General features: G+C 65.4%; 116 protein-coding genes (1 of these 116 only partly in view). 66 read left to right on the plus strand and 50 right to left on the minus strand.

All coding sequences use genetic code 11. The annotated features are described in order from the left end of the window. The 5 genes from AB7F11_RS15695 to AB7F11_RS15715 form a co-directional block, all read left to right on the plus strand. Positions 1-1,171: helix-hairpin-helix domain-containing protein (locus tag AB7F11_RS15695; RefSeq protein ID WP_428300121.1), on the plus strand; the 1,171-nt coding region annotated here is incomplete at its 5' end. 99 nt (positions 1,172-1,270) lie between these two features. After that, the gene (locus AB7F11_RS15700; RefSeq protein ID WP_428291750.1) at positions 1,271-2,098 is read left to right on the plus strand and encodes an HDOD domain-containing protein; all 828 of its coding nucleotides are present in this window, start codon (positions 1,271-1,273) and stop codon (positions 2,096-2,098) included. Between the two features lie 81 nt (positions 2,099-2,179). Continuing rightward, entirely contained in the window at positions 2,180-3,013 is an 834-nt protein-coding gene (locus tag AB7F11_RS15705; protein ID WP_428291751.1) for an HDOD domain-containing protein, read from the plus strand. A gap of 42 nt (positions 3,014-3,055) precedes the next feature. Further along, complete coding sequence (locus tag AB7F11_RS15710) at positions 3,056-4,153, plus strand: patatin-like phospholipase family protein (protein WP_428300122.1); 1,098 nt, start codon at positions 3,056-3,058, stop codon at positions 4,151-4,153. 11 nt (positions 4,154-4,164) lie between these two features. Continuing rightward, the gene (locus AB7F11_RS15715) at positions 4,165-5,106 is read left to right on the plus strand and encodes a rhodanese-related sulfurtransferase (RefSeq protein WP_428300123.1); all 942 of its coding nucleotides are present in this window, start codon (positions 4,165-4,167) and stop codon (positions 5,104-5,106) included. Here the strand turns inward: AB7F11_RS15715 and AB7F11_RS15720 are convergent. The 3 genes from AB7F11_RS15720 to AB7F11_RS15730 are packed head-to-tail and all read right to left on the minus strand — an operon-like array spanning position 5,103 to position 10,966. Next, positions 5,103-6,797: an ATP-binding response regulator gene (locus AB7F11_RS15720; protein WP_428300124.1), complete on the minus strand. Its 1,695-nt coding sequence runs from the start codon at positions 6,795-6,797 to the stop codon at positions 5,103-5,105. The two genes, AB7F11_RS15715 and AB7F11_RS15720, sit on opposite strands and share 4 nt — an antisense overlap. Beyond that, positions 6,794-9,796, minus strand: coding sequence for a CheR family methyltransferase (locus AB7F11_RS15725; RefSeq protein ID WP_428300787.1), 3,003 nt, complete (start codon positions 9,794-9,796; stop codon positions 6,794-6,796). The genes AB7F11_RS15720 and AB7F11_RS15725 overlap by 4 nt, the downstream gene beginning before the upstream one ends. A gap of 33 nt (positions 9,797-9,829) precedes the next feature. Further along, positions 9,830-10,966 carry an iron-containing alcohol dehydrogenase gene (locus AB7F11_RS15730; protein ID WP_428300126.1) on the minus strand — a complete coding sequence of 379 codons (1,137 nt, stop codon included), beginning with the start codon at positions 10,964-10,966 and terminating at the stop codon, positions 9,830-9,832. 115 nt (positions 10,967-11,081) lie between these two features. Here AB7F11_RS15730 and AB7F11_RS15735 point away from each other — a divergent pair, with 115 nt between their 5' ends. Both AB7F11_RS15735 and AB7F11_RS15740 read left to right on the plus strand, forming a co-directional pair. After that, a complete protein-coding gene (locus AB7F11_RS15735) occupies positions 11,082-12,068 on the plus strand; it encodes an alpha/beta hydrolase (protein WP_428290611.1) in 987 nt (328 codons plus the stop codon). A 1-nt stretch (position 12,069) separates the two neighbouring features. Next, positions 12,070-12,933 (plus strand): YbgC/FadM family acyl-CoA thioesterase, encoded by an 864-nt coding sequence (locus AB7F11_RS15740; RefSeq protein ID WP_428300127.1) that lies wholly within the window; start codon positions 12,070-12,072, stop codon positions 12,931-12,933. Here AB7F11_RS15740 and AB7F11_RS15745 read toward each other — a convergent pair. Together AB7F11_RS15745 and AB7F11_RS15750 are read right to left on the minus strand one after the other, a co-directional pair. Next, positions 12,930-13,769, minus strand: a complete 840-nt coding sequence (locus AB7F11_RS15745; protein ID WP_428290613.1) for an NRDE family protein — start codon at positions 13,767-13,769, stop codon at positions 12,930-12,932. The two genes, AB7F11_RS15740 and AB7F11_RS15745, sit on opposite strands and share 4 nt — an antisense overlap. A 22-nt stretch (positions 13,770-13,791) precedes the next feature. Beyond that, positions 13,792-14,736: a YgfZ/GcvT domain-containing protein gene (locus AB7F11_RS15750; protein ID WP_428290614.1), complete on the minus strand. Its 945-nt coding sequence runs from the start codon at positions 14,734-14,736 to the stop codon at positions 13,792-13,794. Positions 14,737-14,885: 149 nt separating this feature from the next. Between AB7F11_RS15750 and mltG the strand changes: the two genes are divergently transcribed. From mltG to AB7F11_RS15790, 8 genes are all read left to right on the plus strand, one after another. Then, a complete protein-coding gene (mltG, locus tag AB7F11_RS15755; RefSeq protein WP_428290615.1) occupies positions 14,886-15,893 on the plus strand; it encodes an endolytic transglycosylase MltG in 1,008 nt (335 codons plus the stop codon). Between the two features lie 21 nt (positions 15,894-15,914). Beyond that, positions 15,915-16,574 carry a dTMP kinase gene (gene tmk / locus AB7F11_RS15760; RefSeq protein WP_428300128.1) on the plus strand — a complete coding sequence of 220 codons (660 nt, stop codon included), beginning with the start codon at positions 15,915-15,917 and terminating at the stop codon, positions 16,572-16,574. Then, positions 16,571-17,593 (plus strand): DNA polymerase III subunit delta', encoded by a 1,023-nt coding sequence (locus AB7F11_RS15765; protein WP_428290617.1) that lies wholly within the window; start codon positions 16,571-16,573, stop codon positions 17,591-17,593. The genes tmk and AB7F11_RS15765 overlap by 4 nt, the downstream gene beginning before the upstream one ends. Positions 17,594-17,734: 141 nt before the next feature. Then, the gene (locus tag AB7F11_RS15770) at positions 17,735-18,106 is read left to right on the plus strand and encodes a PilZ domain-containing protein (protein WP_428290618.1); all 372 of its coding nucleotides are present in this window, start codon (positions 17,735-17,737) and stop codon (positions 18,104-18,106) included. Between the two features lie 83 nt (positions 18,107-18,189). After that, positions 18,190-19,011, plus strand: coding sequence for a TatD family hydrolase (locus tag AB7F11_RS15775; protein WP_428290619.1), 822 nt, complete (start codon positions 18,190-18,192; stop codon positions 19,009-19,011). A 34-nt stretch (positions 19,012-19,045) separates the two neighbouring features. Continuing rightward, the gene (locus tag AB7F11_RS15780) at positions 19,046-19,717 is read left to right on the plus strand and encodes an ankyrin repeat domain-containing protein (RefSeq protein WP_428300788.1); all 672 of its coding nucleotides are present in this window, start codon (positions 19,046-19,048) and stop codon (positions 19,715-19,717) included. A gap of 137 nt (positions 19,718-19,854) precedes the next feature. After that, a complete protein-coding gene (locus AB7F11_RS15785) occupies positions 19,855-20,343 on the plus strand; it encodes a tripartite tricarboxylate transporter TctB family protein (protein WP_428290621.1) in 489 nt (162 codons plus the stop codon). A 23-nt stretch (positions 20,344-20,366) separates the two neighbouring features. Next, on the plus strand, positions 20,367-21,878 hold the full coding sequence (locus AB7F11_RS15790; protein ID WP_428290647.1) for a tripartite tricarboxylate transporter permease: 1,512 nt from the start codon (positions 20,367-20,369) through the stop codon (positions 21,876-21,878). A gap of 28 nt (positions 21,879-21,906) precedes the next feature. On the opposite strand, the gene AB7F11_RS15795 is transcribed toward AB7F11_RS15790, so the two are convergent. After that, entirely contained in the window at positions 21,907-22,671 is a 765-nt protein-coding gene (locus AB7F11_RS15795; RefSeq protein ID WP_428300130.1) for an SDR family oxidoreductase, read from the minus strand. A gap of 275 nt (positions 22,672-22,946) precedes the next feature. On the opposite strand from AB7F11_RS15795, the gene AB7F11_RS15800 reads away from it, so the two are divergent. The 5 genes from AB7F11_RS15800 to AB7F11_RS15820 all read left to right on the plus strand — a co-directional run bounded on the left by AB7F11_RS15800 (position 22,947) and on the right by AB7F11_RS15820 (position 27,331). Then, positions 22,947-23,789 (plus strand): ABC transporter substrate-binding protein, encoded by an 843-nt coding sequence (locus AB7F11_RS15800; protein WP_428290623.1) that lies wholly within the window; start codon positions 22,947-22,949, stop codon positions 23,787-23,789. A 12-nt stretch (positions 23,790-23,801) separates the two neighbouring features. Next, the gene (locus AB7F11_RS15805; RefSeq protein ID WP_428290624.1) at positions 23,802-24,488 is read left to right on the plus strand and encodes an ABC transporter permease; all 687 of its coding nucleotides are present in this window, start codon (positions 23,802-23,804) and stop codon (positions 24,486-24,488) included. A 141-nt stretch (positions 24,489-24,629) separates the two neighbouring features. Then, the gene (locus AB7F11_RS15810; RefSeq protein WP_428290625.1) at positions 24,630-25,343 is read left to right on the plus strand and encodes an ABC transporter permease; all 714 of its coding nucleotides are present in this window, start codon (positions 24,630-24,632) and stop codon (positions 25,341-25,343) included. Further along, positions 25,333-26,505 (plus strand): succinylglutamate desuccinylase/aspartoacylase family protein, encoded by a 1,173-nt coding sequence (locus tag AB7F11_RS15815; RefSeq protein WP_428300131.1) that lies wholly within the window; start codon positions 25,333-25,335, stop codon positions 26,503-26,505. The genes AB7F11_RS15810 and AB7F11_RS15815 overlap by 11 nt, the downstream gene beginning before the upstream one ends. A gap of 25 nt (positions 26,506-26,530) precedes the next feature. Further along, a complete protein-coding gene (locus AB7F11_RS15820) occupies positions 26,531-27,331 on the plus strand; it encodes an ABC transporter ATP-binding protein (RefSeq protein WP_428290627.1) in 801 nt (266 codons plus the stop codon). A 3-nt stretch (positions 27,332-27,334) separates the two neighbouring features. Here AB7F11_RS15820 and AB7F11_RS15825 read toward each other — a convergent pair whose 3' ends face one another. Together AB7F11_RS15825 and AB7F11_RS15830 are read right to left on the minus strand one after the other, a co-directional pair. After that, entirely contained in the window at positions 27,335-29,839 is a 2,505-nt protein-coding gene (locus AB7F11_RS15825; protein ID WP_428300132.1) for a penicillin acylase family protein, read from the minus strand. 70 nt (positions 29,840-29,909) lie between these two features. Continuing rightward, positions 29,910-30,854 (minus strand): FHA domain-containing protein, encoded by a 945-nt coding sequence (locus AB7F11_RS15830; RefSeq protein WP_428290629.1) that lies wholly within the window; start codon positions 30,852-30,854, stop codon positions 29,910-29,912. A 305-nt stretch (positions 30,855-31,159) separates the two neighbouring features. Between AB7F11_RS15830 and AB7F11_RS15835 the strand changes: the two genes are divergently transcribed. After that, positions 31,160-31,492, plus strand: coding sequence for a hypothetical protein (locus AB7F11_RS15835; RefSeq protein WP_428290630.1), 333 nt, complete (start codon positions 31,160-31,162; stop codon positions 31,490-31,492). A 41-nt stretch (positions 31,493-31,533) separates the two neighbouring features. Here AB7F11_RS15835 and AB7F11_RS15840 read toward each other — a convergent pair whose 3' ends face one another. Both AB7F11_RS15840 and tadA read right to left on the minus strand, forming a co-directional pair. After that, complete coding sequence (locus AB7F11_RS15840) at positions 31,534-32,445, minus strand: LD-carboxypeptidase (RefSeq protein ID WP_428300133.1); 912 nt, start codon at positions 32,443-32,445, stop codon at positions 31,534-31,536. Positions 32,446-32,456: 11 nt separating this feature from the next. After that, complete coding sequence (gene tadA, locus AB7F11_RS15845) at positions 32,457-33,836, minus strand: tRNA adenosine(34) deaminase TadA (RefSeq protein WP_428290632.1); 1,380 nt, start codon at positions 33,834-33,836, stop codon at positions 32,457-32,459. 84 nt (positions 33,837-33,920) lie between these two features. On the opposite strand from tadA, the gene opgC reads away from it, so the two are divergent. After that, positions 33,921-35,051: an OpgC domain-containing protein gene (opgC, locus tag AB7F11_RS15850; protein ID WP_428290633.1), complete on the plus strand. Its 1,131-nt coding sequence runs from the start codon at positions 33,921-33,923 to the stop codon at positions 35,049-35,051. Here the strand turns inward: opgC and AB7F11_RS15855 are convergent. Both AB7F11_RS15855 and AB7F11_RS15860 read right to left on the minus strand, forming a co-directional pair. After that, complete coding sequence (locus AB7F11_RS15855) at positions 35,026-35,748, minus strand: SGNH/GDSL hydrolase family protein (protein WP_428300134.1); 723 nt, start codon at positions 35,746-35,748, stop codon at positions 35,026-35,028. The genes opgC and AB7F11_RS15855 overlap by 26 nt on opposite strands. A gap of 118 nt (positions 35,749-35,866) precedes the next feature. Next, the gene (locus tag AB7F11_RS15860; RefSeq protein ID WP_428300789.1) at positions 35,867-36,493 is read right to left on the minus strand and encodes an FMN-binding negative transcriptional regulator; all 627 of its coding nucleotides are present in this window, start codon (positions 36,491-36,493) and stop codon (positions 35,867-35,869) included. Between the two features lie 96 nt (positions 36,494-36,589). Between AB7F11_RS15860 and AB7F11_RS15865 the strand changes: the two genes are divergently transcribed. Together AB7F11_RS15865 and AB7F11_RS15870 are read left to right on the plus strand one after the other, a co-directional pair. Continuing rightward, positions 36,590-37,159 carry a hypothetical protein gene (locus AB7F11_RS15865; RefSeq protein WP_428300136.1) on the plus strand — a complete coding sequence of 190 codons (570 nt, stop codon included), beginning with the start codon at positions 36,590-36,592 and terminating at the stop codon, positions 37,157-37,159. Positions 37,160-37,241: 82 nt separating this feature from the next. Further along, on the plus strand, positions 37,242-38,153 hold the full coding sequence (locus AB7F11_RS15870) for a RibD family protein (RefSeq protein WP_428300137.1): 912 nt from the start codon (positions 37,242-37,244) through the stop codon (positions 38,151-38,153). Here the strand turns inward: AB7F11_RS15870 and AB7F11_RS15875 are convergent. The 4 genes from AB7F11_RS15875 to AB7F11_RS15890 are packed head-to-tail and all read right to left on the minus strand — an operon-like array spanning position 38,150 to position 41,532. After that, positions 38,150-38,995: a methyltransferase domain-containing protein gene (locus tag AB7F11_RS15875; protein ID WP_428300138.1), complete on the minus strand. Its 846-nt coding sequence runs from the start codon at positions 38,993-38,995 to the stop codon at positions 38,150-38,152. The genes AB7F11_RS15870 and AB7F11_RS15875 overlap by 4 nt on opposite strands. Then, positions 38,992-40,041: a glycosyltransferase family 4 protein gene (locus tag AB7F11_RS15880; protein WP_428300790.1), complete on the minus strand. Its 1,050-nt coding sequence runs from the start codon at positions 40,039-40,041 to the stop codon at positions 38,992-38,994. Before AB7F11_RS15880 ends, AB7F11_RS15875 begins: the two co-directional genes overlap by 4 nt. Then, positions 40,038-40,469: a 6-pyruvoyl trahydropterin synthase family protein gene (locus tag AB7F11_RS15885; RefSeq protein ID WP_428300140.1), complete on the minus strand. Its 432-nt coding sequence runs from the start codon at positions 40,467-40,469 to the stop codon at positions 40,038-40,040. Before AB7F11_RS15885 ends, AB7F11_RS15880 begins: the two co-directional genes overlap by 4 nt. Before the next feature lie 16 nt (positions 40,470-40,485). Continuing rightward, entirely contained in the window at positions 40,486-41,532 is a 1,047-nt protein-coding gene (locus tag AB7F11_RS15890; RefSeq protein WP_428290641.1) for a zinc-dependent alcohol dehydrogenase, read from the minus strand. A gap of 99 nt (positions 41,533-41,631) precedes the next feature. Here AB7F11_RS15890 and AB7F11_RS15895 point away from each other — a divergent pair, with 99 nt between their 5' ends. The 3 genes from AB7F11_RS15895 to AB7F11_RS15905 are packed head-to-tail and all read left to right on the plus strand — an operon-like array spanning position 41,632 to position 44,669. Beyond that, positions 41,632-42,345: a CDP-alcohol phosphatidyltransferase family protein gene (locus AB7F11_RS15895; RefSeq protein WP_428300152.1), complete on the plus strand. Its 714-nt coding sequence runs from the start codon at positions 41,632-41,634 to the stop codon at positions 42,343-42,345. Between the two features lie 3 nt (positions 42,346-42,348). Beyond that, positions 42,349-42,948 carry a YceI family protein gene (locus AB7F11_RS15900; RefSeq protein WP_428300142.1) on the plus strand — a complete coding sequence of 200 codons (600 nt, stop codon included), beginning with the start codon at positions 42,349-42,351 and terminating at the stop codon, positions 42,946-42,948. Next, positions 42,945-44,669, plus strand: a complete 1,725-nt coding sequence (locus tag AB7F11_RS15905; protein ID WP_428300791.1) for a hypothetical protein — start codon at positions 42,945-42,947, stop codon at positions 44,667-44,669. The genes AB7F11_RS15900 and AB7F11_RS15905 overlap by 4 nt, the downstream gene beginning before the upstream one ends. Here the strand turns inward: AB7F11_RS15905 and AB7F11_RS15910 are convergent. Continuing rightward, positions 44,652-45,431: an FkbM family methyltransferase gene (locus AB7F11_RS15910; protein ID WP_428300144.1), complete on the minus strand. Its 780-nt coding sequence runs from the start codon at positions 45,429-45,431 to the stop codon at positions 44,652-44,654. The genes AB7F11_RS15905 and AB7F11_RS15910 overlap by 18 nt on opposite strands. An 890-nt stretch (positions 45,432-46,321) precedes the next feature. After that, positions 46,322-46,576, minus strand: a complete 255-nt coding sequence (locus AB7F11_RS15915; protein WP_428290645.1) for a hypothetical protein — start codon at positions 46,574-46,576, stop codon at positions 46,322-46,324. A 248-nt stretch (positions 46,577-46,824) separates the two neighbouring features. On the opposite strand from AB7F11_RS15915, the gene AB7F11_RS15920 reads away from it, so the two are divergent. The 3 genes from AB7F11_RS15920 to AB7F11_RS15930 all read left to right on the plus strand — a co-directional run bounded on the left by AB7F11_RS15920 (position 46,825) and on the right by AB7F11_RS15930 (position 49,311). Continuing rightward, entirely contained in the window at positions 46,825-46,989 is a 165-nt protein-coding gene (locus AB7F11_RS15920; RefSeq protein WP_428290646.1) for a helix-turn-helix transcriptional regulator, read from the plus strand. 26 nt (positions 46,990-47,015) lie between these two features. Further along, positions 47,016-47,342, plus strand: a complete 327-nt coding sequence (locus tag AB7F11_RS15925) for a hypothetical protein (RefSeq protein ID WP_428290239.1) — start codon at positions 47,016-47,018, stop codon at positions 47,340-47,342. A gap of 958 nt (positions 47,343-48,300) precedes the next feature. After that, positions 48,301-49,311: an HTH-type transcriptional regulator ArgP gene (locus AB7F11_RS15930; protein WP_428300792.1), complete on the plus strand. Its 1,011-nt coding sequence runs from the start codon at positions 48,301-48,303 to the stop codon at positions 49,309-49,311. Here AB7F11_RS15930 and AB7F11_RS15935 read toward each other — a convergent pair. Both AB7F11_RS15935 and AB7F11_RS15940 read right to left on the minus strand, forming a co-directional pair. Then, positions 49,234-50,529 (minus strand): hypothetical protein, encoded by a 1,296-nt coding sequence (locus tag AB7F11_RS15935; protein ID WP_428290237.1) that lies wholly within the window; start codon positions 50,527-50,529, stop codon positions 49,234-49,236. The genes AB7F11_RS15930 and AB7F11_RS15935 overlap by 78 nt on opposite strands. Next, positions 50,505-51,344, minus strand: a complete 840-nt coding sequence (locus tag AB7F11_RS15940) for a fatty acid desaturase (protein WP_428290236.1) — start codon at positions 51,342-51,344, stop codon at positions 50,505-50,507. The genes AB7F11_RS15935 and AB7F11_RS15940 overlap by 25 nt, the downstream gene beginning before the upstream one ends. A 404-nt stretch (positions 51,345-51,748) precedes the next feature. Here AB7F11_RS15940 and AB7F11_RS15945 point away from each other — a divergent pair, with 404 nt between their 5' ends. From AB7F11_RS15945 to AB7F11_RS15955, 3 genes are all read left to right on the plus strand, one after another. Further along, a complete protein-coding gene (locus tag AB7F11_RS15945) occupies positions 51,749-52,162 on the plus strand; it encodes an ACT domain-containing protein (RefSeq protein ID WP_428290235.1) in 414 nt (137 codons plus the stop codon). A 236-nt stretch (positions 52,163-52,398) separates the two neighbouring features. After that, complete coding sequence (locus AB7F11_RS15950) at positions 52,399-52,839, plus strand: hypothetical protein (protein ID WP_428290234.1); 441 nt, start codon at positions 52,399-52,401, stop codon at positions 52,837-52,839. Next, on the plus strand, positions 52,814-53,596 hold the full coding sequence (locus AB7F11_RS15955; protein ID WP_428290233.1) for an autoinducer binding domain-containing protein: 783 nt from the start codon (positions 52,814-52,816) through the stop codon (positions 53,594-53,596). Before AB7F11_RS15950 ends, AB7F11_RS15955 begins: the two co-directional genes overlap by 26 nt. Positions 53,597-53,823: 227 nt before the next feature. Here the strand turns inward: AB7F11_RS15955 and AB7F11_RS15960 are convergent, their stop codons facing one another. Beyond that, on the minus strand, positions 53,824-53,964 hold the full coding sequence (locus AB7F11_RS15960; RefSeq protein WP_428290232.1) for a hypothetical protein: 141 nt from the start codon (positions 53,962-53,964) through the stop codon (positions 53,824-53,826). On the opposite strand from AB7F11_RS15960, the gene AB7F11_RS15965 reads away from it, so the two are divergent. The 3 genes from AB7F11_RS15965 (at position 53,963) to AB7F11_RS15975 (ending at position 56,018) form a co-directional block, all read left to right on the plus strand. Next, the gene (locus AB7F11_RS15965; RefSeq protein ID WP_428290231.1) at positions 53,963-54,106 is read left to right on the plus strand and encodes a hypothetical protein; all 144 of its coding nucleotides are present in this window, start codon (positions 53,963-53,965) and stop codon (positions 54,104-54,106) included. The two genes, AB7F11_RS15960 and AB7F11_RS15965, sit on opposite strands and share 2 nt — an antisense overlap. Positions 54,107-54,121: 15 nt before the next feature. Continuing rightward, positions 54,122-55,300 (plus strand): molybdate transporter family protein, encoded by a 1,179-nt coding sequence (locus AB7F11_RS15970; protein ID WP_428290230.1) that lies wholly within the window; start codon positions 54,122-54,124, stop codon positions 55,298-55,300. A 211-nt stretch (positions 55,301-55,511) separates the two neighbouring features. After that, positions 55,512-56,018 carry a Spy/CpxP family protein refolding chaperone gene (locus AB7F11_RS15975; protein ID WP_428290229.1) on the plus strand — a complete coding sequence of 169 codons (507 nt, stop codon included), beginning with the start codon at positions 55,512-55,514 and terminating at the stop codon, positions 56,016-56,018. A 99-nt stretch (positions 56,019-56,117) separates the two neighbouring features. On the opposite strand, the gene AB7F11_RS15980 is transcribed toward AB7F11_RS15975, so the two are convergent. From AB7F11_RS15980 to AB7F11_RS16050, 15 genes are all read right to left on the minus strand, one after another. Beyond that, positions 56,118-57,002, minus strand: coding sequence for a DUF3667 domain-containing protein (locus AB7F11_RS15980; RefSeq protein WP_428290228.1), 885 nt, complete (start codon positions 57,000-57,002; stop codon positions 56,118-56,120). Positions 57,003-57,045: 43 nt separating this feature from the next. After that, positions 57,046-57,588 (minus strand): metal-dependent hydrolase, encoded by a 543-nt coding sequence (locus AB7F11_RS15985; RefSeq protein ID WP_428290227.1) that lies wholly within the window; start codon positions 57,586-57,588, stop codon positions 57,046-57,048. 1 nt (position 57,589) lies between these two features. Next, entirely contained in the window at positions 57,590-58,870 is a 1,281-nt protein-coding gene (locus AB7F11_RS15990) for a hypothetical protein (RefSeq protein WP_428290226.1), read from the minus strand. Then, positions 58,867-59,592, minus strand: coding sequence for an outer membrane lipoprotein-sorting protein (locus AB7F11_RS15995; RefSeq protein WP_428290225.1), 726 nt, complete (start codon positions 59,590-59,592; stop codon positions 58,867-58,869). Before AB7F11_RS15995 ends, AB7F11_RS15990 begins: the two co-directional genes overlap by 4 nt. A gap of 19 nt (positions 59,593-59,611) precedes the next feature. Further along, positions 59,612-60,907 carry an ABC transporter permease gene (locus AB7F11_RS16000; RefSeq protein WP_428290224.1) on the minus strand — a complete coding sequence of 432 codons (1,296 nt, stop codon included), beginning with the start codon at positions 60,905-60,907 and terminating at the stop codon, positions 59,612-59,614. Beyond that, complete coding sequence (locus AB7F11_RS16005) at positions 60,900-61,604, minus strand: ABC transporter ATP-binding protein (RefSeq protein WP_428290223.1); 705 nt, start codon at positions 61,602-61,604, stop codon at positions 60,900-60,902. Before AB7F11_RS16005 ends, AB7F11_RS16000 begins: the two co-directional genes overlap by 8 nt. Positions 61,605-61,626: 22 nt before the next feature. Then, positions 61,627-62,400, minus strand: coding sequence for an ABC transporter permease (locus AB7F11_RS16010; RefSeq protein WP_428290222.1), 774 nt, complete (start codon positions 62,398-62,400; stop codon positions 61,627-61,629). After that, positions 62,387-63,337 carry an ABC transporter ATP-binding protein gene (locus AB7F11_RS16015; RefSeq protein ID WP_428290221.1) on the minus strand — a complete coding sequence of 317 codons (951 nt, stop codon included), beginning with the start codon at positions 63,335-63,337 and terminating at the stop codon, positions 62,387-62,389. The genes AB7F11_RS16010 and AB7F11_RS16015 overlap by 14 nt, the downstream gene beginning before the upstream one ends. A 16-nt stretch (positions 63,338-63,353) precedes the next feature. After that, positions 63,354-64,226, minus strand: coding sequence for an MBL fold metallo-hydrolase (locus AB7F11_RS16020; RefSeq protein WP_428290220.1), 873 nt, complete (start codon positions 64,224-64,226; stop codon positions 63,354-63,356). Between the two features lie 133 nt (positions 64,227-64,359). Beyond that, on the minus strand, positions 64,360-64,641 hold the full coding sequence (locus AB7F11_RS16025) for a hypothetical protein (protein ID WP_428290219.1): 282 nt from the start codon (positions 64,639-64,641) through the stop codon (positions 64,360-64,362). Then, the gene (locus tag AB7F11_RS16030) at positions 64,638-65,399 is read right to left on the minus strand and encodes an acetolactate decarboxylase (RefSeq protein ID WP_428290218.1); all 762 of its coding nucleotides are present in this window, start codon (positions 65,397-65,399) and stop codon (positions 64,638-64,640) included. The genes AB7F11_RS16025 and AB7F11_RS16030 overlap by 4 nt, the downstream gene beginning before the upstream one ends. After that, positions 65,396-65,542: a hypothetical protein gene (locus tag AB7F11_RS16035; RefSeq protein WP_428290217.1), complete on the minus strand. Its 147-nt coding sequence runs from the start codon at positions 65,540-65,542 to the stop codon at positions 65,396-65,398. Before AB7F11_RS16035 ends, AB7F11_RS16030 begins: the two co-directional genes overlap by 4 nt. A gap of 84 nt (positions 65,543-65,626) precedes the next feature. Continuing rightward, a complete protein-coding gene (locus tag AB7F11_RS16040) occupies positions 65,627-66,391 on the minus strand; it encodes an acetolactate decarboxylase (protein WP_428290216.1) in 765 nt (254 codons plus the stop codon). Positions 66,392-66,435: 44 nt separating this feature from the next. Further along, positions 66,436-66,849: a hypothetical protein gene (locus AB7F11_RS16045; protein WP_428290215.1), complete on the minus strand. Its 414-nt coding sequence runs from the start codon at positions 66,847-66,849 to the stop codon at positions 66,436-66,438. A 32-nt stretch (positions 66,850-66,881) separates the two neighbouring features. Beyond that, entirely contained in the window at positions 66,882-67,643 is a 762-nt protein-coding gene (locus AB7F11_RS16050; protein ID WP_428290214.1) for a DUF4395 domain-containing protein, read from the minus strand. A 172-nt stretch (positions 67,644-67,815) separates the two neighbouring features. On the opposite strand from AB7F11_RS16050, the gene AB7F11_RS16055 reads away from it, so the two are divergent. Then, positions 67,816-68,547, plus strand: coding sequence for a response regulator (locus tag AB7F11_RS16055; protein ID WP_428290213.1), 732 nt, complete (start codon positions 67,816-67,818; stop codon positions 68,545-68,547). Further along, the gene (locus AB7F11_RS16060; RefSeq protein WP_428290212.1) at positions 68,538-69,593 is read left to right on the plus strand and encodes an ATP-binding protein; all 1,056 of its coding nucleotides are present in this window, start codon (positions 68,538-68,540) and stop codon (positions 69,591-69,593) included. The genes AB7F11_RS16055 and AB7F11_RS16060 overlap by 10 nt, the downstream gene beginning before the upstream one ends. A gap of 88 nt (positions 69,594-69,681) precedes the next feature. On the opposite strand, the gene cadR is transcribed toward AB7F11_RS16060, so the two are convergent. Beyond that, positions 69,682-70,119 (minus strand): Cd(II)/Pb(II)-responsive transcriptional regulator, encoded by a 438-nt coding sequence (gene cadR / locus AB7F11_RS16065; RefSeq protein WP_428290211.1) that lies wholly within the window; start codon positions 70,117-70,119, stop codon positions 69,682-69,684. An 82-nt stretch (positions 70,120-70,201) separates the two neighbouring features. Here cadR and AB7F11_RS16070 point away from each other — a divergent pair, with 82 nt between their 5' ends. From AB7F11_RS16070 to AB7F11_RS16120, 11 genes are all read left to right on the plus strand, one after another. After that, positions 70,202-70,864 (plus strand): cation transporter, encoded by a 663-nt coding sequence (locus AB7F11_RS16070; protein WP_428290210.1) that lies wholly within the window; start codon positions 70,202-70,204, stop codon positions 70,862-70,864. Beyond that, on the plus strand, positions 70,824-71,240 hold the full coding sequence (locus AB7F11_RS16075; RefSeq protein ID WP_428290209.1) for a DUF3703 domain-containing protein: 417 nt from the start codon (positions 70,824-70,826) through the stop codon (positions 71,238-71,240). Before AB7F11_RS16070 ends, AB7F11_RS16075 begins: the two co-directional genes overlap by 41 nt. A gap of 35 nt (positions 71,241-71,275) precedes the next feature. Beyond that, the gene (locus AB7F11_RS16080) at positions 71,276-71,629 is read left to right on the plus strand and encodes a hypothetical protein (RefSeq protein WP_428290208.1); all 354 of its coding nucleotides are present in this window, start codon (positions 71,276-71,278) and stop codon (positions 71,627-71,629) included. Positions 71,630-71,958: 329 nt separating this feature from the next. Further along, complete coding sequence (locus AB7F11_RS16085) at positions 71,959-72,375, plus strand: disulfide bond formation protein B (protein ID WP_428290207.1); 417 nt, start codon at positions 71,959-71,961, stop codon at positions 72,373-72,375. Continuing rightward, positions 72,372-73,028 carry a DsbA family protein gene (locus tag AB7F11_RS16090; protein ID WP_428290206.1) on the plus strand — a complete coding sequence of 219 codons (657 nt, stop codon included), beginning with the start codon at positions 72,372-72,374 and terminating at the stop codon, positions 73,026-73,028. The genes AB7F11_RS16085 and AB7F11_RS16090 overlap by 4 nt, the downstream gene beginning before the upstream one ends. Before the next feature lie 89 nt (positions 73,029-73,117). Then, a complete protein-coding gene (locus AB7F11_RS16095) occupies positions 73,118-73,684 on the plus strand; it encodes an SCO family protein (protein ID WP_428290205.1) in 567 nt (188 codons plus the stop codon). 14 nt (positions 73,685-73,698) lie between these two features. Next, positions 73,699-73,992 (plus strand): YnfA family protein, encoded by a 294-nt coding sequence (locus AB7F11_RS16100; RefSeq protein WP_428290204.1) that lies wholly within the window; start codon positions 73,699-73,701, stop codon positions 73,990-73,992. A 97-nt stretch (positions 73,993-74,089) separates the two neighbouring features. Next, the gene (locus AB7F11_RS16105) at positions 74,090-74,443 is read left to right on the plus strand and encodes a hypothetical protein (protein ID WP_428290203.1); all 354 of its coding nucleotides are present in this window, start codon (positions 74,090-74,092) and stop codon (positions 74,441-74,443) included. Positions 74,444-74,666: 223 nt separating this feature from the next. Then, a complete protein-coding gene (locus tag AB7F11_RS16110; protein WP_428290202.1) occupies positions 74,667-75,452 on the plus strand; it encodes a HupE/UreJ family protein in 786 nt (261 codons plus the stop codon). Between the two features lie 31 nt (positions 75,453-75,483). Further along, on the plus strand, positions 75,484-75,834 hold the full coding sequence (locus AB7F11_RS16115) for a DUF6488 family protein (RefSeq protein ID WP_428290201.1): 351 nt from the start codon (positions 75,484-75,486) through the stop codon (positions 75,832-75,834). Between the two features lie 13 nt (positions 75,835-75,847). After that, a complete protein-coding gene (locus AB7F11_RS16120) occupies positions 75,848-76,891 on the plus strand; it encodes an EamA family transporter (RefSeq protein ID WP_428290200.1) in 1,044 nt (347 codons plus the stop codon). Between the two features lie 226 nt (positions 76,892-77,117). On the opposite strand, the gene AB7F11_RS16125 is transcribed toward AB7F11_RS16120, so the two are convergent. From AB7F11_RS16125 to AB7F11_RS16185, 13 genes are all read right to left on the minus strand, one after another. Next, positions 77,118-78,707: a BatD family protein gene (locus AB7F11_RS16125; protein WP_428290199.1), complete on the minus strand. Its 1,590-nt coding sequence runs from the start codon at positions 78,705-78,707 to the stop codon at positions 77,118-77,120. Beyond that, positions 78,704-80,596 carry a vWA domain-containing protein gene (locus AB7F11_RS16130; protein ID WP_428290198.1) on the minus strand — a complete coding sequence of 631 codons (1,893 nt, stop codon included), beginning with the start codon at positions 80,594-80,596 and terminating at the stop codon, positions 78,704-78,706. The genes AB7F11_RS16125 and AB7F11_RS16130 overlap by 4 nt, the downstream gene beginning before the upstream one ends. Next, positions 80,593-81,603, minus strand: coding sequence for a VWA domain-containing protein (locus AB7F11_RS16135; protein WP_428290197.1), 1,011 nt, complete (start codon positions 81,601-81,603; stop codon positions 80,593-80,595). Before AB7F11_RS16135 ends, AB7F11_RS16130 begins: the two co-directional genes overlap by 4 nt. Beyond that, positions 81,600-82,055, minus strand: a complete 456-nt coding sequence (locus tag AB7F11_RS16140; RefSeq protein ID WP_428290196.1) for a hypothetical protein — start codon at positions 82,053-82,055, stop codon at positions 81,600-81,602. Before AB7F11_RS16140 ends, AB7F11_RS16135 begins: the two co-directional genes overlap by 4 nt. Further along, positions 82,048-82,986, minus strand: a complete 939-nt coding sequence (locus AB7F11_RS16145) for a DUF58 domain-containing protein (RefSeq protein WP_428290195.1) — start codon at positions 82,984-82,986, stop codon at positions 82,048-82,050. The genes AB7F11_RS16140 and AB7F11_RS16145 overlap by 8 nt, the downstream gene beginning before the upstream one ends. An 8-nt stretch (positions 82,987-82,994) precedes the next feature. Then, on the minus strand, positions 82,995-83,969 hold the full coding sequence (locus AB7F11_RS16150; RefSeq protein ID WP_428290194.1) for an AAA family ATPase: 975 nt from the start codon (positions 83,967-83,969) through the stop codon (positions 82,995-82,997). A gap of 5 nt (positions 83,970-83,974) precedes the next feature. Continuing rightward, entirely contained in the window at positions 83,975-84,439 is a 465-nt protein-coding gene (locus tag AB7F11_RS16155) for a rhodanese-like domain-containing protein (protein ID WP_428290193.1), read from the minus strand. Between the two features lie 89 nt (positions 84,440-84,528). Continuing rightward, positions 84,529-85,272 carry a DUF1499 domain-containing protein gene (locus tag AB7F11_RS16160; protein WP_428290192.1) on the minus strand — a complete coding sequence of 248 codons (744 nt, stop codon included), beginning with the start codon at positions 85,270-85,272 and terminating at the stop codon, positions 84,529-84,531. A 29-nt stretch (positions 85,273-85,301) separates the two neighbouring features. After that, entirely contained in the window at positions 85,302-86,174 is an 873-nt protein-coding gene (locus AB7F11_RS16165) for a sterol desaturase family protein (protein ID WP_428290191.1), read from the minus strand. Further along, positions 86,171-87,352: an MFS transporter gene (locus AB7F11_RS16170; protein ID WP_428290190.1), complete on the minus strand. Its 1,182-nt coding sequence runs from the start codon at positions 87,350-87,352 to the stop codon at positions 86,171-86,173. The genes AB7F11_RS16165 and AB7F11_RS16170 overlap by 4 nt, the downstream gene beginning before the upstream one ends. 18 nt (positions 87,353-87,370) lie before the next feature. After that, complete coding sequence (locus tag AB7F11_RS16175; RefSeq protein WP_428290189.1) at positions 87,371-87,721, minus strand: DsrE/DsrF/TusD sulfur relay family protein; 351 nt, start codon at positions 87,719-87,721, stop codon at positions 87,371-87,373. A 20-nt stretch (positions 87,722-87,741) separates the two neighbouring features. Then, positions 87,742-88,410: an ArsR/SmtB family transcription factor gene (locus tag AB7F11_RS16180; RefSeq protein ID WP_428290188.1), complete on the minus strand. Its 669-nt coding sequence runs from the start codon at positions 88,408-88,410 to the stop codon at positions 87,742-87,744. 363 nt (positions 88,411-88,773) lie between these two features. Further along, entirely contained in the window at positions 88,774-90,162 is a 1,389-nt protein-coding gene (locus tag AB7F11_RS16185; RefSeq protein ID WP_428290187.1) for an FAD-containing oxidoreductase, read from the minus strand. 1,232 nt (positions 90,163-91,394) lie between these two features. Here AB7F11_RS16185 and AB7F11_RS16190 point away from each other — a divergent pair. The 17 genes from AB7F11_RS16190 to AB7F11_RS16270 all read left to right on the plus strand — a co-directional run. Then, positions 91,395-91,532 (plus strand): hypothetical protein, encoded by a 138-nt coding sequence (locus AB7F11_RS16190; protein WP_428290186.1) that lies wholly within the window; start codon positions 91,395-91,397, stop codon positions 91,530-91,532. Between the two features lie 11 nt (positions 91,533-91,543). Next, positions 91,544-92,053 carry a lytic transglycosylase domain-containing protein gene (locus AB7F11_RS16195; RefSeq protein ID WP_428290185.1) on the plus strand — a complete coding sequence of 170 codons (510 nt, stop codon included), beginning with the start codon at positions 91,544-91,546 and terminating at the stop codon, positions 92,051-92,053. Next, positions 92,050-92,340, plus strand: a complete 291-nt coding sequence (locus AB7F11_RS16200; RefSeq protein ID WP_428290184.1) for a TrbC/VirB2 family protein — start codon at positions 92,050-92,052, stop codon at positions 92,338-92,340. Before AB7F11_RS16195 ends, AB7F11_RS16200 begins: the two co-directional genes overlap by 4 nt. 18 nt (positions 92,341-92,358) lie before the next feature. Beyond that, positions 92,359-92,691 carry a type IV secretion system protein VirB3 gene (locus tag AB7F11_RS16205; protein WP_428290183.1) on the plus strand — a complete coding sequence of 111 codons (333 nt, stop codon included), beginning with the start codon at positions 92,359-92,361 and terminating at the stop codon, positions 92,689-92,691. Further along, complete coding sequence (locus tag AB7F11_RS16210) at positions 92,684-95,194, plus strand: VirB4 family type IV secretion/conjugal transfer ATPase (protein WP_428290182.1); 2,511 nt, start codon at positions 92,684-92,686, stop codon at positions 95,192-95,194. The genes AB7F11_RS16205 and AB7F11_RS16210 overlap by 8 nt, the downstream gene beginning before the upstream one ends. Before the next feature lie 440 nt (positions 95,195-95,634). Next, positions 95,635-96,693, plus strand: coding sequence for a type IV secretion system protein (locus tag AB7F11_RS16215; RefSeq protein WP_428290181.1), 1,059 nt, complete (start codon positions 95,635-95,637; stop codon positions 96,691-96,693). 27 nt (positions 96,694-96,720) lie between these two features. Then, on the plus strand, positions 96,721-97,416 hold the full coding sequence (locus AB7F11_RS16220) for a type IV secretion system protein (protein WP_428290180.1): 696 nt from the start codon (positions 96,721-96,723) through the stop codon (positions 97,414-97,416). 44 nt (positions 97,417-97,460) lie between these two features. Then, complete coding sequence (locus AB7F11_RS16225) at positions 97,461-98,231, plus strand: virB8 family protein (RefSeq protein ID WP_428290179.1); 771 nt, start codon at positions 97,461-97,463, stop codon at positions 98,229-98,231. Further along, the gene (locus tag AB7F11_RS16230) at positions 98,228-99,142 is read left to right on the plus strand and encodes a TrbG/VirB9 family P-type conjugative transfer protein (RefSeq protein WP_428290178.1); all 915 of its coding nucleotides are present in this window, start codon (positions 98,228-98,230) and stop codon (positions 99,140-99,142) included. Before AB7F11_RS16225 ends, AB7F11_RS16230 begins: the two co-directional genes overlap by 4 nt. Then, positions 99,139-100,476: a type IV secretion system protein VirB10 gene (gene virB10, locus AB7F11_RS16235; protein WP_428290177.1), complete on the plus strand. Its 1,338-nt coding sequence runs from the start codon at positions 99,139-99,141 to the stop codon at positions 100,474-100,476. Before AB7F11_RS16230 ends, virB10 begins: the two co-directional genes overlap by 4 nt. Further along, a complete protein-coding gene (gene virB11, locus AB7F11_RS16240) occupies positions 100,473-101,615 on the plus strand; it encodes a P-type DNA transfer ATPase VirB11 (RefSeq protein ID WP_428290176.1) in 1,143 nt (380 codons plus the stop codon). Before virB10 ends, virB11 begins: the two co-directional genes overlap by 4 nt. Beyond that, a complete protein-coding gene (locus AB7F11_RS16245; protein ID WP_428300146.1) occupies positions 101,612-103,651 on the plus strand; it encodes a type IV secretory system conjugative DNA transfer family protein in 2,040 nt (679 codons plus the stop codon). The genes virB11 and AB7F11_RS16245 overlap by 4 nt, the downstream gene beginning before the upstream one ends. Then, positions 103,648-104,292 carry an OmpA family protein gene (locus AB7F11_RS16250; protein WP_428300147.1) on the plus strand — a complete coding sequence of 215 codons (645 nt, stop codon included), beginning with the start codon at positions 103,648-103,650 and terminating at the stop codon, positions 104,290-104,292. Before AB7F11_RS16245 ends, AB7F11_RS16250 begins: the two co-directional genes overlap by 4 nt. Before the next feature lie 38 nt (positions 104,293-104,330). Further along, positions 104,331-105,428, plus strand: a complete 1,098-nt coding sequence (locus AB7F11_RS16255) for an LPD7 domain-containing protein (protein ID WP_428300148.1) — start codon at positions 104,331-104,333, stop codon at positions 105,426-105,428. Positions 105,429-105,437: 9 nt separating this feature from the next. After that, entirely contained in the window at positions 105,438-106,694 is a 1,257-nt protein-coding gene (locus AB7F11_RS16260) for a DUF1173 domain-containing protein (protein ID WP_428300149.1), read from the plus strand. Positions 106,695-106,752: 58 nt separating this feature from the next. Next, positions 106,753-109,170, plus strand: a complete 2,418-nt coding sequence (locus AB7F11_RS16265; protein ID WP_428300150.1) for an N-6 DNA methylase — start codon at positions 106,753-106,755, stop codon at positions 109,168-109,170. Then, positions 109,161-109,810, plus strand: the 5' portion of a protein-coding gene (locus tag AB7F11_RS16270; protein ID WP_428291262.1) for a restriction endonuclease subunit S. Its footprint extends 568 nt past the window's final position; 650 of the gene's 1,218 nt are visible here — the first part of the coding sequence; the start codon lies at positions 109,161-109,163; the stop codon falls past the right edge of the window. The genes AB7F11_RS16265 and AB7F11_RS16270 overlap by 10 nt, the downstream gene beginning before the upstream one ends.

Genomic DNA, 109,810 nt, shown 5'->3' on the forward strand with positions numbered 1-109,810 from the left:
GACAGGCTCAGCCCGAACGGAGATGGGCTCAGCCCGGACGGAGATGGGCGAAGTCCGAACGGAAATTCAGAAGGTGGTGGTGAGCGAGGCGGGCGCTTCGGTGTACTCCGCCAGCGAATTCGCCAGCCAGGAAATGCCCGATGTCGACGTGAGCCTGCGTGGTGCGGCTTCCATCGCGCGCCGCCTGCAGGACCCGCTGGCCGAGCTGGTGAAGATCGACCCCAAGAGCATTGGCGTGGGCCAGTACCAGCACGACGTGAACCAGAGCGAACTGGCCCGCACGCTCGAAGCGGTGGTGGAAGACTGCGTGAACGGTGTCGGCGTGGACCTCAACACCGCCAGCGTGCCGCTGCTTTCTCGCGTGTCCGGGCTGAGTGCAAGCGTGGCCAAGGCCGTGGTGCGTTGGCGTGAAACCCACGGCGCCTTCAAGAGCCGCCAGCAACTGATGGAAGTGGCGGGCCTGGGAGCCAAGACCTTTGAACAGAGCGCCGGTTTCCTGCGCATTCGAGGCGGTGAAAACCCGCTGGACATGACCGGCGTACACCCCGAGACCTACAGCGTGGTTGAGCAGATCATGGAAAAAACCGGCAAGCCGGTGGCCGAACTCATGGGCCGCGCCGACATGCTCAAGACCCTGCGCCCCGAGCTGTTTGCCAACGAGCGCTTCGGCGTGATCACGGTCAAGGACATCCTGGGCGAACTGGAAAAACCCGGCCGCGACCCGCGCCCCGACTTCCAGGTGGCACGCTTCAACGATGGCGTGGACGACATCAGCGATCTGCGCGAAGGCATGATCCTGGAAGGTACGGTGAGCAACGTGGCCCAGTTCGGCGCATTCGTGGACCTCGGCGTTCACCAGGACGGCCTGGTGCACGTGAGCCAGCTGGCGCACAAGTTCGTGAACGATGCCCGGGAAATCGTGAAAACTGGCGACATCGTGAAAGTCAAGGTGATGGAGGTGGACGTGGCGCGCAAGCGCATCGGCCTGTCCATGAAGCTGGGCGAGGCACCCGCCCGCAGCGGCGCCCCGGGGTCGGGTGGCGCGCGCGACAACCGCTTCGAACCCATGCGCGGGGCGCGTCCTGGCCAGGCGGTCGTCAAGGGCAACCCGCCGGTGGCCACGGCCATGGCGTCCGCATTCGCCCGTTTGCAGGACTCGGGCAAGCGCTGAAAGTCGGTAGTTCAAAGGCATTCAGGGGCCTCAAGTCGGGAGGGCGGGCGTCGATATGGTGGGTAGTCAAAACCACCCAAGCCATCGGACTTCAGCCCCATGCAACTCGAAGCCCTGTTGAACTACCCCCGCGCACTGCCGGCCATGTCGCGCACGGTCTCGGACCTGCTGGCCGAGATGAACAAGGAGGACCCCAGTCCCCGGCGGGTGGCGGGCCTGATTTCCCAGGACCCCGCGCTCACCACGCGTGTGCTGCGCCTCTCCAACTCTGCTTTCTTTCGCGCAAGCCGCCAGATCGGCAGCGCCGACGAAGCGGTGGCCCTGCTGGGCATGACCCATGTGCGCTCGCTGGTGATGGCTGCGGCGCTGGGCTCGAGCTTCAAGAACGTGCCGGGTGTGGACATGCGCCAGTTCTGGCGCTACAGCCTGCGCGTGGCCGACATTTCCCGCTCGCTGGCCGGCCTGTTGCGGCAGAACGATGGCAACGCCTTCACCGCCGGCCTGGTCCACGCGATTGGCGATCTGATCATGCACATCGCCATGCCCGACATCATTGGCCCCATCGACATGGGCACGCCGCCGCTGGACCTGCGCCGCGCCGATGCCGAGCGCGCCGTGCTGGGCTACACCTACGCCGAGGTCGGCGCCGGCATGGCCGAGAAATGGCAGTTCCCGCCCGACATCGTCTCGGCCCTGGCCCATCAGGTGGCGCCCTTCGACGGCGACACCTACGACGCCCTGGGCGGCGTGCTGCACCTGGCTTCCTGGCGTGCCCGCGCCGAAGAAATCCAGCTCGACGAAAACGGCCTGGTCTCCACGTTTCCCGACATGGTGGGCCTGACCCTGGGTCTGGACGTGGACAGCGTGCTGGGCAAGGACCCCACGGAATGGTCGTTCAGCCAGGCGCTTGGTGCATTTATTGACTGAAAGTTCTCAAGACTCTTGCCAAGCTGACGAAGAAACCATCAACCAAGCCTCAAAACACCCACAACGTCGAAGGGTCAGATCATGCAACTCGAAAAGCTGCTCAAGCAACCAGACGCACTGCCTTCCGCACCCAAGGTGGTGCGCAAGCTGATCGAAACCTTCGACCAGGAGGAGGTCGATGCCATGCTGGTGGCCTCCTACATCGAAGACGACCCGGTGCTCACGGCCAAGTTGCTCAAAACCGCCAACTCCGCCTTCTTCGGACTTTCGCGCCAGGTCTCCAACGCCCGCGAAGCCATGAACGTGCTGGGCATGATCAAGGTGCGTGCCCTGGTGATCGCCGCCTCGCTCGGGGAGGGTTTTCACAAGGTGGGCGGCGTGAACCTGAACCAGTTCTGGCGCTACAGCCTCAACACCGCCAACCTCTCGCGCTACATCGCGCTGCCGATCAAGATCGACGAGAACACCGCCTTCACGGCTGGCCTGATCCACGGCATCGGCGAACTGGTGATGCACGTCGGCATGCCTGAGGCCATGCTGGATCTGGACCGCAGCGTGCCGATGCTCGACCTCAAGCGGTCGAGGGCCGAGCGCGGCATCTTCGGCTACAGCTACGCCGAGGTGGGGGCGGCGCTGGCGCGGGAATGGCATTTTCCCAAGCGCATGATCAACGCCATCGAACACCAGACCGCTCCGTTCGACAACGACGTTTACGAGCCGATCGCCGGCGTGATCCACATCGGTTCCTGGCGCGCCCGTGCCGAGGAGCAGGCGATGCGCAGTGAACTGCTGATCAATACCTACCCCGATCCGGTGGGCCTGGTGCTGGGCATCGACCCCGACACCGTGGTGGCCGAAGAAATTCCTTCGCTCTCCCGGCACTCCGAGGACGCCGAGTCCCACGAACACCACTGATTTGCAGGGCCTGCGCGAAGGGCTGCGAGACAATCGCAGCCTATGCCTCCTGCTCTTCGTCTCTACGCTGGCCCCAAAGCCCTCCAGCATCTTCAACAACAAGGCCTGCGCCCGCAGGACGTGGGCATCATCCCCGCCGCTGCTGGCGGCCCCAAGGGCCTGATCCTCGGGCCGCTCGACCGATTCCTGTTCGGTCAATGGTTGCCAGGCAGCCACCAGCCGGTGCATCTGGTGGGTGCGTCCATCGGTGCGTGGCGCATGGCCACGGCCTGCCTGGACGACCCGGCCGCCGCGTTCCAGCGGCTGGAGACCGACTACATCCACCAGCACTACGAGCTGCCCGCCGGCCAGAAACGGCCCACGCCGCAACAGGTGAGCGAGCGGTTTGCCAACAACCTCCAGCTGTTCTACGGCGGGCGCGTGAAAGAGGTGCTGGGGCAGACCCGTTTCCGGCTGCACATCCTGACCGCGCGCGGGCGGCATCTGTTGCGGCGCGACGGCCGGCTGCGCACCCCGTTGGGCTACCTCGCGGCCTACGCGGCCAACGCGGTGAGCCGCAAGGCCCTGGGGAGCTGGCTGGAGCGCGTGGTGTTCTCCTCCGTCCCGCCCAACTCGGGCGCGGTGAGCCCGCTGCCGTTCTCCACCCAGGACTTCCGCACCCGGCAGGTGCCCATGTTCGAAGACAACTTCATGGACGCCCTGCAGGCCAGCTGCTCGATCCCCTTTGTGTTGCGACCGGTACATGGCATTGCTGGAGCGCCTCCCGGCGCCTACTGGGATGGCGGCATCACCGACTACCACCTGCACCTGCGCTACCAGCCGCTGGCCTCTTCACCCATCGTGCTGTATCCCCACTTCCAGAAAGCCGTGGTACCCGGCTGGCTGGACAAGGGCTGGAAAGGACGCCACCTTGCCAGCCCTGCACTGGACAGCATGCTCGTGATCGCGCCCGACCCAGCCTGGGCGGCCACGCTGCCCAACGGCAGGCTGCCCGACCGCAGCGACTTCACGCGCTACGGGCAGGATCTTCCCGCGCGTGTCCTGGCCTGGAGCACGGCTGTGGCGGCCAGCCAGCAGCTGGCAGACGAGTTCGCCGAGTGGGTGGAGCGTCCGGATCTGTCTCGCGTCGAGCCGCTGTGATAATTCAGACCATGTCCCGCAAGCCCGCCACCCCCCGTTTCCTCACCGCCGCGCTCTACCAGTTCGTGGACCTGCCGGATTTTGGCGAACTGCGCGCCCCTTTGCTGGCCTGCTGCGAGGCCAACGAAGTCAAAGGCACGCTGTTGCTGGCGCCCGAGGGCATCAATGGCACCATCGCGGGCCCCGAGGCGGGTGTGCGGGCGGTGCTGGCGCACTTGCGCGCCGACCCGCGCCTGGCCCGCCTGCCACACAAGGAGTCCTGGAGCGACCGCCCGCCGTTCCACCGCATGAAGGTGCGCGAGAAACGCGAGATCGTCACCCTGCGCGTGCCGGGTCTCGACCCGAACCGCACCGTAGGCCAATACGTCAGGCCGGAGGACTGGAACGCCCTGCTGGCCGACCCCGACGTGCTGCTCATCGACACCCGAAACGACTACGAGGTGGCCATTGGCACCTTTCAGGGCGCCATCAACCCCAACATCAAGTCGTTCACCGAGTTGCCTGCGTGGCTGGACGCGCAGCCCATGTTGCAGGGCGAGAAAAAGCCGAAAGTGGCGATGTTCTGCACCGGCGGTATCCGCTGCGAAAAGTCGACCGCGCTCATGAAGATGCGCGGTTTCGACGAGGTCTACCACCTGGAAGGTGGCATCCTGAAATACCTGGAAGCGGTACCACCGGCCCAGAGCACATGGGCCGGTGAGTGCTTCGTGTTCGACGAGCGCGTGAGCGTGGGCCTCGGGCTGGTGCCGGGGCCTCACGAGCTTTGCCGCTCGTGCCGCTGGCCCCTTGCGCCCGAAGACAAGGCCTCACAGCACTACGTCAAGGGGGTGAGCTGTGCCCACTGCCACGACCAGCGCAGCCCGGAGGAAAAAGCGAGGCTGGCCGAGCGACAGCGTCAGGTGGAACTGGCCGAAGCGCGCGGCGAACTGCACGTGGGCGCGCGCAGGCCCTAGATGATCGAAAGAATCAGCTCGCGAAGGGCCGCAGGGCGAGCCGGCTTGTAGAGGAGGGCAATGCCCACGCTTCTGGCGCGCTCGGCCACCGCCTTGTCCATGTCGCCCGTGACCAGGCACGCAGGGATGTTTCGCCTGGTGAGTTCACGCAAGGCAAGAATGGCGTCGATACCGTTTTCGTGGCCTCGCAGGCGGTGGTCGCTGACGATGAAATCCGGCAGCAGGCCCTGAGCCACCAGTGCGCGTGCGGACTCCAGGCCCTCGACCGCATGCGGCACCGCCTTCCAGGTCTTGAGCAGATCAAACAGCGCATCACAGGCCATCGCGTCGTCTTCAATGATGAGTCCGTTCAGACCAGACAGCGCATCCTGCGACAGCGCCTGCGTCGTCCTGGCCGGTGGCTCCTGGCTCAGGGCAGGCTGCGGCGGCGCCAGGGGTACCGTCACGCTGAAGCAACTCCCCCATCCCGGCAAGGATTGCACGTGGATCGGGTGGCCCAGCAGGTCGCAGGTGCGCCTGACGATGCTCAGCCCCAGCCCTAGCCCCTTGCTGCGGTCGCGTTCCGGGTTGTCGACCTGGAAGAACTCGTCGAAGATGCGGTTCAGGTGATCGGGCGCAATGCCGATGCCGCTGTCGCGCACCTCGATGCGCGCGTGCGTGCCACCGTTCGCGGGCCGACAGGCCACCAGCACCGTGCCTTGGGGCGTGAAGCGCAGGGCGTTGCCCACCAGGTTGTGGATCACGCGTTGCAGCAGAGGCAGGTCCGTGTACAACCAAACGTGCGAAGGTCGGAACTTCAGGCGCACGCCGGTTCGGAGGCCCTCGTCGGGGAACAGCGGGCGCAACTGTTCCACCAACCTCGCAAAGGGCACCGGCTGGGGCTGCGCCTGCACGAAATCGGCGTCCAGGCGAGAAAGATCGAGCAACGCATTGAGCATGTACTCCAGGGTGTGGACCGAGGCGTCCAGTCGGCTCACGAGCACATGGTTCTTCGGACTGCCCGGGAGTTGCTTCAACTGGTCGATGAGCAACCCCATGGCGTGCGTGGGCTGGCGCAGGTCGTGGCTCGCCGCCGACAGGAAGCGTGACATGGCACGGCGCTCCGCCTCAGCCGCTTCCTGCTTCTCGCGCAACTGCGCGGCCTGACGCCGTGCGGTGACGTCGATCAGGACAATGCGCAGCTGCGGCTCCCCGAGGTCGTCTTTGGCAGCGGTTGCGTCCATTTCCACCCACACCTGTTCTCCAGCGCGATCCAGCAGCCGCATTTCGCAAGACCTTTGCGCTCCCTCGTCCAGCGGCAACCGGCACTGGAGGTAGAAGTGGTCCCGGTGTTCAGGGGCAATGAAGCGGGCCAGCGGAAGCCCCACCACGGACTCGCGCTCTGTGCTGAGCAGCCTGGCGCCGCAGAGGTTGATCTGTTGAATCATCCCCGAGGCATCGACCGTGCAATAGGCCACGGGCGCCAGGTCGTAGAGGTTGAAGTAATGCTCGCGTGTGACGTCCAGGGCTGCATGCGTGATGCGCAACTCTTCGTTCTGCATCTCCAGCTCGATCTGGTGCAGACGCAGTTCCTGGACCAGCAGTCGCAGCGCGCCGGCGGGCAGGTCTTCCACCGATTCGGTCAACAACGCCTTGATCCGCCGGGCGCGGGATTCGTCCCGTGGCGGGCGATGGTCGTCCGGGCGATTCATGGCGACCGCCTGGAGGCCTCGCCGGAGGGCCCCACCGCTTGTTCGACCCACACCAGCCCGCGCAACTGGCCGCGTCCATCGCCCAGCGCGCAGGCCGTCACCCAGACTTCCTGCTCTTTCGAATCCTTTCGCAGGCGCTGCGACTTCCAGGGGGGCAGGGTGTCGCCCGCGCGCAAGGCGGTGATGCGTTGCTCGTGATCGTCGCGCCGATGCGCTGGTACCCGCGCCTGGGCATGCAGCGCCATGGCTTCGCTTTCGTTCCAGCCGTAGAGCCGGCGGGCAGCGTCGTTCCAGGTCTGTATGCGGCCTTTGGCATCCTCAATCACCATGGCGGCATCGGCATCGTGAAGCATGTGGGCCAGGTGGCTCAATCCGGCCGCCTTGCGCAGCGCTTCTTGCGCCGCCCGCACCTCGGTGATGTCGACGAAGGTGATCACCGCGCCCTCGATGACATAGTCCAGCGTGCGGTACGGCCGGATGTGCATGGTGTACCAGCGCCCCTGCGAGGTCTGCACGTCCAGCTCGAAATTTTCCAGTGTGCTGAGCACTTTCATCACGTCGTCGACCAGGCTGCCATAGCCGACCAGGTTGGAGGCTATGTGCCCGATCGGTCGGCCGACGTCGCCCGGTATCAGGTTGATGATGGTGGATGTGGCGGGCGTGAAGCGCAGGATGCGCAGGTCGTGGTCCACAAACAGCGTGCCGATGCCGGTGCCCGCCAGCAGGTTGTTCATGTCGTTGTTGGCGCGCGAAAGATCGGCCACCTTGATCTGCAGCTCCGTGTTCACGGTGGTCAGTTCTTCGTTGACAGCCTGCAGCTCTTCCTTGGACGTTTCGAGTTCCTCGTTGGTGGACTGCAGTTCCTCGTTCACGGCCTGCATCTCTTCGTTGGACGAGCGCAGTTCCTCGCTGGAGCGTTCGAGGGCATCCGACAGGGACTTGATGTGTTCGTCGCGCAGGCGCAGGGCGCGCTGCAGTTCCTGCACCTCGCCACCACCTTCTGGGGCGTCGTCGCTCTGCACGCCGGACGAACCCGGCTGCGCGGCAACGTCGATCAGTTGGGCGCCGACCGACTCCTCGAACACCACCAGGTACAGCGCTTCACCCGATGCGTCACCCCCTGTACTTGCCACGTGCCGAACGCTGAGGTTGACACTCGCAAAGTGTCCGTTGGTGCGAACCTGAACCCGGGGAGCATAGGAAGATCCGCGATCCATGGCCGCCTCGCGCAGGGCATTGTCCAGCGCCGGGCGCAAGCCTTCGCGGGCCATCCTCAGGATGTTGTTCACACCGGCCTCGCCCGGCGCAGGCTCCAGGAACTGGCCGGTGCGGCCATGAAGATAACGGATGTCACCTTGCGCATTCACCAGAGCGCTGGCCGGTGCCATTCGCAGCAGGGCTTGTTCGGCCATGTCACGCAGGGAGGTTTTCATGGGTAACTGGCGTTGCTCCGGACCCCCGTTGGGTGGCGCATCCGGTGGTGGCTTGGGAAGCAGGGTGGTGGTGTAGCTCGGTCGCGTGAGTTTTGAAACTTCCCGGCGCTGGAAAAGTTTGGCGCGTCGGTCCAGCACAGAGAACAGTTCGCCATTCTCGCCCACACTCTCGGATGAACCAAGGAAAAGGACACCACCCGGCTTGAGCGCGTAATGAAACAGCGGAATCAGGCGCTTCTGCAGGTCGCCTTCAAAGTAGATCAGCAAGTTGCGGCAGACGATCAGGTCAAGCCGGGAGAACGGCGGGTCCCGAATGACGTCGTGCTCGGAAAAGACCATCATGTCGCGCAAGCATTTGACGACGCGGTACGTTCCGTCGCCCGGCTCCAGCGTGAAGAACCGGGACAGGCGCGACGGGGAAAGCTCCTGGCCGATGCTGGCGGGGTAGACCCCCGCGCGGGCCACCGAGATGGCGCGAGAGTTCAGGTCCGTCGCAAAGATCTGCACCTTGAGTTGCTTCTGCTGCCGTTCCATGGCTTCTGTCACCAGCATGCCGATGGAATAGGGCTCCTCGCCCGAGGAACACCCCAGGGACCAGATGCGCAACTCGCTGGAAGGGTCCTTGGTGGCCAGCAGGCTCGGCAACACGTCGAGTTCGAGCACCTGGAATGCTTCAGGATCGCGGAAAAACGCGGTCACCCCGATGGGCAGTTCAAAGTACAGATTTCTCACCTCGCCGGGCGTGCGGCGAAGGTAGTCGGCATACGCGCTCAGCGATTCCAGCTGTTGCACCGAGGTTCGCCGTTCAATGCGCCGGCGCATGGTGCCCAGCTTGTACTGGGAAAAGTCGTGTCCGGTTTGCGAGCGCAACAGATCCATGACTTCGGCGTAGGCGTCCACCGACCAGCTGGACCGGCCGACTGGCGGTGTTCCCCGTTTGCCCGGTCTTGAATCGGTCAGGTTCATCAGGTGCACGGGCATTTCGTCCGGGGAGAGCTCCAGATCCACCACGCCAGTTTCCATGGCGCTTTGCGGCATGCCGCGAAACTGCGCGGATGCCGGCGTCTGCACGATGACCAGCCCACCGGCTTCCTTGATGGCTCGCAGGCCCATGGCGCCGTCGCTGCCGCTGCCCGAGAGCACGATGCCCACGGCGCGATCATTCAAGTGCCGCGCCAATGAACTGAAGAAGGTGTCGATGGTTCGGGGGCCACCTGGCATGGGGGTTAGCTCTTGAAGCATCAGCCGACCTTCCACGTACAGCAACCCTCGGTCGGGCGGAATCACGTAGATGCAATTGGCCAGCACGGGCATGCCGTGCTGAATCTCGAACACCTGCATGCTGGTGCAGCGCTGGATGATCTGGCTCAGGATGCTCGGGTGGTCTGGGGCCAGGTGTTGCACCACCACAAAGGCCATGCCGGGCGCCGCATCGGTCGGTACGCTGCGGAAAAAGGCCTCGAAGGCGGCCAGTCCACCGGCCGATGCACCCAGGCCGACCACCCTCAGCGGCCGTTCGGCAGCCCCGACCGGAGCAATGGCCTGTGACAGATCATCTTGGTTCATGGGCGCTGGAGGCTTGCGTGCTGCGGCCAGCGCTCAGAGCGCGGCTTGCAGCAGTTCGCGGTAGTCCTGTGCCGAGGCCAGGCGCGGGTTGGTCTTGTGGCAGTGGTCCGCCAGCGCACCCGCGATCACCCGCTCAAACAGCTCTTCTCCCACCCCCATCGCCGCCAGGCCGGCGGGCAGACCCAGACGGGCGTTCATGTCCAGGATGGCCTCGGGCACGTCGCTGCCACTGCCCAGGCCCATGGCGTGGGCCATGCGCTGAAGGCGGCCATCCTTCTTCATGGAGTCCGCTTCTGCGTTGAAGCGGATCACTGCAGGCAGAAACACGGCGTTGAGCGTGCCATGGTGCAGGCGCGGATTGATGCCACCCAGACTGTGGCTGAGCGAATGCACGCAACCCAACCCTTTCTGGAACGCCATCGCGCCCTGCATCGAGGCGCACATCATGTTCAGCCGGGCGTCGCGATCCAGGCCGTTGCGGGTGGCTCGCTCGATGTGGGCCCAGCCCCGTTGCAGGCCGTCCAGGCCAATGCCATCGGCCGGCGGGTTGAAGGCCGGAGCCATGAAGGTTTCCATGCAGTGCGCGATGGCGTCCATGCCGGTCGCTGCGGTCAAAAGGGGCGGCAATCCCAGCGTGAGTTCGGGGTCGAGCAGGGCGGTTCGAGGCACCAGGTGCCAGCTGTGGAAGCCGAGCTTGCGGCCGTCGTCCACGATCACGATGGCACCTCGCGCGACCTCGCTGCCGGTGCCGGCGGTGGTCGGCACCGCAATGAGTGGGGGGACGCGGTCGGAGATTTTTGGCGAGCCGCCTTCGATGGTGGCGTAGGTCTTCAGAGGTCCTTCATGGGTGCTGGCAATGGCCACGCCCTTGGCGCAATCCATGGCGCTGCCGCCACCCAGGGCGATCAGGCCATCGCAGGCCTGTTGGCGGTAGATCGTCACGGCAGCGCGCACCGCGGCTTCGGTCGGGTTGGAGGGAGTCTGGTCAAACACCGCTGGCGCCAGGCCGGGCAGCACAGACAAGGCCTTGTCCAGCAGCCCGGCGGCCTTGACGCCCACGTCGGTGACGATGAGTGGCTTGCGGATGCCTGCACGCTCGCATTCGGCCGCCAGCTGCCCGAGCACCCCGAAGTCAATGAGGATGTTCGTCACATAGAGGATTTGCGCCATGCAGAAGGTCTCCCAGTTCATTCGGGTTATGGTGAGCCACTATAAGGTTTGAGGAGCAGGGGGCCAACGTCGTTCGTTCCCGATGCGTCGCAAAAAAGACAGACACAATTTCGCCATGTCTCAACCCCTGGATCCGCTTAGCCTGCTCACGCCTGCCATGCGCGGCCTGCTCGAGCGCATCGCGCGCGCTGGCCATCCGCCCCTGCATGCGCTGTCGCCCGAGGGGGCAAAGGTGGCTTACCTGGCGGGCGCTCCCGTGCTGGACATTGCCGCCCACCCGCTAGCGCGTGTGCAGGACTTCAGCATTCCCACCCGCGATGGCGCCAGGGTGGCGGCGCGGCTGTTCGCTCCGGCCTTTGACGTGGCTTTGCCGGTGTTGCTGTACTTCCATGGCGGTGGCTTCACCGTGGGCAGCGTGGCCAGCCACGAACCACTGTGCCGCCAACTGGCCCATCTGGCGCACTGCGCGGTGCTCTCGGTGAACTACCGGCTCGCGCCCGAAGCGAAGTTTCCCACTGCGGTCGATGACGCCTGGGACGCGCTGGCCTGGCTGCGCGAAGAGGCCGATGAACTGGGCCTGGATGCGAAGCGCATGGCCGTGGGCGGCGACAGCGCAGGCGGTACCCTGGCGGCCGTCACCGCCATCGCTGCGCGCGACGCGGGCTGGCCGTTGGCCCTGCAGATGCTGTTCTACCCCGGCTGCACGGGCCACCAGGACACCGCGAGCCACAAGACATTCGCCCGTGGTTTCCTGCTGGAAGAGGCGCAGATCACCTGGTTCTTTGATCAATACCTGCGCACCCCGGCCGATCGGGACGACTGGCGCTTTGCACCGCTGGATGGGGTGGATGCTGCCGGCCACCCGCGCGATCTCGAGGGCGTGGCGCCGGCCTGGCTGGGTCTGGCGGAGTGCGACCCGCTGACCGACGAAGGCGTGATGTACGCTGACCGCCTGCGCCACGCGGGCGTGGCGGTGGCTCTTGAGATCTATGCCGGGATGGTGCATGGCTTCATCCAGTTCGGCCGCACCATTCCCCAGGCGCTGACCGCCCACAACGACGCGGCCCGCGCCCTGCGAAGAGCCTTCAACCCGGAGCACTGAGATGACCCTGAAACGAAGTGACTTTCGATTCTTTCACCGACTGCGCGTGCGCTGGGCCGAAGTGGACATGCAGAAGATCGTGTTCAACGCTCACTACCTGATGTACTTCGACACCGCCATCACCGACTACTGGCGCGCCCTGGCACTCCCGTACCAGGACACCATGGACCAGCTCGGTGGCGATCTCTATGTGGTGAAGGCGACGGTGGAGTTCCACGCGTCGGCGCGTGTGGACGACCAGCTTGACATTGCGATGCGATGCCTGCGCATCGGGAACTCATCGCTCACCTTCCAGGGCGCCATTTTCCGGGGTGAGGAACACCTCATCACCGGTGAGATCGTCTACGTGTTCGCCGACCCGGCAACCCAGACATCGCGCCCGGTGCCCCCCGCGTTGCGCGAGACCTTGATGGGCTTTGAAGCCGGCGAGGCCGTGACCACCCTGCGTGTGGGTGGCTGGGATGAACTCGGCACGGACGCCAGCGCCCTTCGCACAGCCGTGTTCGTGCAGGAGCAGCGCATCCCCAAGGAGCTTGAGTGGGACGAGGCCGATGCCGTGGCGGTGCATGCGGTGGCCTACAACCGCCTGGGCCGTCCCGTGGCCACCGGGCGCCTGCTGCCGCACGAACCCGGCGTGGCCCGAATCGGCCGCATGGCGGTCGACCGCACCTTGCGCGGCAGCCGCCTCGGGCGCGACGTGTTGCAAGTGCTGATGCAGGCGGCGCGTGCGCGAGGTGACGCCGAGGTGATGCTGCACGCGCAGCAGAGCGCAATCGGCTTCTACCGGCGACTGGGCTACGAAAACCGGGGCGACCCCTTCGAGGAGGCGGGGATCAGCCACCAGGAAATGGTGATCCGCCTCTAGGACCAGACCAGCTCGACCCGGTGCTGGGCCTCACCGGGTGCCACACCCGCGGCGTGGTCATGCGTCCACTCCATCAGGTCCACCTGCCAGCCCTCGGCAGCGGGTCGCGTGCTCACCAGCAGGCTGCTGCGCGTGCCGTAGGCGCGCTCCGGCATGCGCACGAAGGCACTGGAAAGGGCTCGCTCGGCTTCGCTGGGCACTCCGGTGCGCGGCATGTCGGTGTCGGGTGCAGGCTGACCGTCGAACAGTGCTTGCGCCAGAGGATCCGCCCATTGGCCGGTGGCGTCGTGGCGAAGGCGCTGGAGCGCCGTGTGCATGGCCTGCTTGAGGTGCTGCGTTTTCGGCCAGGGCGTGTCCAGACTGGCATTGGACAAGCCATACACGCCCGCGCCGAGTGCGCGATGGTGCAACGCCGGCGAGTGGACTTCGTGCGGATTCTCGGGATGGCGATTGCTCAGCCAGCGCCAGCGACGAGCATGGAAATCGCCAACCACCAGATTGAAGCCACCGTAGGCCCCGGGATCAATGTCCTCGGTGAAACCGGCCTCATCGCTGTCTCCCTGCAGCCAGCGCGTGACCAGTTCACCCCGGCTGCGGGCGCCGGGACCGACGATTGCCTGGCGCACGTTGGTCAGCATGGCCACCCGTCCCTGAGGACTCAGGCCCAGCCAGGTTCCGCCGTCGCGCAGGTCGCGCCCGCCCACCACCTCGGTGCCATCGGGCAAGTTCCAGCGATGCAGGGGCGCGGTGGGGCGATCCAGAAACTCGTCGCGGTTGGCCGCGATCAGCAGCGGGCAGGCCGGCTCTGCGTGGAGCGCAAAGGCGATCAGGCACATGAGGCAGGTCTCGGTGCGGGGATCAGATGTCGTCGAGCAGCGGATAGGGCAGGGGCAGCAAGCTCAGCACGGCGCCGCCCGCATTTCCCGCATGGAGGCTGCCTTGCGCAGCGGCGCTGGTCTGCAGGGACACGATGGCATCGAAGCCGCCATCGGGGTGGGGCGCCACCTCGACCACAGTGCCGCAGGGCTGCTCGGCATCGTTTTCCTGGAACACATCCTGCCCGGGCGCCAGGGTACCTTCGGCATGCACCACATAGGCCCGGCGTTTGAGCGTGCCCCGGAACTGACTGCGGGCCACCACCTCCTGGCCGGGATAGCAGCCCTTCTTGAAGTTCACCCCCCCGACCGATTCGTAATTCAGCATCTGGGGCACAAAGGCCTCCACCACCGACTGGTTCAGCGTAGCCACGCCACTGCGCACCGCCAACCAGCGCCACAGCGGCTCGGCCAACGCGGGGCCGCTGGGCGCGGCTTCACCGACCGGCACCAACCACAGCGCGCGTGCGACGCCTTCAGCCGACGGCAGCCGCACCGCGCTGGCTTCACCGTCGCGCCACTGGCTCCAGGGCGCCGGCGGCAGCTGAGGCGGCACGGCACCACCCACCAGCCCGAAAACCTGGAAGCTCTCGCTGGCGTCGCTCAGCCGGGCCTTGGCCCGCAGCACGAACATGGACAGGCGCTTGAGCGTGGGAGCGAGGAGGTCGCGGCTGCACACCAGCAGGATGTCATCCGGGGCGCGTTTGAACCCCACGAAACTGGCCAGCATGCGGCCCTTGGCGGAACAGAAGGCGGCCAGGCGCGCTTCGGACAGACCCAGCAGGGCGAAGTCCTGCGTGAGCTGACCGTGCAGGAAGGCCGCAGCGTCCGCGCCTTCGACGCGGATCACACCGAGGTGGGCCAGCCGGGTCGTGCCCTCCAGCGTGGCGGCCTGGGCAGGGTGAGCGGGTTCTGGGGAGTGAATCATGGGGGAGGGCCTGTTCTCGATGAAAGGCAGCCGGGACCCGGCCAATGGGCGGCGCTGGGGCCCTGCGAAAGCGAGGGGCTCGATTATCATGGCCGGCCGGGTTCCCCGCCGCCAACCCACTCCTTTCCCCTGTCGACACCAAGCCCGTGATGCGTCTCTTCAAACTGCTGGTGATCTATCCGCTGATGCTGGCGGTGCTGGCTGCCGCCGCCGGCATGTGGTGGCTGCAGCAGCCGCTGCGCCTGCCGGCGGGCACTTCCGCCCAGCAGCCACTGGACGTCACCGTCGCACCGGGCGCCTCAGCCCGTACCGTGGCGCAGACGCTGGCCGACGCCGGCGTGGACGCACCCGCCGACCTGTTGTACGCCTGGTTCAGGCTTTCGGGAGAGTCGCGCGACATCAAGGCCGGCAGCTACGAGTTCGCACCCGGCACCACGCCGCGCAGCCTGCTTTCCAAACTGGTGCGCGGCGAACAGGCGCTGCGCAGCATCACGCTGGTGGAAGGCTGGAACGTTCGTCAGGTGCTGCAGGCCGTGCGCAGCGCCACCGACCTCAAGCAGGACCTCGAAGGTCTCAGCCCGGCCGACATCATGGCGCTGATCGGCTACCCGGGCCGCCACCCGGAGGGCCGCTTCTTCCCCGACACTTACCGCGTGCTCAAGCACGCACCAGCCTCCAGTGTGCTGCGCCAGGCCGCCAAGGCCATGGAGGAGCGCGTGGCACAGGCCTGGGCCCAGCGCGATCCGGCGTCACCCCTTCGCTCGCCCGACGAAGCGCTGATCCTGGCCAGCATCATCGAGAAGGAAACCGGCCTGGAGAGCGACCGCCGCCGCATTGGCGGTGTGTTCTCCAACCGCCTTCGCATCGGCATGCGCCTGCAGACCGACCCAGCGGTGATCTACGGGCTGGGCGAAGCCTTCGACGGCAACCTGCGGCGCAACGACCTCAACGACGACACGCCCTACAACACCTACACCCGAACCGGCCTGCCGCCCACGCCCATTGCCATGCCGGGCATGGCTTCGATCATGGCGGCGGTGCAGCCGCTGCCCACCAACTCCATCTATTTCGTGGCGCGCGGCGACGGCTCCAGCCAGTTCAGCGCCACGCTGGAAGAGCACAATGCGGCGGTGCGGCGCTACATCCTGCGCCGCTGAACCTCCCTCGATCTTCCGTACATGCAACCGGCTGGACTCTTCATCACCTTCGAAGGCATCGACGGCGCAGGCAAGTCCACCCACATCGCCGCCCTGGCCGAGGCCTTCCGGGCTGCCGGCAGACACCTGACGCTCACCCGAGAACCCGGCGGCACGCCATTGGCCGAAAAACTGCGCGAAATGGTGCTCAACGACGCCATGGACCCGCTGTGCGAAGCCCTGCTGATGTTCGCCGCTCGGCGCGATCACCTGCAGCAGGTCATCGAACCGGCGCTGGCGCGTGGGGACGTGGTGCTGTGCGACCGCTTCACCGACGCCACCTTTGCCTACCAGGGAGGCGGACGCGGCTTCGACCTGAACGTGCTGCAGCAGCTCGAGCAATGGGTGCAAGTCCGAGCCGATACCGGGCAATTGCGGCAGCCCGACCTGACCGTCTGGTTTGACCTGCCGCCCGACGTGGCAGCCCGGCGCCTGGCCGGCGCCCGCGTGCCCGACCGCTTCGAAGCCCAGCCGGAGGCGTTCTTCCGGCGTGTGGCCGAAGGCTACGGAAGCCGGCTGAAGCAGGACCCCGCGCGCTTCGTGCGGGTGCCGTCGGACCAGTCGAAAGAAGCCGTGTGGCGCGCAGTGCGCGCCGCCTTCGAACAGCGCGGCTGGCTGCAGGTGACCGAGGTTCGTGCATGAGTGCGATGCTGGCGCCGTGGCTGCAGAACCAGCTGAACATCCTGCTGGCCCAGCGCGGCCATGCGCTGCTGCTGGCAGGTCCTTCGGGTCTTGGTCAGTACGACCTCGCGCTGGCACTGGCACGCACCTGGCTGTGCGAACGGCCCGGCCCAATGGGCGCCTGCGGCGAATGCGGCAGTTGCCACGCCATCGACGTGCGCACCCATGCCGACCTGTGCGCCCTGATGCCCGAGACGCTGAGCCAGGAGCTGGGCTGGCCACTGGACGAGGGCGCACAGAAGGAAATAGACGACAAGAAGCGCAAGCCCAGCAAACTGATTCGTGTGGAGGCCGCGCGCGAGGCGGTGGCGTTCACCCAGTTCACTCGCTCGCGCGGCAGCACCAAGGTGATCCTGGTCTACCCGGCCGAGCGCATGAACATCGAGTCGGCCAACACCCTGCTCAAGACGCTGGAGGAGCCGGTGGGCGAAGTGCGCTTCGTGCTCGCCACCGACGCCGCCCACCAGTTGCTGCCCACCATCCGAAGCCGCTGCCAGACGCACGCCATGGTGTGGCCCGACGAGGCCCAGGCACTGGACTGGCTGATGGCGCAGCAAGCCGCCGCAGGCGCCACGCGGGAGCAGGCCCGCGTGTGGCTGCAGGCCGCCGGTGGCCGGCCCGACGACGCCTTGGCCTGGGCGGCCTCAGGGCTGCAAGGTCCTGCATGGGCGCAATTGCCGAGCTCGCTGGCCCGCGGCGACTGGGCACTGCTGTCCGACTGGCCGCCGGCCCAGCAACTCGCCGTGTTGCAGAAGCTGTGCCATGACCTCATGGCCAAGGCCGCCGGCGCGCCCGCTCGGTTCTTCCCGCCAGAACACCTGCCCGCCACGCCGCGCTGGGGCGCGCTGGCGCAGTGGTCGCGCGAACTCATGGCGGCGGCCCGTTCGGTGGAGCACCCCTACAGCGCCGGCCTCATGCAGGAAGCCTGGGCCGCCCGAACGCGCCAGGTGCTGGCCAGCACGGAGCAGCGCGGGGCCTGAATGAGCCATCCCGACAAGCCGACCGCGCGGCGTCCTTTTGCTCATTGCGCGCATTTGTCACGGAAACACCCCGCTTTTGGACGCATGGTTCGGGCCTCGAAGCCACAGCGCACGGGGCGATTGCCGCTAAACTGACCCCCCATGAGCACCAACCCCTCTCCATCGGCCGCCGCGGCGCGGCCGAGCGTGATCCAGCTCTCTATCAAGGAGAAGGCGGCGCTGTATGCCGCTTACATTCCGCTGTTCGCCGACGGGGGCATCTTCATTCCTTCGGCGCGCGAGTACCGCCTGGGCGATGACGTGTACGTGCTGCTGAGCCTGCCCGACGATCCGCAGCGCTACCCGGTGGCCGGCAAGGTCGCCTGGGTCACGCCTGCCAAGGCGCAGGGCGCACGCACCCAGGGCGTGGGCATCCGTTTTCCGGCCGATGAAAAATCGCGCCAGCTCAAGCTCAAGATCGAGGAGATCCTGGGCGCGAATATCGGCTCGGACAAGGCCACCCAGACCCTCTGACCCGCCTTGACGGCGGTTCCCGTGGAGCCGATGCGGCGCACAATGCGTGTCCCATCGGCTTTTTGCTGCCCATTCGATTCCGCATGTTCACCGATTCCCATTGCCATCTGAGCTTCCCCGAGCTGCGCGAGCAGTTGCCCGTCATCCTTGAAGCGATGGCACAGGCCCAGGTCGAGCGGGCCCTTTGCATCTGCACCACCCTGGAAGAATTCGAGGACGTCTACCGTCTGGCCCACGACCATCCTCACCTGTGGGCGACGGTGGGCGTGCATCCCGATACCGAGGGCTTGCAGGAGCCTTCGCTGGACGACCTGCTGACCCGGGCGGCGCGGCCCCGCGTGGTGGGCATTGGCGAGACCGGCCTGGACTACTACCGTCTGGGCGGGCGCAGCGTGGCCGACATGGCCTGGCAGCGCGAGCGCTACCGCACGCACATCCGTGCAGGGCGCCTGACCGATCTGCCGCTGGTGATCCACACCCGCAGCGCATCAGACGACACGCTGGCGATCCTGCGGGAAGAGGGCGGGCTGAGCGCCTCGTCCTCCCAGACAACGTCTGATGGAGCGGTCTCCCGTGGGGTGTTCCATTGCTTCACTGAAACCATGGCGGTGGCGCGCGCCGCGCTGGATCTGGGCTTCTACATTTCCTTCTCGGGCATCCTGACCTTCCGCAACGCGGCGGACCTGCGCGAGGTGGCGCAGTTCGTGCCGCTGGACCGCACGCTGATCGAAACCGACAGCCCTTACCTGGCGCCCGTGCCGCACCGGGGCAAGACCAATTCACCGGCCCTCGTGCCTTGGGTGGCTCGCCAGATCGCAGAGATCAAGGGCATCGAGTTGGACGCGGTGGCGCAGGCCACCAGCCGGAACTTCGAGCGGCTTTTCGGTCGGGTTCTGGCATCTTGAATGCCCTGAAAACCTCAAGCAATACATGAGATATATGAAAAAACGCATTGTCATTAAATGTTTTTTCCTGATCGGCTCACTGCTGACCACGTCATCCTGGGCCAGTTCGTTCGACGACTTCTTCGCCGCCATCAAACGCGATGACGTTGCCGCCATCCAGGCGCTGGCGCGACGTGGTTTCGATCTGAACACGCGCAACGCCGCAGGCGAGCACCCCTTGTACCTGGCGCTGCGAGACGACGCCGCCAATGTGGCTGACTATCTGGTGGGACAAGCCAAAGTGGACGTGAACGCCATTTCGGAAAAGGGCGAAACACCCCTGATGATGGCCGCGCTCAAGGGTCACCTGGCCATGGCTCGTCGCCTTATCGACCGCAAAGCCGAGGTCAACAAGACAGGCTGGACCCCGCTGCACTATGCCGCCACCCACGCCGGCGCCGAAAGCCCCGCCATCGTGCGGCTGCTGCTGGAGAACCATGCCTACATCGACGCCGAATCGCCCAACCGCACCACGCCCCTGATGATGGCCGCCCACTACGGCAACCCAGGCGTGGTCAAGCTGCTGCTGGAAGAGGGGGCGGATCCTCTGCTGAAAAACCAGAAAGGTTTGAGCGCGATCGACTTCGCGCAGGGCGCCAACCGGGCCGAATCGGCTGAAATCATCGCCGCGTTCGTGCGGGCGAAGCAGCCTCGCGGTCGGTGGTAATACCTTTCAATCATTCAAACATTGCTCAAATCGGCACGAAAGACCGGATTTGAGGCCCCGAGTAGGTGTAATCCACATTGGTTCATCCAAACCTGCGCATCAAAATCGCCCGGATACCCACAAATTGAGGAGACGCTGTGAAGCTCGCCAGTCAGAAAGACTTCTTTTCAGGACTCATGTTCACCATCGTCGGCATTTCATTTGCCGTCGGCGCCACCAACTTCACGGTCGGTACAGCTTCCCGCATGGGGCCCGGCTATTTCCCGCTGCTGCTCGGCATCTTGCTCGCTGCGCTCGGCATCCTGGTCACGGTGCTCTCGTTCAGGAGCAAATCACCCGACGGCGACCCCATTGGCGCTTTCGCGTGGCGGCCCCTGGGCTACATCCTCGGTGCCAACCTGGCCTTTGGTGCGCTGCTGGTCGGGCTGCCCTCGATCGGTTTTCCGGCCATGGGCCTGATTGTTGCGATCTACGCACTGGTGATCATTGCCGGCATGGCGCGCCCCAAACACAGCCTCAAGGAATCGGTGATTCTGGCCACCATCCTGGCCATTGGCAGCTATGGCGGTTTCGTCTACCTGCTCAACCTGCAGTTCCCCGTGTGGCCTGCGTTCCTGAACTCCTGATCCCCTAGGCTGCACACATCATGATGGAACTCTACGATCACCTGGCGCTGGGCTTCGGCGTCGCCTTCACTTTCCAGAACCTGATCTACGCCTTCATCGGCTGCCTGCTGGGTACGCTGATCGGTGTGCTGCCTGGCATCGGCCCGCTGGCCACCATTGCCATGCTGCTGCCGGCCACCTATGGCCTGCCGCCCGTGGCCGCGCTGATCATGCTCGCCGGCATCTACTACGGTGCGCAATATGGTGGTTCCACCACCGCCATTCTGGTCAACCTGCCCGGCGAGTCGTCTTCCGTGGTGACCGTGATCGACGGCTACCAGATGGCGCGCAAGGGCAGGGCAGGGCCCGCCCTCTCGGCCGCCGCGCTGGGCTCCTTCTTTGCGGGCTGCGTGGGCACGCTGGTGCTGGCTGCTTTTGCTCCCCCGCTGACCGAGGTGGCCCTGAGCTTCGGCCCGGCCGAGTATTTCGCACTCATGGTGCTGGGCCTCATCGGCGCAGTGGTGCTGGCTTCGGGCTCGCTGCTCAAGGCGTTGTCCATGATCGTTCTCGGCCTGCTGATCGGCCTGGTCGGCACCGACGTGAACTCCGGCGTGGCGCGTTTCAGCTTCGACATTCCCGAACTCACCGACGGCATCAGCTTCGTGGTGATCGCCATGGGCATCTTCGGCTACGGCGAGATCATCAGCAACCTGTCGCAGGACGAAGAGAAGCGCGAAGTGTTCGTGGGCAAGGTCAAGGGCCTCATGCCCACGGCGCAAGATTTCAAGCACATGGTTCCTGCAGTGCTGCGGGGCACGGCCCTTGGCTCCATGCTGGGCATCCTGCCCGGCGGCGGCGCCCTCCTGTCTTCCTTCGCCGCCTACACGATCGAGAAGAAAACCAAGCTCAAGCCCGGCGAAGTGCCGTTCGGCCAGGGCAACATCCGCGGCGTGGCGTCGCCCGAGGCGGCCAACAATGCCGGCTCGCAGGCGTCCTTCATTCCGCTGCTCACCCTGGGCATTCCGCCCAACGCCGTGATGGCGCTGATGGTGGGTGCCATGACCATCCACAACATCCAGCCCGGCCCGCAGGTGATGACCTCGAATCCGGAACTGTTCTGGGGCCTGATCGCCTCGATGTGGATCGGCAACGCGATGCTGGTGATCCTGAACCTGCCGCTGATCGGCCTGTGGGTCAAGCTGCTCACGGTGCCTTACCGCTGGCTGTTCCCGGCCATCGTGCTGTTCTGCGCCATCGGTGTCTATTCGACCAACAACAACAGCTTCGACATCTGGATGGTCGCGCTGTTCGGCCTCATCGGCTACATCTTCATCAAGCTCGGCTGCGAGCCGGCGCCGCTGCTGCTCGGCCTCATCCTCGGACCGATGATGGAAGAGTACCTGCGCCGCGCCATGCTGATTTCGCGCGGTGACTGGTCGGTGTTCGTCACCCGCCCGATTTCCGCCTCTCTGCTTGCTGCGGCGGTGGTGCTGCTGATCATCGTGCTGCTGCCGTCGATCAAGAAGAAGCGAGAAGAGGCCTTCGTCGAAGACTGATGCAAAAAAGGGGCCCAGGCCCCTTTTTTCATCCTCTGCCCACGAAGGGCATCTGGCTGGCCATCACGGTCATGTTCAGCACATTGGTCGACAGCGGGAGCCCGGCCATGTAACGCACCGCCTGCGCCACGTGCTCCACGTCCATCATGGGTTCGGTGGCCATGGTGCCGTTGGCCTGGCGCACGCCCTGGGTCATGCGTGCGGACAGCTCGGTCAGCGCATTGCCGATGTCAATCTGGCTGCACACGATGTTGAAGTCGCGTCCATCCAGCGCAATGGCCTTGGTCAGGCCCAGCACCGCGTGTTTGCTGGCGGTGTACGGGCTGCTGAAGGGGCGGGGCGCATGCGCGGAAATGGAGCCGTTGTTGATGATCCGGCCGCCTTGCGGCGTCTGTCGGCGCATCAGGCTGAAGGCAGCCCTTGCGCAGAGAAAGACACCGGTCACGTTGGTGTCGATCACGTCTTTCCAGCGCTCCACCGGCAGCTCGTCCATGGACACTGCCGGGGCGTTGACTCCTGCGTTGTTGAACAGCAGATCGAGCCGGCCAAAGCGCCGCTCGATTTCGTCGAACAAGGCCTGCACACTTTGCGGGTCGCGCACGTCCGACGGAATGGCCAACGCCTGCTGGCCATAGGCCTTGGCCACGTCGGCCACCGCCGCCAACGGATCAGGCCGCCGGCCCGTGAGCACGACCTGAAAACCATCCAGCAACAAGCCGAACGCAACCGCGCGGCCGATGCCGCTGCCTGCGCCCGTGACGAGCGCGATCCGTGGAGATGCCTCAGAAGGCATGGTGATGCCTTGTGGTGGTGTGGAAATGAAGCCGATGGTAGTCGCGGCGTTTGGCCATGGATGGCCTCATTGAGGTTCCACGATGTATATTATGTAAAGTTAAAGAAGCGAGGCACCGGGCCTGGAACTTGCTGCCCCATCGCCTGTCTCCAAGGCAACGTGTTCAGGGCAAACACTGCTGACCTCTGCACTGCGCTTCGTTACCCTGCACCTACAATCCATCGCCTGCAATCAACCCTCTGGTCGCCCATAGCGGCGGCCTGCGAAAGACCTCCATGAAACACGTCCTCCTGTCCCTCAGCCTCATTGGTGCGGCCGCCCTGGTGGGCTGCGGCAAGACCGAAACACCGGCACCGGCAGCGGCTCCCGCAGCCGCTCCGGCCGCAGCACCGGCTCCGGCACCTGCCGAGATGCCTGAACTCAAGGTCGCCATCGACCCGACCTACGAACCTTTCACTTTCAAGACCGCCGACGGCAAGCCCACGGGTTTCGATGTCGACATCGCCGAGGCGCTGTGCAATGAAATCAAGCGCAAGTGTGTGTACGTCGAACAGGTCTGGGACAGCATGATTCCCGGCCTGCAAGCCAAGAAATACGACGTCATCATCAGCTCGATGTCGATCACCGAAGAGCGCCAGCAGGTGGTGGATTTCACCGACAAGTACTATTTCACACCCAGCCGCATCGTGGTCAAGACCGGCACGGCATTCACCGACCTGGCCTCGCTCAAGGGCAAGAAAATCGGCGTGCTCAAAGGCAGCACACAGGAGAAATACGCCATGGGTGAGCTCAAGCCCGCCGGCGCGAGCATCGTTCCCTACGAAGCCCAGGATCAGGTCTACCTGGACATCAAGTCCGGTCGCCTGGACGGCACGGTGGCAGACCAGGTTGAAGTCAACGGTGGTTTCCTGAGCAAGCCTGAAGGTGCTGGCTATGGTTTCGTGGGCCCCGTCCTGAACGACCCCAAGTACTACGGTACCGGTGTCGGCGTGGCGCTTCGCAAGGGCGAGACCGAGCTCAAGGACCAGTTGAACGCCGCCATCAAGACCATCCGCGCCAATGGCGTCTACGAGACGGTGAGCAAGAAGTACTTCGACTTCGACGTCTACGGCAACTAACACCCCGGCGCCTTGACCGGCTACCACGCCTCGATCCTGCAAGGCGCCCTCCTGACGGTGGGTGTCTCGCTGGCCGCCCTGGTCGTGGCCATTCTGCTGGGTCTGCTGGGCGCGAGCGCCAAGCTCTCGGGCCGCCCCATCCTCGTGGGGCTGGCCACGGCCTACACCACGCTGGTGCGGGGCATCCCCGAACTGGTGCTGATGCTGCTGATCTTCTACGGCGGCACCATTGGCCTGAACAAGCTGCTCGAGGCCATGGGCAGCCGTGCATCGGTGGACATCAACCCGTTCCTGGCGGGCATGCTCACGATCGGCTTTATCTACGGTGCCTACATGACGGAGACCTTCCGGGGCGCCATCCTTTCAATTCCCAAAGGCCAGATGGAGGCAGGCTGGGCCTTCGGCATGAGTCCGTTGCGCACGTTCCTGCGCATCACTGCACCGCAGATGGTGCGCTACGCCCTGCCCGGCTTCACCAACAACTGGCTGGTGCTGATCAAGGCCACGGCGCTGGTGAGCCTGATCGGGCTGCACGAGATGACATATCTCGCCAAGCAGGCCAGTGCGGCCACCCGTGAGCCATTCACGTACTTTCTTTTTGCAGCCGCGCTGTTCCTCGTCTACACCACGATCTCGCTGTGGGCATTGCGCTGGCTGGACCGCCGCTTCAGCATGGGCGTGAAACGGGCGCGGGCTTAGGATGAAACACCCCCGCAGCGCTTCGCGCTACACCCTCAAGGGGGCGATACCAGCCGTCCGGCAAAGCCGGCCCGGCGGCATCTCGCGGCTAGACCGCTTCATGCGTCGTGGGTCGCGCTTCGGCGTGGTGGAGCACCCAGGATGAACTGGGAAGTGATCTTGCGCCCCGGCACACTCGCCATGTATGGCGAGGGCCTCATCACCACGCTGTGGCTTCTGCTGTCGTCGCTTGGCGTGGGCGCGGTGCTGGCACTGCTGTTTGCACTCGCGCTCACCAGCTCCATCGCGCCTTTGCGCTGGCTGGTCGGGGCCTATACCTATGTGATCCGGGGCACGCCGCTCTTGATCCAGCTCTATCTCATTTACTACGGCCTGGCCCAGCTCGACTGGATCCAGGCGCGCTGGAACGACATCTGGCCCTGGACGCATTTCAAGGAGCCGTTTTTCTGCGCCCTGCTGGCATTCAGCCTGAACACCGCCGGCTACACCGCCGAGATGATTGCCGGCGCGATCCGCGAGACAGCGCCCGGCGAAATCGAGGCCGCCCAGGCCATGGGCATGAGCCGCAGCCTGGCGCTGCGCCGCATCGTGCTGCCCAGCGCGCTGAGGCGCACGCTGCCGGCGTACAGCAACGAGGTGGTGATGATGCTGCACGCCACCAGCCTGGCAAGCACCGTCCCCGCCATGCTGGACGTGACCGCCGCGGCCAGCCGCATCTATTCAGACTTCTATCTGCCGTTCGAGGCCTACTTGTTCGCCGCGGCAATCTACCTCACCATCACGTTCAGTCTGGTGGGCGCGTTCAAGCTGGCCGAGCGCCGCTTCCTGGCCCACCTTGCACCCCGTGCGCACTGAAGCACGACAAGACAGCACCGGCATGCAGCGCATCGAACACCCTCTGCCGAGCCCCAGCCTGGGCAGCCAGAAGACACTGGTCAGCTTCCACTTCGGCTCGCCTGACGCACGCCCCAAGGTGTACATCCAGGCCAGCCTTCATGCCGAGGAACTGCCCGGCATGCTGGTGGCGCATCACCTGCGCGAGCACTTGCAGGCTGCCGAGGCCGAGGGGCGCATCAGGGGTCAGGTGGTGCTCGTGCCGGTGGCCAATCCGATTGGCCTGGCGCAGCGACTGGACCACAAGGCCATGGGCCGCTTCGAATTCGATACGGCGCAGAACTTCAACCGCCACTACCCCGACCTGGCCGACGCGGTGCTCGCCGACGCCATGAAGCAACTCGGACCCGATGCGCAGGCCAACGTGGCCACGGTGCGTTCGCTGGTGGGCCAGTGGCTGAAGTCCTGGCAGCCGGCAAACGAGCTCGAAGGCCTGCGTCGGCACCTGCTGCGTCTCTCGCACGACGCCGATCTGGTGCTGGACCTGCATTGCGACTGCGAGGCGGTGCTGCACCTCTACAGCGAAGAAGCCTGCTGGCCACCGCTGGAGCCCCTGGCCCGCCTGCTGGGTTGCCGCGCCGTGCTGCTGGCGCGCGAATCCGGCGGAGGGCCGTTCGACGAACGCCTCTCCGGCCTGTGGTGGCAACTGGCCGACCGCCTCAAGGCCGCCGGCCTGCAAGTACCACTCCCTCAGGCGTGCGCGAGCACCACCGTGGAGTTGCGCGGCGAAGCCAATGTGTCGCACGCACTGGCCAGGCAGGACGCCCAGGCCCTGCTCGCGTTCCTCGAACACGGTGGCGCGATTGCCACCCCCAGCCCACCCGTGCTGCCTGCCCTGCCCTGCACCCCCACGCCGCTGTCGGGCTCGCAGACGCTGCATTCCACCGTGCCCGGTGTGCTGGTTTTCCTGGCCGCTCCCGGGGCTCGGCTGGCGGTGGGCGACGTGGTGGCCGAAGTGATCGACCCCACGGCACCCGAACATTCGCGCGTGCACGCGGTGCGCGCCGAGGTGGCCGGCGTGTTGTACGCCACGGTGCGCGAACGCTACGTGGTGGCCGGTGGCGAGGTCGGCAAGATCGCTGGCGCCACGCCGTTCCGATCGGGCAACCTGCTCGGTGCCTGAAAACCTTTCAACCCTGGCCATCCCCATGACCACTGACACCACTTCTGCCCGACCTCCCGCACGGCCGCTCCTGGAAGTCCACGACATCCACAAGCGGTTTGGCAGCAACGAGGTGCTCCGGGGGGTGTCGTTGCAGGCGCGCGCGGGCGATGTCATCAGCCTGATTGGCAGTTCGGGCTCGGGCAAGAGCACGCTGCTGCGTTGCATCAATTTGCTGGAAAACCCCAACAGCGGGCGCATCGTGCTCGGCGGCGAGGAACTGCAGCTCAAGGCCGACCGCCACGGCGAACTTCGCGCGGTGAATGCCGCGCAGTTGCAACGCCTTCGCACCAAGCTGGCCATGGTGTTCCAGCACTTCAACCTGTGGGCTCACATGACGGTGTTGCAGAACATCATCGAGGCACCGGTGCATGTGCTGGGCATACCGAAGGACCGAGCGGTGGAAACCGCGCGCCGCTATCTGGAGCGTGTGGGGCTGCGGGGCGTGGAAGACCGCTACCCCTCGCACATGAGCGGCGGCCAGCAGCAGCGCGTGGCCATCGCGCGCGCGCTGGCGGTCGAGCCAGATGTGATGCTGTTCGACGAGCCCACCAGCGCGCTCGACCCCGAACTGGTGGGCGAGGTGCTGCGCGTGATGAAACTGCTGGCCGAGGAAGGCCGCACCATGGTCGTGGTCACCCACGAGATGGGTTTCGCGCGCGAGGTGTCTTCGCACCTGATCTTTCTGCACAAGGGTTGCATTGAAGAACAGGGCGTGCCCGTCGAGGTTCTGGCGCGCCCGAAAAGCGAGCGCCTGGCGCAGTTTCTTTCGGGGAACCTGAAGTGACTGTCAGGGCCTGAGTTCGAGCGTCGATGCCCACTGGGCCGGGTTCATGGTCAGCGCCCGGTACTGCACCCCCACCCAGGTTTCGCTCATGTCGCGGTAGCGGCTTGAAAACACGTTGCCGCTCTGACCCGTCTGGTAGATGAAACGCGAGTTGTCCAGATCGGCCAGGTCGTAGATGGCGCGCAGGCTGGCGGCGTGGCGGTTGGCGTACGGCGCGTCGAGCTTGTCCAGGTGGTACTGGCCCACGTTCACCGTGAAGGGATCGCCGCCCGTGGGCGTGCGCACCTCGAAAAAGTGTGCCAGGGGTTTCACGTTGCTCAGCGGACGGTGTATCGAGATCGCAGGGTGCGCATCGCCCCAACGCCAGGCCGTCACGTCTGCGCCATGCACTTTCTGCAATCGGTCCAGCGCGTCGGCCAGCGCTGCGCTGCTGGCGGCGGCGCAACCGCCCGTGCCGCACCAGTTGGCGTCGTCGCGTTCCAGAATGCCTTCCATGGCGTTGCGGAACAGCCGTTTGCCGTACATGGCCTCGAAGCGTTCCTTGCCCAGACGAGCGCCGATCACACGCCGCGTGAACGAGTCCGCCCAGGCGGAGTAGATCAGCGGCGCGGCGCGCTCGGCATCCATCACGCCATCGAAATCACGCAGTGCAGCCAGCGCAGCGGCAGCCAGAGGGTGGTCGGACGTGGTCTTCTGCAAGAACGGCAGCAGGCGCAGCGTGGCCTTTGAAAGCTGGTCAGCGTGGATGGCCTGGAACGACTCGATGCCGTGGTTCGGTGTTTTCTCCAGCAGAGCCTCGATGCGTTCCTGCCGGTACGGTGCGGCCCAGTCCTGCGTGAGGAAGTGCGGGTAGTCCAGGCCATGGATGCGCTGGTTCGCGGTGGCGATCCAGCCGCGTGCACCGTCGTCCTGGGGCGTGTCCTCGTAGGGCAGCCAGCCGGCCCAGTCGTAGCGCGCGTCCCAGCCGGGTGCGGGCGCCACGCCGCGAATGTCGTTGCCGGGCGAGCGCAGCGGCACCTTGCCCACTGCCTTGTACTGAATGCGCCCGCTGCGGTCGGCCATCACCACGTTCTGCATCGGCGCATGGAACTCGCGCAACGCCTCCACCATTTCGGGGACCGAGCGTGCGCGGTTGGATTTCAGGGTCGCCACCACGTTGCGGTTGTCCGCGTCCAGCGCGGTCCAGCGCAGCGACAGCACGAAACGGGTGGTGTCCAGCACCTTCGCGTGCTGGGCCTGGGCATCGCTGAGCACCGGGCCGTGGCGGGTTGAGCGCACGGTGTGGATCACATCCGACTCGCCCTTGACCCGGATGGTCTCGGTGCGCCGGGTGAAGTCGGCCCAGGCGGGCTCACCGCCGTTGCCCGGCACCCGGTACTGTCGAGGGTTCGCGGGGTTGATCTGTTCCAGGTACAGGTCCTGCACGTCAGGACCTGTGTTGGTGAAACCCCAGGCCACCTCGGCGGTGCGGCCCAGCACCACAAAGGGCGTACCCGGCAAGGTGGCGCCGATCACGTCCATGCCAGGCATGCCCTCGACATCGGGCGCCTGCAGGCGCGCGAAGTACCAGATGGCCGGGGCGCTCAGGCCCAGGTGGGGGTCGTTGGCCAGCAAAGGCTTGCCGGTGGCGCTGCGCGAGCCAGCCACCACCCAATTGTTCGATCCCTTGCCCTCCACGTCGCCCAGGCCCTGGGTCCACAGGTCCAGATCCGCACCGATGCGCGCCAGGAAGCCTTCGCGCAGGTTCCGGCCCGAGGGAGCCACCGGCGCGGCGCTGGTGGTCACGGCTCCCTGTCGGTACACGCCCAGGTCTCGGTACACCGTGGCAAGGTCCGCCGAAGCTGCGGGCTGTTCGCCCGGATACGGCGGGAACAGCTCCCACAGCGCCTGGGTGTCCAGCACGCGCAGCGCCGACAGACGCGCGAACTCGTTGCCCCAGTTGGCGCCAAGATCCAGTGCCATCATGATCGACCAACCCACGCTGTCCAGCGGGTCCCAGTATTTGCCGGCGCGAGCCTGCCCGGAAGGGTCGATGCCCAGCAGAAGGAACTCGGGCGTGAGGGCCTGGTCACCCTGCGCAAAGAACGCGTTGATCCCCGCGCTGTAGGCCTTCAAGGCCAACTGCGCATCGGCCGGCAGCCCCTCGAACTGGGCGCGCGCAGCCTCCCGGATGCCCAGTGTGCGCATGAGCCGATCGGTCTCCAGCGTGGCGGGCCCCAGCACTTCGGAGAGCGTGCCGCGCATGACGCGGCGGTTGAACTCCAGTTGCCAGCCACGCTCCTGCGCATGCACGTAACCCATCGCCATCCAGGCGTCCTGCGGTCGGCTGGCCAGAATGTGGGTCACATCGCTGGCGTCGCGCTGCACCTTCACCGGTGCCACCAGCCCGGGCAGCGAGAGCGAACCCGACGTCTGCGGCAGGCTGCGCTGCACATAGAACGCCGCCAGCGCCACGAGCAGCACCAGCGCGAAGCCCAGCAGGGCGGCCAATCGTCGAAACCAGCGCACGGGTTGTCTCCTGCGTCGCCCCGGCCATGGCGTGCGGGTCCGGGGGTGTTTTGCTGCCTTGTCGGTCGACCTATTTGCGGACCATGCCGTGACCGAGGGAAATGGTGCCATCCACCAGCTTGAAGCTCACGGTGGGCGCGCTGAAGTCGGTGAACGGCGCACCCATGGCAATTTCACCATCGCTGTGCAACAGGCATTCCTGGCGGCGCAGCGAAATGGTGTTGTCGCCGCCGGCGAAACGCACCCAGGTGCCGTAGCTGCTGATGTCTTCCAGCACGTAGTTGCCGGAGCGGATGTCGATGCTCGCGTGCATCCGCGAAACCCGAGGGTCGCTCACCACAAAATCTGCCTCGGGCACGCGCCCGATCTTCAGCGGCAGGTCGGTGATGTTGAACGCGTGGGTGGAGTCCAGCCAGGCCAGCTCGATGCCGCCAAACATGGATTCAGCGGAGTTGTGAAGTGCGTGAAGATCGGCCGGCAAGGTGAGGAATTCGGAAAGCATCTCGGGCTGCCACTCCACGCGAAACACCTCGCAGGGCTCCACCCTGCCCTTGATGCGCATCGGTCCCAGGCTGCGACTGCGCACGCCGTTGCGCGGGCCGAGTTTCCGGATCACGGTGTCGGTGGCCATGATCTGCTCCGGCCCTGCCAGGTCGCTCAATCGAGATGCCACGTTGACGGCATCGCCGAAACAGTCGCCATCGACCACCACCACCTGCCCGCGCGCCATGCCAATCTGCATCATCAGCTTGAGCCGGTTTGGCCACTGGGCCACGCGCTTGGCATGCTCCTGCTGGATCTGGACCATGCTTTCCACGGCATTTCGGTTGTTGGAGAACGACAACAACACCCCATCGCCCAGCATTTTCACGACCTTGCCGCCACTTTCCACGCCGATCGTGCCGATCCATTGCGTCAGCTTGGTCACGGCCTTGGTGGCCCGGTCGTTGCCCAGTGTTTCAAACACGGAGACGCTGCCGGTCAGGTCGACAAAAGCAATAGTCAGTTCGGCCATAGGGACGGAGGAATATGCGCTGGATTACAACACACCACCCCCCGTATTCTGAGAGCGTGCGCGACCCCGTTCCATACCCCGGCAGGCGGCTTGACATCCGCCTGTTTTGCGATCCAAAACCACCATGGGTCCGGCTCTGGCGCATAAAAAGGTATTACACACTTCAGCCTCAATCTGAAAAATCCCCTGTAAACGTTTGATTTATCTGTTGTTTTTCGACTTTGGTGCAAAATATGTCATTGCACAATTCAGGAGACGGAACGTATCCTGTATCCAATTGGGACAAAGTCGTTGAGGCCACTTTCATGCGCTGGTTCAAACCCGGTATCCGCAACAGCATTTCGGCGCTTCTGAGCCCGGAAGTGCGCAAGGACTCGACCGAGGCCCTTGAGCCTGTGCGAGAAGCGATGCTGGCCGTGCTCGGGGAAGAAGGCGCCAAGGCCAATCCACAGCTCACTCGCAAGCTCAAGTACCTGCACGACGCCCACGCCCTGTGGTTCGCCCGCGCCGAAATGGTGGCGGCGTTGAGCCAGTTGCACGGGGAGGCGCTGGCTGTGCACCGGGTGCAGAGCCTGTCTCCCGTCTTTCAGGGTCTGGTGCCCAAGAGCCTGATGGACGCCTGCCGGATCCGCAGGTAAGCCCACGCTGCGGCGCTTCTCGAACAGCCCGTTTTCCGGCCTCAACCCCAGTAGATGAGGGCGTCGCGGCCTTCGACCATCAGGTCCACCTTGCGCCCCACGGGCAGCAGCACCTTGGTCTGCACGTGCCCGAACGGCAGCCCGGAGAACACCGGCGTTCTGGTCTGCGTGCGCAGCCATTCCACCACCCGCTTCAGATTGAACCCCCGGTCGTAGCCGGGCACGAGCTTGAAGCGGTTGAAGGAACCGAGCAGCACGGCCTTTTGCTGCCCGACGATGCCCGCATGGACGAGTTGCGTGAGTTGCCGCTCGATGCGGTACGGGTGCTCGTTGGTGTCCTCGAGAAAAAGGATGCCGCCTTTCACCGCCGGCAGGTACGGCGTACCGACCAGCGCGCAGACCACGTTCAGATTGCCGCCCCACAGCGTGGCGCCGCGCACGCGCAGCTCGGAGGCGTCCTTCGCCGCATCGGCCGCCGGCAGCGTCCAGCCCGCCCCTTCGCCGTGGCCGACCAGCAGGTCGTCGAAACAGGCTTCCATGATGTCGTCCGGCGCTTCTGCGCCGAAGTCTTCGCCCAGCGCGGGTCCCGCCCAGGTGATGCCGCCGGTCTTGGCCAGCAGGCTCATCTGCAGCGCGGTGAAGTCGCTCATGCCCACGAAATGCGTGCCGCGTTCGATGGCACGGGTGATCTGCTTGAACGGCAGCCCTGCGAGGATGCGGGTGAGTCCGTAGCCACCGCGTGAAATCAGGGCCACATCGGCACCACTTGCCGCCGCACGGCCGATGGCGGCCAGTCGGGTCTCGTCGTCGCCTGCAAAGCGCATGTGGCTTTTCAGAACCGCCTCGTCCAGTTCAACCTCGTGGCCCAGTGTCCTGAGGCGGGCCACGCCGCGTCGAAAGGCGGCTTTGTCTCGAACCGCGCTGGAAGGGGAATAGACGTAGATGTGGCTCATATGGACCTGGATTATCCCTGCGTGAAATGGCGCACCGCCGCCTGCGCGATGGCCTCGCCATGCTCCTGCACGAAGTGGCCGGCCTGAGGCAGCAGCAGCGGCTCCGGGCAACCCCGGATCTGCGCCTGCAGCGCGCGCATCACCGGCTCGCCCAGCACCGGGTCCTGCTGGCCGATGGCCATGAGGCTCCGTCCCTGCCACTGTTGTTGCCAGAAATCGCGCGCGTGGCGCGAGATGGCGGCGCCATCGTCATCGGTGTGCTCAGGCACCAACGCGGGAAAGGCCCGCAGCGCGGCGCGGTGGCCCCGGTCGGGAAACGGCGCCTCGTAGGCTTCGCACTCGGCTGCGCTCATCTGGGGATTGCCCCGGGCGAACAGGCGCGCGACGTTGAAATCGGGGTTCTGCGCGCACATGGCTCGCCAGGCCAGGAACCCGGGCGAGAGCGGCACCTCGGCGGTGGCCAGCGTGGTGTTCATCACCAGCAGGCCGCTGTAGCGCCGTGGCGCTTCCATGGGCAGCGTCAGGCCCAGCAAGCCGCCCCAATCCTGCACCACCAGCACCACGTTGCGCAGGTCCAGCCGCTCGACAAAATCAAGCAGCACCTGCCGGTGCCAGGTGAAGCGGTGAACGTCCTCTTTTTTTGGCTTGTCGCTGCGCCCGAAACCGATGAGGTCGGGGGCCACCACGCGGCCACCGCTGGCGAGGAACACCGGAATCATCTTGCGATACAGGTAGCTCCAGGCGGGGTTGCCGTGCAGGCAGAGCCAGGTCAGCGGCGCGGTGGCTGAGCCTTCGTCCAGGTAGTGCAGGCGCAAGCCGCCCAGCGAAGGCAGATCGCTCACGTAGTGCGGTACCCAGGGATAACCGGGCAGCGAATCGAAACGGTCATCGGTGGCGCGCAGGGCGTCTTCACGCAGGGGATGGGCATTCACTCGGCGCTCCTTGAAAAAATCGCGCAGCAGCGCCGCGCATTCATCTGCCAGCAACCCGCCCGCCACCTGCGTCTGGTGGTTCAGGCGCGGCTGGGAAAAAAGGTCCAGCACCGAGCCCGCGGCACCGGTCTTGGGATCGGTGGCGCCGAATACCACGCGCGCCAGCCGCGCGTGCAGCATGGCACCGCTGCACATGGCGCAGGGCTCCAGGGTGACGTAGAGCGTGCAGCCATCGAGCCGGTAGTTGCCCAGCGCCTGCGCCGCCGCGCGCAAGGCGACGATTTCGGCGTGCGCGGTGGGATCGTGGCCTCCGATGGGGGCGTTGCGGCCGCTGGCGATCACCTGCCCGTCCTTCACCACCACCGCACCGACTGGCACCTCGCCCGCCTCACGGGCCTTGCGGGCCTCAGCCAGGGCCAGACGCATGAAGGCCTCGTCGGCCGGCGTGGAAAAAGACATGTCAGCGAGTGTAGGTCAGGCCCTGATGACGACCTGCCCTCTGGCATGATCGCGGGTTGCCCTGGTAAACCCTGATCTTTCTCCATGCCACCACGCCGCTGGGAGCTGGATGCCCTGCGCGGTTTCCTGCTCGTCCTGATGACGCTGACCCACATGCCGACGATGTATTCGTTGCCATCGGGCCAGCCCCTGGGCTTTGTCTCGGCGGCAGAAGGCTTTGTGTTCCTCTCGGCCTTCATGGCGGGCCAGGTTTACGGAACCCGCGGGCGGCGCGATGGGCTGGGTGCCATGCGCACGGCCTTCCATGAGCGTGCCTGGCGGCTCTACCTGTGCCAGCTCGCCCTGTTGCTGCTCGCTTTCACGCTGATCGCGTGGCTGGGCGTTCGCAACCACCAGGGTGGCGTGACCGGCCTGCTGGAATTCTTCTTCATCGACCCCCAGGCGGCCGTCGTGGGCGCAGCGCTGCTCCTGCACAACCCGCCGTTGCTGGACATCCTGCCGCTCTACATCGTGCTCATGCTGCTCAGCGCCTGGCTGCTGCGCCATGGTCTGCAGCAAGGCTGGAGTGGCGTGCTCGCCGCCAGCGCCCTGCTCTGGCTGGGTGAGCAATGGGGCCTGGGTCAGGCCATCCACGAACGCATCGCGGACCTGACCGGTCTGCCGATTCCCTACCGCGAAACGGGTGCCTTCCACTGGCTGGCCTGGCAGGCACTGTGGGTCGCCGGTTTGTGGCTGGGCGCGCGCCAGCAGCCCTTGCCGCGTTTTCCGCGATGGCTGCTGGTGCCGGCCGCCGTCTACGCGCTGGGCATGCTGCTGTGGCGACATCTGGCTGGGCAGGACCCGATGCCGGGCGTACCCGCGGTGAGCCTGCTGCTCGACAAATGGTCGCTCGGACCCCTGCGGGTGCTGAATTTCGCCAGCGTGTTCGTGCTGCTGGTCTCGGCTGGCCCGTGGCTGCGCCGGTGGGTGCCTCGCCCCCTGCCTCTGGAGCTGCTCGGTCGCCATTCGCTCTCGGTGTTCTGCGCTCACATCGTCATCGCCCTGTTCACGCTGGCCTTCTTCGGCTCTACCCAGGTCGTGCGGCCCTGGACCACCGATGCCGTGCTGCTGGCAGGCGCGTTTGCCGGCCTGTTCCTGGTGGCCCTGGGTGTGCAAGCGCACGAACGCCAGGGCGGGCAGCGACGAAACGTCAGGCTTTCAAACGCGTTGCAATGACCCGTTGCCAGAGGGCATACCCCTCAGCGTTCATGTGCAGGCGATCGCCCGTGAACAACTCCGCCCGGGGCTGGCCGCTGGCGTCGAGCATGAGCGAGTACACGTCGATGAAATCCAGCTGGGGTTCGGTCTGGCTGTAGATCCGGATCAAGTCATTGGTCTCGCGCACCGACGGCATCAGCCCGGCCCGCAACGGGCTGGGCTTGATCGAGACGAAGGCGATGCGGCTGTCGGGCAGTTCGGCCCTGACCGCCTGAACGAAGGCGATGAAGCGCTCCAGCACCTGCTGAGGCGTTGCGCCTTCGGCGATGTCGTTCTCGCCCGCATACAGCACCACCATGCGCGGCTTGTAGGGCAACACCAGGCGGTTCACCAAATGCACGCAATCGAGCAGTTGCGAGCCGCCGAAACCACGATTGATCACCACCGGCTGGTCGGCAAAGCTGGTTTCCAGGTCGCTCCAGAGGCGTATCGAGGAACTGCCCAGGAACAGAACGCCTCCGGGCTGGGGCGCCTGGCGCCGGTCGGCAGCGGCGAAGGCCTCCAGGCTGGCGTGCCAGCGGGCGTCCACGGCAGCCAGCGCGGCCTCCGGCGGCGGGTCGTCTTGCGCGAACGTCTGCGCCAGGACGCCGGTGACCAGAAGGCCAGCGGCAACCAGGGGCAGGTACAGCGCAGATCGCAGGGACCGGATGAACATGGTGGACAGAAGACTCAGCGGGCAGATCGACCGGGGGGCCGTCCCGCACCGACGCGGGTCATCGGCATCGCAGTGTAAGTACGGGACTATTCCCCGTCCATCCGGGTGTTGTTCAGCGTCACGTGCCCAGGCCCAGGCGGCGCATCCAGCCGGCCAGGGCCTTCTCGTCCGGGGTGCCCAGGGCGTAGGCAGCGCTCAGCGCCAGGTGCGATTCGGGACGGTGCTGGTTGAGCTTGACCTTGCATTGCAGGTTGGTCACATGCAGTTCAAAGGCCGCTATGCCGCTCATGAGCTTGTGCTGAAACGCCTCGTCCAGGCCGCGCCATTGCTCTGCGTAGGCTGGATCGTGCTCGTGGATCAGGTGTTTGAGCAGGCGGTCCTTGTCCTCGAAACTGTCCACAGGGCGTGCCTGCACGGTGCAGTGCACGGCGAGGTAGTTCCAGGTCGGCACGCGGGCCAGGTCCGGGTAGACGCGCGGTGTCATGTAGGCGTGCGGCCCCATGAAAGTGACCAGCGCCGTTGGCCGCTCCAGCAGGAATTTCGCGTGCGGGTTGGGCTTGGCCACATGGCCCAGCAGCACGAGGCTGCCCCCTGGCTCGCCCTCCTCCACCAGGTGCAGAGGCAGATGGGTCACGAACGGCACACCCGCGTCGTCTGTGGAGACGAGGCTGGCGAACGGGTGGGCGCGCATGAGCTCTCTCGCGACGGCAGCGTCTTTGGCGGCGAACTGAGGCGGCAGGTACATGGCAAGGGCGCTGAAGCAGTGGATCAACGCAGTGTAAGTTGCACCTTGCGCGCGTCACCACTGGTGCGATGATGGGCAACCCGTCCAGAGGCTGCCATGTCTTTCCTTCAACACCCTGCTTTCCAGAGCCTCGTGCTGCCCTTGTTGCTGGCTACCGCCAGCATGGCGCTGCTGCGACTGGCAGGTACGCGCTGGACGGCGCTGGGCGCCGCGCTGGGACTGGTGATCGCCCTGACCGTCTGGCCGGGCTTTGACTGGCCGGCCAGTTCCCGAGCGCAGACTCTGCCCTGGATCGCGCTGGCGGGCCTGCTCGCTGCGGCACTGGCCATCGGGTTGAACGCACCCGGCACGAAGGCGCTGGCTCGCGGAGCCGGCCTGTTGGCCACTGCGCTGGTCACCGTGCTGGCGGTGGCGCTGGCCGTGTGGGCCGCCCTCGGGGGCTCCCTGCTGTTGGCTCAGCTCGCGCTCATGGTGGGCAGCGTGGCCGGGGTGGCCGGTCTCTGGGCGTGGCGATCGGCAACCATCACTCCCGCCGCGCTGGCGCCCCTGGTGCTGGCGGGGCTGGTGATCGCCTTTGCCCAGGGTTCGCTGGCCCTTTCCAGCCCAGAGGCGGCTGGCGACGCCGCCGAGCGCGACGACCCCTACTACACGCCCCAGTGGAAATGAGTCTCGGCGGGGCCGCCTGTCAAGCCGAGGGCTATTCCGGTCATTGGTTTGGCGCCCGGGGCGCGATGAGATGATGCCCCCCATGCCAACGACCGCGCTGCTTACACCCGCACCCGAGGCCGCCACCGGCGCCATGGCCGATGTGCCGGCAGACTGGCCTGAACTCTGGTTGCAGATGCTGCAGGCCCGTGAGGGTGGGCACCATCCGCTGCTGCAGCACACCACCACCCAGGGCTGGCGGGTGCGGGGCGAATGCAGCGAGCGCGGCCTGGAGCTCTTTGGTGTGTACAAGCCCGTGCTCGATGCGCGCACACGAGGCCAGAGTGTTCCCTGGGTGGTGGCGCAGATGGGCCAGAGCCTGGACGGCTTCGTGGCCACCGCCACAGGCGACTCCTACTACGTCAATGGCGCGCACGGCCTGCTGCACCTGCACCGCCTGCGCGCGCTGTGCGACGCCGTCATCGTGGGCGGCGGAACCGTGGCCACCGACAACCCGCAGCTGACCACCCGGCGCGTGCCGGGGCCTTCGCCCGTGCGGGTGGTGATGGACCCGCGCGCCCGACTCGATGGACACGCCCGTGTGTTTCAGGACGCTCAGTCACCGAGCCTGTGGGTGTGCGACAGCCTCCATGCCGACACCGCGCGCAAGCGCCTGCAGGGCGCCCCCGACACAACGCAGGTGCTGGCCGTGGAGGGCCTGCTCGACGAACGCCACCCCACCGCCTGCTACCGAGCCGAACGGGCCGTCCAGGCTCTGGGTGCGCGGGGCCTTCGGGTGCTGTTCGTGGAGGGCGGCGGTGTCACCGTGTCGCGCTTTTTCGGCGCCCGTGCGCTGGACCGGCTGCACCTGGTGATCGCCCCGGTGCTGATCGGCAATGGCCGGCGTGGCCTTCAGGTACCCGCCCACGACGTGATGGCGGACTGCCCCCGCCCACCCGTGCGCACGCTGCGGCTGGGCGAGGACATGCTCTGGGACCTGAATCTGCGCGGCTAGGGTTCCGCACGGCCGGACGCGCTGGGCCAGGCCAGCACGTCCACATGCCCCACGCGCAGACGGGTCTGCACCACCCGCGCCAGGCGACGGCTCTGCCAGCCGCGCAGTGCGGTCGCCTGACCGGGGTCCTGTTCCATGGCCGCGTCGGCCATGCCGTCGATCAGGCTTTTCAGCAACGGCGCATCGGCTGCGGACCGGCGGCCGTCCACTCGCCAGTCGCTGCGCGCTTGCACCACGCCGTACCCGGCATCGCGCAGCGCGGACCGCAGTGTCGCGACCGCCTGCGAGCCCAGCGCTGGCCCCAGCCCTTTGTCGCGCCGCTGGTGGGCGGCAAACAGCGCTGCGATCTGGGCATCCAGGGCATCTTCAGGTGACCAGATGTGACGCCCGTCCACGCTGAGCGCCAGCAGCAGCGGCACACGCGCCGACGCGCAGATGGCCACCAGGCGGTGCAGCCACGGGTTTCCCACCAGATCGAGCAAGGCCGAGGCCGTGACGAGGTGCGCGGCATGCCAGGGCAGCGTGTCCAGCGAGGTCATGAGGTCGAGTCGCTGGCGCACGATGGACACCCCCGCGACGGCATGGCGCACCTGGCGCAAAAGGCCATCGTCGTGGTCCACCATGAGCCATTCCTGCGGACCTCCCAGACGCGGTGCGAGCCAGCGCAGGTTGGCGCCGGTGCCGCAGGCCAGGTCGATCACGCGCCAGGGAATGCCGGGCGGCGGACGCAGCGCCGCGAGACGGGTGCCGAGGCACAGGCGCGTGGCCGCTTTGTCGCGCGCGGCGGCATCGAAGGGCTCTCGCAGACCGAGCCAATCGGCGCTGAAACGGGCAGCGCTCACGGCACCCGCTCCAGCACACGGGCGAACGCGGCGGCCTGCCGGGGCCAGTCGGGCAACTGGCGGGCGGCTGCGCGGGCGCCCGCCGCCAGCCGCCCGCGCAACGCGGTGTCCTGGATCACGCGTGCCAACGCCACTTGCAGCGCCTGCGCGTCGCCCGGGCTGACGTGCAGGCCCGCTGTCGATGGCAGCGTGTGCGCCAGCGCGCCGGCATGCGTGGCCACCACCGGCAGACCGTGCGCGAGCGCTTCGGCCACGACCATGCCGTAGCCCTCATGAAGCGAGGGCAGCACGAAAACATCCGCCGCGGCGTAGCGGGACTGCACCTCGGCTTCGTCCAGCTCGCCGTGCCAGCGCACGCGTTCGCCCAGGCTCTTCGCGCTGGCCTTGAGGCGCGTGGCGGTGCCGGGATCGCGCGTGGGGCTGCCCACGATGTGCAGTTCCCAGGAGAGTTCCCGCAATCCGTCCAGCGCCTGCAGCAACACCGCGTGACCCTTGCGCGGCGTGAGCGTGGCCACGCACAGCAGCTGCACCGTTTCACCCTCACAGCTGGCCGGCCGTTCGCGCGGCGGCACCGGATCGGTGCCCGGCTCGACCACCGCAATGCGCGCGGAGGGCACGCCCATGGGCTCAAGGTCTTGCACCGTGCTGGGGCCGCTCACCACCACCCGGCGGGCCAGTCGCAATGCATCGGTTTCGGCACGTTGCAGCTGCGCTCGGGTGGCAGCGTCCAGGCCGGTCTCCAGGTGCAGCGGGTGGTGCACCAGCGCCACCCAGCGCAGGCGCGTGGCGTGCGGCCGCACTTCGTCGGCCAGCACCGCGTAGGCCAGCCCGTCGGCCAGGACGAGGCCGCCGTCGGGCAGCGAGGCGATCACCGCAGACGCTGCCCGGCGCGCGGACGCGTCGGGCACGGGCCAGCTGCCGGGCAGATGGTGAACATCCACCGTCCAGCCCGCCTGCCGCAGCGCCTGCACGAGGCGGCGGGCGTAGCCATAACCGCCGGTTCGCACGTTCCAGTCGCCCGGAACGAGAAAACTCATCTGTTTCATGCCGTGCTCGCGGGCAGGTCTCCCTCGAACGCGGCCCAGGCCACGTGCGACTCGTGCAGTGTCACGCGCATCTTCCGCAGACCTGGTGCTTGCGCCGTGGGCAGGGCCTGCGATCCCATGGCGCCAGCGGCGATGCGCGCTGCCACGCGGTCGAAAATGACGCGGGCCAGAAACTCGGTGGTGGTGTTGCGCCCGGCGAACTCGGGCGCTTCGTCGAGGTTGCGGAAGTTCAGCGCGGCGAGTTCCTCGCGCAGCACCTGGGTGGCCAGCCCGATGTCGACCACGATGCCGTCGGCGTCCAGCGCATCGCGGCGCATTTCGAGGTCCACCACGTAGGTGGCGCCGTGCATGCGCTGCGCAGGGCCGAACACGGCGCCCTGGAAGCTGTGGGCAATCATGAAATGGTCTCTGACATTGACGGCGTACATGGGTGTTCTTTCTTCTTCAGTCGGGGTGGTCGATGCGGTGGCACAGCGTGTGCGGAGCCGAGGCACCCGCGAGCCGGGCCAGCACCTGCGGCAGTTCGTGAAACGGAGCGCTGTCGGTGATGAGGCCGTCGAGCACGGGATCGGTCAGCAGCGAAAGCGCGAGTGCGAGCCGGCGGCGGTGGGTCCAGCGCCCCCGCTGGGCGGGGGCCACGTGGCCAACCTGGGAGCTTTTCAGCGTGAGGCGCTGCGAATGGAAGGCCTCGCCCAACGGCACGTTCACGGCACGGCTGCCGTACCAGCTCAGTTCGAGCACCGTGGCCTCGAAGGCCGCCAGGCGCAGTGCGGTGGCCAGCCCGGCCGCCTGCCCGCTGGTGTGGATCACCAGGTCGGCGCCTGGGCGCGCGGCCTCGGGCAGGCTGAAGCTCGCGCCCAGGGTCTGCGCCAGGGCAGCGCGCGAAGGCTCGGTGTCGATCACTTGCACCTCGCAACCTGGCAGGCGTGCGGCCAGCCAGGCCACCAGCAGGCCCACCGTTCCCCCGCCCACCACGGCGATGCGATCGCCCGCGCCAGGAGCGGCATCCCACAAGGCGTTGAGCGCGGTCTCCATTTGCGCGGCGAGCACGGCTCGCGCAGGCGGCACGCCGTCGGGCAGCGGCAGCACGGCCTGGGCGCTCACCTGGTAGCGCGTCTGGTGCGGGTACAGGCAGAACACCGTGCGCCCGAGCAGGCTGGCCGGCCCCGCTTCGACCACGCCGACGTTCACGTAGCCGTACTTCACGGGGCCCGGAAATTCCCCCGCCTGAAAGGGTGCGCGCATGCGTTGCCATTCGCTCTGCGGCACCTCGCCACGAAACACCAGGCCCTCGGTGCCTCGGCTCACGGCGGTGTAACGCGTGCGCACCCGAACGTCACCTTCGTCCAGCGTCGGCAAGGTCTCCGTGCGGATCTCGGCCTGACCCGGCGCGACGACCCAGCACGCTTGCGAAGCGCGGGATGGTTGATCGGAAATGAAGGGCATGAACGAAATGGGGAATGAAGGGTCCGACACGGCAGTGCGTGCCATGATGACCAACCTGCCCTGGCACGCTTGCATCTTATGTCGCAGCCAATAACCCCCAGCCACGCTCCCGGGATCGACGGTGAGCAACGGTCCGCCTTGAAAGTGGACGCCGCCCGATCCCTGGGCGCGGCCACCGCGCTGGTGGCCCTGGCCGCTGGCGCATTGGGCGTGGGTGGCGGGCTGGGTGCCGACTTCTCCGTCAAGGCGGTGCTGCTGTTTGGCCTGCTCGCCGGACTGGTGTGGTGGTGTCTCTTCGCGCCCGAGGTTCCCCCTCATCCGCATGCACGTTTCGGCAGTGCCAACCGGGTGACGCTGCTGCGCCTGGGCGTGGCGGCCCTGCTGGCCGCCCTGTTTGGCGAAGCCCTGCCCCCGCTGGCCGTGTGGGCGGTGGTGGTGCTGGCCACCGCCACCGCGCTGCTCGATGCGGTGGACGGGCCCCTGGCACGGCGCAGCGGCCTGGCCAGCGCCTTCGGCGCGCGCTTCGACATGGAGACCGACGCCCTGTTCACCCTGGTGCTTTGCGCGCTGGTCTGGCAGGCGGGCCAGGCGGGACCCTGGGTGCTGGCCAGTGGGCTCATGCGCTATGCCTTCGTGGCTGCCGCTCTGGCCTGGCCCTGGCTGGCGAGCACCCTGCCGGGCAGCCGGCGCCGCCAGACGGTGTGCGTGGTGCAGATCACCACACTCATCGTCTGCCTGGGTCCCATCGTGCCGCCCGCAATGGCCGCGGCGCTGGCCGCAGCGAGCCTGGTCTTGCTCACCCTCTCATTCGCCATCGACATCCGATTCCTTCACCGCGCCAAACCCATGGAGACCTGAACCATGCGAACCCTTCTTCTGCCCCTCGTCACGCTGTGCACCGCGCTGCTGGCCACCACGCCCGCGCAGGCCCAGGCGGCGCGCTACGAGATCGACCCCGATCACCTCACCGTGGCCTTCCTGGTCGACCACATCGGCTACGCCAAGGTGCTGGGCATGTTTCGCTCGGCTCGCGGCAGCTACCGCTTCGACGAGGCCAGCGCCACGCTGTCGGACGTGCGCATCGAAGTCGAGACCGCCAGTGTCTTCAGCAACCAGCCCAAGCGCGACGACCACCTCAAGGGGCCGGACTTCCTCAACAGCGGTGAATTTCCGCGCATGGTGTTCACCGCATCTGGCGCGAAGCGAACCGCCGAACGCACGTTCGAGATTGCCGGACAACTGGAGTTGCTGGGCAAGAAACTGCCCCTCACGCTGCAAGCCACCTGGAACAAGAGCGCCGAGTCGCCCCTCGGTGGGTTCGGCGGCAAGCCCTATGTGATGGGCGTGTCTGCGCGCGGCAGCTTCAAGCGCAGCACCTACGGCATGAACTACGCCGTGTCCAATGGCTGGGTGGGTGACGAGGTGCCGCTGATCATCGAGTTCGAGGCCATCCGTCAGTGAGCCTGGCGGCGGCGCCAGGAGCGCCCTCCTCTGCGGCGGCCTGGCTGCTGCGTTTCGGGCTTGCCTTTGCGTTGCTCAACACGCTCCTGACCTTCGAGAACCGCTGGCCAGGCTTCGGGGTGCGCTACATGCCGCGCCTGTCATTCGAACTGTGCCTGCTGTTGGTGGCACTGATGGCCTGGGTGGCCTGGCGCGGACCGCTCTCACGCCGGGCCACCCACGCACTGGCCGGCGCCTTCATGGCACTGGTGGCGGTGCGCTACGCCGACGTGACAGCGCCCGCCGTGATGGGCCGGCCAGTGAATGTGTACTGGGACGGCCGCCACGCTGCCGAGCTGCTGGGCGCCGCTTCGCAGGCCCTGCCCGCCTGGCAGGTGGGCGCCGGGCTGGCCGCGCTGCTGCTGGGCCTGCTCGCCCTGGGCTGGCTGGTGCGGTCGGCGCTGGCCGCGCTCTCGCACAGCCTGGCGTGGCCGCCACCGCGTCGCTGGCTGCTGGCCACCGTTGGCGCGCTTACGCTCAGCTTTGCCGCCTATGTGCCCCATGGGCCCGATACGCGCTGGTTTTTCTCGCTGCCCATCACGCCCACGCTGGCGCACCAGGGTGCGCTGCTGGCGCGGGTGTGGTGGCCAGGGCCACATCGCGCCAACCTCAGCGAGAGCCCCGCACTGGCGGGCGATCTCTCTGGCCTGGCGAGCGCGCGCGGCCCGGCGGACGTGCTGCTGGTCTTCGCCGAGTCTTACGGCGCGAGCACGTTCGATCAACCCCGGCAGGCCCAGGCGCTGAAGGCTTCGCGCGAACAACTGGCCGATGCGATCCAGGCCAGCGGCCGCGCCGTGGTGTCGGCGCGCGTCGTCGCGCCCACCTTCGGCGGGTCGTCCTGGCTGTCGCACGCCGCCTTGCTTTCGGGCGTGGACACCACCGATCCCGCCGATCACGACCTGTTGCTGGCCAGCCAGCGCCCCACGCTGGTGAGCCATTTCGCGCGCCATGGCTACCGCACGGTGGGTTGGATGCCGGGCTTGAAGCTGCCCTGGCCTGAAGGACGGTTCTACGGGTTCGAGCGTCTGGTCGACGACGCTGGCATGGGGTACCGGGGACTGGATTTCGGCTTCTGGCGCATCCCGGACCAGGCGGCCATGGCCCTGCTGCACGCGCAGGAGTTCGACCGGCAGGCGCCCGCTCGGGACCAGCGCCCCCGGTTTGCGGTATTTCCCACCACCAGCACCCACGCGCCCTTTCACCCTCTGGCCCCCTTCGTCACCGATTGGCACCGCCTGACCGGCACAGCCGCCTACACCCCGGATGACGTCCGCTTCGCCCTGGCCGCGCCGCTGACCGTGTCGCAGACCACGCCACGCTTCCTGGAAAGCCTGCGCTACCAGAACACCTGGATGGCCGACTACCTGCGCCGGTTGGCGCCGCCTTCGATGGTGATGGTGGTCGTGGGCGACCACCAGGCGCCGGCACTGGTTTCCGGCGCGGGTGCGCCGTGGGATGTGCCGGTGCATGTGATCAGCGACGATCCCTCGCTGCTGCACCGCCTGATGGCGCTCGGCTTCGTGCCGGGCCTAACGCCAGCGCCCCACCCGCTCGGCCCCATGACCCAGCTCACCCGTTTGCTGCTGACAGCTTTTGACGCACCGGCCGTGCACGAGGCGCCGGGGGCCGAGCACCTGGCCATGCCGCCGTCCCTGCCAGCGCGTTCAACGCCTGGTTCCTGAACCCGCACCAGGACCCCAGGCGTGTACGTCGCCAGAAGGCCCGTCGTGGGGCAAGGCACGCAGCCACTCGCGCAGCGCATCGGCCGGCTCGCCCTGCGGTCGCAGCAATTGCAGTTGCTCACCCAGCGACACGGCGTAGCGGTAGTGGCCCGGTCCCGCCAGTGCCTCCAGCCGGTCGATGCAGGCCAGCGCCACATCGCGCATGGCCGGCAGGAACTCGAACGACAGGGCCGGCAGGGGCCGACTGGCGCCCATCAGCACCTCCAGCTCGAAGCCCTCCACGTCGATCTTCACGAAGTCGGGCTGGCCGTGGCGGGCGATCAGCCCATCGAGCGTGGCGACGTCCACCTGCGGCCCCGCCTGCCAGCTCACGCCCTTGAACGACGGCGATGCACCGGCGCGTTCAATAAAGTCGCCAGACAGCGTGGTCACCGTGGGGGTTCGCGGGCTCACCATGAGGCGGGCCCGCCCAGGTGCCCTGCCCAGCGCCTGGGGCAACAGCGTCACCCCGGCATCGCCGCCAAAGCGGCGCTGTAGCTGGCGCACGAAATCGGGTTGCGGCTCCAGCGCCACCACGCGGGCCCCCAGTTGCCGAAACGCCGCCACGCGATTGCCCAGGTGCGCGCCCACGTCGAACGCCAGTCCGCCCGCTGGCACAAAACGCCGGTAGAAGCGTCGCAACTGGGCGCCGCGCCAGGGAATGGCGCGGTACACCAGCTGCGAGCGCAGCAGGCCAAGTTGGCGGTCGAGGGTTTCGCCCATGGGAGGATGCGGGGCCTTGACTCTGGTTTGGTTCTGGCGATCATGCCTCGCTTCGCAACACCGCAACCAGCTCTTTCTGGAGCCACGATGGCCGACGGAGCATCCACCCGGGATGCGGCGTTTCGGCAAGCAGCAAGCCCATGCGCGAGCCGACATCTGTCGACATATGAACACCGCCAGCAAACCCGGGCTTGGCCGCTCAATGGTGCCGCGTCGATGGCACAGAATCACCAGCCCGTGGCGGATTCGCACGATCGAAATAGCTGAAAATCACTTTTAAATCAAAGGCTTTTTTATTTTTTCAAATAAACAGCTTTAACTTTAAGTTACTGGGTTACAGGCTCACTCCCACTCAATTGTCAACAGTCGGTCGCGGCTCAGAGGAAAAGCGCGCTGCTTGGCAACCGAAAACGGGCCCGATACCGACAGATCTACCGTCGCATTCGAGAGCCCCTCCCAAGGCTCAATGCTCTCGATCTCACGCATCGATGGTTCATGACAGAGACTGGAATGGGAAAGGGACATGTTTTGCACCGCAATGACGGTATCGAGAGCTCGCTCCAGAGGGAGAAGACGGTAAAAAGAATGGCTTTGACGGTATCACAACCATCCTTGGTCGTGAGCCGAATGGATCCCGTCCTTCGTAACAACCTCGACGCCAGTGCTGCAGGTTCCTGGTTCGCGTCCAAGTACCGGGAGTCAAGTAAATCAAAAGTCAGCAGGTTGGCGCCTGCTGACTTTTTGCTTTCTGGACTCGCTGTGTCCGAACACCTGTCCGAAATTCTTCACGGAGCGATGTATGTGTCCAGAACGCACCACACCATAGGACAGAAAGTTGTCTCCGACCTTGAAGAGGTCAGTCGAGCATCCCCGAGAGGATCAGACGCAGTTCACCAGAGCGCAGAGTCTTTCAGGTTTCGACTGTCACTTTGCATACGCCGCAAGTGAAACCAGCGAACCGAAAGAGCAACTACTGCCACAAGCGCCGCAAAGCCAAGCACTGCTGCTGCAGATACGCTCCTTCCCAACAGGCCTTTTACTGCTTCGTGTAGTTCGAATAGCAACGCAAGTAACGCCACACCCAGCACCGCATATCGCAGCGGTCGGTGCTTTGTTTTGCTGGCATTCAAGAACAGGGTGCGCATGGTGGGTGGTGCCACCAGGGCATCACAGTTGACTCGATGCGATTGATTATGCAGATCGCCGCAGGTATCCCGTCGTGAACAGGCCGACGCTCACTGCTCTGCACGATTTGGAAGCGAATCCAGCACCTGATTCATGCGCTCGCGCACCTAAAGTGCAGTCATGGCCCTAAATGGAGGACGCCGTGCAGCACACACTACCCGAGTCGTCATCGGATCACCCGGACCTGGTATCGCCGGTCTTCTTGCGCATGCACACCGTTGTGCGGATCACCGGCCTCGGTCGCTCGACGATCTACCGCCTGATCGCCACCCAGCGCTTCCCGAACCCCGTGCGCCTGGGGCCTCGTGCGGTGGCCTGGCGACGCACCGAGATCGATCAATGGAGTGAAGCACGTCCGATCGCCACCCACTGACGGAACAGGTTTGTGCCGAAAACGCCATGGGCCTGATCCACGCCCCCAACACCACGCCGTGGCAGTGCGGCGACCTGGTGATCCACGACGCAGATGCCAAGCGCATCGACATGCTGATGATCGTGGTCAGCTGCAGCGCCGAAGGGGTGTACCGCACGCGCTACGTCTACCCTTGGGCGCAGCCTCGTGCCTGGCGCCGCAAGTTCTGGCAGAACACGATCGCTTCACTGCATGATCCCGCGCGGTTCGGGATCAACGTCCCGCGCCTTGCGCTCAATGCGGCAGTGCCAGCTTCAGTACCCAGCCCACCACCATCAGCGCCACCGCAATGCGGCCCCACCGCCAGGTCGTGAACCAGTACCGGTGGTTGAGCCAGATGGCTCGGTAAAGGCGCCCCAAAGCAAACAGCATGGCCAATGCCAGGACCATGGGGCCAACGATGCCCACAGGCTGTGGTGCCAGTTGGATCAGCAGCACAGCAATCAGCGGCCACGCCACAGCATCAACAGCGGCAAGCCACCGACGACCCGACCAGTAACGGGCATCCGGGCGAGGTTCACGAGCGACAAGTAACCACATACGACCTCCATCGGTGAAAAAGTGCCGACCTTCATCAACAGGACCGCGTCGAGCGATGACCTCGCGGACCGCCCAAGTCACATCGGAAAAGCTTGCCACATCGAACCTGTCGGTTCAGTTCGCACGGCAACTGCTTGTAAAAAATGTGTAGCGCTCTTCCCAGCCCCTTGAATGTTTGGACAACCAGGACCTCGTTCGTTTCCCTTCCAAAAAGCACTTGCCTCAATTTCCGAGGGAGCCGGTTCTGGCTTCATGCCCTCGGTGGATGTGATGCAAACAGCAGTGCCCTGCCCCGCCCCGCATTCGTCGGTCGCCGTGCGAGCACCCAGGCGCTGTACAGGGCGCGGGCGCAGGGGTACCGTGGAATAAATGGAAGGGGCCCGCCAGAGTGAAACGGCGGCGGGAAGGCCGCCGTTTATGCCGCGAAAGACCCTTGCGCCCGCGCTGGCGGCGCTAGGGTCCGCACAACAGGCGTTCGATGAAGGCGGACCAGGGCATGCACCACTTCCAGCCATCGAGTGAACGGCACAACGTTCACAGGGCTGAACAGCCACGACCCCACTCAACGTGGCTGCGCCCTGCCAATTCTCCAGAAAGTTCACCATCCAGGAAATCACTGGTAACCAATGAAATGCGCTCGATACACGCACGGTATGGACAGGTTTGACGGCCGCCGCCGTAAATGGTCGGTGTCGGAAAAACACCGTTGCCGACCATTCGGGAGGACGTCACATGCTGGACCGCGATCAGTTGGAAACGTTCGCCACGGTGATTGAGCAGCAGAGCTTTGAACGCGCGGCCGCTGTGCTGAGCATCACGCGGGGCGCGGTGTCGCAACGCATCAAGGCACTGGAAGAATCCCTGTCCACGGTGCTGGTGGTGAGAGAGCGGCCGATTTCACCCACCCAGGCCGGCGAAACTGTCCTCCGGTATGTGAAAGCATTGCGCATTCTGGAGGGATCTGTTCTACAGGCGCTGGCCCCCACACCCAAGCCTCACGCACCCGTTCCCATTGCGATCGCGGTCAACGCGGACTCGTTGGCCACCTGGTTCCCGGAAGTCCTCAGGGAGCTGTTGTTGAGCCCTCTCATCGCGCTCGAAGTGATTGCCGATGACCAGGACCACACCTCCGCCCTGCTGGCGCGTGGCGATGTCATTGGCTGCATCTCTACGGGTTCGAAACCGGCCGAAGGTTTTTCGGCCGAATTGCTCGGTGCGATGGAATACCGCTGCTACGCCACCCCTACATTCGCGAACACGTTATTTCCGGATGGCCTCACGGTTCCCTCCGTGCTGGCAGCGCCTGCCGTGCTGTTCAACCGCAAAGACTCCCTGCACGACGACTTCCTCAAGCGCTGGTTTGGTTTCGCCATCGAGCGGTACGCCAAGCACTATTTGCCGTCTCCCGTGGCGTTGCTGGAGGGTGTTGCGATGGGTGCTGGCTACGGCCTGGTCCCCAGCTCGCAAGCCGCGCCCCTCGTGGACGCGGGCCAGTTGCTGGACCTGTGCCCGGACGAACGGGTGATGGTGGACCTGTATTGGCACCACTGGGACCTTGAGCCGCCGCTGGCCCGCGACATCAGTGCACTGATTGTGCGAGTGGCTCGTATGAATCTGGACGCTTCTGCTGGCCCCGAAACGCAGGCAGTGAGTACACCGATCAACTCATCTGTTCAAGGACTCAATCACGTTGCGGCTGCGCCGCCTGGCGATCATGTGCAGGCACAGAGCCACAACGATTGAAGCCGTACACCCCGCCACCAGCGACACAAGATCGGCCTGTTCCCCCATCCATCCCCACCATCCCGCCAGATACACGCCGATAGACACCGCGAAACCTGTCCCCATGATCGAGCGGGCGTGAGATGGTTGGACGACCACTCCGATCAACAGCGCCACAAAACAGACGCCGACGCTGGCCAGGTACACGGTGTTGACCGACACCATGGTGTCCACGATGCCCTGCTCTCTCGACGCCAATCCTGCGCCGATGGCCAGTGCAAGGATGGCCAACCCCGGGTGACTGGCTGAATGGCTGCCCGGCACAGCGCAGGCCAGCGCGGCCGACATGGCCCGTAGGATCGCCGCGCCTGAGCCCAATGCGGCAACCGAAAGCGCGACGAGCATGAGCTGCTCAATGCCTGGGGCGATAGACCCGGCCACGTTCCCGAGGACCCAAGGTACCACCTGCTTGCCTTCAGCCAATTCACCCAGCGAATGGGTGGCCTGCATGGCCACCACCACCGCCGACGGCAAAAAGCCGATCACGAAGAGCAGCAGGCCGGCCAAGACGCAGCCCGAAACGGCTGCCTTGGGCCGCCGCGCGGCGAGCACGAACTGTTGGTAGTCGGCGCCCGTGCAGACCAGTAGCGAGACCGCCAGCGAAATGGACAGCAACCGAGACCCGCTGAAAGTTGGCAGGTCGTGCAAAAAGGTTGGCACAGACTGCAGATAGATGCCGATCCCGCCAGAAACGACCAGGGCGTAGACCAAGACCAGGCCGCTGGCGAGAAGGCACAACGCAAAGACCGTGGAGGCAAGGCGCAACTGCATGCGGGATGCACCATAGATCAGCGCCAGAACGGTGCCATGACCGAAAGGGTCGGCGGCGCCCAGCAATCGCGCCACCGCCACGCCCCCGTGAATTTGCGCGGCCAGCACGCCGGCCATCCAGATCAGCGACAGCAGCGCCACCGCCGCTTGCAGTTGCGCACCGTAGGCACGCCCGAAAAGGTCCCACACCGGCAAGCCCGATGCCCACAGGCGCTGCGCAAAGACGGCCAACACCAGCATGCCGAATCCGGTGGCCACACCGTAGATGCTGCCCGCCATGCCGTGCGTGAGGGCCAGTTCGCCAGAGCCGAACAGAAAACCAATGCCGTAGCTGGCCGACACCAGAAGTGCCGCAACCTGCAAGCTGCCCAGGTTCCGTTCCATCAATGAAACGCCCGGCGCTGCCATGCCTGGACGACGGCATCGGTCCCCGAGAAGTACGCGGTGCATGCGTGAGCACGTTCTTGAAGAACTGGCAGCTGGCTCAACAGCGCATGCGCAGCTGGCAATCGGTAGTACGGAACCGCAGGTAACAGGTGATGGGTGAGGTGGTATCCGTTGTTGCGCGGATGGATGATCCGTCGCCAGGGGCCATGGTTCACCATGTCGCGCGTGAAAGTGAAGACGCCACCGGGCGCCAGTCCGAAGTGATCACACATCTCTCGAAACACGGTGATCAGGTGGAACACCGTGGCCCGCGACAACAGCCAAAGCCACACAAAGCTCTGGGTAAAGCCGGAACCCAGGGCAGCCCACATGAAGCCCAGAAGAGTCATCCACCAGCAGACGATGTACAGCTTGCTCCGCGTGCTCACCTGGTGTGCAAACAGGTGTCCGCCGAAGGATCCGATCCACGCGGACCAGTTGAAGACATTTCGCAGATAGCTGGCGAGCCAATGCCTGGGTGGGTTTTGGGGAATGACCAGAAAGTCGGGGTCGCACTGGGCCACGCCGAGCGCTATGTGGTGTTTGAAGTGCGACTCACGGTAGCTGCGCAGGCTGGCAAACAGCAGCGGCGCCACCAAGGTGCCTGAAACCGCGTCATTTCGCCGTCGTTCTCGCCATAGATTGCGATGGCCCGCATCGTGCAGGATGTTCCCCAGGGCTCGTTGCCGGTTGGCGATCACCACGATGGCCAGAGGCACCACCAAGGCATTCATCCACACAACGGCACCGACGGCCACAAACACGATGACCCAATCGAGTGCGATGTCGAGCAACACGCGCGTGGGGGTCAGTCGAAGCAAGACCAAGTGGGGATCGCCTCGGGCACGCAACTGCGATCTGAGCTCGGCCATATCTGCGAGGACCTCTGAAGTTGGTGCCATGGTGGACACTCCTTCCTCACTGTGGTTCGCTGCCGTCGGCCCCCAGCAGCGAATGGTGGAAAGCCTGCGTTGAACAGGTTCCGGGCCGCGTCAAACGGTAGCAGGAGATCCCGTCGGCGCCCGGTGGTTTAGCAACTTTGCACATCGGTTAGTTGCGCTAAACGGGCCTTCGAACCCAGGGCGTTGAAAAGGTCTCAATCCCGTCCGAATTTGGATGAGCGATCACCCCATTGGGCATGCACCGTCCCATAATGATTTCCCACTTGCCCAGCCCTACAGCCTGCCGAGGAGAACATCGAATGAGCGGCGAATGCGATCAACATCGACTGCAACAACAGATGGCGCCCCTGCTGCAGCCAGAGACGTTCGTCTACTGCACCTTCGCGGACTTTCAGCTTCCCGCTGGCCTGCAGCCCATCTGCACATTCCGTGAGGCCGAAGGCCTCACCGCCATCGTGGAGCGGTCGCTGGCGGAACGTGCCCGGTTGCCCTACGTGTTCGAAGCCCGGCTCATCACACTGACGGTGCACTCCTCCCTGGAAGCCATTGGTTTCCTCGCGACCATTGCGACCAGCCTGGCCAAGGCAGGTATCTCCTGCAACGCGGTCGCGGCCTACCACCATGATCATCTGTTCATCCCGGTAGCACGTGCTGCGGATGCGATGGATGTGCTCAACGCCCTCAGCTTGAGCAGCGCACAGACCGTCTCCTGATCACCGGGCCACGACCTGTCCCGGTTCGTTTAGCTCCCCTGAACAACCTGCAGATTTGGGCAGCAAAGCCCAAAAGTCTTTGACACGGCTGAGTGCTGCTGCCTACCCTTCAACCATGGGCCACATCCTTCGATGGGCCTGGTCGAACAGCCTTGAAGGGCGCTCGCCTCTTGCGAGCCTGAGCAAGCCGCCGCACCGAGCGGTCCACCGGTCTGAACGGACCCGCTGGAGCACGGATGAGCACACGACACACCCCGCATGAAGCATCGCCGCCGTTGGCTGGTGGCGTGCCACCCACGGTGAGCAGGCGGCGCCTGGATCGCATCGATGAACCCGCGCGCCCACTTGGCGCCAAGCGTGCGGCGCTGCAGCTGCGCCGAAAGCGATCTGTGTTCACGGGTGCTCGCGGCAAGGTGCAGGCCCTGCGCGCTTCTGACGTGACTTTGACCTCCCAGGACGAGCGGGTGGCCTTCACGCTGCGGCCCACAGCGTTGGGCCTACTGGTTGAGCGCACCCAACGGCAACCTATGGGCACGCGCCTGGTTCAGGTCATGGTGTTCGCTGACCATGAGATCTTTGATCGCTGGTGTGAAGTGGAACCTTTGCGATTCGGAGACGCATTGCTCTACAGCCAGCTGCGTCGCGAAGGCCATGCCGCGCTTGCCCGAACCCAGTGAGTCACACGCCCTGGGCGCATCTACGGGCGCGCAGGACCATGGGGCCCGTCTGTTTGAAATCCTTGCCTGCATTGGTGACGCCGACACCACCGAGTCTGCGCTGGGCCTGTTCAGGGAAGCCGTGACCGCCCTGGGCGCAGATGCCGGCGTCTTCATGAGCCATCTTCGGGACGATGCCACCCGCACATCACTCCGTTCACTGTGGGCTTGCGATCCCGTCTGGGCTGCCGAATACGCGAGCCACAACTGGTTTGAGCACGACCCGTGGCTGCGTCACGCCACCCACGACGCAGAACCCATTCGATCGAATGCATTGAAGCTGACGTCGGCCAAAGAGGAGGCATTTGTCGCTGCTGCAGCCATTTACGGATTCAGGTCTGCGGTTATCGCACCGGCCCCAAGCCACATCGGCCTGTCCCGGGTGGGTGTGCTGTGCATCGGCTCTCATCAACCGGAACGCTTCGAGGGTGAGGCATATACCAGAGCACGCGTGTGGGTGCGGGCATTGGCGATGGAACTTCACCGCTGGCTACTGCAGAGCGTGCGACAAGAACTGTTGCTCAGGTCACGCATCACCGAGGCAGAAATAGAGCTGCTTCGGCACGAGGAAGCGGGTCACAGCAGCAAGGTGATCGGAGCCGCGCTGAACGTTGAGGGCAAAACCATAGATTGCCGCTTTCAGCGCTTGAACGCGAAGCTGGACGCTCCCGACCGGCGAACCGCGCTTCGCATTGCAAGGCTCTACGGCCTCCTGTAGCCCAAACGGGACTCAAGCCAGCCCGGGCTGTGTGACATTCCTACCACCCCTACCTGGCTCCGCCATCACCCTCAGAAACTGCGTGGAAAACCGCTGCATGAAGTCCATCGACTACGCCGCGGGCGCATCCAGCCTGGCGTCGTACCGCTCCTCCCTCAGGATCACCACCGTGCGCTTCTTGTCCTGCGGTTTGTGGACGTCCTAGAACAGCGCTTGTCCATCCGCGTTCACGGTGAGCTCAGCATTTCTTCGCGCGTGGCCTTACGGTTGCGGGTCCACAAACCCGCGATGCCCATGGGCTGATCGTCCTTGGAGTCTGCGCGGCAGAAACGTAACGTGTTCGAGAAGGCTTGGTAGGTTGCGGTCATGCCCGCAAGTTACCAACCCTACGAACCGCAACAGCAACGACTGCTACCCGACGCACTGCAAGCCCAGCCCGAGGGGCACCCGGCGTACTTCGTCAGCGACCTGGAAGGCATATCGCTCAATGAAACCACACGACGTCGTTGACGGAAAATCGCCTGAATGAAAACCGCCTCCCAGCCCAGAGAAGCCCAGTCTTCACCCCACGAACTCTCGCGCGCCACCTGGCACGGTGACCTTGGCGGCGCGTTTGGTGACCTGGGCACACTGCTGCCTTTTCTGGTGGGTTTCATCGTGGTGGCCGGCGTGCACCCCACGTCCATCCTGCTGGCGTTTGGGCTGACCATGATCGTCGTCGGCTGGCGCTTCGACATTCCCTTCCCGGTGCAACCAATGAAAGCCGTGGGCGCGGCGGCCCTCGCAAGTTCCGTAGTGAACGGGCAGAACATGCCGGCAGTACTCGCGCTGGCTGCGCTGATCACCGGCGTGTTCTGGTTGATCGCCGCCTTGAGCGGCCTGGCGCGCTGGCTGGCCCGCCACGTTTCGCGCGACGTGATCCACGGCGTGGTGCTCGGTCTGGGTATCGCACTCATCGTGGCCGGGCTGCGGCGCATTGAGGGCGACGCGGTGCTGGGCGCAGCTTCAGTGGTGCTGGCGCTGGTGTTGCTCGGCCGTGGTGGGTGGCTCACCATGCCGGTGCTCATGGCCATCGGGTGGTTGGTGAGCGGCTTGCGCCAGCCCGAGCTGGTGCAAGCACTCGCCAGCGCGCCGTGGACGCTACACCTACCCGAGCCTCAGTGGTCAGCGTTCAACCAACCAGGCATCTGGCTCGCCGCCATCGGCCTGGCCGCCGCACAGATACCGCTGACCTTTGGCAACGCCATCCTCGGCATCGTGGCCGAAACACGCCGTCTGTTTCCCGCCGTACCGCTGGATGAGAACCGTACCGCACGGGCCACCGGCCTCACGAACTTGCTGGCCGGTGCCCTGGGAGCGCCTCCCATGTGCTTTGGCGCCGGAGGCATGGCCGCGCAAGTGGCCTGCGGCGCGCGCACCGGCCGCGCGCCCATCTTTCTGGGTAGCCTGCTGCTGCTCGCCGGCCTGTTCGCCAGCGGTCAGCTCACCGCCTTGCTGAGCCTGCTGCCTGCCGGCACCCTGGGCGCAATGCTCTTCGTGGCGGGCTTCTCGCTCACCATCGGAACGGCCGGCAGCGCCCGCGACAAGGAAGCCAGAGCCGTGCTGCTTACTACTGCAGCGGTGTCAGTGTGGAACGCAGGGGTGGGTGTGTTGGTGGGCGTTGCGTTGGAAGCGGGCTTGAAGGCGAGGTGGATGCGGATCTGAGTCTGCGTGAGATGACCTCGACCAGAAAACTGAGCAAGCTCGAATAGGGTCGCCCATGGAGACCGGGTCAGCGGGCTTCTTTGCAAAGCTGCGATACAAAACAAGCTTGCCCGGAGACACCTGCTTTACTTGCTGAGACTCCAATAACACAGTGGTCGAAAAGATCACTGGCCTGCGAACTTCGCCGGTCAAACATTGATTGGAGTTCCACATGCAAAGCAGTACCAAGTTATTTGTTCTCACTGTCGCTACAGCCGCTGTCGCAGCTACCTCTGTGGTGTATGCCTTCCAGGGCCCTGTCATGGGGACGGGTTTTGGCCCGATGGGCCACGGTCCAGGATCATCTGGCCCTGGTGCTCGCTTTGCTCATCCCGAGATGTCGTCCTACGCGGACCAACGCATCGGTGACCTGAAGAATGAACTGAAGATTACGGCCGCACAGGAGTCGGCCTGGACGGCTTTCGCCAGCAAGGCCAAGGAACAGGCACAGACGATGCAGGCCCGTCGCGCAAAAATGCAGGAATCAGCGGGTCCGACTCCTGATCGCATGGCACAACGCGCCGAGTTCATGAAGCAGCGCATGGTCTCCATGGAGTCGATGAATGCGGCCATGAAGGACCTGTACGCCGTTCTAACGCCGGAGCAGAAGGCCTTGGCCGATCAGCGTTTCGGCGGCGCAGGCACCCCACGCATGCCTTTCGGACCACGCGGCGGCTGAGCAAATCATGCCGGTGCTGTCACTCTAGAAGAGAAACAGCACCAGTCTCGGCCACCTCCTTGAAGCGCGCGATCAGGTCATTGACCCCTGGGTACCCACCTACAGCGCCAACAGTGCCAGAACCAGCAGCAGATTCGCAACGAAGAAGATCGCGAAGTACAGCGTCAGAACGATCGCACCACGCCCAATCGACGCTACCCAGCTCCCGCTGTACACGCGCTTCAAGGCGATCACGAAGTAGCTGATCACCCAGAGTGACAAGGCATTGGCCAGGAGCGCCGGTAGGGCCGACCCAACCAGCAGCATCGACAACAGGAAGGCTTGTCCGTGTAGCCCGAAAACCAGGTGATCCGCAAAAGGACGCCGTTGTCGACGGTAGAACACGCCGAGAATCAGCGCAAAGAACGGCACCAGGAAAAGTACGAAGTACGACACGTACGGAGCACGCCTCGCGCGCAGGAACGCAAAGCGCTCCTGTGGCGACAGCGCCGCGAACCGCCGCACGCCGGGCAGATTCACGTTGTCTTGAACGATGCGAACCGGTGACAGCTGAATTTCAGCGCCCTGACTCGCTTGGTCGGCGGGGCGTGCGCTGTGCAAGACGTGGACGCCTCGCTCACCATAAAGCCGAAGGTCCAGGTTCAGTCCGAACACCTGCACGGCGCCGAACACGATGACACTGACCATGAGGTAAAGCTGGAACGGTCTCAAATAGCGCGCACGCCGCCCGGCCAGATATTCGGTCGTCAATGCACCGGGTTGCCAGAAGAGCTTGACGATGGTCTGCCGAAGTTGGCCTTCGCGCGTCACGTAGCGGGCGATGCGGCCCCGCAGGAACCCGCCGATATTCCGCGGTGCGGGTGCCGTTTCCTGTCCGCAGGCCGGGCAGAAGTTTCCGTTTGCCACCTCGCCACAGTTCAAGCAATGCTGGACCCGAGGTGGCACGTCTGAACCTCCAACCGGTGTGACGGGTTGCTCTGGCATGCGGCCCACCTCCATCCCGACGTTCACCGAGCCAGGTGGCATATCAGTTCCCAGGCGGCCTGCGTCGGGTCGTGAGGAGCGCAACGTATACGGCCAGAATAAGAACGTAGTTGACGATCAAGGCCCAGCGCGCATTCCATGCGATGCCGTCCACGGCATGGTTGCTGAACGGGTAGAACACGGCGACAGGGTAATAGTCGCGCGAGTGCGTCAACACGTCGATCACGATGTGGGACCACCAGCCCAGCAACACGATCCGAAAAGCGCCGAGCGGTATCCAAAGAACCGCCGTTGCTGCGGCTGCGATGACGGCGCTGTGCATGGTGTGATACAGGAGGCGACCCAGATCGTGTACCCCGACGGGCATGACCGGTTCGGCTCCTGGCGTCGCCAGCAGCAGGTCTCGCACGAAGGTCCATGGCGCATCGCTTCCGAGTACCCATGTCAACATGGGCACGAGATGCGGGACATCCGGCAGGACAGCCAGTGCAACGAAGCCGGTCGAGGCCAAGGGGGATATCTCACGGGCTCGGCCCAACGCCATGGCACCGGCGCCCGCCCAGAGTGCATGCGCCAGTGTGTCCATCTCAGAAGAACATGCGAGCGCGCAGCTCAATGCGCGAACCCACTGCCCGTTCCCCGTATTCGGAGCCGGCGTCACCCCGATTCAGCGCCATGCGCGCCCGCAACTCCACATTCTTGAACCCTGTGTAAAGCAGCTCCGGTGTCAGAGACCAACTGCGGTCATGGGTGTTCATGATCAGGGACACCGACGGCGTGAAGTCCAGGATGTCGAAGGGTTCTTTCTGGCTCACCCGCAGATAGGCATAGCGTTGCGCCGCATTGGGTCGGCTGTAGCCCTGCGCCGCAGCCCGGCTGACCAGTGAACTCAGCGCCGGGCTGGATGCAGATGCCCGCACGAGATCGTAGAAATCCCCGAGTTCATCGCTGGTGTAGCCACCGCCGTTGCGATAGAGCTCGAAGATGATCGTGGTATCACGCTCGGTCAGGTAGCGTGCACCGATCAGGGCGCTGCTGTGGTCGCGCATCTCCGTCTGGAGCACGTTGCCAGCCGTCAGCGTTGCTCGGGTCGCATCGGCGATGCTTGCCCACTCCCCATGAATTTCCAGGTTGCTACCGACATTGCGCGAAAAATCGATGCCCAGGCGCGGTCCGCGGCTGCCACGGGCGCTCCAGATCACGTCCACGTCGGTGTCGTATACCAAGCCATAGAGCTTGAGCGCAGCGTTGGCGTGATCTGCGCTGGCAGCACCACCGCCGAAGTCCGTGTTCAGGCTCGAAGAAGTGGGCACCACCGCAGCGGTCAGTGCCAGGGTCTGGAGCGGCCCCTCGAAGCTGCGCACCCAGGTCCCCGTGGCCATCACGAAACCTTCCCTGGCCAATTCGGGATCGGTGGGATCTTTGGGCCGCTCCAGAAACGCGACAGGGTTCCATGCATAGCCTTTCCCCCACCGCAAAGCCCGCTTGCCTGCCTCGATGTTGAGCCGTTCGTTAAGCTGCCAACCACCATAGGCCTCGTACATGCGACTGTCGATGTCCGTTCCTTTCGGGTCGTCCACCCAGCTCGCGTGGCCGGTGAAGTTGAAGCTGAGCGACTGGTGACGAAGGACGCCGGAAACTTCCGCCGCGAGACCCAGTCGGCTGGCCGAGCGCCGGGTCTCGCCAGGGTACTGCAGCAGGTAGCCTGCGGACCCGGGGCTGAGCCGCTGAACCTCGGGTCTGGCCTCGACAAAACCGGTCCATTCAAAGGCCTTCTTGTCATAGGCCGACGGGTCGAAGCTTTCGTCGGCACGGGCACCGGCGGTCGCCGCCAGTGCCAGCAAGGCGATGGTGGCCAGACGGCTCATCGCAGTTCCTTGAGCCGTGGCATGTATTCCAGCGTGAAGGCCTCGTCAGGCACCTTGCGCGCCTTGATCGTGCCGTAGAGCATCAGCGACTTGTAGCCCTTGTGAAGCGGGCTCTCGGTTTCCAGCGTCGCTGGACGCTTGATGCCGCCGCCGAAGTCCTTGATGTCCTTGTAGGTCAGGGTCTTGATCAACAGTCCGCTGGCGGCGTAGCACTCGATGGAGACCGGCAGCGTCGTCTTCTTGTCCACCTTCATCGTCAGCCGGTCGTAGGCCACGTCGCCGGTCCGAGCCTTGAGCGACAGCGTGTAGGTCGCGGACTCTTCGGCCACCTTTTCGACCGTGTACTCGGTGGAGAACTCCAGTGCCAGGATGTCGGCGTTGTTGAAGATGCCTCCCGTCACCGACTGGAGGCTGGTGATGCGCACCGGCTTGCCCACATTGGGGATGTAGAGCCACATGTTTTCGCCCAGGCGCAGCGTGGCGCGGTCGCGTTCGCTGGCTGGATCAAGGAAAAGCGCCGCGATTTTGTCTTTGCCCTTCTTCACCGAATACAGCACGAACTCCTTGCGCGTGCCGTCCGGTTCGATGTTGACGAGCTTGCGGACCATCTCGTAGGTCTCGGGCTCCATCTTGCGATCCAGTTGCTGCAACAACGCCGTGCCGTCCACGGCAAACGCGGGAAAGGCCAGCAGCACCCAGGCCAGGGACATGAGTTTCTTCATCGTGTTCTCCATCGTGCGCTCAGACATGGCGCAATGCGTTGATCGGATCGAGGCGCGAAGCCTTCCAGGCGGGCTGCAGGCTGGCCAGCACGGCCACGCCCATCACCAGCAGCGCAACCGTGAGCACCTGCCCCATGCCGATGGTGGGCGCCATCACCAGATCGGTTTGTTGACCAAACGCGAAATGGGGTTGCCAGAGGTTGATGGCGTAGATGGCTGCCAGGCTCAACAGCGTGCCCAGCACGGTGCCGATCAAGCCCAGCAGCAAACCCTCGGCCAGGAACAACGACAGGATGCGCGACGGTCTCGTGCCGATGGCGGCGATGGTGCCGATCTCGCGGATGCGCTCGTACACCGCCATCACCATCACGTTCATCACGCTGACCAGCACGATGGACACCAGCACCACCTTGATGAACACCGTCATCAGATCAATCATGCGGGCCAGACTGGAAAAGGGCGACAGGTCGGCCCAGGTGTGAACCTCCAACTGCGGTTTGCCACTGCCCGGTCCGGCTTCTTCCCCTGCACCGCCCGCTTCTGGTGCGGGTGTCTTGCCCGACGTGCTGCCCAGGGCGGACTTGAGCGACGCCGTCACCCGGTCGAGCTGTACGGGATCCCTGAGCCGGATGGCGATTTCACTGACCTCGGCGTCCTTCATGCGAAGCAGCTCGCGCGCATCGTCGATGTGCATGTAGCCATCGCGGCCGCCTGGACCCGAGATGGCCTCGGTGACACTGCGGATGACGAAGGTCTTGCCGTTGACCGATCCATCGCGGTTCGTGGCCACGATGACGGCCGTGTCACCCACTTTGACCTTCATGCCGCGCGCCAGCAGCAGCGGGATGACGATCTGGCCCTTCTCGACCAGAGCGCCGCCCTTCGGCCCCTCGGCCATGCGGCCTGGCAACAAAGGTGCCGTCGCAGCCTCGCGCTCCGGGTCGACGCCGTTGATGCGGATGCTGGTGGTTTCGGTGAAGTTGCTGAACATGCCGCCGAACTTGACGCGCGGCGACCAGGTCTCAACGGCCTTGTCTTGCTGCAGTGCCTCTTCGACCTTGGCCACAGCCGCCGGTTTCATGTTCAGGTTCAGCGGCAGCGTGTCGATGGACGCCACGTAACCCTTGCGGTGCACTTCCAGGTGGCCGAGCACCGAGTCGGTGATCTGTCCGACCATCATGGACTTGAACGAACCCGTGATGGCGATGAAAAGCAGCACCGCCACCATGCCGATGATGATCAGCAAGAGGGTGAGCATGGTGCGCCGGCGGTAGCGCGAGAGGTTGCGGCCCGCGATCTTGAGCACATCAAACATGGGTGGCCTCCTGATGGTTTGTGCTGGAGAGCACGCGGCCGTCTTCCAGCGTGTAGGTGGTCTCGGCCTCGGCCATGATCTTGGGATCGTGGGTCGAGAAGATGAAGGTGGTGCCGAACTCGTCTCGCATCTGTTTCATCAGGTCGATGATCCGGTGGGCCGTATCGTGGTCCAGGTTGGCCGTCGGTTCGTCGGCCAGCACCATCTTGGCGTTGCTGACTAGCGCCCGAGCCACCGCGACCCGCTGCTTCTGGCCGCCCGACATCTGGTCGGGACGTTTGTTGGCCTGGGACTCCATGCCCACGGCCTTTAGCAGGCGCATGACCTGTTCCCGGCGTTTTTCGGCCGACCACTGCTGCACCATGATCAGCGGGTACTCGATGTTCTCGTAGGCGGTGAGCACCGGCACGAGGTTGAAGTCCTGGAAGATGAAGCCGATGTTGTGGCCACGGAAGTCGGCCGCAGCGCGCCGGTCCAGGCTGGCGATGTCGGTGCCGAGCACACTCAGCTTGCCCCCTGTGGGGTGGTCGAGGCAGCCGATCATGTTCAGCAGGGTGCTCTTGCCGCTGCCCGAAGGGCCCACAAAAGCAACGAAGGATGCAGGCTCGATGACGAAGTTGGCGCCCTTGATGGCGGGTACTTCGACATCGCCTGCGCGGTAGGTCTTGGTCAGACCCTGTGCGATGACGAGACTCATGGGAACTCCTGGGTAAATCGGATCAGGCCAGACGGTTGCGCGTCCGGAGGTGGAAGACATGAGCTGCAACAACAAAGGTGATGCTGATGCCAATCAGTGCGAGCACATCGGTGATCACACCAAAATAGGACGTGCTTCCAAAACCTACACGGATGAGGTCCGCGCAATACGACAGCGGCGACAGGGGCGACAACCACTGACCCCACTGCGGCATTTGCGCATGCGGCACGAAAACGCCACTGACAAAGATCAAGGGAAGCCGAACCAGGTTGGAGAGCATCATCACTTGCGAGGGTGTGTCGGTGGCTGGCGCAGCCATCAGCACACCCAGAGATGAAAAGGCGATAGCCCCCAACAGCCAGCCGGCCACAAGCGGCAGCGCCGCGCTGACCTGTGCCGTGGTCAGCACCAGCGCAGCGCCCAGCGGCAACAGCGCCAGTGCGGCACCGAAGGCCGCACCGGCGCCGATGTCGCCAGCGAGGATCGCCGACAGCGAGGCCGGTGACGTGATCAATCGCTCGAAGGTGCGCGCCTGGCGCTCCCAGGGCGTGACCAGTGGCCCCACGGCAGAAGCGGTGAAAAACAACGCCATGGCAGCGATTCCCGGCACCATCACTTCAACCGGTGCGCTGTGCCCCGCCGCGAAAGAGAGGTAGAAAAACAGCGGGAAAATAATGCCAAAGGTGACCACCGGCCCTTTCAGGTAGTAGACGCGTGCGTTCTTCTTGGCAATCACCCAGGCACAGCGCAGCTGCCTGAGGAATTCGCTCATACCGCCGAACTCAGGGTTGCCCATGGGCGTCTCCGGTGATCGAGACGAACACTTCTTCCAGTGTGGGTGTCAGTGTGTTCAGACTGGCCAGCTTCAAACCCAGCTCGGTGCTGCGTGTCGCGATGTGCTGAGCCAATGGTCCGGGTTCCGCATTGAAGACACGCCAGCCATCGACCATCGACTCGACCTCCATGCCGTGCTGCGGCAACAATTCTTCCGGCGCAGCCACACGACCGGCAAACTTCACGGCCACCGAGCGCCGGGACTCGACCCGCCCGCGCAGCGCCACCGGCGTATCGATGGCCGCAAGGCGGCCCCGGTCAATGATGGCCACCCGGTGACACAACTGGTCAGCCTCTTCCATGTTGTGCGTGGTGATGAAGACGGTCATGCCCATGTCGCGGTTCAGCCGGGCGATGACCTCCCGGATCATGTGCGTGCTGGCCACATCGAGTCCCGAGGTCGGTTCATCCAGGAACAGCGTCTGCGGTGCGCTGACCAGCGCCATGCATAACATCAGCCGCTGACGCAGGCCCTTGGAAAGTTCACGACCCTTCTGCCCTGCCCGGGCGCTCAGGTCGAAGGTCTGCAGGAGTTCATCGCAGCGCCGCTCGCGCTCAGCTCGGGCAACGCCATGCAACTCGGCCATCAGCAGCACGTTCTGCCGCACCGTCAGGTCGGCATAGACGTTGGCTTCCTCGGGCACGACGCCGATGTGACGGCGTGCGGCGCTGGGGTACCGACTCACATCGATGCCGGCCACCCACGCATGGCCATCGGTCGGAGGCAGAAAGCCCGTGAGCATCCGTGCCGTGGTGCTTTTGCCTGCGCCGTTGGGGCCCAGGAAGCCGAAGATTTCGCCCCGCTGGACGGTGAACGAAACCTGGTCCACCGCCACGCGCTCGCCGAATCGGCGCGTCAGGCGATCGGCCACCAAGGCTGGCTGCTGGGCGTTGTTCACGGCTGGCCTCTGTTCTTCATTTGCGCGTCTTGAGCACTTCGTCGGCCATGCGGATGGCGTTCTCGCTGCGAAAGCGGGCGTCGTCGTAGTTGCGCAGGTAGGCAAACTTCGATTGATCCAGTTTCTCGGCCACCTCGACCGGATCGAATGCTCCGGCATCAAACAACTGCCTTGCGCCGTCGCGCAGCATCAACAGGTAGCCCAGGCTGTCGGCCAGTGCCTTGTCTGCCGGGCCCGGGTGCCCATGGCCGGGAACTACGGTGACAGGCCGCAGTTCGTCACGCAGGCGCTCCAGCGCGGCAATCCACTTCAGGCCCAATCCCGGCTGCAGTCCCAGCAATCGCTCAGAGAACAAGGCGTCTCCCGCAAAGACGATGCGTTGCTGTGGCAACCAGACCAGAAGATCAGCGGGTGTGTGCGCACCGCCGGTGTACAGGAGCTCGACGCTCAGCCCGCGCACGGGCAGAGTCCAACGCTGCGCGAAGGTGGTGTCCGGGTACGCCACTTCTGTGCCTTCGAAGGCGGCGCCGACGAAGCGGCGCGCCATCTCAACCTGCTGGAAAGTGCGTGCCTTCATATCCGCCAGTCCTGCCTCGGCGGCGACGATGGTGCATCCATGGACACGGCGGAAATGGTCATTGCCCAACCAGCGGTGATCCTGGCCCCCCGTGTTGACGGCCCACCGGATGGGCTTGTCCGTCACGGCGCGAATCGCAGCCTCGATGGCTTGCGCCCCTGCGCGAGAGCCGCCCGTGTCAATCACCACCACGCCGTCGTCGCCGACGATGAAGCTGCAGGTCATGTTGTTGCCCAGATTGGCCGGCGAGCGCTGGCCCAGGTCGCCCACCAAGGCATAGACGCGATCCGCGACCTTGATCGTTTCGAACACGCTTGGCGCTGTGGCGAAGGCTGCGGGTGAAAGCACAGATGTGGCTAAGACGGAGCACGGCCAAACGAGGATTTCACGTCGGCGCATCGCCGAGAAGGATGTTTGCATAGCGGGCCTTTGAATAGGAAATGGTTCAACGAACACGAAACGACGCATGGCAAGCCATGCACTGGCGCATCAGCGCACCTGTCTGGGTCGCGAGCATGTCCATGTCGTCGCTCTCGGCGCGCACCGCCAGGTCTTCCAGTTGCAGGTGTGTGGGTTCACCCAGTGCCTGAAACGAAGGGGGCAGCTTGTCCTGTGGGGTCAGGCGCAGGTTCTGGCGGGTATCGGGTTCGGCCGCCCATGCACCGGTTGGATGGCACAGTGCCATGCCCAGCGCCAGTGCCACATCGGTGATGGTGCGCTTCCTCATGGTTTGGGCAACCACAAAACCGCGCCCTCGGCCACCGCATACGCGTCCACATGGCCGGAGACGCTGGCCTTGTCGTCGGCGTAGTGCACATGGAAGCGCTCGCCAGGGTGCGAGACCACGCCTTCGAGCGCTTGGCCACTGAAGATGCCGACGAGCTGACCCAGCGCGCCTGGGTTGTGGAAGACCTTCATGCCAGTCTGCTGGTTGGCGTGGACTCCATGACCACCGGCGTGCGCGGCGTGCCCACCACTGGCTGCTGGCTGTTCGCCAGTGACCACGTGCCAGCGCATTGTCGGAAACTGTCCACTGACCCGAAAAGCAAAGGGTTGCTCCAGTGACAAGCCTCTGGCCCGCGCCTGTTCCTGCACGAAGGCCTCGAACGCGGGCTGCTCCATGTCGCGCGGCAGCGGCACCTCGGCCCACTGCGCCACGCGGGCGCTGGCCCACAGCAGCGCCTCCTCGCCCGCTTCGGGTGGGCGCACGGCACCTTGGGCATCGCTCCCGGGGCTGACCAGCAGCCGGCCGTCGAGCTGGATCATCTCGCCCCTGAGGCCGGCGATTGCGCCCACGCCCCAGGTGCCACCCGCCTGCGGCAGACTGGCCACGGCGGCCACCCCTGCGGTGTCGCCGCTGTGGCTCATGCGCTTGAAGTTGCCGACGTGGAAGAAATCAAAGTGCCCTGACGCGGCCAGGGCCAGGCCCGAGGCGGCAAGGCCAAGGGCCATCAGGGTCTTGCGGGTACGGGTGAGGAGCCTCATTCGCGCTCCAGCTCCAGATAAGTGCGGCTGGCGTTGCCGGGGTACGCGACGGGCTCGAACTTGACTTCGACCGCGTGAGTGAGCGAGGCAAGGCTCAAGCAGTACAGAGCCAGTAAGCGGTGATGTAAAGAAAGCAGCTTCATGTTCCAGATGGCTGATTCGTGGGTGGTGGGCGTGATAGCAGCGAAAACGGGAGCAGTTGGTCGCGGCAGCTGCCCCCGGCAGCGTCAGGACTTGGGCAGACGCAGCACCATGCCCGGCGCCAGCGTCAGGTTGTCGATGTGCCCGGCCGACTTGCCGTCGTGCGACACCATGTGGATGTGCATGGCGTTGCGTGCGCTGCCGCCCGCAGGGATGGCGGGCGCATAGGCGCTGATGAACACGCCGGGATGCTTCTCTGAGTAGAAGCCGACGATGTCCATCGCCTGGTTCTTGACCACGTAGTTGGCTTTGGATTTGGCGAACAGCTCGGCCGTCACCGGCTTGCCCTCGGTCAGGTCCACGTTGATGTGCCACTTCACTTCGGCCGGTGTGCCACCGACCTGAAACGGAAACGGCTGGCTGGTGTCGATGCCGGCCGCGGTGGCGCGTTCCTTGACGAAGTTCTGCAGCGCGACGTAGCCCGTCACCGTGCTCGGAATGGGCTGCTCGGTCCACTGACCCACGCGGGCCCAGACGGCGAATGTGGCGTGGTGACCCTGGCCGTGGTCGGTGGTGAAGCTGTCGCCGCGGACTTTGGTGACGTAGGGCTTGCCCTTGAAGACCGTGATCTCTCCGTCCAGACCCGACACCGCGCCGACGCCGTACAGATCACCCGCGCCCGACATGGCCACCAGCGGCACCACGTTCTCGGCCTTGCCTTTCTCAAAAATCGTCTTCTGCGAGCCGCCGAACTCGATCAGGCCAGCCTTGATCGGCTGGTAGGCCGCCGTGGCGCAGGCGGTGAGGGCCAGTGCGGCCCAGAGGGCGTGGTGGGTCTTGATTCGCGTCATGTCTCTGTCTCCTCGTGGGGTGGTTGAAAAACAGGCGCCCGGTGTTACCGGGTCGCCGCCTGGGTGATGGCGGACTTGGCGTCCTCCAGCGTCCAGCCTTTGGCGCCAGCGGTCACCGGGAAGCTGATCAGCTCCACCGCGCTGCCGTTGGCGCGTTTCTGCAGGTATTGGCCATTGACCAGGATCACGATGGGCACATGGCCTTTCACGCCAACGGCCTGCAGGCGCTGCGCGCCGGCGGGCGACTCCATGTCGGTCTCCACCAGCTTCACCTTGCCGCCCTGCGTGGCCAGCCACTCGCGCAGCGGTTTCAGGGCGCTGGCCACCGGCGGGTGGGCAAAGGCCACGATCTCCACCGTGGGCGGCGCGGCCAGCGCGGCGGTCGATGCGAGCAGGGTTCCGACGAACATCAGGCCCAGGGCGCTGCGGCGGCGGAACGTGTGGAGGGTGGTGGTCATGGAGCGGAGTTCTTTCGGGACTGGTGGGCGGTTCAGCATTTGTTGTGGAGCTTCCACATGTCTTCGTGGCCAATGGCCTTGGCGAAGTCGGGCACCTTGCAACGCTCGGCTTCGGCCGCTGCGGCAGATGGATCGGCCGAGGCCGTTGCGGCAGCGGGCTGTGGAAGGCTGCTCACATGCATGTTGGACGGGTTTTGGTAGACCATCTGCGCGACCCCGGCAACTGCGATGAAGAACAGCGCCAGGACGACGCCCTGGCTCAGACGGATCTGGACCGAAGGATCGGGCGCCAGCTCACACACTCCCCCAGGGCAAAGCTGTGCCTGATCCTTGCTGAACCAGTTGTAGAGCTTGCATCCGATGCAGATACCGAACGCGGACTCAAAGAACATCAGGGTGATGCAGGTGGCACACACCACGATGTTGATGGGGCCGATGACCTGATTGAGCACCACCAGGTAAAACATGACCGAAGCCAATACGAAGCCGATGGCCCAGGCAAAGCGCTTCTGCGGTGCCCCCACCCATTCGGGCTGCTGCTTGCGCACCAGCCATTGACCCAGCACCAAGGTGGGCGAGTAGCGAGGGTTCACAAAGATTCTCAGCGTGAAGTCGATCAGAAAGGCGACCACGAACACCCGCGTAGGCTGGAAATTGCCCAGCAGCCAGGCGTTCATGAAAGCGGCCATGGCGAACATCAGCAGGATGCCGGCAGCTGCACGCACGGCCCGCTCGTTGAGCACGGGTACTGCGTAGCCTTCCAGCCGCTCTCCAAAAGCAAAAAATCGATTCATGCGAGCCTGTCCATGTGTTGTGATGCGATGACGGCTATTGAATCCGCAACCGGTTTCAAATCTGATGGCCGATCGTGGCCAAATTGCATCGTCAGGTTGCAGACACCCTGCTTGCAACACTGCGATACAAAACACCTTCCGACGGGTCGTTCCACTCGACGAACCTACTGCCATGGATGCCAGAGACCACATACTCATCGTCGATGACGACCCCGAAATCCGTCAACTGCTGGTGGCGTACCTGGCACGCAACCAGTTCATTGCCTATCCAGCGGCCAGCGGCCGGGAAATGTGGCAAATGCTTGACCGGCATGCTGTCGATCTGGTGGTGCTTGACCTGATGCTGCCCGATACCGATGGATTGGTCCTTTGTCGCGATCTGCGCGCGAAGTCGAATCTCCCGGTTCTGATGCTTACAGCCCGTGGAGAGGAAACCGATCGCATCCTCGGCATTGAAATGGGCGCGGACGACTACCTCGTCAAACCCTTCAGTCCACGCGAACTGCTCGCTCGCATCAAAGGCATCCTGCGCCGTGCCCGTTCACTGCCAGACAACTTGAAGCCCGACACCCAGCGCTGCCTGCTCTTCGCCGGGCGCAAGCTGGATACCGCCACCCGTGTGCTGACGGGTGTGGATGGCGTTGCCACACCGTTGTCGGGCGCCGAATACCGGCTGCTGCGTATCTTGCTGGATCACCCCAACCGCGTCTTGAACCGCGACCAGCTGGTGGAGGTGATCCATGGTCGGGAAGCAGAGCCCTACGACCGCGCCATCGACGTGCAGATCAGCAGACTTCGCCAACGTCTGCAAGACACCAGCCGCGAGTCTGGTCTCATCAAGACCGTGCGCGGCGAGGGGTATGTACTGGCTGCTTCCGTAGACGGGGTTCCTTCATGCGATTGATGCTCGCCCGGTTCATCCCGCGTTCCTTGTCGGGGCGCATCACACTGATTCTGATACTGGGTCTGCTGGCGGCTCAGTTGGCAAGCCTGATGCTGCATCTGCAGGAGCGAGCCGCCATGCTGGCAAGTGGGCAAGTGCGTGTGGGTATGCCTGGCCTTGATGCGCTGCCACTGCGTTTCATATGGCACGCCTCACTGACGCTGGGGGTCGTCATTGTGGTGGCGTTGATCGCCGTTCGCTGGGCCACCAAACCACTGCAGCAAATGGCTTCTGCAGCCACGGCATTTGCCCACGATCTGGATGCGCCACCACTGCCGGTGACGGGCCCCACCGAAGTTCAGCGTGCGGCCGAGGCGTTCAACTTCATGCAGCACCGACTGCGGCAACTGGTGGTTGAACGAGGACGGGCGCTGGCCGCCGTGTCCCACGACCTACGGACACCGCTCACCCGCATGCGATTGCGCGCCGAGTTGGTGGACGAGACCGCCCTGAAGGACAAACTGAACCAGGACATCGATGCCATGGAGGGCATGGTCAATAGCGTTCTTGCCTACCTCCGAGGACTTGAAGACGAAGAGCTTGCACAGCCAATCAACGTCGAAGCACTGCTGTCCAGCATTGTTGAAGACGAGCAGGCGCTGGGACGCCCTGTGACCCTGGAAGTGACCTCGGAAATTCATCCCTCTCTACCGCCGTATGTCGGCAAGCTGTCGGTGCTCAAGCGTGCCGTCACCAATCTGATTGACAACGCCGTAGCACATGGAAGTCACGTACTCGTCAGGGTCGAGGATTCCGAAACCGAGTTGCGATTGATGGTTGAAGACGACGGTCCCGGCATTCCGGAGACAGATTTACACCGGGTCACGGAACCTTTTGTCCGACTTGATGCGGCCAGAGGATTGGATACCGGTGGTGTTGGCTTGGGTCTCGCCATTGTTCGAGATGCTGCGGCCTATCACGGCGGAAGGTTGACGCTGGAAAACTTGGCCACACGTGGCTTGCGTGCGACGCTTATGTTGCCGAGAACACTCAACTATCAGTTTTGACTGGCCGCACCCAGCCTTCAACAGACCTTGGTTGCGAGTGAGAGAACTGCCGCAACTGTACTTTGAGTCCGGTCTGTAGTGAGTCTCTTCAGGGTTGTGCTGAAGAAGGATGGCACGCACAGGCCTCACCATGTGCTGCGGCCACCAGCTCGTGCAGGATGCCGCACTCGCCGCCTTCGTGTTCGCCCTTGCAGCGTGAGCGCAGCTGTACCAGCTGACGCTCCAGTGCGTGCATGCTTTGAAGGCGTGCCCGCACGCGGCTGAGCTGTTCGTCCACCAACTGGTCCACGTCGAGACAGTGGCGCGCTGGGTCGTCCACAAAGGCCAGCAGGCGCTTGACGTCCGACAAGGGCATGTCCAACGCCCTGCAATGGCGGATGAAGGACAGCCGCTCCAGGTGCGGCTCTTCGTAGTCGCGGTAGCCGTTGTCCGAGCGAGCGGGCGCGGGCAGCAGATGTTCTTTTTCATAGAAGCGGATCGTCTCCACATCCACGCCCGTGGCTTGGCTCAGTTCCTTGATGCGCATGGGGATACCTGTGTCGAAATGAAGGTGTTGACACTGTAGTGACTACAGGGTTTCCAATCAAACCACTTGAAAGGAAAACCCCATGTCCGCCCATTGCTGTGAACACGAAACTCCCAAACCTGCGGCGCTGATCAACCTGCCGCGCTACCGCCGCGTCCTCTGGATCGCGCTGCTGGTCAACGCCGCCATGCTGGTTGTGGAGCTGGCGGCCGGCTACCGCTCGGGCTCGGTTTCGCTGCTGGCCGATGCGATCGATTTTGGTGGCGATGCGCTGAACTACGGTGTGTCGCTGGCGGTGCTGTCGGCGGCGCAGGCCTGGCGCGCGCGTGCCGCCATGCTCAAGGCGGTCAGCATGGTGGCGTTTGGCCTGTTTGTCCTGGGCCGGGCACTCTGGAGTCTCTGGATCGGCCAGGTGCCCGACGCGATGACCATGGGGGCGGTCGGTGTGTTGGCGCTGTGTGCCAACCTGGCCGTGGCCTGGATGCTCTACGCCTTCCGTGAAGGCGACGCCAACATGCGCAGCGTGTGGCTCTGCACCCGCAACGACGCCATCGGCAACATCGCCGTGATGGGTGCGGCGCTGGGTGTGTTCGGCACCGGATCTGCCTGGCCCGACCTGCTGGTGGCCACCCTCATGGCAACGCTGGCGGTGCGCGGGGGCTGGCAAGTCTGGCGCCAGGCGCAGGGCGAACTGGGTGCGGACGATGGCCACCGTCACGAGCATGGTCATGGCCACTCGCACTGATACCGCACCGGCGCCCGCTTTTGGTGCCAGGCTGTTTCAGCAACTTTTGCAGCGGGAGCTGGCCGCGCCGGCCGCGGATCTGTCTCAGCGCTGGCTGCTGCTGGAGGCGGCCCATGTGACTGGACAAACCCGACTGGGGCCGCACCTGGATACGCATGCCCGGATGCTGGCCCTGGCTTGGGAAACCCGCGACGGGCGAGAGGTCTTGGGGCAGCTGTTCCGCCTTTTGCTGGTGCCCTTGGGCCATCTCACGGGCCGATTGCCCCTCGGCAACGCCGGGCGTTCCGACATCAGTGCGTTCCAGGCCATGCCCATCCGCAAGGACATCGCTGAGCTGATTGCGCAGGTGGCCCAGGCCGTTGACGGGCCGCGATGAACCCGTTGCAGGCGGTCCGCTTTTACAATCCCGCCATGCGTTCGTGGCTCGTGATCCTTTTGCTGGTGTTGATGCCATTGCAGTTCTCCTGGGCTGCGATGGGGGCGTTCTGCCAGCACGAACGGGGATCGGACGCATCCCACGCCGGGCACCACGCCCATGAACACCGCAGCCAGAGCGATTCGGACGGCGCGACCAGCCAGACGTCTGCGAGCGTGGCCGATGTCGATTGCGGCACCTGCCACGCGGGTTGCTCCATCGCAGCGCCCGACGCTCAAGCCGGTATGGGGGCAATGGCTTCGGCGTCCTGGGCCTCGCTCCACGCCGCCCAGCCGAGATCGGCGCCCTTCGATGTACCCGAGCGCCCGCAGTGGCATGCCCTGAGCTGATCAGGGCGGCGATTCTCCACAACAGCCTCGCTGTCGTGCGCCGCATCCCGGCGATCCCCACCTGATCCCCTTGCAACAAGGCGCCAGCCCACCGGGCCGACACAGGTCATCAATCCCACTCCGGGCGTGTTTATGTTTCAAGTTGGTTGGGCCTTCTCCCTCGGTGGGCATGGCTGGCATCCGTTCTTTTGCAGGCATGGACCGATGCCGCACTGGCCCGCTTTCAACCTGGCCGACGTCTTCGTCGTGAGCGCTGTCCTGGCCTGGGCGCTGTTGTCGCTGCGACCCGCCAGACGCCCTACCGCAGACGCTAACCCGAAGAGCGCCACATGAAACTCAACTGGATGATTCTCCTGGCGGCCTGGCTGGTCGCTGCCGTGGCCACGGCCAGTGCCCTGTTCATCGGCGAAGTGATGATGATGGTGCCGTGCCAGCTCTGCTGGTACCAGCGCATCTTCATGTTCCCGCTGGCCATCGTGCTGGGCATGGCCTGCTTCAGCGACGACCGGCGCGGTGCGGTCTACGCCCTGCCTCTGGCGCTGGGCGGCCTGCTCATGGCGGCCTACCACACCCTGCTGGTCGCCGGCCTCATTCCCAAGTCCTGGATTCCCTGCAGCGCTGGCGTCTCGTGTGCCGACCAGAAGCTGGAAATCCTCAACGGCATTCAGATTCCCTGGCTGTCCCTGGTGGCTTTTTTCACCATCACCCTCTTGCTCACGCTCTTCCTGAGAAGGACCCCCAAATGACCTCCAAAAAACTCACCGTCTCGATCCTGCTGGGCATCGTTGTCGCGGCCTTTGCCTTCGGCATGTACAACTACCAGCGACGGGTACAGAACTCGCAAATGGAGAAGGTCAGCACCCAGGACAGTCGCCTGGTCCGCATGCATTCACCGGTGTTTGGTCCGCAGAGTGCTCCCGTGACCATCGTCGAGTTCTTTGACCCTGCCTGCGAGACCTGCCGTGCGTTCTACCCCATCGTCAAGGACCTGATGAAGCAGTATCCGAACGATGTCCGGCTGGTCCTGCGCTATGCGCCGTTCCATGCGGGATCGGACCATGTGGTGGCCCTGCTGGAGGCTGCCAAACGCCAGGAAAAATACCCGCAGGTACTGGAAGCGGTGCTGGCCGCTCAACCTGCATGGGCCAGCCACGGGCAACCCAACATCGATCTGGCGTTCAAAGCGGCAGAAGAGGTGGGCCTGGATTTGCAGCAGGCGCGCGCGGACGCGGCCAAGCCCGAAGTGGACGCAGTGCTCCAGCAGGATCTGGAAGACCTGACCGCGCTGGAGGTGACCAAAACGCCGACCTTCTTTGTCAACGGCCGTGGCCTCCCGAGCTTTGGACCTGAACAGCTCGCAGCCCTGGTGGTTGAAGAAGTGGCCAAGGCCAAAAAGTGAGCGCTGAAAATCACACCATGAACCCAACCATGACTCCCCTGGCACCTTTTCCATATCGCGTTTTGAGCCGGCGCCAGGCTGTGATCGCCATGGCCGCCTCAGCCGCCTGGTCGTTGACGGCCTGCTCCCCCGATGCCGTGAGCTTCAAAAGCACCGACATCACCGGGGCCGAGTTCGGCAAGGGACTGCGCCTGACCGATCACCTGGGGCAGGCCCGAACGCTGGCCGACTTTCAAGGAAAGATCGTGGTGGTTTTCTTTGGCTTCACGCAATGTCCCGATGTGTGCCCCACCTCCATGACCACCATGGCCGAGGTCAAGCGCCTGCTGGGTGAGCGTGGCCAGCTGTTGCAGGTGCTGTTCATCACGGTGGACCCGGAGCGCGACACGCTGCCCTTGCTGAAGGACTACATGGCGGCTTTTGATCCGGGCTTCCTGGCGTTGCGCCCGGAACCCGCCGAGATCAAGGCCGTCGCCGACAGTTTCAAGGTGTATTACAAAAAGGTGGACGGCCAGACGCCCACGTCGTACACCATGGACCACTCGGCCGGCAAATACATCTTCGACACCGCCGGGCGCGCGCGCCTGTTTTCCAACTACGGCACGGAAGCCGCTGTGATTGCGGCGGACATCGAAACGCTGATCAAAAGCCGCTGAGGCAGCCGCAACGCATGAAAACCTTGCTCCTGTACGCACTCACTGCGCTGGCCGAAATCGCCGGTTGCTACTGGGCGTGGCTGTGGGCCAAGCAGCAGGGTTCGGTGTGGTGGCTGTTGCCGTCGGCCTTGAGTCTGGCGGTGTTTGCCTGGTTGCTGACGCTGCACGTGGCCGCTTCCGGGCGCGTGTCCGCGGCCTACGGCGGGGTCTACATCGGCGCCGCCATCCTCTGGCTCTGGGCGGTGGACGGCATCCGCCCGTCGGCCTGGGGCCTGGGGCCTGGCGGGTGCCGGTGTGGCGCTGTTTAGAAGGCGTCATAGGGTGATCGCGGGATGGACGTGCGCGCGTTCCTTCATCGCTCATGCATGTGCCCCATGCCTTGGATGCCCACGTAGAATCCACCCCATGTCGCGTAGCACCCGTGCTGTTTTTCTGCTGTTGGCCCTGTTGTGGCAGGGCCTGTTCGCGGTCACGCCCTATGGCCTGGACCTGAAGGCGGATAAGATGGCCCACGCCGTGGTGCACGCGGAAGCGGTGAACCATCACCACCACGATGACCGGTCGCTTCATCTGGACGAGGCCGCTGACGACGCCAGTCATCAGCATGTGCATGAGGGCGTGCAGCCTGCTGGCTTGCTCCCGTCTTTGATGCTTCGTTTGGCCGAACGCTTGCCCGCTGCCCCTGCGGCAGTGGCCGGCTTTCCTGTGCCCACCGTCTTTCTCGAAGGCCCCTTGCGGCCGCCCCAGCGGCTGACCTGATTCACCGGCTGCCCAACGACATGTTGGCTCGGTGCCGGGTTGTTTCCCGCACCGCCATTCACCCGATCGGTTCTTGCAGGGCTTCACGCATCGCTGCGTGGGGCAAGCATGGCTGACGGTCTGCATCTCACCCCACGCTGGACGGATCACGCCTGCGCAGGTGCCAGAAACGCTGGCTGGGGACAGGCTTTCATAAAACCCACATTTCAAGGTTCATCTTTTCATGAAAACCGCATTGTTCAAAAGGCCGGTGGCGCTGCTGCTGGCTCTGTTACCAGTGCTGGCCCTGGCCCACGGCATCTCCGATGAGGACCGACAGCGCATGCTCGACGGTGGCTATCTCGAATACGTGGGGCTGGGCGCCAGCCACATGCTGACCGGCTACGACCACCTGCTGTTTCTCTTTGGTGTGGTCTTCTTCCTGACCACGTTCAAGGACGTGGCCAAGTTCGTCACCGTGTTCACCATCGGGCACAGCGTCACGCTGATCTTTGCCACCATGTTTCAGATCACCTGGAACTACTACCTGGTGGACGCCATCATCGCCATCAGCGTGATCTACAAAGGCTTCGACAACAACGGCGGCTTCCAGAAGCACTTCGACATGAAGTCGCCCAACCTGTTGTTGGCTGTGTTCGGCTTTGGCCTGCTGCACGGCTTTGGCCTTTCGACCCGGTTGCAGCAGCTGCCGCTGGGCGATGACGCCACGTCGACCCTGATCCGCATCCTGAGCTTCAACGTGGGGGTCGAGCTGGGGCAGATCGCCGCGCTGGTGGTGATGGTGGCCTTGCTGGCCGCCTGGCGCCACCGGCCGTCGTTCAAGCGCTTCAGCTACGCCGCCAACCTGGGCTTGGTTTTCGCTGGGGTGTACCTGCTGTTCATGCAACTGCATGGCTACCAGCACGACACCAAGCCGGACAGCTTCCGTTTCCCCGCCGCCGAGCATCGGCACAGCCATGAAGACATGGACATCAACAACTCGACCGATGCCAAGCGCAACGCCCTTTGATCCGCTTCCATTCACACCACAGAACCGCACCATGAAACACCTCATCGCATTCGTCTCCATCGCCGCCACCTTCAGCTTGACCGCACCGGCCTTCGCCGGCGAGGGCAGCAGCTGCCACTTTCACGGTACCAAGCCGGCCGCAGCATCTTCGGTGCTCGGTTGTGCCGACCAGCGCAAGCTCTCGCTGGTCAAGACCGGCAAACTCGATGCTTCCTGGCAGACCGTCCAGAAAGACGCGATCGAGCTGGTGAACGGCAGCAAGGGCAAAGAATGGAAAGTGGTCTACAAGAACCCGGGCGTGACGGACCAGAGCAAAGCCACGCTCTACATGTTCTTCACACAGCCTGGTAATTTCGTGGCCGCCAACTTCACGGGGCAATAAGGTGAGTCGCGGCTTGCCGGGCGGTCCCGCACTGCGTGGTGGTTTGCTGGCCCTGCTGGCCGCGGCCTTGTTTGGCCTCAGCACGCCGCTGGTGCAGCGCTTCGGGCAGGGCTTGGGCCCGTTCAGCACGGCGGCGCTGCTCTATGCCGGCGCGGCTGTCGTGGCCCTGGTGCTGCGCCAGCCCGCCGCTCGCGAAGCGCAGCTGGGCCGTACCGATCTTCCGCGCCTGCTGGCCATGGCGGGCATGGGCGCGGTGGTGGGGCCGGTGGCGCTGGCCTGGGGCCTGCAGCGCACCAGCGGTTCCAGCGCCTCGCTCATGCTGACGCTGGAGGCGGTTTTCACCGCGGTACTGGCCTGGCGCTGGTACGGCGAGGTGCTGGACCGGCGGGTGGTAGGCGCCGTGCTGTTGTTGCTGGCTGGCGGCGTGGTGCTGGTGGTGGAGCAGGGCCTGGCGGGCCAGGTCCAGCTGCTGGGCCTGCTGGCGGTGTTGTTGGCCACGGTTGCCTGGGGTGTGGACAACACGCTGTCGCGCGGCGTGGCCGAGCGCGACCCCGGGCAGGTGGTCTGGGCCAAGGCCCTGCTGGGCACGTGCGCCACGGTATCCATCGCCCTGCTCGCTCAGGAGCCGCTGCCCGGGCTCACCGCTGCGGCGGCGCTGCTGGCTGTGGGGGCCACGGGTTACGGCCTGAGTCTGCGCTTCTATTTGCTGGCGCAGCGCGCGTTTGGCGCGGCGCGCACCGGTTCGGTGTTCGCGTTTGCGCCTTTCATTGGCGCGCTGGGCGCCTTCGCGCTGGGGGACCGCTCGGCCACATGGCTGGTGGTGTTCGCCGGGGGGCTCATGGCGCTCGGTGTGCTGTTGCACCTGGCCGAGTCGCACGAACATGCGCACAGCCACGAAACGCTGGAGCACGAACATGCCCACCGCCACGACGACGGGCACCATGCGCACACCCACGAGGTGATGCCCACAGGCCTGCACAGCCACGTGCACCGGCACGCGCCCCTGCAGCACGCACACCCGCACGTGCCGGATGCGCACCACCTGCACTCGCATTGAGGTGGTGGGTCAGGTCTGGCCATCTTCCACCAGATCGCCCGCAGCCACGGCGGTGATGTTCTGCTCGCCAACAGAGAACGCGGCGGACTAAGTGCCGAGCTCCACCTGCGTAATGCAGACCACTTTTCAATGGAATGACGGATCTGGTCTGGCCACCCCGGTCTGCACAAATGCATCGGGTGTTTGTACCCGGTCGAATTCGATGAGCGCGGGCACAGGAGACTCGCTATGTGAACTGCTGCGATGTCGAAACTGACTCACCACGACCGAGGGTGCGCATGACCGTGACTTGGCGTGGCCGCAAGGCCTGCGCCAGGTACAGCAGTTCCTGCCTCAGCGGCTCGAAGCCCACCACCGCATCGACCCCAGTGCCGAAGCGCTGCCGCTCGAAGCGCTGTGCCCAGTCGGTCAACGAAGGCCCGCGCCAGCGGGTCTGCACACGGGCCAACAGCTCGGACAGCGTGGCACCGCTTGCATCGCCATCGGCCAGGTCCGCCAGGGCTTGGCGCAGGTCCGCCCCCACGGTGCTGCGCTCGATAGCGTCGAGCAGTTTCGCATGCTGACGTGTGGCAAGCTGGTAGCGACGCCAGCCGCGCCAGAGCCGCCACGCGCTCCCCAGCACGGCAGCCGCTGTGAGCAGCACAGCCAGCATCCCGATCACCCAGCGCCAGACCGCGCCGGCCTGCGGGTCGGTGATGTCGATCACCTCAGCCGGGATGTCCAGCTGGCGCAGCGCCGTACCCTGCCCGCCCGCCTGCGGATCCACCCAGGGCAGGCGCAGGGTGGGCGGCTGCAGCGGGCCTGTGTCCTGCGGCTGGGCCAGCAGGCGCACCGCCCAGCGCGGCGAGAGGCCACGGCCCGGCGCTGGCCGCACCTCAGGCGGATACGCCGACCAGACCGCATCGCCCGCGAGCTGCGCGCGCAGCAGCTCGGCCAGCGTGCCGTCGCCGTAGTCGGCTTCGATCTCCAGCTCCCACGCCAGCGGGTCGCGCAGGCTGGATTCGGTCGGCAGGCGCTGCCCCAGCAGCTGCGGTTCGCGCAGCGGCAGCTCGCCCGGCAGCCAGTCCGGCAGTGCGCGCGCCACAGCCGCGACAGCTGGCGCGGGGAATCGCCATTCGTTGCCAAAGCGGGTAGCCTGCAGCAGCGGCCAGGTCAGCCGCAGCGGGCCGGCCACCTGCGGCACCACGGCCCATTGCCAGCGCTGTGCGGTGCAAGGCTGGCCGTCGATCTCGCCCGCCTCGCTGCGCTCGCCCAGCAGGCGCACGCTCAGGCCATTGCGCGAGGCCAACGTGGGCGGCTTCCAGAGCAGCTGGCCGGTGAAGCAGGCTTCGAGCGTGAGGCGCACCGGCTGGCGCACCACCCAGCCGGCGGCGCTGTCGGGCTCGCTGAACACGCGCACCCGCACGCGTGGCGCGGGTTCGGCGCTGGTCACGCCGTCGACTGGGCCGTCGGCCACCTGCAGCGTGAGCGGCTGGCCGCGCGGCGCGAAGCGCGGCAGCGTGAGGGTGCCGGCGCGCAGCGGGTAGAGCGTGAGCCGCATGTCTTCCGTGCTGGCGTCGCGCCCTAGGCTGCGCGTGGCGATGTCGAAGTCTGCCCGTAGCGCCTGTAGGTCCAGCGTGTCCAGCCCTCGTGCCAGGGACTTCGGGCGCCGCAGTGTGAGTGTGACCGGCTCGCCGAGCGCGATACGGCTCTTGTCGAGAGTGGCGACCACTCCCGGCAGGGTCTGGAGTGCGGCGGCCGGTGCCTGTGCAAAAGCCAGCGGCCACAGCGCAGCCCACAACCAGGCAGCGATGCAAACGCGCAGCAGCCGAATCATGGCTGGCGCTCCGTGGCGAGCGCGCGGTTTACACGCGGCGTGTCTTGCGCCATCAGGCCCTTGAACAGCAGGGGCCGCGGATTGGCCAGGTGGTCCAGTTTGGCCAGGCCAGCGTTCAGGTGTCCGGGTTGCGGCACGAAGCCCGGGGCCGGCGCCCGGGCCGCAGGGGCGCTTTCGGTGGCCCCGCGCGCGTCGACCGCACTGTCGCTGTAGCTGCTGCCGTCTTCAGGCATGTCGAGCTCGTCGGGGTTGCCGGTGCCGTTGGGGTCGATCTGGCCTTGCACCAGTTTGCCCCGGCGGCCATACAGGTCTTGCGGGCCGCCCACGCCAGCGCGCTGGCGGGTGGCTTCCTTCTCGGCGATGCGCAGGTTGTTGGTCGCCGCCTCATCACCCGGGCGCTCCAGCAACACCGCGCCAAAGGCCTGCGCGGCGGCCGCCCAGCGGCCGAGCCGGGCCTGTGCCAGACCGAGGTTGTAGAGCGCGTCGAGCCGCTGCGCGGGCGTGGTTGCGAGCGTCCAGGCCAGGCCCAGGTGGCGCTGCGCGGCCAGACCGTCGTGCAGTTGCAGCGCGGCAACGCCGGCGCCGAAGTGGCCGTCGAAGCCTCCCACCAGCGCGTAGCGCTGCTGGGCCAGCGCCCACTGCTGCGCGGCGTGGGCCTGCGAGGCCTGGGCCAGTTGCTGCCGGGTGGCAAACGGTGCGGCGGTGCTCACCTGCGCCCACGAGCGCTCGGGTGCGCTGGCCAGCAACAGGACAACCGCCACCAACCCGGCCGAGAGCACCTGACCGGACAGCCGGCGGCGCAGCACCATCCACACCCGCTGGCCGAACCGAGCCGCGCCCGCGGGCCAGCCCGGCGTGTGCGCCAGCAGCATCAGCAGCGCACCCAGCGCCAGCGGCAGCACGAAGCCTTCGCGCCAACCCTGCACGGCCCGGCCCGCCGGCGTGGCGGGCACGGCCAGGCGGTCAAGGCTGTTTTGGTACCAGCGGCGCACGGCCTCGGTGCCGTCGCTCACGTGCACCGCACTGCCACCGGTCTGTTCGGCCAGTGCCCGGTAGGCGGCCGGGTCGGCCACCGGCGCGCCGAAGCCCATGCCGCTGGCGGCGGGCCCGGTTTCGGCGGTGGTTGCGGTCGGCGCAGTGACCAGCAGCATTTGCAGCGCGACACCTTGCACGCGCAGGCGCCGCAAGGCCGCGCCCACCGCCGCGCCAGCAGCGCCTTGCAGTGCGTCGCTGTCGGCATCGGTCACCAGCAGCAGCGTGCCAGGCTGACGCGCGGCGGTCTCTTGCGCCAGTTGCTCCAGTTCGAGCGCGGCCAGGGTCAGGGCCTGGGCCAGGTCGGCGCGGCCGGCGGGCACGAGGTCTTCGCCGGTGGCGTTCAGCGCGTCGCGCAGCAGCGTGGCGTCGTGCGTGGGTGGCAGCAGCACGCCGCTTTGTGCGCCGTAGACCAGCAGACCGACCTGCTCGCCACGTTGTTGTTCGCTCAGGTCCAGCAGTGCGAGGCGCGCGCGCGTCAGGCGATCGGGCGCGAGGTCGGTGGCGCGCATGGAGTCGGACAGCTGCAGCAACACCAGCGCCGTGGCCCCCGCGCGCTCACCGGCGCCGCCGCCCGCCTGCGCTGTGTCTGCTGGCTGGCTGACCGGCCAGCGCGGGCCGGCCGCGGCCAAGACCAGCAAAAGCCAGGCCATGACTGCCAGCGCACGCTGCAGTTTTTGGCCCGCATCGGCGCGCGGCGTGGACAGCGCCCAGGGACGCAGGGCTTCGTCGGCATAGGCCAGCGCCCGCCGGTGGCGCCAGCGCTGCCACAGCGCCAGGCCCGCGGGCAGCGCCAGCAGCAGCGCCGCCCAGGGCCAGCGCCATTGCAGATCGAGCAACACGCTCCATGCGCTCATGAAACGCTCCTCCGCCCCGGGCGCCCTTGCAGCCAGCCGGCCAGCGCGAGCAGCAGCAGGGCCAGCAGCAGCGGCACGGCGTACCACTCGTGCACGTCGCGCTGCGAGGGCGCGGGCCGCAGAGTGGGTTCCAGCGCGTCAATGGCGCGCATGACGGCTTGTGCGTCTTCGGTGCGCATCACACGCCAGTGCGTGCCGCCACTCAGGTGCGAAATCTCTTGCAGTGTGGGTTGCGGATCGGCGACGTTTGACGGATCGGCATTGGCGGGACCGGCGCCGATCTGCAGGGTGTGGATCGCCACGCCGAGCTGCACGGCCACGGCCAACGCCTCGGCCGGCTGCAGGTCGCCGGCGTTGGACGGGTCGCCGTCGCTCACGATGAGGATGGCCGGGCGCAGCCGCTCGTGGCGCACGCTGCGCAGCGCCAGGCCCATCGCGTCACCGAGCGCGGTGTGGTCGTCGAGCACACCGGGCTGCAGCCGCTTGAGCTGGCGCACCACGTGCGGCAGGTCGTGTGTGGGCGGTGTGAGCTGGGCCGCCTCGCTGCCGAACACCAGGAGCGCGAAGCGGTCCACCTCACGCGCCGCCACGAACTCGGCCAGCACCTGACGCACCATGGCCATGCGGCTCACCGTTTTGTCGCCATCGGCGGTCTTCACGCGGAAGTCTTCGGCCTCCATCGAGGCCGAGGTGTCAATCACCAGCGCGATGTCGCGCCCCTGCGGTGGCGGCTGCAACCAGTCGCCGAGGCTGCGCGGCTGGGCCAGTGCCAGGAGCAGCGACGCCCAGGCCAGGCTGCGACACAGGCGGGGCCAGGGGTCCGACGGCACCGCGCCCTGCCCGGCCTGCTGCAGCAGCGCGCCGATGTGCGGGTGCCGCAGCCAGACCGCCACTGACGGCGCGGCCGGGTGGCGGCGCGCCCAGAGCCACCACAGCGGCAGCAAGGCCAGGCCGGCCAGCCAGAGCGGCTGACCCCAGACGATGGCCGGCAAGCCGAGCGCGTTCACGGTGCCGCTCCGTCGATCTGCAGCGCGAGCCTCGCCAGCAGCGCCTGCACCGCGGCACGTTCCTCCAGCAGCCCATCGGCCATCGGCAACGGACCGAAACGCCACCGGTCGATGCGACGGCCTTCGTCATCGCTCAGGGGTAGGCCGTGCGCGTGCAGCCAGCCGGCCAGCGACTGCGCGCCGGTGGCCAGGGCCTGCGGCGTGGCGGAATCGTCGGCCCACACAGCAGCGATGCGCGCGAATGCATCACGGCGCGCGCGCTGGGCTTGCAACCGCTGCCAGCGGCGGCGCGCCAACCCGGCCAGGGCGATCAGCAGCGCAGCGGCCACAGCGCCCGCCACCCAGGGCAGCGCCTGCGCCCAGGGGCTGGCCCAGAACGTGTCCCACCACCCGGGCGGGGCCACCACTGGGGGGGCGATGGGGCTGCTCAGTTGGTCGAGCGCGTCAGCCATGGGGACCGAGAGTGGAGAGCAGTTCGTCCTGCGGCGTGGCGACATCGATGGCGCGCAGCCCGTGGCGCTGCAGCAGCGCGTCCTGCGCCGCCAGGCGTTCGGCGTTGGCGCGGCGCAGCCGCTCGTTCAGCGCGGCCTGGCCGCCCAGCCAGTGGCGCGCGCCGGTGGCGAGGTCCTCCAGCCCCGCCGCACCGAGCGCCGGCCAGCCGGTTTCCGCCGGGTCGAGCACGCGCACCAGGCGCAGGCGGCGCCGGTGTGCGAGCCGCGCCAGCGCCGGCGCGGTGCGCTCACCCAGCCAGACCAGATCGCTGGCCAGCCAGACGTGGCAGCCCGCGGGCAGCTCCTGTGCCAGGTGGTCCAGGCGTTGCAGCGCGTGGGCGTTGGCGTGGGTGGGCGCCTGCAGCTGCTGCGGCGGCGGGCAGGGAGCGATCAGGCTTTGCGCCAGCTCCAGCCAGGCGCCCTCGCCGTGGCGCGCGGGCCACCACAGGTCGCGCTCGTCCCAGGCGGTGGCGGCCACGGCCATGCCGGCGTCCATGGCGGCAAAGCCCGCCAGCAGCAGCACGCGCGCGGCCTGCGCAACCTTGAGGCGGCGGCGCGTGGCAAAGCGCATGGTGGCCGTGCGGTCGAGCACCAGGTGGCAGATCGGCAGGCGCTCTTCGCGGTAGGTCTTGATGAAGGGGTGTCCCAGGCGCGCGGTGCTGCGCCAGTCCATGTCGCGCAGGTCGTCGCCCGGCGCGTAGGGGCGGGCTTCCTCGAAATCAAGCCCGCGCCCGAGCGCGGTGGACGGCCAGTCGCCGGCGTGGTGTTCGTGGATCTCCAGCGGCGTGGGCGCGTGCACCCAGTCGCGCGCACGCGCCGCGAGCGCACCCAGCTCGGCGGCGTCCAGCAGCGCGGGCCAGTGCGGCGCGGCGTCAACGCGGGCAGCGAACATGCGCGCGATCAGGGTGCCGGCACGGCCGCGATCAGGCCTTGCAGCAGCACGTCGCGGTCCAGCCCCTGCAGGCGCGCTTCGAGCCCCAGCTCCATGCGGTGGCGCAGCACGTCGGGCGCGAGCGCCTGCACGTCCTGCGGTGCCACGAAGTCGCGCCCCTGCAGCCAGGCCCAGGCGGCCGCCGTCTTCACCAGAGCGAGCGATGCGCGCGGGCTGGCGCCGTTCTGCAGCACGCCGGCCCATTCGGGGCGAAACGCACCGGGCTCGCGCGTGGCGCGCACCAGCGCGACCACGTAGGCCTCGATCAGCGGCGACACGTGCACACGCTGCACCTCGGCGCGCGCGGCCAGCACATCGGCCGTGCTCACGGTCAGCGGCTGTGCGGCGGCCTGGCCGCTGCCTTCGGCCAGCGCGCGCTCGCGGTCCAGCCGCAGGATGTGGATTTCTTCGTCGGCACTTGGGTAGCCAAGCTTCACGTGCAGCATGAAGCGGTCGAGTTGGGCCTGCGGCAGCGGGTAGGTGCCGGCCTGCTCCACCGGGTTCTGCGTCGCCATGACCATGAACAGCTCGGGCAGCGCACGGGTCTGGCCGCCGACGGTGATCTGGCGTTCCTGCATGGCTTCGAGCAGGGCCGCCTGCACCTTGGCCGGTGCGCGGTTGATCTCGTCGGCCAGGATGATGTCGTTGAACAGCGGGCCGGGCAGGAAATGGAAATCGGCGCTGCGCGGGTCGTAGATGTCGGTGCCGGTGAGGTCGCCGGGCAGCAGGTCGGGCGTGAACTGGATGCGTTTGAACGGCGCGTGGATGCCCTGCGCCAGCGCCTTCACCGCCGTGGTTTTGGCCAGGCCCGGCAGGCCCTCGACCAGCACATGGCCGCCGCACAGCAAGCCGATCACGAGGCGGTCCAGCAGCGCGTGCTGGCCGACGATGGTGTCGCTGAGCGACTGGCGCAGTGCGGCGATGGCCGCCTGGGTGCTCGACATCGGGCTCAGTGTTTGGCCGGTGTGGTGGCCTTGGCCGCTGCGTCGAAGCCGCCCTTGGCCTTCCACTCTTCCATGCCGCCCTGCAGGATGCGCAGGTTGTCCCAGCCCGCCACACGCATGGCAAAACCGGCCTGGGCCGAGAGCGAACCGGTGTTGCAGTAGATCAGCACCGGCTTGTCTTTGGGGATGGTGTTGCGCTTGGCCAGCACCTGGCGCCAGTCCATGTTGATGGCGCCGGGGATGTGGCCCTTGGCGAACTGGCCGGCGTCGCGTGCGTCGATCACCAGCATCTTTTTCCACTCGTCGGCCGGAATCTGCTCAGCAAAGATCACGCCACCGCCGTAGTCGACGAATTCGAGGTAGCCCTCCATCACGTCCACCGCGTCGGCCTGTTTGTCGGCATGGGCGGCGGGGGCCAGCAGCAGGCTGGTGGCGGTGAGGGCGGCAAGGGCGAGGTGTTGCAGCTTCATGGGAGGTCTACAAATAAGTAAATGCTGATATTGTCGCGCAATGAATAGCATGCGGGCATAGGGCTTTCCGCCATCCCGGTGTTTCGCGGTCAGGGTTGGCCCAAGTGCTGGTTCAGATCGCCCAGGTAGGCGCGGATGCGTTTCGCGTTGGTGCCGCGGTCGATCTTGCCCAGGCGCGAGCGCGAGCGCATGTCAACGCGTGCACCACCGTCGGCGGGAGAGATGCGCACTGCCACCTCGTCGGCAAAGCCGAACAAGCGGCTGTTCGCCACCGCCTCAATGCGGCCTTCTCCCGCGTCGCTGGCCACGACGGCCCAGCCGCGCTCGTTCACCAGCGCCAGCGCCTGGGCGTACACCGCGTCGGGTGTCTGCTTGACCAGCAGCGGCGCGATGTCTGGGTAACCCGTGCGCTGCAAGGTGGCGAACTTCTCGCCAGGGTATTCCGTGGGATTGGGCATGTCCCAGAACACCGGCGGGTCCTCGGTGTCGGTGCTGATGTCGTTGATCGGCGGCGTGGTCCGCGTCGCCACTTCCCACTGCAGCGCCATGCCCAGCACCGGCAGTGCCAGCAGCACACCCAGCAAACCGCTTGCGAAACCGCGCCGGCGCGGTTGCAGGCTCGGACGCGAGGTGATCGCACCCGCCAGCGACAGCACCAGGCCCAGCCCCGCCGCGTACACCGCCCACTCGGCGATCTGCAGGCCTTGCAGAAAGTGCCACCAGCCCTGACGGTAGCCGATGCCGGCCAGCAGCACGGCAGCAATGGCCGCCAGTGAAAGCAACAGACCGGTGAGGGACAAGATGGGGCGTCGGCGCGAAATGGGCATGTTCATCGGTGTGTTTCGGGTCAATCGTGGCGGGTTCAGAGCTTGGCGTCCGCAGCGGGCGGGGTCCAGTTGCGGCGATTGATGGCGTAGTCAGTCACTTCGCCCTTGAACGGCAACAGCAACATGCCGGTCAAACGTGCCACCTCGTGCGGGTCGGTGTGGCCGTGAATGCCAATCGTCATGCCCAGCTGGCCGGCGCGCGGCTGCTCGCGGTAGGTGCCGAAGAGACGGTCCCACCAGGCCAGGTTGAAGCCGAAGTTGGAGTTGCTCTCGTCGTCTTCCACCGAGTGGTGCACGCGGTGCATGTCGGGCGTGACGAGGAACCAGCGCAGGGCCTTGTCCAGTGCGCCGGGCAAGCGGATGTTGCCGTGGTTGAAGGTGGCACAGGCGCTGAGCACCACCTCAAAGACCACCACCGCCAGCACCGGCGCGCCCAGCAGCGTGATGGTGGCGAACTTGATGCCCATGGAGAGAACGATCTCCAGCGGGTGAAAACGCGTGCCGGTGGTGAGGTCGTAGTCGATGTCGGCGTGGTGCACGCGGTGCAGCCGCCACAGCGCAGGCACGGCGTGCACCATCACGTGCTGCAGCCAGATGACGAAGTCCATCGCCACCACGGCCAGCGGCACCGCGAGCCAGAACGGCACGGCGAAGTTGTTGAGCAGCCCCCAGCCCTTCTCCACACCCAGCGCTGCCATGCCGACCGCCGCGGTCGGGAACACGAAGCGCACGATCACCGTGTTGAGCAACACGATACCGAGGTTGGCGGTCCAGCGTTGCCGCCGGGTGAGCTGCAGGGCGCGGCGCGGGGACGCCAGTTCCCACAGGGCGACGAGGGCGAACACGCCGAAGAAGAAAGCCATGCGGATCAGCGGCTCGTTGGCAAAGACAAATTGTTCAAACTTCATAGGGCCCTCCGCAGACGCACGGTCTTCAGTTCGGTGCTCACAGAAGCCAGCAGGGCCAGCGCCAGGAACGGCACCACAGCGAGGTTCAGCGTTGCCCAGCCGTAGCGGTCGTAGAGCCAGCCTGCGGACAAGGTGGAAACCGCTACCAGGCCGAACACCAGGAACTCGTTGATCGCCTGCACCTTCAGCTGTTCGGCCGGGCGGTAGGTCTGCGTCAGCAGCGCGGTGCCGCCCACGAAGGCGAAGTTCCAGCCCACACCGAGCAAGACCAACGCCGAAGCGAAGTGCAGGAATTCCAGGCCCGACAGCGCCACAGCCACATGCGCCAGCAGCAGCACGAAACCGGCCTGCATGATGCGCGGCGCACCGAACCGCTTGATGAGGTTGCCGGTGAAGAACGACGGCGCGAACATGCCCACCACATGCCACTGGATCACCGGCGTGACGCTCGTCCCCGGCAAGCCGCAGCCCAGCATGGCCAGCGGCGTGGCGGTCATCACCATGATCATCACGGAATAGCCCACCGCCGCGCCCAGGATCGATGTGAGCAATAAGGGCTGCGACAGCAGTTCCCACACGGACCGGGCCGTGCCCACCGCCACGGTTGCCACCGGCTTGAGCCGGACCTGCGACAGCAAAACCAGCGCCGCCACACTGAGCACGGCCTGCGCCAGGTACGAGCCCACGAACGGCCCTGAGATGAACCAGTCCCGCCCCCATTGCCCCAGTTGCGGCCCCACAAACGCGGCCACCACCCCGCCCGCCACCACCCAGGAAATCGCCCGTGTGGTGTGTGCCGGGTCCACCGCCTCGGCGGCGGCGAAGCGGTAGTAATTGGCAAAGCCCTGGTAGCTGCCGAGCAGCAGGTGACCCAGAACGAACAGCTCAAACGATTGCTGCCAGAGGGCGTAGCCGGCCATTGCGCTACCCGTCACACCCAGGCCGGCGCCCATCAGGAAACCTGTGCGGCGGCCCCAGCGGCGCATGAGCATGGCCGCTGGCAGCGAAGCGATGGCCGTGCCCACCACCATCGCCGCCACCGGCAGCGTGGCAAGGCTTTTGTCGGGCGCCAGCAAGGCACCCAGGATGGCGGCCAGGCTCATCGACAGCACGATGGCCGAGAGCATCAGGGCCTGGCTGCCGGCCAGCAGGAGTACGTTGCGACGGCCTGGGAACATGGTGGGCTGTCGAGTCATTCAGAAAACCAGGACTTTGTCGGCCTCGGCGGTCCAGTCGGCCAGCTGGGCCAGCGTGGAGCGCTGCGCGCCTTCAACCATGTCGGCCTCGCCGAGGCCGCGCGCGTCCATGCAGGTGCCACACAAGGCCACTTCGCCCTTGCGCAAGACCCTGCCCAACATGAGCTGCACGTTGTAGTAACCCTCGGGCACTTTCTGGCCGGCCTTGGCGCAGCCCACGGCGTCGGCCATGAGGAACACGCGAACCTGCACACCGGCCTTGGCGGTCAGGGTGCCGGCGAGCCGCAGGCCGTTGTAGGCGCGTTCGTTGCCGTAGGGCGCGTCGTTGAGGATGAAAAGCACAACACTCATGGGGATCTCCTGGTTCATGTTCAATCAGCCTGCCGCTCCAGCGGCAGCCCGGCGGCCTGCCACTCGCTCACGCCGTCGGACACCTTGCGTGCGCGGTAGCCGCGCGCCTGCAGCAAGGCCACGGCTTCGTCGGAGAGCAGGCAGAACGGACCACGGCAATACGCCACGATCTCCTTGTCGCGCGGCAAAGAAGCCAGGTATTGCTCCACTTCGGCCAGCGGCATGGAGCGGGCGAACGGCAGGTGCGCCACGGCGTATTCGTCGGACGGGCGCACGTCGATCACCACCACTTCGCCACGCCGCGCCTGCGCCATCAAGGCCTCGCGGTCCACCGGAGCGAGCTGGCCAGGATTCGCCGCCATCTGGTCCAGCGCCAGGCGCAACTCCAGCAGGTGTTCTTCGGCCACCTCGCGCAGCTTCACGCCCAGGCCCGCCACGTCGGGGCCGGTGAGCCGGTAGTGGATGAACTTGCCTTCGCGCCGGCTGGTCACCAGGCGGGCGTCGCGTAGGGCTTTCAGGTGGGCGCTGGCGAGCTTGATGTCGATGGACAGCTCGGCCGCAAGCGCATCGACCGACTTTTCGCCCTGCGCAAGCATCTCCAGCAGTTCGAGCCGCTTGGGGCTGGCCAGGGCTTTGCCGATGCGGGCGACCTGTTCGTAGAGCAGGTCTTTGAGTTGACGGTTTTTCATACCGTCATTCTAACGATATTTAGAATATTGGTGCAACATGCGTTTTGGCTGACGACGCAACCGGTCGAAATGGGGCGTGGAGCCCCCCCCCCAAAGGTGAGTCTTGTGCTTGAGCGAAGACAGCCAGGATTGGTCGCAGACAAACTCAAAAAAGCGCCTCACTTATGAACAATGCGCTTGACCATGAATGAGCCGTTGAAAGCGCAGATCGCGCCCACAGCAACCGGTGTGAGCAGCTCTTGCGACAAAGCGAAGTTGCCCGCCGTGAAACCAGCGCCATAAACCCCCAGTCGTACAGCGTCAGCGATGACGACAGCAACGGCTCATGTCGCGACGCCCGCGCAGGGCGAATGCGCTGACGGATCAGACCATCGGTTTCAGTTGCTGCATCAGCGTTGGCACCAGTTCCGAAACCGTCGGATGGATGTGCATCGCTCGCGAGAGCACCGTGTAGGGCTGCTGGGCCACCATCGTGTCGAGCAGCCCATGGACCACCTCGTCACCATGGAGGCCGAGGATCGCGGCCCCCATCACCCGCTGGTTTGCAGCATCCACGAGCACCTTCATGAACCCCTGGGTTTCGCCGTTCTCGCGCGCGCGCCCCACGCGCTGCATCGGCATCTGGGCGTGCAACACCTGGCGGCCCTGGGCCAGGGTCGCGCGCGCCTCGGTCTCTGTCATGCCCACACGGCCGAGCGGCGGGTCGATGAAGAGCGCATAACAAGCGATGCGATCCGAGACGCGGCGCGGATCGTTGTCGAACTGGTTGGCGACCACGACTTCGTGGTCGTTCCACGAGGTGTGCGTGAAGGCGCCGCGGCCGTTGCAATCGCCCACCGCCCAAACCCCATCGGAAGTCGTGCGGCACTGATCGTCGACCGTGATGTAGCCGCGGTCGTCGGTCTGGATGCCGACGGCCTCCAGACCCAGGTCTTCCGTGTTCGGTCGCCGGCCCACGGCCAGCAGAACATGGCTGGCGTTGATGCTGGGCCGATCGTCGCCACAGGCCGCGCCGACCTGGATCCCTTGGCCTTCGCGCGACAGCGAGATGCACTCCGACGCCAGGGCAAAGCGCACACCCTCGCCCTCCAGGATCGATCGAATGCCGGCAGAGACATCCGGGTCCTCACGGGACAGCAGTTGCGGCGACCGCTCCACTACGGTCACCTCCGCTCCGAAGCGGCGCATCATCTGCGCGAACTCCAGACCGATGTAGCTGCCACCGACGATGACCAGGTGTTCGGGCACGCGGTCCAGCTCCAGGATCGAGACGTTGTCGAGTGTGGGCACGGTGTCGATGCCGGGAATATCGGGGCGCACCGAGCGGCCGCCCACGTTCAGGAAGATGCGCGGTGCCGTCAAGCGGCGTCCGCCGACTTCCAGCGTCGCTGCGGCCACGAAGCGGGCCTCTCCAACGATGACTTCGGTGTCCTTCAGGCTCCGCATCCAGGATTCAAGTCCTTCGCGCGACTTGCCGACGATGCCGTCTTTGCGTGCCTTGACACGGGCCATGTCCACCCGGAGCTCACCGGTATCGAAGCCGAATTCGCCGCCGCGGCGCGCCAGGTGCATGGCGCGCGCGCTCGCAACCAGGGTCTTCGTCGGTACGCAGCCGACGTTGAGACAGGTGCCCCCAAAGTGTCCGCGCTCGATGACAGCGGTGCGCAGGCCCTCCTTGCTACAGCGCGCTGCGATGGCGGGACCTGCCTGACCGGCCCCAACAATGATCGCGTCGAAGGATTCACAAGTCATGGTTGACCCTTCCGGTATGGGTGACCAGGCAGTATCTCGCTGAACGAGCGAAGTTTCCAGCGGTCAGCCGTGGTTCCTTCTCATGGCACCGACGAGATCGAGTGACTGGATTGGGACTTGCTTTCTCTGGCATCCGAGGACAGGTCAAGGTCCTCATCGCCAGTTGCAATCTTTCGAGTGCGGTCATTCCGCCACAGACGGGGGCCTATCGCCGGTGACCCACACGCGAACGACTGCTGTCACAAAGACCGAATTTCTCGACAGCATCCGCACATGACCACTTCCAAAGTGACTTGTCGCTCGACTGGAAAAGTGCCACCGGCGCTTTCGGGTCGGTCACGTCCCCCGACTGCCGTAAGCCGCAAAGTGCTGCTCCCTTTAATCGAAAACAGAAGCGCGACACACATCACAGTACGTGGGAAAACGTGTTCGCATTAATCGCGTGACACGCACCGCGATCAGATCGCTTATGGATATCTTTCGAAAAAATTCATAGCCGTGCAGCTTGGAGTGCGTCGACAATCTGTCTGGGGCGGCCTTGAACAGCCGTCCCTCCTCCCTGAAAAGTCATGTGACAGCGACTTTGATTTACCCGGCCCTCGCGCCGGGTTTCCTTTTTCTGGCGCGCCAAGGCGGCAGGGGCCTCGCGCGCAACGAATGTGCTGGAAAACAGCCCAAATCCAGCAGTGACGCAGGGGGTTTCAAGCCCTACATTGACTTCACGGTGCTCAGAGCGCAGGCAACCAAGCCGCATCTAGAGCAACGTCGAACCAAGGGGCTTGACCATGAACCATCCATCGCACGCAGACACCCTGAGCGACCGTACTGCCGGATCGGCAGACCTACCAAGAAGCCTGACCACAACGTTGACCAGCGCAGCCACCGGCTTGTTGCTCAGCTTGGCGCTCCTTGCCCCTACCGCGGCTCGGGCCGTCGATGGTTGCCTGGTGCTGCTGTGTTTCGCGGCACCGAGCTGGAAGGCGATCCCGCAGTGTGTGCCACCGATCCGGCAAGTGCTTCGCGATCTGGCGCGTGGTAAGGGCTTCCCGTCGTGCGGTATGGCCGGTGCAGGCAACTCGGCCCACCACGCCTGGGCCAGAGCCCCGGGCAACTGTCCGCCCCAGTACACCCGGGTCCACGAATCGGAAAGCGGCCCAATCTACGCCTGTGACTATTCGGGTGCTGTGTCTGTGTCCATCGAAGGCAAACCGTTCACGCGGACCTGGTGGAACATGAGCGGTGACACCGTCACAGACTTCAGTCCGGCCGCCAAAGCCCAGCTGGGCAGCTGGGACACCCGGTTCGACGACGAGCACGCAGCCTGGAAGGCCGCCCTGCCCCCTGCGCCAACCGCAGACGCTGGGTATTGAGGACCGTCGTCATGGATACCTCCACATTCCTGGCACTCGCAATGGCCTGCGCACCTCAGGTACACGCCAGCACTGCACACGCCCTGGTCACCGTTGAAAGCGCCCTCAACCCCTGGGCAATTGGTGTGGTCGGTGGTGCGTTGCAACGCCAGCCGCGCCACCGCACCGAAGCGATTGCCACGGCAAGAGCGCTGCAGGCCGCCGGGCGGAACTTCAGCGTCGGCCTGGGGCAGATCAACGTGGGCAACTTCCCGCGCTTGGGCCTGTCGCTGTCCACAGCCTTCGAGCCTTGCATCAACCTGGCCGCCATGCAGACCGTGTTGATGGAGTGTTTCGAGCGAGCACAACGAAAGTCAGCTCGGGCATCGGCCGACCAGGCCGCCCTGCGCGCCGCCCTCTCCTGCTACTACAGCGGCAACTTCTCCACCGGCTTTCGCCATGGCTACGTGGGCAAGGTGGTCGCCGCTGCCAGAAACCCCATTCGAGTCAGTCCACTAAACCCCATGAAGGAGCCGTCATGAACCGCTTTTGTCTCTTCGTACCCCAGCGCCACACCGCAACCGCCCTGCTGATGTTGGCCGTAGCCTCCAAGGGCTGGGCGCAGGGCTTCGACAAGATCAACACGACGGTCACCAACGTCAACACCATCCTGGTGACGATCTCGATAGCGGTGGTGACAATCGCGATCATCTGGGCTGGCTTCAAGATGATCTTTCAAGGCGCACGCCTGGCCGATGTGGCCAACGTGCTGATTGGCGGCACGCTGGTGGGTGGTGCGGCGGCCTTCGCCAGCTACATCGTCAGCTGACGGCTCAAGGTGCCGACCATGCAAGCCGAAGCCATCTACAAGGGCGCCACGCGTCCGGCCATGAAGCTGGGCATTCCGCTGGTACCGCTGGTGATCCTGTTTGGCACCGGCATGTTGCTGATCATGTGGGGCGGCATCCTGGTGAGCTGGTGGATCGCGCTGGGCGTGGTGTTGTCCTTCGCGCCGGTCCTGCTCTGGATGCGCTGGTTGACAGCCCGCGACGACCAGCGGTTCCGGCAGATCTTTGTGGCCCTCAAGCTGAAGCTGCACGACCGCAACCGCCGGTTCTGGCGTGCGCGCAGCTACTCGCCCACGCTTTACCGGGGAGGCTCCGATGTTTGGCATGTTTGACCGATCTGGCACTGCGGCACTTCGGCGACCTGGCCGACCTGCGCAGCCTTCGCCCAACAAGGCGCAGCCGCGTCACTGGACACAGGCGCTGAAGGAAAACCCGCTCACGCGGTTTGTGCCCTTCTCTTCGCTGGTCAGCGAGCACGACGTCATCACGCGTGGCGGGGATTTCATGCGCGTGTGGCGTCTCGACGGCGTGGCCTTTGAATGCGCTGATGACCACCTGATCGCCGACCGGCATGAAGCCCTGTGCAGCTTGCTGCGCAACCTGGCGGGTGGCCAGTGGGCCGTGTGGACACACCGGCTGCACCGCAAGGTCCAGGACCGGCTGGAGGACCCACCGCAACCCGGCTTTGCACACGACCTCTCGCAGGCCTACCAGGCCAAGCTGGGTGAGCGCGCCATGATGAGCAACGAGCTGTACCTGACGCTGGTCTACCGGCCCAGCACCTCGCGCATCAGCCGCGCGCTGCAATCGACCCAGCGCTCAAAGACGGCAATTGCCGCAGCGCACACCGAAGCCCTGCGGGTGATGGAAGAAAGAACCGCCTTCGTGCACCGGGTGCTGCGCGGCTTCGGCCCTCAACTGCTGGGGGCACGCACGCAGGGCGAGCGCAAGTATTCAGAGCTGGCGGAGTTTTTGGGCTACCTGGTCAACGGCTGCTGGAGGCCAGTGCCGCTGGCGGCCGGGCCGCTTTACCGAACCCTGCCGACCACCCGTCTGTCTTTCGGCGGCGACAAGCTGGAGCTGCGTCATGGTGAACAGCGCCGCTGCGCCGCCCTGGTGGACATCAAGGAATACGCCGACGCAGTCGAGCCCGGCATCCTGAACTCGCTGCTCTACGAAGACAGCGAATTCATCGAAACCCAAAGCTTTTCGATACTTCCCAGGCGCGAAGCCATGCGGGTGCTGGAACTGCAGCGCGACCAGTTGATCGCCAGCGACGACGTGGTGGCCAGCCAGATCGCGGACATGGACGAAGCGCTCAACGAGCTGGGCGATGGGCAGTTCTGCATGGGCGAGTACCACTACAGCCTGGTGGTGTTCGGTCAACCCGGCGAAGACAGCCTGGCCGATGCCGGGCGGCGGGCCGCGCAAGCGATTGGTGCGGTGGGCGAAGCATCCAGCCTGCAGATGTCGCCGGTTGATCTGGTGGCCGACGCAGCCTGGTTTGCCCAGATGCCGGGCAACTGGCAGTGGCGCCCGCGCGATGCCAAGCTGTCATCGCGAGCCTTTGCCGCCCTGGCCAGCGGTCACAACTTTGCCCGGGGCAAGCGCGACGGCAACCCCTGGGGGGAAGCGCTGGCCTTGTTGCGCACCCCATCGGGCCAGCCCTTCTATCTGAACCTGCACAGCAGCCCTGAAGGAGAAGACTCTGCCGACAAGAAGCTGCCGGGCAACACCATCATCATCGGGTCCACCGGCGTCGGAAAGACCACGCTGGAGATGTTCCTGCTGACACTCACCCGCAAGTGGGACCCGGTGCCGCGCCTGGTCCTGTTCGATCTGGACCGAGGCTGCGAGATCGCGATCCGGGCTCTGAATGGCCGGTACTTCACCCTGGAAGCTGGCAAGCCCACGCACCTGAACCCGCTGCAGCGCGATCCCACCCCGGCGCGCATCCAGTTCTGGGAGCAGCTGATCCGCACCTGCATCGCCACCCCGGCCCTGCCGCTGCTGCCTGCCGATGAACGCGCCATCGCGGACGCTGTGAAGACCGTGTCCATGATGCCGCCGGCCCTGCGCCGCTTCTCCACGATCCGGCAGAACCTGCCGAAGTCGGGCGAGAACAGCCTGTATGAGCGGCTGGGGCGCTGGTGTGAGGGCGGTGCCCTTGGGTGGGTGTTCGACCAGGCCAACGACCAGCTGATGGACTTGGACGCCGCATCGGTGATTGCCTTCGACACCACCGAGTTTCTGGACCTGCCCGAAGTGCGCACGCCCGTCATGCTCTACCTGCTGCAGGTAATGGAAGAGTTGGTCAACGGCGAACGGCTGATCTACGTGATTTCCGAGTTCTGGAAAGCGTTGGACCACGAAATCTTCAGCGACTTCGCCAAACAGAAGCAGAAGACCATCCGCAAGCAAAACGGCCTGGGCATCTTCGACACCCAGAGCCCTTCCGATGTGCTGCGCCACCCCATCGGGCGGACCATGGTCGAACAGAGCGTCACCAAGATCTTCCTGGCAAACCCAGAAGCGGTGCGCGAGGAGTACGTCGAAGGCTTTGGCCTGAGCGAGGCCGAGTTCGGCATCGTGCGCAGCCTGGGCGCGCAGGGCGGGCGCCGCTTCCTGGTCAAGCAAGGCCACAGCAGCGCCATCTGCGAGCTGGACCTCAGCGGCATGGACGATTTCATCACCGTGCTCTCAGCCACCACCGACAACGTGGCCCTGCTCGACACCGTTCGTGAACGACACGGTAACGATCCGTTTCTGTGGCTTCCAGAGCTACTGCGCGAGGTTCAGGATCGCAAATCCCGTACATCCAGGAGAGCTTCATGAAGACCCACGCTCGACTTTTCGCGTTGATCGCTTTGGCGCTGGCCACCGGCGCCGCTTCTGCCCAGTTCGTCAAGGGCAACGAAGCTGTCAAGGTCTTGCCTGATGGAAAAGTCGTGGTCGAAATTCCACCGATACCCACTTCGGGATCAGCCAGCAAGTTGAAACCTTGCGCCGCTGCTGCGGGTTGCCATCCAGGACCCTGGCACATGGTGGAAACACCCGCTGGTCTGCGCGAATGCACGGAGCCCTTTGCGCGCCCAACAAGCTGCAGATCGTCCACCTACGGGACGCAAAAAATCTCCCGTCTGTGGATCGCAAAGAAGGGCTCGTCCTGGCTTTGGTGCCAGTACCCGAGCTTGGCGAAAAAGTGCGTGGACATGCACGCCAGGCCACCCCTGAACCTTCCGGTTTCCGCCGTTCAATAAACATTGGAGCGTCGCATGTTCGCCTGGGTCGGGTCACAGTTTGACGCCATCTTGAGCAGCTATGTGCTGGGGGTGGTGTCGGCGCTGATGGCTGCCATCGCACCCATCGCCTTGACGGCGATGACGATCTGGGTCGCGCTGTACGGGTGGGCGGTGCTGCGCAACGAGGTGCCTGAAACAGTGCCCACCTTTGCCTGGAAGGTGTTCAAGATCGGCCTGGTGCTGGCCTTCGCGCTCCAGTCCGGTTTTTACATCAGCAACGTGTCGGACACCGCCAATGCGCTGGCCATGGGCGTGGCCTCTACTTTTCTGCCGTCGGGCGTGGACCCCAGCACAGTGAGTTCGCCTTACGCATTGCTCGACAAGTTCAACGACGACGCCAGTGCACAGGTGGCCGACATCATGAAAGAGGCCAGCATGTTCCGGCTGGACCTCGTGCTGGCGGGCGCCATTTTCTCCATCGGTTCGGTGCTGTTCCTCTGTATTGGCTTGTTTGTGGTCACGCTGGCCAAGCTTTTCCTGACGTTCGTCATCGCCGTTGGGCCGCTGTTCATCCTCTGCCTGGCTTGGCGGCCGACCACCCGCTTCTTTGACAGCTGGTTGTCGATGGTGTTGAACGCGGTGGTTCTCACCTGGTTTGCCTTCTTCGCTCTCGGATTGAGCGCCTTTATGGGTAACCAAATTTTCTTGGCCATTCACAGCGGTGGAGGGTTTCTTGGCGGCACTTTCAATGTCCTGGGCGAGGCCACGCGCTATTGCGTGCTCATGATCCTCATGGCCATTCTCTGCTTCCAGGCGCCCAGCCTGGCCTCTGCCCTCACTGGCGGTGCCGCCATTCAGCAAGGCATTCAGATGATCCAGAACGCGATGATGGTTTCGGGCCTGCGTTCGTCACGCGGTGCCCGTGCCGCTTCGGGCGCAGGTGGCGTCATCCGGTCTGGCACAGGTCTGCCGTACGCCGCGGGCGTTGCAGCCGGCTCCACTGGACGCTACGCCAGTGCCATGGCCCGCCGAGGCTACGGCGCTGCCCGTTCTGCCGCCTACAAACTCGCCGCCCAACGCGGCCGGTCCTGACCACCCCACCCAACCCAGGAGTTCACCATGCACACCCGCCTCAAAGTTGCCGCTGCCGTCATCATTGCTTTGGGCGCCAACCACGCCCGGGCCACCGGCATTCCCGTGATCGATGTCGCCAACTTGGTCCAGACCGTGCAGCAGGTCATCAACGACATCACCAAGATCAACAACCAGATTCAGCAGATTCGACAGCTGCAAACCCAGATCGAGAGCATCAACGGCATCCGAAACCTGGGCGACGTGTTCAACAACCCGCTGCTGAAGAACTACGTCCCGGCCGAAGCCTTCACGCTCCTCAACGCGGTCAACACCTCGGGCTACAGCGGGCTGAACGCCACCGCGAAAGTGCTGCGCGATCTGAACATGGTCTACAACTGCATGGACCTCACCGGCGACGCGCGCACCAGCTGCCAGGCCGCGCTGGCTCAGCCGTATCAGCAGAAGGGCTTGCTGCAGGACGCGATGAAAGCTGCCGCTGGCCGCCTCACCCAGATCCAGTCGCTGATGACCCAGATTAATGCGACCACTGACCAGAAGTCGGTGCTGGAAATCCAGGCCCGCATCGGCGCTGAAAACGCCCTGCTCGCCCACGAGGTGTCGCAGGTGCAGATGCTGCAAGGCATGGCCGACAGCGAAGAGCGCATCGCTCGTTCACGCGAGCGCGAACGGCAGTACGAGATGTTGGGCCGCACCGGCAAGGTGGCGGACTTTCTGCCGTAACACCGCCTGAGTCCCGCCGCCACCCAGTCCCAACGGAGAACCCCATGAGTGCCATCCTGTTGTCAGGTAAAGCCGCCGCATGGCCAAAACGGCCCCCTGAGCCTGCGAAAGAGGCCGAATCGGCGCCATTCAACGCGAACCGCGACTGGGAAATCGATCGTGCCCTGATGCTGGAACGCTCGGAACGCCGGGCCTGGCGCGTGGCGATCGCAGGGTTGGTGCTCGGCCTGATCGGCATCGCTGCCGTGTTTGTGCAGGGGCCACTGCGCCGCGTGGTGGAAATCCCCATCGTGGTGGACCGCGTCACCGGCGAAACCACCGTCCAGCAGCGGCTGAGCGAAGAAACCATCCCCGCCATGGAGGCGCTGGACAAACACAACCTGGCGGCCTTCGTGCGAGCGCGTGAGAGCTACAGCTGGATGTTCCTGCAGCGTGATTTTGACCAGGTGGCGCGCATGGCCGTGCCGGGTGTCTTTGCTGAATACAACCGACAGTTCGAAGGCGACGGGGCGCTGCAAAAGAAGATCGGCGCCGCTGAGGAATGGCGCATCAACATCGTGGGGGTGCGCCTGCGGGCTTCCGGGCGAAGCGGCAACCTGAGCGACGCCACGGTCACCTACGACAAGGTGGTTCGGCTGACCGACCGCAACCTGCCAGACGTGACCACCCGCCACGTGGCCAGCATCGTCTACCAGTACCAGCCCAAGGTGCTCGCCAAAGAGGCCGACCGGCTGGAGAACCCGTTCGGCTTCGTGGTCACCGCCTACCGGTCCGACCCGGAGATCAACACCCAGCCTCAGGGAGCACGGCCATGAAGCGCACCGCCTTGACTGTGTTGATCGCCTGCTTGTTTTCTTCGGGCCTGTTCGCTCAGACGAAAGCGAAACCAACCGACCCGCGCTTGCGCGCCGTGGTCTACGACCCGCTGGAGGTGGTGACCGTTCCGGTCAAACGGGGCATGGTGACCCTGGTCGTGTTTGACCAGGACGAGGTGATCACCGAAGTGGCCGTGGGCCAGGGCGGCGACTGCAGCAAGGCGGAAGCTGTCTGGTGCGTGGCGGCTCAGCCGGGCGGGCGAACCCTGTTCGTCAAAGCCAAGTCCGGTGCGGATGCGCCCAACAACCTGGCCGTGGTCACCGACCGGCGCACGCATGCGCTGCGTTTTGTGGTGCTGCCGGACGGCGACCGCCAGCAACCGGTCTATCGTCTGAGCGTCAAGGCACCGCGTCAGCCCAAGCCTACTTCCGGCTTGACGCAGCAGGACATCGCTGCGCTCGCTGCCCTGCCCCCGGTTCCGCCAGCACCCACACCCCAGCAACTGGTGGCTGAGCGACTGCAGGCCAAACCCACCGTGATGAACACCCAGTATTCGCTGGCCGAGGGCGACGGGTCGCAAGACATCGTGCCCACCCTGGTCTACGACGACGGGCGGTTCACTTACCTGCGATTCCCAGGCAACCGCGAAGTGCCTGCCGTGTTCCATGTGCTCGGCGACGGCAGCGAGACCCTGGTCAACGCCCGAATGGAAGACGATCAACTGGTCGTGGACCGCGTCAGCCGACAACTGATGCTGCGGGCTGGCATGGCGGTGGTCGGCATCTGGAACGAGGCCTTCGATCTGGATGGCTCCCCGGCGGAAGGTGCGACCACCGTCCCGGGTGTGCTGCGGGTGCTCAAGGCAGCCAACGCATCTCTCGACAACCGCCCCACCGGAGTCAAGCAATGAACGATCAAGCCAACGCACAAGGTCCGTCCACCGCTGAGCCACCGGACGGCAACACCATCACCCCGCTGCCAGGCGAGGCTGGCATCCCCCAGGTGACGGAGGCACGCAGCAGCAACTGGTCGCGCAAAGGGGCGCTCGGGCTTGGCATGATGGTGCTGACCTTGGTGCTCTTCGCAGGCTTCGCCATCAACCGCTACCTCACCAGCGATTCGGCGGCGGACGAAGATTCCAAGATGGTCCGGGACAAGCCTTCTGCAGCCAGCGCAGGGACACGCGCCCTGGACATGACGGCACCACCTACGCCGCGCATACCCGCTTTGCTGCCGACCAACGAGGTCGCTGAGCCCATTGGAGTCCGCAGTGGTGCGCCTGCTTCGCCCAAAGGCCCCTCGGCCGATGATGCCCCGGTGCTGATCGTGTCTTTACGTCCTGGCGCGCTCTCTGGAACGTCAGGGATGCCGAATGCAACGGTGCCCGGCGACGCCTCGGCGAACCCAGACGATCCAGTCGCCAACACCGGCCGCAACCTGCAGGCCTACCAACGCCAGCTGCAGGGACTGCTCGACAACCTGACCCAGAGCACGGCCATGGCCAGCGGACAAGGCAGCAACACGGCCAACCTGGGTGCCATGGGCTCCATGGCAGGCGCCTCACCGGGTGCGGGTCTGCCCGCTCCAGTTGCGGGGCTGTTCGGCGGTCAGTTGCAAGGTTCGGCCACCCCCAAGGTCGCGGCCAGCACGCTGGGCGACCGCAGCCTCACCCTGCCCAAGGGCACAGCCTTTACCTGCGCCCTCAAAACCAGGGTGATCAGCGCCACGTCAGGCCTGGTGGGCTGCCAGGTCCAGCGCAACGTGTACGGCGACAACGGGCGCGTGCTGCTGATCGAGCGCGGCTCGCACCTGGACGGGGAGTACCGCATCTCCTCCGTCCGGCCCGGCATGGTTCGCATCCCGGTGTTGTGGACACGGGTGCGAACGCCGCACGGCGTGACGGTGGACATCGAGTCGCCCGGCACTGGCCAGCTGGGCGAGTCCGGTATCGATGGCTTCGTAGACAACCGCTGGGGCGAACGCATCGGCGCGGCCATGCTGCTCTCGCTGATCGATGACTCGGTCAAGCTGGTGATCCAGAACCAGTCTCAAGACCAGCAGGCCGACACCATCGTGCTGCCGTCCACCACCGACAACACCAGCAAGCTGGCGGAAAAGGTGCTGGACAGCACCATCAACATCCCGCCCCTGCTGTACCAGAACCAAGGCGGCATCGTGGGCATCTACGTCGCCCGCGATGTGGACTTTTCTTCGGTTTACGAACTCCAGCCGGTGCATCGATGAACACCCTGCCCGGCATTGAAGAAGACCCGCGCGACGGCTGGTGCGGCGACGCCACCTCGGTAGTTGAATTCCTGCGCCCGCTGCGCGAACAGCTGGACGCTCCAGGCATGCTGGAGGTCTGCGTGAACCGCCCCGGCGAGCTGCAGGTGGAAACGGTCCATGGTTGGCAAACGGTCAACGCACCGGCCATGACACAGGAGCGTTGTTTGTCCCTGGCCACTGCGCTGGCCACCTACTGCGACCAGCAAATCAACCAGGAACGCCCGCTGCTTTCGGCCACGTTGCCCACCGGCGAACGCATCCAGTTCGCCATACCGCCCGCGGTGCCACGCGGCACTGTGTCCATCACCATCCGCAAACCGTCGAACGTGGTGCTCCGTTTGAGCGACTTCGAGCAGGACGGCCTGTTTGGCCGTGTGGGCGAAAGAGTCGCCACACAGAACCCGGAGCACAACGACGGCCTGCAGCCCTTTGAGCGGGAACTGCTGGCCCTGAAAGCCGCAGGGCGCTACGCCGACTTCATGCGCCTGGCCGTGCGCCACCACCGCACCATCGTGGTCAGTGGCAAAACCGGCTCGGGCAAGACCACCTTCATGAAAGGCCTGGTCGAAGAGGTACCGAAACACGAGCGCCTGATCACCATCCAGGACACGGCCGAACTGACGCTTCCGAACCACCCCAACGTGGTCCACCTGTTCTACAGCAAGGACGCCCAGGGCACGGCCCGGGTCACCGCCAAGTCCTTGCTGGAAGCCTGCTTGCGCATGAAGCCCGACCGCATCTTCCTGGCCGAGTTGCGCGGTGAAGAGTGTTTTTCCTTCATCCGGCTGGCCGCCTCCGGACACCCCGGCAGCATCACCAGCGTGCACGCCGGCAGTTGCGATCTGGCGCTGGAACAGATGTCGCTGATGATCCGCGAAAGCGGCGCGGGTGGCGGCCTGCGCATGGATGAAATCAAGGGCCTGCTGCGCATCGTGATCGACGTCATCGTGCAGTTCGACCGGGACGAAAGGGGCCGCTTCATCGCCGATGTGGCCTACGAACCCCGCCGCAGGCATCACGCACCCGGCCACCACCCGCTGCGCGCCAGCACTCTTGTGGAGTCTGGTTTTGCCGCCAGCGAGGGGGCGTCATCATGAGCCAGGCATTGGCCCTGCCCTTCGCCAGCTGGTCCATGGGCCGAAGGGTTGCCGCTGGCGCCTTCGCAACGCTCGTGGCCACCGCCCTGTTCGGTGCTGCGGTCTACGTCTCGGGGGTGTTGTTTCTGGTGCTCAGCAAGGCCGACCCCCGGCAGGCCCGCTGGGGCAGCATCGGCACCTACTGGCAGCTCTACGCCGACGACGCCATCTTGCGTCAACGACTTCTGACCGCCATGGCGCTGTCGGGTATCGGACTTCTGGTCATCCTGCCCGGCGCCTTGTTCGCTGCCGCCCGACCACGCCGAGCCTTGCATGGCGACGCGCGTTTTGCCTCGGCGGGCGAAGTGGCACGCGCGGGCCTTATCCATTCCGCCAACCGCCCCGATACTCCGAGCATCCTGATCGGCCGATTCAAAGGCCGCTACCTCGCCCTGCCCGGTCAGTTGTCGGTGATGTTGTCCGCACCCACCCGCAGCGGCAAGGGTGTGGGCGTGGTGATCCCCAACCTGCTCAACTGGCCCGACTCCGTCGTGGTGCTCGACATCAAGGGAGAAAACCACGCCATCACGGCGGGCTACCGCGCCGCCCACGGCCAGTCCGTCTACGCCTTCTCCCCCTTCGACGAACAGGCCCGCAGCCACCGCTGGAACCCGCTGACGGCGGTTCGCACCAGCCCGCTGCACCGGGTGGGCGATCTGCTGGGCATCGGCCAAGTGTTCTTCCCCAACGACGGCAGCGGCACCTCGTCCGAAGCCTTCTTCAACGACCAGGCGCGCAACCTGTTTCTGGGCCTGGGCCTGTTGCTGCTGGAAACCCCAGAGCTGCCCCGCACCGTGGGTGAAATGCTGCGCCAGTCTTCGGGCCAGGGTCGCTCCTTGAAAGACCACCTCAATGGCTTGATCAAGCAACGCAAGGAAGCCGACAAGCCCTTTTCCGACGAATGTGTGGACGCACTGCAGCGGCTGCTGAGCAACTCGGAGAACACGCTGTCCAGCGTCGTGGCCACCTTCCACGCGCCATTGACCATCTTCGCGGATGCGGTGGTTGATGCGGCCACCAGCGCCGACGACTTCGACCTGGGCCAGCTGCGGCGGCAGCGCATGTCGATCTACGTGCGCATCCCGCCCAACCGGCTGGCCAACGCCAGGCCGTTGCTCGCCCTCTTCTTCTCTCAGCTGGTCAGCCTCAACACGCAGCATCTACCCGAGCAGGACAAGACCCTCAAGCACCAATGCCTGCTGGTCAATGACGAGTTCGCCGCCATGGGGCGCGTGGGGATCATTTCCCAGTCGGCGGCGTTCCTGGCGGGCTACAACCTGCGCCTGCTCACCGTGGTGCAGGCCATGTCGCAGCTGGACGCGGTCTACGGCGACAAAGAGGCCCGCACCTTCGCCACCAACCACGGCCTGCAGATTCTGTTTGCGCCCCGCGAGCAGCGCGATGCTGATGAGTACAGCGCCATGCTCGGCCACTTCACCGAGCGCGCCACCTCGCGAGGGCGCAGCCGCTCGTTCAGCGGACACGGCCACAGCACCGTCAGCCGCAACGAAAGCGAGCAGCGCCGCGCCCTGCTGCTGCCGCAGGAATTCAAGGAGCTTGGCCGAGACCGGCTGGTGGTGATCTTCGAGAACTGCAAACCGATCCTGGGCGACAAGATCCGCTACTTCCAGGACAGGGCGTTCACGGCGCGCCTGATGCCCGCACCCGAAGTGAAGCCGATGGACATGGACCTGCACCTGGCCAAAGCCCAGCAACGCTGGCGCGTGGCCGACGACGAACTCCCTCCAGACAAAAAGGCGGTGCACGTTGAAGAGCTGGCCCACGACATCACGATCCTCAAAGACAAGCTGGAAGGTTCTGCAGCCGAAGCGGCTCAAACCTGCATCGACTTCTTCTGTCAGTTCGCAGCGCCAGAAGCGGATGGCGGAACCATCGAACCCGCCGACGAAGAAAACAGTGATCCCGCCCCCTCCACCCTGGAAGTTGCACCTGTGGTGGCGCCCCTGCGTCTCGAAACCTTGGGAGAGAACCCATGAACCCGACCCTCGTCCGCATTGCCTTGATCGCCTTGCTGAGCTTCCTGTTGAGCGCCTGCAGTTCGCCCCCCAAACCTCCCACCGTGGACGAATCGCAAAAGCGCCCCGCCAACGCCCAGATGGCCGTGGAGCTGCAGGTCTGCAAGAACGATCTGCAGAACAAACGCATCCAGGCCGTCGAGTCCGACCGCCTCGCCGAGACCACAGCCGCCACGCTGGCCCACATGGCGGCGCGGCAACAGCTGCTGGCGTCGATGCAAGAGAAGGCGATGGCCAATCGCGTGCACACCGTGTACTTCGCCTTCAATAGCACGCGCGTGTCGATCCCTGCCACCGAGGCCGCTACCTTGGCGGACGAAGCCAAAGCGTCACCGCTCGTCGTTCTGCGGGGTCGCACCGACGGCATCAGCGACTCATCTGCCGAAAGCCGCATCGCCCAGGCCAGGGCCGACGCCGTGCGCGACTACCTGGTCGCTGCCGGCGTGGACCCCATGCGCATCCGCGCCACCCACCAACCCAGCGGCGACCACGTGGCCGACAACCGCAGCCCACTGGGCCGACACCTCAACCGCCGGGTTGAGATCGAGCTGTACCGCGCCCTCCCCATGTCCACACAAGCCACGGTAGCGCCTCAACCCTGATCCGTGGTCATCAGACCTCATCACCCAAGGAGAAACCCATGGACGATAAAGCCGCACCCTCCCGCCGCGCGGACCGGTCTGCATCGGATGCCCCCGCGTCCGTGGGCGGCACGGTGGAGCCTGCCGACCGCGCCCTGGTCGCCATCCGCACCTTCCAGACGCCCGAGCCAGAACCGGGCGAGCGCTACGAACTGCGCGACCCCTTTGCCGACCTCACCTACCGCAGCGACCGCTACCTGGACATGACGGCCAAAGCCGACCAACTCGGCGCCAACCGTTTTGTGGCGCTGGACGCGAAAGGCCAGAAGTCGTTCGTTCACAAGGTGGATGGGCAATGGCAGCGTGAAGAGCCGCGCGAGCCACAACGCCCGTCCCCAACCACGCCCCCAGAGAAAGCCGCGCCAGAAGTGGCTCCGTCTGAGGCGTCAGCCCGGCTCGACGCCCAGGCCGAACGCGAAGCGCTCGTGGCCCGACTGGAGGCCGCGCTGACGGACCGTTACATCATCAAGCGCGCCCCGGTCACCTTGGGCGACCTGAACATCGGCCTCACCGAATACCGCTTCCGTGGGGACACATCGCGCGTCGCCTTCACCGAATCCACCTTCCGGCTGGCCACCGACACCAACAGCCCGTCGGTGGCGCGCTCCATGGTCGATGTGGCCGAAGCCCGCAACTGGCAATCCCTCCGGGTGACCGGCAACGAAGACTTCCGGCGGATGGTCTGGCTGGAAGCGGCCGCCCGTGGCGTCAAAACCCTGGGCTACGAGCCCAACCTGGCAGACCAGGAGCGCCTCAAGGTGGAGCGCGAGCTTCGACAGACCAATCGCATTGAACCCGCGCGGGAAGCCGGTGCGGCCCACGGTAACAACGCTGCCGACAAACCCGCAGGCCGAGGCAGCGGCGGGCGCAAGACCGTGCTCGCCGCCATCGAGGCCATCCTCGTGGCCAACCGTGTGCCCGAGAAGCGGCGCGAAGCCATCATGGCAGCGGCAGAACAGAAGCTCGCCCAACGCATCCGCGAAGGTCAGGTACCCAAGGTCAAGCTCTACGACAAGAACGCGCCATCACAAAGGCCCGTCGTCGCGCCGACGCAGGAGCAACAACGCACCCGAGAACGGGCCGCGCCAGCGCGCTGAGGGGGCGATGTGGACAGCCCGCCCGTACCGGTACCCGCCTATCAAATTGGCGGTCAGCGCTGGGATCGGACCATGCCCGACTTCCCCGAGGCCATCGCCAAAGCCCACGCCCACCACCTGCGCCCACGCTGCCTGTGCCGGCCATACGCTCCAGGCGTTGAGATGTATGTGGCCCGGTTGAGCGATGGCTACGTCATCAAGCGCATGCCCAACACCGGCTGGCAGCACACCACCGATTGCCCGTCCTACGAGCCACCGGCCGAGTTTTCAGGGCTCGGCCCGCTGGTGGGCTCCGCCATCGTTGAAAACCCGGTCACAGGCGTCACCGCGCTCAGGCTGGACTTCCCCATGACCAAGCTGCCCGGCCGCCACGTGCAACCGGCGGCGGGCAACGCCAGCAGCAGCGTGGCCTCACAGGGCCAGAAGCTCGGCCTGCGCGCCCTGCTCCACTACCTGTGGGATCAGGCCGAACTCACCCACTGGAAGCCCGGGTTCGTCGGCCGGCGCCACTGGGCCACTGTGCGGCGGCATCTTCTGCAGGCGGCAGAAAACAAAGCCACCCAAGGTCAGCCCCTGCAGGCCAGCCTCTACATCCCGGAGGTGTTTTCGGTGGAACAGCGCGACGCCATCCAAGCGCGGCGCCAGCGGCAATGGGCACGGGCCACGCCCAGACCGGGTCAACCTCAACCCCTGATGCTGATGGTGGCGGAAGTCAAAGAAATCGCACCCTCCCGCTACGGTCACACAGCCACCCTCAAACACATCCCAGACCAGGCCTTCACGCTGGACGAGGCGCTGTATCGCCGAATGGGCCGCTGTTTCGAGCGGGAACTCACCCTCTGGGGCACAGAAGCCGATCTGCACCTGATCGTGATGGCCACCTTCCGGCTGGACGAGGCCGGCGCCCCCGCCCTCGTCGAAATGACCCTGATGCTGGCCACTGCCCAGTGGCTCCCGGTGGAAGACGCTTGGGAACGACAACTGATCAACGCCTTGGTGCGCCACAGGCGCAGCTTCGCCAAAGGGCTGCGGTACAACGCGCCGCCCGATCAAGTGCTGGCTGCGGCCAGCCTTCTGGACTGCGGCACTGCACCATACCCTCTGTTCATAGACCGTGACCACAGCCATGGCGACGCCCCGACGCCAGGTTTCGCAACACTGGGCACCGACGGAAACCCACCCGCCTGGCGCTGGCTTCCTGTCGATGGCGACATGCCCGCGCTGCCGCCACAACAGCTCTGGCACCCGGCCACCCCACTGCCTTAACATTCCCCGGTTCAACACAGTTTTTCAGGTGCCCAAAGGCACCTTTTTTGCGTTCCCCATGGCCATCAAGAAATCCGAGCTGTATTCCTCCCTCTGGGCCTCGTGCGACGAACTGCGCGGCGGCATGGACGCCAGCCAGTACAAGGACTACGTGCTGGTCCTGCTGTTCATCAAATACATCAGCGACAAATTCGCCGGCAAGCCCTTCGCCCCGATCCAGATTCCCCCTGGCGCCAGCTTTGCCGACATGGTGGCCCTCAAGGGAAAGTCCGACATTGGCGACCAGATCAACAAGCACATCCTGCAGCCGCTGGAGAAAGCCAACAAGATCCGCCTCAAGGCCGACTTCAACGACACCGCCCTGCTCGGCCAGGGCAAGGAGATGGTCGACAAGCTGGGCAACCTGATCGCCATCTTCGAAAACCCGGCGCTCGATTTCTCCAAGAACCGCGCTGATGGGGACGACATCCTGGGCGACGCGTACGAATACCTCATGCGCCACTTCGCCACCGAGAGCGGCAAGAGCAAAGGCCAGTTCTACACTCCCGCCGAAGTCAGCCGCATCCTGGCGCAGGTCATCGGCATCCACCAGGCCAAGACCACGCCCGACACCACCGTGTACGACCCAACCTGTGGGTCCGGATCGTTGTTGCTCAAGGTGGCCGACGCCGCGCCCACGCCAGTGACCCTGTACGGCCAGGAAATGGACGAAGCCACCAGCGGCCTGGCCCAGATGAACATGGTGCTGCATAACAACGCCAGCGCCCTCATCACCCAGGGCAACACCCTGGCCAACCCCAAGCACCTGGATGGCGCCGCGCTAAAGACCTTTGACTACGTGGTCGCCAACCCACCGTTTTCAGACAAGCGCTGGAGCACCGGCCTCACGCCCGACAACGACAAGTTCGAGCGATTCAAAGGCTTTGGCATCCCGCCCACCAAACAGGGCGACTACGCCTACCTGCTGCACATCATCCGCTCGCTCAAGCCCCAGGGCAAAGCCGCCTGCATCCTGCCGCACGGCGTGCTGTTCCGGGGCAATGCCGAGGCCGATATCCGCAAGAACCTCGTTCGTCGCGGGCTCATCAAAGGCATCATCGGCCTGCCGGCCAACCTGTTCTTTGGCACCGGCATCCCGGCCTGCATCGTCGTCATAGACAAACAAGATGCGCAGGCCCGGCGCGGCATCTTCATGGTGGACGCCAGCGCCGCCTTCATGAAAGACGGCCCCAAGAACCGCCTGCGGGAGCAAGACATCCACCGCATCGTGGACGCCTACAGCAAGCAGGACGGCAGCGACCCGAGCTACGCCCGCCTCGTGCCCCTGGCAGAGATCGAAAAGAACGACTTCAACCTTAACCTGCCGCGCTACCTGCAAAGCCGCCAGACCGAAGACCGGCAAGACATCGAAGGCCACCTGCGCGGCGGCATTCCCCAGGCCGATGTGGACGCCCTGCAAGCCTACTGGGCCACCTGCCCGCAGCTGCGCGCCGCCCTCTTCGCGCCGCTGCGCCCTGGCTACCTGGCCCTCGCCGTGGACAAAGCCGCCATCAAGACCAGCATCCACCAGCACCCCGAGTTTGTGGCCTACACCCAGCGCATGGCCGCGCACTTTGACGCCTGGCGCAGCCGCACCAGCCAGCGCCTGAAAAAGCTCAAACCTGGCTTCAAGCCCAAGGCGCTGATCGTGGAGTTGGCTGAAGACCTGCTGGCGCACTACCAGGGCCAACCGCTGCTCAACGCCTATGACGTGTACCAGCGCCTCATGGACCTGTGGGCCAGCACCTGGCAGGACGATGCCTACCTGCTGGCAGCAGACGGCTGGAAGGCCGCCACCTACCGCGTGATCGAAACCAAGAAGGGCAAGGACGGTAAACCCGGCAAGCAGGTGGACAAGGGCTGGGCCTGCGACCTGGTGCCCAAGGCCACGCTGGTGGCGCGGTACTACGCCAAAGAGCAGGCGCTCATGAATGAGATGAGCGCCCAGCTCGACGCCATGGCCGCCCAGCTCACCGAGCTGGAAGAAGAACACAGCGGCGACGAAGGTGCCTTTGCCGAGCTGGACAAGGTGAACAAAGCCCAGGTGAACGCGCGGCTGAAAGAGATACAGCGTGACGCCGACGCGCAAGACGAAGCCGCCGTGCTCCGGCAGTGGCTGCAACTCAGTGAGCAGGAAGTCCAGCTCAAGAAGACCCTCAAGGAGCTGGACGCTCATGTGGACCAGCTAGCCCGCAACCACTACCCCCGCCTAAGTGAGGCCGAAATTCAGTCTTTGGTGGTGGACGAACAATGGCTGGCCACGATGGGTGCTGCTGCGCATGCCGAGTTGGACCGCATCACCCAGCGCCTGACGCAGAGGGTGAAAGAGCTGGCCGACCGCTACGACGTGCCCTTGCCCGCCGTGGCGAAACGGGCCGACGAACTGCAGGCCCGAGTGGACGGACACCTGACCCGTATGGGGTTCGCATGGAACTGAACGAGCCCAGTGCGAAGTACCTGGTTCAGGCTGGGTATAAGCAGACCGAGTTGGGTACCCTGCCCGTTGACTGGGAAGTCATTCAGCTCGGCAATTTTGATCCGTTCGTGACCAGTGGCTCGCGCGGTTGGGCACGCTACTACTCGGAAACTGGATCGACCTTTCTTCGCATTACCAACCTGTCAAGAGACACCATATTTCCCGATCTCAGCGACCTGCGTTATGTGAGCATCCCAGCGAACGACAGTGAAGGTGAACGGACCAAACTGGTGCCCGGTGATGTCCTGATTTCGATCACGGCAGATGTGGGAATCGTTGGGTACGTATCGGAAAGTGTGCCGACACCAGCTTTTGTGAATCAACACATTGCGTTGGTTCGGTTTTCACCCGAGAAACTCGACACCAAATACCTCAGCTATTTCTTGGCAGGATCGGCGTCTCAGTCAGCACTGAGAGCGCTGGCTGACTCGGGTGCCAAAGCGGGTATGAATCTCAACACGGTTCTTTCTGTGAAGGCAGCCTTGCCTCCAACATCAGAAGAACAGAAAGCCATATCCGACGCCCTGACCGACGCAGATGCCCTGATCGAATCACTGGAACAACTGCTGGCCAAGAAGCACCAGATCAAACAAGGTGTGAC

Origin of the sequence: Hydrogenophaga sp., from assembly GCF_050250835.1 — a bacterium.
Lineage (GTDB): Bacteria > Pseudomonadota > Gammaproteobacteria > Burkholderiales > Burkholderiaceae_C > Hydrogenophaga.

Excerpts from the sequence above, each read along its gene's own strand:
- AB7F11_RS15700 (WP_428291750.1), top strand. The coding sequence starts at position 1,271 with ATGCAACTCGAAGCCCTGTTGAACTACCCCCGCGCACTGCCGGCCATG.
- AB7F11_RS15705 (WP_428291751.1), top strand. The coding sequence starts at position 2,180 with ATGCAACTCGAAAAGCTGCTCAAGCAACCAGACGCACTGCCTTCCGCA.
- AB7F11_RS15710 (WP_428300122.1), top strand. The coding sequence starts at position 3,056 with ATGCCTCCTGCTCTTCGTCTCTACGCTGGCCCCAAAGCCCTCCAGCAT.
- AB7F11_RS15715 (WP_428300123.1), top strand. The coding sequence starts at position 4,165 with ATGTCCCGCAAGCCCGCCACCCCCCGTTTCCTCACCGCCGCGCTCTAC.
- AB7F11_RS15720 (WP_428300124.1), bottom strand. The coding sequence starts at position 6,797 with ATGAATCGCCCGGACGACCATCGCCCGCCACGGGACGAATCCCGCGCC.
- AB7F11_RS15725 (WP_428300787.1), bottom strand. The coding sequence starts at position 9,796 with ATGAACCAAGATGATCTGTCACAGGCCATTGCTCCGGTCGGGGCTGCC.
- AB7F11_RS15730 (WP_428300126.1), bottom strand. The coding sequence starts at position 10,966 with ATGGCGCAAATCCTCTATGTGACGAACATCCTCATTGACTTCGGGGTG.
- AB7F11_RS15735 (WP_428290611.1), top strand. The coding sequence starts at position 11,082 with ATGTCTCAACCCCTGGATCCGCTTAGCCTGCTCACGCCTGCCATGCGC.
- AB7F11_RS15740 (WP_428300127.1), top strand. The coding sequence starts at position 12,070 with ATGACCCTGAAACGAAGTGACTTTCGATTCTTTCACCGACTGCGCGTG.
- AB7F11_RS15745 (WP_428290613.1), bottom strand. The coding sequence starts at position 13,769 with ATGTGCCTGATCGCCTTTGCGCTCCACGCAGAGCCGGCCTGCCCGCTG.
- AB7F11_RS15750 (WP_428290614.1), bottom strand. The coding sequence starts at position 14,736 with ATGATTCACTCCCCAGAACCCGCTCACCCTGCCCAGGCCGCCACGCTG.
- mltG (WP_428290615.1), top strand. The coding sequence starts at position 14,886 with ATGCGTCTCTTCAAACTGCTGGTGATCTATCCGCTGATGCTGGCGGTG.
- tmk (WP_428300128.1), top strand. The coding sequence starts at position 15,915 with ATGCAACCGGCTGGACTCTTCATCACCTTCGAAGGCATCGACGGCGCA.
- AB7F11_RS15765 (WP_428290617.1), top strand. The coding sequence starts at position 16,571 with ATGAGTGCGATGCTGGCGCCGTGGCTGCAGAACCAGCTGAACATCCTG.
- AB7F11_RS15770 (WP_428290618.1), top strand. The coding sequence starts at position 17,735 with ATGAGCACCAACCCCTCTCCATCGGCCGCCGCGGCGCGGCCGAGCGTG.
- AB7F11_RS15775 (WP_428290619.1), top strand. The coding sequence starts at position 18,190 with ATGTTCACCGATTCCCATTGCCATCTGAGCTTCCCCGAGCTGCGCGAG.
- AB7F11_RS15780 (WP_428300788.1), top strand. The coding sequence starts at position 19,046 with ATGAAAAAACGCATTGTCATTAAATGTTTTTTCCTGATCGGCTCACTG.
- AB7F11_RS15790 (WP_428290647.1), top strand. The coding sequence starts at position 20,367 with ATGGAACTCTACGATCACCTGGCGCTGGGCTTCGGCGTCGCCTTCACT.
- AB7F11_RS15795 (WP_428300130.1), bottom strand. The coding sequence starts at position 22,671 with ATGCCTTCTGAGGCATCTCCACGGATCGCGCTCGTCACGGGCGCAGGC.
- AB7F11_RS15800 (WP_428290623.1), top strand. The coding sequence starts at position 22,947 with ATGAAACACGTCCTCCTGTCCCTCAGCCTCATTGGTGCGGCCGCCCTG.
- AB7F11_RS15810 (WP_428290625.1), top strand. The coding sequence starts at position 24,630 with ATGAACTGGGAAGTGATCTTGCGCCCCGGCACACTCGCCATGTATGGC.
- AB7F11_RS15820 (WP_428290627.1), top strand. The coding sequence starts at position 26,531 with ATGACCACTGACACCACTTCTGCCCGACCTCCCGCACGGCCGCTCCTG.
- AB7F11_RS15830 (WP_428290629.1), bottom strand. The coding sequence starts at position 30,854 with ATGGCCGAACTGACTATTGCTTTTGTCGACCTGACCGGCAGCGTCTCC.
- AB7F11_RS15835 (WP_428290630.1), top strand. The coding sequence starts at position 31,160 with ATGCGCTGGTTCAAACCCGGTATCCGCAACAGCATTTCGGCGCTTCTG.
- AB7F11_RS15840 (WP_428300133.1), bottom strand. The coding sequence starts at position 32,445 with ATGAGCCACATCTACGTCTATTCCCCTTCCAGCGCGGTTCGAGACAAA.
- tadA (WP_428290632.1), bottom strand. The coding sequence starts at position 33,836 with ATGTCTTTTTCCACGCCGGCCGACGAGGCCTTCATGCGTCTGGCCCTG.
- opgC (WP_428290633.1), top strand. The coding sequence starts at position 33,921 with ATGCCACCACGCCGCTGGGAGCTGGATGCCCTGCGCGGTTTCCTGCTC.
- AB7F11_RS15855 (WP_428300134.1), bottom strand. The coding sequence starts at position 35,748 with ATGTTCATCCGGTCCCTGCGATCTGCGCTGTACCTGCCCCTGGTTGCC.
- AB7F11_RS15860 (WP_428300789.1), bottom strand. The coding sequence starts at position 36,493 with ATGTACCTGCCGCCTCAGTTCGCCGCCAAAGACGCTGCCGTCGCGAGA.
- AB7F11_RS15865 (WP_428300136.1), top strand. The coding sequence starts at position 36,590 with ATGTCTTTCCTTCAACACCCTGCTTTCCAGAGCCTCGTGCTGCCCTTG.
- AB7F11_RS15870 (WP_428300137.1), top strand. The coding sequence starts at position 37,242 with ATGCCAACGACCGCGCTGCTTACACCCGCACCCGAGGCCGCCACCGGC.
- AB7F11_RS15880 (WP_428300790.1), bottom strand. The coding sequence starts at position 40,041 with ATGAAACAGATGAGTTTTCTCGTTCCGGGCGACTGGAACGTGCGAACC.
- AB7F11_RS15885 (WP_428300140.1), bottom strand. The coding sequence starts at position 40,469 with ATGTACGCCGTCAATGTCAGAGACCATTTCATGATTGCCCACAGCTTC.
- AB7F11_RS15890 (WP_428290641.1), bottom strand. The coding sequence starts at position 41,532 with ATGGCACGCACTGCCGTGTCGGACCCTTCATTCCCCATTTCGTTCATG.
- AB7F11_RS15900 (WP_428300142.1), top strand. The coding sequence starts at position 42,349 with ATGCGAACCCTTCTTCTGCCCCTCGTCACGCTGTGCACCGCGCTGCTG.
- AB7F11_RS15910 (WP_428300144.1), bottom strand. The coding sequence starts at position 45,431 with ATGGGCGAAACCCTCGACCGCCAACTTGGCCTGCTGCGCTCGCAGCTG.
- AB7F11_RS15915 (WP_428290645.1), bottom strand. The coding sequence starts at position 46,576 with ATGCGCACCCTGTTCTTGAATGCCAGCAAAACAAAGCACCGACCGCTG.
- AB7F11_RS15920 (WP_428290646.1), top strand. The coding sequence starts at position 46,825 with ATGCACACCGTTGTGCGGATCACCGGCCTCGGTCGCTCGACGATCTAC.
- AB7F11_RS15925 (WP_428290239.1), top strand. The coding sequence starts at position 47,016 with ATGGGCCTGATCCACGCCCCCAACACCACGCCGTGGCAGTGCGGCGAC.
- AB7F11_RS15930 (WP_428300792.1), top strand. The coding sequence starts at position 48,301 with ATGCTGGACCGCGATCAGTTGGAAACGTTCGCCACGGTGATTGAGCAG.
- AB7F11_RS15935 (WP_428290237.1), bottom strand. The coding sequence starts at position 50,529 with ATGGCAGCGCCGGGCGTTTCATTGATGGAACGGAACCTGGGCAGCTTG.
- AB7F11_RS15945 (WP_428290235.1), top strand. The coding sequence starts at position 51,749 with ATGAGCGGCGAATGCGATCAACATCGACTGCAACAACAGATGGCGCCC.
- AB7F11_RS15950 (WP_428290234.1), top strand. The coding sequence starts at position 52,399 with ATGAGCACACGACACACCCCGCATGAAGCATCGCCGCCGTTGGCTGGT.
- AB7F11_RS15955 (WP_428290233.1), top strand. The coding sequence starts at position 52,814 with ATGCCGCGCTTGCCCGAACCCAGTGAGTCACACGCCCTGGGCGCATCT.
- AB7F11_RS15965 (WP_428290231.1), top strand. The coding sequence starts at position 53,963 with ATGCCCGCAAGTTACCAACCCTACGAACCGCAACAGCAACGACTGCTA.
- AB7F11_RS15960 (WP_428290232.1), bottom strand. The coding sequence starts at position 53,964 with ATGACCGCAACCTACCAAGCCTTCTCGAACACGTTACGTTTCTGCCGC.
- AB7F11_RS15970 (WP_428290230.1), top strand. The coding sequence starts at position 54,122 with ATGAAAACCGCCTCCCAGCCCAGAGAAGCCCAGTCTTCACCCCACGAA.
- AB7F11_RS15975 (WP_428290229.1), top strand. The coding sequence starts at position 55,512 with ATGCAAAGCAGTACCAAGTTATTTGTTCTCACTGTCGCTACAGCCGCT.
- AB7F11_RS15980 (WP_428290228.1), bottom strand. The coding sequence starts at position 57,002 with ATGCCAGAGCAACCCGTCACACCGGTTGGAGGTTCAGACGTGCCACCT.
- AB7F11_RS15985 (WP_428290227.1), bottom strand. The coding sequence starts at position 57,588 with ATGGACACACTGGCGCATGCACTCTGGGCGGGCGCCGGTGCCATGGCG.
- AB7F11_RS15990 (WP_428290226.1), bottom strand. The coding sequence starts at position 58,870 with ATGAGCCGTCTGGCCACCATCGCCTTGCTGGCACTGGCGGCGACCGCC.
- AB7F11_RS15995 (WP_428290225.1), bottom strand. The coding sequence starts at position 59,592 with ATGAAGAAACTCATGTCCCTGGCCTGGGTGCTGCTGGCCTTTCCCGCG.
- AB7F11_RS16000 (WP_428290224.1), bottom strand. The coding sequence starts at position 60,907 with ATGTTTGATGTGCTCAAGATCGCGGGCCGCAACCTCTCGCGCTACCGC.
- AB7F11_RS16005 (WP_428290223.1), bottom strand. The coding sequence starts at position 61,604 with ATGAGTCTCGTCATCGCACAGGGTCTGACCAAGACCTACCGCGCAGGC.
- AB7F11_RS16010 (WP_428290222.1), bottom strand. The coding sequence starts at position 62,400 with ATGGGCAACCCTGAGTTCGGCGGTATGAGCGAATTCCTCAGGCAGCTG.
- AB7F11_RS16025 (WP_428290219.1), bottom strand. The coding sequence starts at position 64,641 with ATGAGGAAGCGCACCATCACCGATGTGGCACTGGCGCTGGGCATGGCA.
- AB7F11_RS16030 (WP_428290218.1), bottom strand. The coding sequence starts at position 65,399 with ATGAGGCTCCTCACCCGTACCCGCAAGACCCTGATGGCCCTTGGCCTT.
- AB7F11_RS16035 (WP_428290217.1), bottom strand. The coding sequence starts at position 65,542 with ATGAAGCTGCTTTCTTTACATCACCGCTTACTGGCTCTGTACTGCTTG.
- AB7F11_RS16040 (WP_428290216.1), bottom strand. The coding sequence starts at position 66,391 with ATGACGCGAATCAAGACCCACCACGCCCTCTGGGCCGCACTGGCCCTC.
- AB7F11_RS16045 (WP_428290215.1), bottom strand. The coding sequence starts at position 66,849 with ATGACCACCACCCTCCACACGTTCCGCCGCCGCAGCGCCCTGGGCCTG.
- AB7F11_RS16050 (WP_428290214.1), bottom strand. The coding sequence starts at position 67,643 with ATGAATCGATTTTTTGCTTTTGGAGAGCGGCTGGAAGGCTACGCAGTA.
- AB7F11_RS16055 (WP_428290213.1), top strand. The coding sequence starts at position 67,816 with ATGGATGCCAGAGACCACATACTCATCGTCGATGACGACCCCGAAATC.
- AB7F11_RS16060 (WP_428290212.1), top strand. The coding sequence starts at position 68,538 with ATGCGATTGATGCTCGCCCGGTTCATCCCGCGTTCCTTGTCGGGGCGC.
- cadR (WP_428290211.1), bottom strand. The coding sequence starts at position 70,119 with ATGCGCATCAAGGAACTGAGCCAAGCCACGGGCGTGGATGTGGAGACG.
- AB7F11_RS16070 (WP_428290210.1), top strand. The coding sequence starts at position 70,202 with ATGTCCGCCCATTGCTGTGAACACGAAACTCCCAAACCTGCGGCGCTG.
- AB7F11_RS16075 (WP_428290209.1), top strand. The coding sequence starts at position 70,824 with ATGGCCACCGTCACGAGCATGGTCATGGCCACTCGCACTGATACCGCA.
- AB7F11_RS16080 (WP_428290208.1), top strand. The coding sequence starts at position 71,276 with ATGCGTTCGTGGCTCGTGATCCTTTTGCTGGTGTTGATGCCATTGCAG.
- AB7F11_RS16085 (WP_428290207.1), top strand. The coding sequence starts at position 71,959 with ATGAAACTCAACTGGATGATTCTCCTGGCGGCCTGGCTGGTCGCTGCC.
- AB7F11_RS16090 (WP_428290206.1), top strand. The coding sequence starts at position 72,372 with ATGACCTCCAAAAAACTCACCGTCTCGATCCTGCTGGGCATCGTTGTC.
- AB7F11_RS16095 (WP_428290205.1), top strand. The coding sequence starts at position 73,118 with ATGGCCGCCTCAGCCGCCTGGTCGTTGACGGCCTGCTCCCCCGATGCC.
- AB7F11_RS16100 (WP_428290204.1), top strand. The coding sequence starts at position 73,699 with ATGAAAACCTTGCTCCTGTACGCACTCACTGCGCTGGCCGAAATCGCC.
- AB7F11_RS16105 (WP_428290203.1), top strand. The coding sequence starts at position 74,090 with ATGTCGCGTAGCACCCGTGCTGTTTTTCTGCTGTTGGCCCTGTTGTGG.
- AB7F11_RS16110 (WP_428290202.1), top strand. The coding sequence starts at position 74,667 with ATGAAAACCGCATTGTTCAAAAGGCCGGTGGCGCTGCTGCTGGCTCTG.
- AB7F11_RS16115 (WP_428290201.1), top strand. The coding sequence starts at position 75,484 with ATGAAACACCTCATCGCATTCGTCTCCATCGCCGCCACCTTCAGCTTG.
- AB7F11_RS16125 (WP_428290199.1), bottom strand. The coding sequence starts at position 78,707 with ATGATTCGGCTGCTGCGCGTTTGCATCGCTGCCTGGTTGTGGGCTGCG.
- AB7F11_RS16130 (WP_428290198.1), bottom strand. The coding sequence starts at position 80,596 with ATGAGCGCATGGAGCGTGTTGCTCGATCTGCAATGGCGCTGGCCCTGG.
- AB7F11_RS16140 (WP_428290196.1), bottom strand. The coding sequence starts at position 82,055 with ATGGCTGACGCGCTCGACCAACTGAGCAGCCCCATCGCCCCCCCAGTG.
- AB7F11_RS16145 (WP_428290195.1), bottom strand. The coding sequence starts at position 82,986 with ATGTTCGCTGCCCGCGTTGACGCCGCGCCGCACTGGCCCGCGCTGCTG.
- AB7F11_RS16150 (WP_428290194.1), bottom strand. The coding sequence starts at position 83,969 with ATGTCGAGCACCCAGGCGGCCATCGCCGCACTGCGCCAGTCGCTCAGC.
- AB7F11_RS16155 (WP_428290193.1), bottom strand. The coding sequence starts at position 84,439 with ATGAAGCTGCAACACCTCGCCCTTGCCGCCCTCACCGCCACCAGCCTG.
- AB7F11_RS16160 (WP_428290192.1), bottom strand. The coding sequence starts at position 85,272 with ATGAACATGCCCATTTCGCGCCGACGCCCCATCTTGTCCCTCACCGGT.
- AB7F11_RS16165 (WP_428290191.1), bottom strand. The coding sequence starts at position 86,174 with ATGAAGTTTGAACAATTTGTCTTTGCCAACGAGCCGCTGATCCGCATG.
- AB7F11_RS16170 (WP_428290190.1), bottom strand. The coding sequence starts at position 87,352 with ATGTTCCCAGGCCGTCGCAACGTACTCCTGCTGGCCGGCAGCCAGGCC.
- AB7F11_RS16175 (WP_428290189.1), bottom strand. The coding sequence starts at position 87,721 with ATGAGTGTTGTGCTTTTCATCCTCAACGACGCGCCCTACGGCAACGAA.
- AB7F11_RS16180 (WP_428290188.1), bottom strand. The coding sequence starts at position 88,410 with ATGAAAAACCGTCAACTCAAAGACCTGCTCTACGAACAGGTCGCCCGC.
- AB7F11_RS16185 (WP_428290187.1), bottom strand. The coding sequence starts at position 90,162 with ATGACTTGTGAATCCTTCGACGCGATCATTGTTGGGGCCGGTCAGGCA.
- AB7F11_RS16190 (WP_428290186.1), top strand. The coding sequence starts at position 91,395 with ATGAGCGGTGACACCGTCACAGACTTCAGTCCGGCCGCCAAAGCCCAG.
- AB7F11_RS16195 (WP_428290185.1), top strand. The coding sequence starts at position 91,544 with ATGGATACCTCCACATTCCTGGCACTCGCAATGGCCTGCGCACCTCAG.
- AB7F11_RS16200 (WP_428290184.1), top strand. The coding sequence starts at position 92,050 with ATGAACCGCTTTTGTCTCTTCGTACCCCAGCGCCACACCGCAACCGCC.
- AB7F11_RS16205 (WP_428290183.1), top strand. The coding sequence starts at position 92,359 with ATGCAAGCCGAAGCCATCTACAAGGGCGCCACGCGTCCGGCCATGAAG.
- AB7F11_RS16210 (WP_428290182.1), top strand. The coding sequence starts at position 92,684 with ATGTTTGACCGATCTGGCACTGCGGCACTTCGGCGACCTGGCCGACCT.
- AB7F11_RS16215 (WP_428290181.1), top strand. The coding sequence starts at position 95,635 with ATGTTCGCCTGGGTCGGGTCACAGTTTGACGCCATCTTGAGCAGCTAT.
- AB7F11_RS16220 (WP_428290180.1), top strand. The coding sequence starts at position 96,721 with ATGCACACCCGCCTCAAAGTTGCCGCTGCCGTCATCATTGCTTTGGGC.
- AB7F11_RS16225 (WP_428290179.1), top strand. The coding sequence starts at position 97,461 with ATGAGTGCCATCCTGTTGTCAGGTAAAGCCGCCGCATGGCCAAAACGG.
- AB7F11_RS16230 (WP_428290178.1), top strand. The coding sequence starts at position 98,228 with ATGAAGCGCACCGCCTTGACTGTGTTGATCGCCTGCTTGTTTTCTTCG.
- virB10 (WP_428290177.1), top strand. The coding sequence starts at position 99,139 with ATGAACGATCAAGCCAACGCACAAGGTCCGTCCACCGCTGAGCCACCG.
- virB11 (WP_428290176.1), top strand. The coding sequence starts at position 100,473 with ATGAACACCCTGCCCGGCATTGAAGAAGACCCGCGCGACGGCTGGTGC.
- AB7F11_RS16245 (WP_428300146.1), top strand. The coding sequence starts at position 101,612 with ATGAGCCAGGCATTGGCCCTGCCCTTCGCCAGCTGGTCCATGGGCCGA.
- AB7F11_RS16250 (WP_428300147.1), top strand. The coding sequence starts at position 103,648 with ATGAACCCGACCCTCGTCCGCATTGCCTTGATCGCCTTGCTGAGCTTC.
- AB7F11_RS16255 (WP_428300148.1), top strand. The coding sequence starts at position 104,331 with ATGGACGATAAAGCCGCACCCTCCCGCCGCGCGGACCGGTCTGCATCG.
- AB7F11_RS16265 (WP_428300150.1), top strand. The coding sequence starts at position 106,753 with ATGGCCATCAAGAAATCCGAGCTGTATTCCTCCCTCTGGGCCTCGTGC.